Annotated in this window: 141 protein-coding genes, 1 tRNA gene and 1 pseudogene (1 of these 143 only partly in view); 54 read left to right on the forward strand and 89 right to left on the reverse strand. The window is 29.2% G+C overall.

The window, feature by feature from the left end:
- Positions 1 to 226 precede the first annotated feature (226 nt).
- From Q0984_RS02585 to Q0984_RS02605, 5 genes are all read left to right on the forward strand, one after another.
- Entirely contained in the window at positions 227 to 463 is a 237-nt protein-coding gene (locus Q0984_RS02585; protein WP_299523122.1) for a hypothetical protein, read from the forward strand.
- A gap of 6 nt (positions 464 to 469) precedes the next feature.
- Positions 470 to 1096: a hypothetical protein gene (locus Q0984_RS02590; protein ID WP_299523125.1), complete on the forward strand. Its 627-nt coding sequence runs from the start codon at positions 470 to 472 to the stop codon at positions 1094 to 1096.
- A gap of 66 nt (positions 1097 to 1162) precedes the next feature.
- Positions 1163 to 1987 (forward strand): hypothetical protein, encoded by an 825-nt coding sequence (locus Q0984_RS02595; RefSeq protein WP_299523128.1) that lies wholly within the window; start codon positions 1163 to 1165, stop codon positions 1985 to 1987.
- Between the two features lie 20 nt (positions 1988 to 2007).
- Positions 2008 to 2274, forward strand: coding sequence for a hypothetical protein (locus Q0984_RS02600; RefSeq protein ID WP_299523131.1), 267 nt, complete (start codon positions 2008 to 2010; stop codon positions 2272 to 2274).
- Between the two features lie 24 nt (positions 2275 to 2298).
- Positions 2299 to 2529, forward strand: a complete 231-nt coding sequence (locus Q0984_RS02605) for a hypothetical protein (RefSeq protein ID WP_299523134.1) — start codon at positions 2299 to 2301, stop codon at positions 2527 to 2529.
- Here the strand turns inward: Q0984_RS02605 and Q0984_RS02610 are convergent.
- The gene (locus Q0984_RS02610; protein ID WP_299523137.1) at positions 2513 to 2722 is read right to left on the reverse strand and encodes a hypothetical protein; all 210 of its coding nucleotides are present in this window, start codon (positions 2720 to 2722) and stop codon (positions 2513 to 2515) included. The two genes, Q0984_RS02605 and Q0984_RS02610, sit on opposite strands and share 17 nt — an antisense overlap.
- Before the next feature lie 429 nt (positions 2723 to 3151).
- On the opposite strand from Q0984_RS02610, the gene Q0984_RS02615 reads away from it, so the two are divergent.
- From Q0984_RS02615 to Q0984_RS02640, 6 genes are all read left to right on the forward strand, one after another.
- Complete coding sequence (locus Q0984_RS02615; protein WP_299523140.1) at positions 3152 to 3706, forward strand: hypothetical protein; 555 nt, start codon at positions 3152 to 3154, stop codon at positions 3704 to 3706.
- Positions 3707 to 3860: 154 nt separating this feature from the next.
- Positions 3861 to 4613 (forward strand): geranylgeranylglyceryl/heptaprenylglyceryl phosphate synthase, encoded by a 753-nt coding sequence (locus Q0984_RS02620; protein WP_299523143.1) that lies wholly within the window; start codon positions 3861 to 3863, stop codon positions 4611 to 4613.
- 60 nt (positions 4614 to 4673) lie between these two features.
- Positions 4674 to 5732: a DNA double-strand break repair nuclease NurA gene (locus Q0984_RS02625; protein ID WP_299523145.1), complete on the forward strand. Its 1059-nt coding sequence runs from the start codon at positions 4674 to 4676 to the stop codon at positions 5730 to 5732.
- A gap of 17 nt (positions 5733 to 5749) precedes the next feature.
- On the forward strand, positions 5750 to 7261 hold the full coding sequence (locus tag Q0984_RS02630) for an ATP-binding protein (RefSeq protein ID WP_299523148.1): 1512 nt from the start codon (positions 5750 to 5752) through the stop codon (positions 7259 to 7261).
- Positions 7262 to 7402: 141 nt separating this feature from the next.
- Positions 7403 to 8626: a DNA repair exonuclease gene (locus Q0984_RS02635; protein WP_299523151.1), complete on the forward strand. Its 1224-nt coding sequence runs from the start codon at positions 7403 to 7405 to the stop codon at positions 8624 to 8626.
- Positions 8623 to 11376, forward strand: coding sequence for an SMC family ATPase (locus tag Q0984_RS02640; RefSeq protein WP_299523154.1), 2754 nt, complete (start codon positions 8623 to 8625; stop codon positions 11374 to 11376). The genes Q0984_RS02635 and Q0984_RS02640 overlap by 4 nt, the downstream gene beginning before the upstream one ends.
- Positions 11377 to 11417: 41 nt before the next feature.
- Here the strand turns inward: Q0984_RS02640 and Q0984_RS02645 are convergent, their stop codons facing one another.
- A complete protein-coding gene (locus Q0984_RS02645; RefSeq protein WP_299523157.1) occupies positions 11418 to 11819 on the reverse strand; it encodes a nuclease in 402 nt (133 codons plus the stop codon).
- Positions 11820 to 11919: 100 nt separating this feature from the next.
- Between Q0984_RS02645 and Q0984_RS02650 the strand changes: the two genes are divergently transcribed.
- From Q0984_RS02650 to Q0984_RS02660, 3 genes are all read left to right on the forward strand, one after another.
- Positions 11920 to 13200, forward strand: a complete 1281-nt coding sequence (locus tag Q0984_RS02650; protein ID WP_299523160.1) for a Mur ligase family protein — start codon at positions 11920 to 11922, stop codon at positions 13198 to 13200.
- A gap of 87 nt (positions 13201 to 13287) precedes the next feature.
- Positions 13288 to 14472 (forward strand): hypothetical protein, encoded by a 1185-nt coding sequence (locus Q0984_RS02655; protein ID WP_299523163.1) that lies wholly within the window; start codon positions 13288 to 13290, stop codon positions 14470 to 14472.
- 44 nt (positions 14473 to 14516) lie between these two features.
- Positions 14517 to 15176: an NTP transferase domain-containing protein gene (locus tag Q0984_RS02660; RefSeq protein WP_299523166.1), complete on the forward strand. Its 660-nt coding sequence runs from the start codon at positions 14517 to 14519 to the stop codon at positions 15174 to 15176.
- Here Q0984_RS02660 and Q0984_RS02665 read toward each other — a convergent pair.
- Genes Q0984_RS02665 through Q0984_RS02675 form a run of 3 tightly spaced genes read right to left on the reverse strand, consistent with a single transcriptional unit; the run spans position 15162 to position 19566 of the window.
- Positions 15162 to 15836 (reverse strand): DUF169 domain-containing protein, encoded by a 675-nt coding sequence (locus tag Q0984_RS02665; RefSeq protein ID WP_299523169.1) that lies wholly within the window; start codon positions 15834 to 15836, stop codon positions 15162 to 15164. The two genes, Q0984_RS02660 and Q0984_RS02665, sit on opposite strands and share 15 nt — an antisense overlap.
- A gap of 26 nt (positions 15837 to 15862) precedes the next feature.
- Positions 15863 to 17089 (reverse strand): PD-(D/E)XK nuclease family protein, encoded by a 1227-nt coding sequence (locus Q0984_RS02670; protein ID WP_299523171.1) that lies wholly within the window; start codon positions 17087 to 17089, stop codon positions 15863 to 15865.
- A gap of 17 nt (positions 17090 to 17106) precedes the next feature.
- Positions 17107 to 19566 carry an ATP-dependent helicase gene (locus Q0984_RS02675; RefSeq protein WP_299523174.1) on the reverse strand — a complete coding sequence of 820 codons (2460 nt, stop codon included), beginning with the start codon at positions 19564 to 19566 and terminating at the stop codon, positions 17107 to 17109.
- Between the two features lie 153 nt (positions 19567 to 19719).
- On the opposite strand from Q0984_RS02675, the gene Q0984_RS02680 reads away from it, so the two are divergent.
- The 5 genes from Q0984_RS02680 (at position 19720) to Q0984_RS02700 (ending at position 24945) form a co-directional block, all read left to right on the forward strand.
- Complete coding sequence (locus Q0984_RS02680) at positions 19720 to 22323, forward strand: DEAD/DEAH box helicase (protein WP_299523177.1); 2604 nt, start codon at positions 19720 to 19722, stop codon at positions 22321 to 22323.
- Between the two features lie 144 nt (positions 22324 to 22467).
- Entirely contained in the window at positions 22468 to 22677 is a 210-nt protein-coding gene (locus tag Q0984_RS02685) for a hypothetical protein (protein WP_299523180.1), read from the forward strand.
- A gap of 180 nt (positions 22678 to 22857) precedes the next feature.
- Positions 22858 to 23232, forward strand: a complete 375-nt coding sequence (hypA, locus tag Q0984_RS02690; RefSeq protein WP_299523183.1) for a hydrogenase maturation nickel metallochaperone HypA — start codon at positions 22858 to 22860, stop codon at positions 23230 to 23232.
- A gap of 16 nt (positions 23233 to 23248) precedes the next feature.
- On the forward strand, positions 23249 to 23902 hold the full coding sequence (gene hypB, locus Q0984_RS02695; protein ID WP_299523186.1) for a hydrogenase nickel incorporation protein HypB: 654 nt from the start codon (positions 23249 to 23251) through the stop codon (positions 23900 to 23902).
- A gap of 2 nt (positions 23903 to 23904) precedes the next feature.
- Complete coding sequence (locus Q0984_RS02700) at positions 23905 to 24945, forward strand: DUF354 domain-containing protein (RefSeq protein WP_299523189.1); 1041 nt, start codon at positions 23905 to 23907, stop codon at positions 24943 to 24945.
- A gap of 94 nt (positions 24946 to 25039) precedes the next feature.
- On the opposite strand, the gene Q0984_RS02705 is transcribed toward Q0984_RS02700, so the two are convergent.
- From Q0984_RS02705 to Q0984_RS02790, 18 genes are all read right to left on the reverse strand, one after another.
- The gene (locus Q0984_RS02705; protein ID WP_299523192.1) at positions 25040 to 25300 is read right to left on the reverse strand and encodes a transcriptional regulator; all 261 of its coding nucleotides are present in this window, start codon (positions 25298 to 25300) and stop codon (positions 25040 to 25042) included.
- Position 25301: 1 nt separating this feature from the next.
- Entirely contained in the window at positions 25302 to 25658 is a 357-nt protein-coding gene (locus Q0984_RS02710; RefSeq protein ID WP_299523195.1) for a hypothetical protein, read from the reverse strand.
- Between the two features lie 210 nt (positions 25659 to 25868).
- Positions 25869 to 26117, reverse strand: coding sequence for a hypothetical protein (locus tag Q0984_RS02715; RefSeq protein WP_299523198.1), 249 nt, complete (start codon positions 26115 to 26117; stop codon positions 25869 to 25871).
- 79 nt (positions 26118 to 26196) lie between these two features.
- A complete protein-coding gene (locus tag Q0984_RS02720; protein ID WP_299523201.1) occupies positions 26197 to 26607 on the reverse strand; it encodes a hypothetical protein in 411 nt (136 codons plus the stop codon).
- 2 nt (positions 26608 to 26609) lie between these two features.
- Positions 26610 to 26804 carry a hypothetical protein gene (locus Q0984_RS02725; RefSeq protein ID WP_299523204.1) on the reverse strand — a complete coding sequence of 65 codons (195 nt, stop codon included), beginning with the start codon at positions 26802 to 26804 and terminating at the stop codon, positions 26610 to 26612.
- 1 nt (position 26805) lies between these two features.
- Positions 26806 to 27642 carry a hypothetical protein gene (locus Q0984_RS02730; protein WP_299523207.1) on the reverse strand — a complete coding sequence of 279 codons (837 nt, stop codon included), beginning with the start codon at positions 27640 to 27642 and terminating at the stop codon, positions 26806 to 26808.
- 328 nt (positions 27643 to 27970) lie between these two features.
- The gene (locus Q0984_RS02735; protein WP_299523210.1) at positions 27971 to 28312 is read right to left on the reverse strand and encodes a hypothetical protein; all 342 of its coding nucleotides are present in this window, start codon (positions 28310 to 28312) and stop codon (positions 27971 to 27973) included.
- A gap of 555 nt (positions 28313 to 28867) precedes the next feature.
- Positions 28868 to 29047 carry a hypothetical protein gene (locus tag Q0984_RS02740; RefSeq protein WP_299523213.1) on the reverse strand — a complete coding sequence of 60 codons (180 nt, stop codon included), beginning with the start codon at positions 29045 to 29047 and terminating at the stop codon, positions 28868 to 28870.
- 2 nt (positions 29048 to 29049) lie between these two features.
- Complete coding sequence (locus Q0984_RS02745; RefSeq protein ID WP_299523216.1) at positions 29050 to 29727, reverse strand: hypothetical protein; 678 nt, start codon at positions 29725 to 29727, stop codon at positions 29050 to 29052.
- Between the two features lie 247 nt (positions 29728 to 29974).
- Positions 29975 to 30811, reverse strand: a complete 837-nt coding sequence (locus tag Q0984_RS02750) for a hypothetical protein (RefSeq protein ID WP_299523218.1) — start codon at positions 30809 to 30811, stop codon at positions 29975 to 29977.
- A gap of 14 nt (positions 30812 to 30825) precedes the next feature.
- On the reverse strand, positions 30826 to 33339 hold the full coding sequence (locus tag Q0984_RS02755) for a hypothetical protein (protein ID WP_299523221.1): 2514 nt from the start codon (positions 33337 to 33339) through the stop codon (positions 30826 to 30828).
- A gap of 16 nt (positions 33340 to 33355) precedes the next feature.
- On the reverse strand, positions 33356 to 34027 hold the full coding sequence (locus tag Q0984_RS02760; RefSeq protein ID WP_299523224.1) for a hypothetical protein: 672 nt from the start codon (positions 34025 to 34027) through the stop codon (positions 33356 to 33358).
- Positions 34024 to 34296: a hypothetical protein gene (locus Q0984_RS02765; RefSeq protein ID WP_299523227.1), complete on the reverse strand. Its 273-nt coding sequence runs from the start codon at positions 34294 to 34296 to the stop codon at positions 34024 to 34026. Before Q0984_RS02765 ends, Q0984_RS02760 begins: the two co-directional genes overlap by 4 nt.
- 3 nt (positions 34297 to 34299) lie before the next feature.
- Entirely contained in the window at positions 34300 to 37248 is a 2949-nt protein-coding gene (locus tag Q0984_RS02770; RefSeq protein ID WP_299523230.1) for a hypothetical protein, read from the reverse strand.
- 14 nt (positions 37249 to 37262) lie between these two features.
- Entirely contained in the window at positions 37263 to 38420 is a 1158-nt protein-coding gene (locus Q0984_RS02775) for a baseplate J/gp47 family protein (RefSeq protein WP_299523233.1), read from the reverse strand.
- Positions 38417 to 38875 carry a hypothetical protein gene (locus Q0984_RS02780; RefSeq protein ID WP_299523236.1) on the reverse strand — a complete coding sequence of 153 codons (459 nt, stop codon included), beginning with the start codon at positions 38873 to 38875 and terminating at the stop codon, positions 38417 to 38419. Before Q0984_RS02780 ends, Q0984_RS02775 begins: the two co-directional genes overlap by 4 nt.
- Positions 38872 to 39540, reverse strand: coding sequence for a hypothetical protein (locus tag Q0984_RS02785; RefSeq protein ID WP_299523239.1), 669 nt, complete (start codon positions 39538 to 39540; stop codon positions 38872 to 38874). The genes Q0984_RS02780 and Q0984_RS02785 overlap by 4 nt, the downstream gene beginning before the upstream one ends.
- Positions 39537 to 40826: a hypothetical protein gene (locus tag Q0984_RS02790; RefSeq protein ID WP_299523242.1), complete on the reverse strand. Its 1290-nt coding sequence runs from the start codon at positions 40824 to 40826 to the stop codon at positions 39537 to 39539. The genes Q0984_RS02785 and Q0984_RS02790 overlap by 4 nt, the downstream gene beginning before the upstream one ends.
- Positions 40827 to 41007: 181 nt before the next feature.
- On the opposite strand from Q0984_RS02790, the gene Q0984_RS02795 reads away from it, so the two are divergent.
- On the forward strand, positions 41008 to 41262 hold the full coding sequence (locus tag Q0984_RS02795; protein ID WP_299523245.1) for a hypothetical protein: 255 nt from the start codon (positions 41008 to 41010) through the stop codon (positions 41260 to 41262).
- 6 nt (positions 41263 to 41268) lie between these two features.
- Here the strand turns inward: Q0984_RS02795 and Q0984_RS02800 are convergent, their stop codons facing one another.
- From Q0984_RS02800 to Q0984_RS03045, 50 genes are all read right to left on the reverse strand, one after another.
- Positions 41269 to 42327: a transglutaminase family protein gene (locus Q0984_RS02800; protein ID WP_299523248.1), complete on the reverse strand. Its 1059-nt coding sequence runs from the start codon at positions 42325 to 42327 to the stop codon at positions 41269 to 41271.
- Positions 42327 to 42830 (reverse strand): hypothetical protein, encoded by a 504-nt coding sequence (locus tag Q0984_RS02805; protein WP_299523250.1) that lies wholly within the window; start codon positions 42828 to 42830, stop codon positions 42327 to 42329. The genes Q0984_RS02800 and Q0984_RS02805 overlap by 1 nt, the downstream gene beginning before the upstream one ends.
- Before the next feature lie 2 nt (positions 42831 to 42832).
- On the reverse strand, positions 42833 to 46456 hold the full coding sequence (locus Q0984_RS02810; RefSeq protein ID WP_299523253.1) for a hypothetical protein: 3624 nt from the start codon (positions 46454 to 46456) through the stop codon (positions 42833 to 42835).
- 182 nt (positions 46457 to 46638) lie between these two features.
- Complete coding sequence (locus Q0984_RS02815) at positions 46639 to 47412, reverse strand: hypothetical protein (protein ID WP_299523255.1); 774 nt, start codon at positions 47410 to 47412, stop codon at positions 46639 to 46641.
- Positions 47413 to 47466: 54 nt separating this feature from the next.
- On the reverse strand, positions 47467 to 47883 hold the full coding sequence (locus tag Q0984_RS02820) for a hypothetical protein (protein ID WP_299523257.1): 417 nt from the start codon (positions 47881 to 47883) through the stop codon (positions 47467 to 47469).
- 30 nt (positions 47884 to 47913) lie between these two features.
- Positions 47914 to 49128 carry a hypothetical protein gene (locus Q0984_RS02825; protein WP_299523260.1) on the reverse strand — a complete coding sequence of 405 codons (1215 nt, stop codon included), beginning with the start codon at positions 49126 to 49128 and terminating at the stop codon, positions 47914 to 47916.
- Between the two features lie 5 nt (positions 49129 to 49133).
- Positions 49134 to 49373, reverse strand: a complete 240-nt coding sequence (locus tag Q0984_RS02830; RefSeq protein WP_299523263.1) for a hypothetical protein — start codon at positions 49371 to 49373, stop codon at positions 49134 to 49136.
- Between the two features lie 3 nt (positions 49374 to 49376).
- Positions 49377 to 50012 (reverse strand): hypothetical protein, encoded by a 636-nt coding sequence (locus tag Q0984_RS02835; RefSeq protein ID WP_299523266.1) that lies wholly within the window; start codon positions 50010 to 50012, stop codon positions 49377 to 49379.
- Positions 50013 to 50014: 2 nt separating this feature from the next.
- Complete coding sequence (locus tag Q0984_RS02840) at positions 50015 to 50452, reverse strand: hypothetical protein (protein WP_299523269.1); 438 nt, start codon at positions 50450 to 50452, stop codon at positions 50015 to 50017.
- Positions 50449 to 50793: a phage head closure protein gene (locus Q0984_RS02845; protein WP_299523272.1), complete on the reverse strand. Its 345-nt coding sequence runs from the start codon at positions 50791 to 50793 to the stop codon at positions 50449 to 50451. The genes Q0984_RS02840 and Q0984_RS02845 overlap by 4 nt, the downstream gene beginning before the upstream one ends.
- Complete coding sequence (locus tag Q0984_RS02850; protein ID WP_299523275.1) at positions 50794 to 51273, reverse strand: hypothetical protein; 480 nt, start codon at positions 51271 to 51273, stop codon at positions 50794 to 50796.
- Between the two features lie 339 nt (positions 51274 to 51612).
- Positions 51613 to 52569 (reverse strand): DUF5309 family protein, encoded by a 957-nt coding sequence (locus tag Q0984_RS02855; RefSeq protein WP_299523278.1) that lies wholly within the window; start codon positions 52567 to 52569, stop codon positions 51613 to 51615.
- 22 nt (positions 52570 to 52591) lie between these two features.
- On the reverse strand, positions 52592 to 53587 hold the full coding sequence (locus Q0984_RS02860) for an HK97 family phage prohead protease (protein ID WP_299523281.1): 996 nt from the start codon (positions 53585 to 53587) through the stop codon (positions 52592 to 52594).
- Between the two features lie 230 nt (positions 53588 to 53817).
- On the reverse strand, positions 53818 to 54105 hold the full coding sequence (locus Q0984_RS02865) for a hypothetical protein (RefSeq protein WP_299523284.1): 288 nt from the start codon (positions 54103 to 54105) through the stop codon (positions 53818 to 53820).
- Entirely contained in the window at positions 54089 to 55639 is a 1551-nt protein-coding gene (locus Q0984_RS02870) for a phage minor head protein (protein WP_299523287.1), read from the reverse strand. The genes Q0984_RS02865 and Q0984_RS02870 overlap by 17 nt, the downstream gene beginning before the upstream one ends.
- A 6-nt stretch (positions 55640 to 55645) precedes the next feature.
- Positions 55646 to 56923 carry a phage portal protein gene (locus Q0984_RS02875; RefSeq protein WP_299523290.1) on the reverse strand — a complete coding sequence of 426 codons (1278 nt, stop codon included), beginning with the start codon at positions 56921 to 56923 and terminating at the stop codon, positions 55646 to 55648.
- A gap of 9 nt (positions 56924 to 56932) precedes the next feature.
- A complete protein-coding gene (locus tag Q0984_RS02880) occupies positions 56933 to 58198 on the reverse strand; it encodes a terminase large subunit domain-containing protein (RefSeq protein WP_299523293.1) in 1266 nt (421 codons plus the stop codon).
- 115 nt (positions 58199 to 58313) lie between these two features.
- On the reverse strand, positions 58314 to 58727 hold the full coding sequence (locus tag Q0984_RS02885; RefSeq protein WP_299523296.1) for a hypothetical protein: 414 nt from the start codon (positions 58725 to 58727) through the stop codon (positions 58314 to 58316).
- Positions 58728 to 58736: 9 nt separating this feature from the next.
- On the reverse strand, positions 58737 to 59303 hold the full coding sequence (gene folE / locus Q0984_RS02890) for a GTP cyclohydrolase I (RefSeq protein ID WP_299523299.1): 567 nt from the start codon (positions 59301 to 59303) through the stop codon (positions 58737 to 58739).
- A 4-nt stretch (positions 59304 to 59307) separates the two neighbouring features.
- Complete coding sequence (locus Q0984_RS02895) at positions 59308 to 59895, reverse strand: 7-carboxy-7-deazaguanine synthase QueE (protein ID WP_299523302.1); 588 nt, start codon at positions 59893 to 59895, stop codon at positions 59308 to 59310.
- A 7-nt stretch (positions 59896 to 59902) separates the two neighbouring features.
- Positions 59903 to 60271 (reverse strand): 6-carboxytetrahydropterin synthase, encoded by a 369-nt coding sequence (locus Q0984_RS02900; RefSeq protein WP_299523305.1) that lies wholly within the window; start codon positions 60269 to 60271, stop codon positions 59903 to 59905.
- 13 nt (positions 60272 to 60284) lie between these two features.
- Positions 60285 to 61016 (reverse strand): hypothetical protein, encoded by a 732-nt coding sequence (locus Q0984_RS02905; protein ID WP_299523308.1) that lies wholly within the window; start codon positions 61014 to 61016, stop codon positions 60285 to 60287.
- A gap of 14 nt (positions 61017 to 61030) precedes the next feature.
- Positions 61031 to 61588 (reverse strand): ParB N-terminal domain-containing protein, encoded by a 558-nt coding sequence (locus Q0984_RS02910; protein WP_299523311.1) that lies wholly within the window; start codon positions 61586 to 61588, stop codon positions 61031 to 61033.
- Positions 61589 to 61631: 43 nt separating this feature from the next.
- Positions 61632 to 62018, reverse strand: a complete 387-nt coding sequence (locus Q0984_RS02915; RefSeq protein ID WP_299523314.1) for a hypothetical protein — start codon at positions 62016 to 62018, stop codon at positions 61632 to 61634.
- On the reverse strand, positions 62005 to 62160 hold the full coding sequence (locus Q0984_RS02920; protein ID WP_299523316.1) for a hypothetical protein: 156 nt from the start codon (positions 62158 to 62160) through the stop codon (positions 62005 to 62007). Before Q0984_RS02920 ends, Q0984_RS02915 begins: the two co-directional genes overlap by 14 nt.
- Before the next feature lie 112 nt (positions 62161 to 62272).
- Positions 62273 to 62446, reverse strand: coding sequence for a hypothetical protein (locus Q0984_RS02925; protein ID WP_299523319.1), 174 nt, complete (start codon positions 62444 to 62446; stop codon positions 62273 to 62275).
- 746 nt (positions 62447 to 63192) lie between these two features.
- Positions 63193 to 63561: a hypothetical protein gene (locus Q0984_RS02930; protein WP_299523321.1), complete on the reverse strand. Its 369-nt coding sequence runs from the start codon at positions 63559 to 63561 to the stop codon at positions 63193 to 63195.
- The gene (locus Q0984_RS02935) at positions 63558 to 63782 is read right to left on the reverse strand and encodes a hypothetical protein (protein WP_299523323.1); all 225 of its coding nucleotides are present in this window, start codon (positions 63780 to 63782) and stop codon (positions 63558 to 63560) included. The genes Q0984_RS02930 and Q0984_RS02935 overlap by 4 nt, the downstream gene beginning before the upstream one ends.
- Positions 63779 to 63928, reverse strand: a complete 150-nt coding sequence (locus Q0984_RS02940) for a hypothetical protein (protein ID WP_299523326.1) — start codon at positions 63926 to 63928, stop codon at positions 63779 to 63781. Before Q0984_RS02940 ends, Q0984_RS02935 begins: the two co-directional genes overlap by 4 nt.
- Position 63929: 1 nt before the next feature.
- Entirely contained in the window at positions 63930 to 64100 is a 171-nt protein-coding gene (locus Q0984_RS02945) for a hypothetical protein (RefSeq protein ID WP_299523329.1), read from the reverse strand.
- Positions 64097 to 64282 carry a hypothetical protein gene (locus Q0984_RS02950; protein ID WP_299523332.1) on the reverse strand — a complete coding sequence of 62 codons (186 nt, stop codon included), beginning with the start codon at positions 64280 to 64282 and terminating at the stop codon, positions 64097 to 64099. Before Q0984_RS02950 ends, Q0984_RS02945 begins: the two co-directional genes overlap by 4 nt.
- Positions 64275 to 64631, reverse strand: a complete 357-nt coding sequence (locus tag Q0984_RS02955; protein ID WP_299523335.1) for a hypothetical protein — start codon at positions 64629 to 64631, stop codon at positions 64275 to 64277. Before Q0984_RS02955 ends, Q0984_RS02950 begins: the two co-directional genes overlap by 8 nt.
- Positions 64625 to 65113: a hypothetical protein gene (locus Q0984_RS02960; RefSeq protein ID WP_299523337.1), complete on the reverse strand. Its 489-nt coding sequence runs from the start codon at positions 65111 to 65113 to the stop codon at positions 64625 to 64627. Before Q0984_RS02960 ends, Q0984_RS02955 begins: the two co-directional genes overlap by 7 nt.
- Positions 65110 to 65259, reverse strand: a complete 150-nt coding sequence (locus Q0984_RS02965) for a hypothetical protein (RefSeq protein ID WP_299523340.1) — start codon at positions 65257 to 65259, stop codon at positions 65110 to 65112. Before Q0984_RS02965 ends, Q0984_RS02960 begins: the two co-directional genes overlap by 4 nt.
- 26 nt (positions 65260 to 65285) lie before the next feature.
- Positions 65286 to 65510 (reverse strand): hypothetical protein, encoded by a 225-nt coding sequence (locus Q0984_RS02970; protein WP_299523343.1) that lies wholly within the window; start codon positions 65508 to 65510, stop codon positions 65286 to 65288.
- A 22-nt stretch (positions 65511 to 65532) separates the two neighbouring features.
- Positions 65533 to 65931: a hypothetical protein gene (locus Q0984_RS02975; protein ID WP_299523346.1), complete on the reverse strand. Its 399-nt coding sequence runs from the start codon at positions 65929 to 65931 to the stop codon at positions 65533 to 65535.
- A gap of 3 nt (positions 65932 to 65934) precedes the next feature.
- On the reverse strand, positions 65935 to 66150 hold the full coding sequence (locus tag Q0984_RS02980) for a hypothetical protein (protein WP_299523349.1): 216 nt from the start codon (positions 66148 to 66150) through the stop codon (positions 65935 to 65937).
- 112 nt (positions 66151 to 66262) lie between these two features.
- Positions 66263 to 66763 (reverse strand): dCTP deaminase, encoded by a 501-nt coding sequence (gene dcd / locus Q0984_RS02985; RefSeq protein ID WP_299523352.1) that lies wholly within the window; start codon positions 66761 to 66763, stop codon positions 66263 to 66265.
- Positions 66763 to 67110 carry a hypothetical protein gene (locus Q0984_RS02990; RefSeq protein WP_299523355.1) on the reverse strand — a complete coding sequence of 116 codons (348 nt, stop codon included), beginning with the start codon at positions 67108 to 67110 and terminating at the stop codon, positions 66763 to 66765. The genes dcd and Q0984_RS02990 overlap by 1 nt, the downstream gene beginning before the upstream one ends.
- Positions 67111 to 67113: 3 nt before the next feature.
- Complete coding sequence (locus Q0984_RS02995; RefSeq protein ID WP_299523358.1) at positions 67114 to 67278, reverse strand: hypothetical protein; 165 nt, start codon at positions 67276 to 67278, stop codon at positions 67114 to 67116.
- Between the two features lie 136 nt (positions 67279 to 67414).
- Entirely contained in the window at positions 67415 to 68071 is a 657-nt protein-coding gene (locus Q0984_RS03000) for an ERCC4 domain-containing protein (RefSeq protein WP_299523361.1), read from the reverse strand.
- A gap of 13 nt (positions 68072 to 68084) precedes the next feature.
- Entirely contained in the window at positions 68085 to 68384 is a 300-nt protein-coding gene (locus Q0984_RS03005; RefSeq protein ID WP_299523364.1) for a hypothetical protein, read from the reverse strand.
- 138 nt (positions 68385 to 68522) lie between these two features.
- On the reverse strand, positions 68523 to 68825 hold the full coding sequence (locus Q0984_RS03010) for a hypothetical protein (RefSeq protein ID WP_299523366.1): 303 nt from the start codon (positions 68823 to 68825) through the stop codon (positions 68523 to 68525).
- Between the two features lie 268 nt (positions 68826 to 69093).
- Complete coding sequence (locus Q0984_RS03015; RefSeq protein WP_299523369.1) at positions 69094 to 71109, reverse strand: hypothetical protein; 2016 nt, start codon at positions 71107 to 71109, stop codon at positions 69094 to 69096.
- Positions 71110 to 71125: 16 nt separating this feature from the next.
- The gene (locus Q0984_RS03020) at positions 71126 to 71632 is read right to left on the reverse strand and encodes a hypothetical protein (protein WP_299523372.1); all 507 of its coding nucleotides are present in this window, start codon (positions 71630 to 71632) and stop codon (positions 71126 to 71128) included.
- Positions 71629 to 72168, reverse strand: a complete 540-nt coding sequence (locus Q0984_RS03025; protein WP_299523374.1) for a hypothetical protein — start codon at positions 72166 to 72168, stop codon at positions 71629 to 71631. Before Q0984_RS03025 ends, Q0984_RS03020 begins: the two co-directional genes overlap by 4 nt.
- Positions 72158 to 72334, reverse strand: coding sequence for a hypothetical protein (locus Q0984_RS03030; protein WP_299523377.1), 177 nt, complete (start codon positions 72332 to 72334; stop codon positions 72158 to 72160). The genes Q0984_RS03025 and Q0984_RS03030 overlap by 11 nt, the downstream gene beginning before the upstream one ends.
- Positions 72322 to 72459 (reverse strand): hypothetical protein, encoded by a 138-nt coding sequence (locus Q0984_RS03035; protein WP_299523380.1) that lies wholly within the window; start codon positions 72457 to 72459, stop codon positions 72322 to 72324. Before Q0984_RS03035 ends, Q0984_RS03030 begins: the two co-directional genes overlap by 13 nt.
- 197 nt (positions 72460 to 72656) lie before the next feature.
- A complete protein-coding gene (locus Q0984_RS03040; protein ID WP_299523383.1) occupies positions 72657 to 72800 on the reverse strand; it encodes a hypothetical protein in 144 nt (47 codons plus the stop codon).
- Positions 72797 to 73126, reverse strand: coding sequence for a hypothetical protein (locus tag Q0984_RS03045; protein ID WP_299523386.1), 330 nt, complete (start codon positions 73124 to 73126; stop codon positions 72797 to 72799). Before Q0984_RS03045 ends, Q0984_RS03040 begins: the two co-directional genes overlap by 4 nt.
- A gap of 138 nt (positions 73127 to 73264) precedes the next feature.
- Between Q0984_RS03045 and Q0984_RS03050 the strand changes: the two genes are divergently transcribed.
- On the forward strand, positions 73265 to 73435 hold the full coding sequence (locus tag Q0984_RS03050; protein ID WP_299523389.1) for a hypothetical protein: 171 nt from the start codon (positions 73265 to 73267) through the stop codon (positions 73433 to 73435).
- A 391-nt stretch (positions 73436 to 73826) separates the two neighbouring features.
- On the opposite strand, the gene Q0984_RS03055 is transcribed toward Q0984_RS03050, so the two are convergent.
- A complete protein-coding gene (locus tag Q0984_RS03055; protein WP_299523392.1) occupies positions 73827 to 74966 on the reverse strand; it encodes a tyrosine-type recombinase/integrase in 1140 nt (379 codons plus the stop codon).
- A 141-nt stretch (positions 74967 to 75107) separates the two neighbouring features.
- On the opposite strand from Q0984_RS03055, the gene Q0984_RS03060 reads away from it, so the two are divergent.
- The 5 genes from Q0984_RS03060 to Q0984_RS03080 all read left to right on the forward strand — a co-directional run bounded on the left by Q0984_RS03060 (position 75108) and on the right by Q0984_RS03080 (position 78036).
- Positions 75108 to 75180, forward strand: a tRNA-Ala gene (locus Q0984_RS03060).
- A 43-nt stretch (positions 75181 to 75223) separates the two neighbouring features.
- On the forward strand, positions 75224 to 76309 hold the full coding sequence (locus Q0984_RS03065) for a hypothetical protein (protein WP_299523395.1): 1086 nt from the start codon (positions 75224 to 75226) through the stop codon (positions 76307 to 76309).
- Positions 76310 to 76322: 13 nt separating this feature from the next.
- Positions 76323 to 76775 carry a DUF1890 domain-containing protein gene (locus Q0984_RS03070; RefSeq protein ID WP_299523398.1) on the forward strand — a complete coding sequence of 151 codons (453 nt, stop codon included), beginning with the start codon at positions 76323 to 76325 and terminating at the stop codon, positions 76773 to 76775.
- 1 nt (position 76776) lies between these two features.
- Positions 76777 to 77082, forward strand: coding sequence for a DUF1894 domain-containing protein (locus Q0984_RS03075; protein WP_299523401.1), 306 nt, complete (start codon positions 76777 to 76779; stop codon positions 77080 to 77082).
- A 9-nt stretch (positions 77083 to 77091) separates the two neighbouring features.
- The gene (locus tag Q0984_RS03080; RefSeq protein WP_299523404.1) at positions 77092 to 78036 is read left to right on the forward strand and encodes a methionine synthase; all 945 of its coding nucleotides are present in this window, start codon (positions 77092 to 77094) and stop codon (positions 78034 to 78036) included.
- Between the two features lie 4 nt (positions 78037 to 78040).
- Here the strand turns inward: Q0984_RS03080 and cobM are convergent, their stop codons facing one another.
- Entirely contained in the window at positions 78041 to 78793 is a 753-nt protein-coding gene (gene cobM, locus Q0984_RS03085) for a precorrin-4 C(11)-methyltransferase (protein ID WP_299523407.1), read from the reverse strand.
- Positions 78794 to 78909: 116 nt separating this feature from the next.
- On the opposite strand from cobM, the gene Q0984_RS03090 reads away from it, so the two are divergent.
- The 3 genes from Q0984_RS03090 to Q0984_RS03100 are packed head-to-tail and all read left to right on the forward strand — an operon-like array spanning position 78910 to position 80187.
- Positions 78910 to 79302: a hypothetical protein gene (locus Q0984_RS03090; RefSeq protein ID WP_299523409.1), complete on the forward strand. Its 393-nt coding sequence runs from the start codon at positions 78910 to 78912 to the stop codon at positions 79300 to 79302.
- Positions 79299 to 79793, forward strand: coding sequence for a hypothetical protein (locus tag Q0984_RS03095; protein ID WP_299523412.1), 495 nt, complete (start codon positions 79299 to 79301; stop codon positions 79791 to 79793). The genes Q0984_RS03090 and Q0984_RS03095 overlap by 4 nt, the downstream gene beginning before the upstream one ends.
- 25 nt (positions 79794 to 79818) lie before the next feature.
- Positions 79819 to 80187, forward strand: coding sequence for a hypothetical protein (locus Q0984_RS03100; RefSeq protein ID WP_299523415.1), 369 nt, complete (start codon positions 79819 to 79821; stop codon positions 80185 to 80187).
- On the opposite strand, the gene Q0984_RS03105 is transcribed toward Q0984_RS03100, so the two are convergent.
- From Q0984_RS03105 to mtxX, 3 genes are read right to left on the reverse strand one after another with little or no spacing between them, the layout of a single operon-like run.
- Positions 80184 to 80945: a TatD family hydrolase gene (locus Q0984_RS03105; RefSeq protein WP_299523418.1), complete on the reverse strand. Its 762-nt coding sequence runs from the start codon at positions 80943 to 80945 to the stop codon at positions 80184 to 80186. The two genes, Q0984_RS03100 and Q0984_RS03105, sit on opposite strands and share 4 nt — an antisense overlap.
- 5 nt (positions 80946 to 80950) lie before the next feature.
- Positions 80951 to 81715 (reverse strand): polyprenyl diphosphate synthase, encoded by a 765-nt coding sequence (gene uppS, locus Q0984_RS03110; protein WP_299523421.1) that lies wholly within the window; start codon positions 81713 to 81715, stop codon positions 80951 to 80953.
- 58 nt (positions 81716 to 81773) lie between these two features.
- Positions 81774 to 82490 carry a methanogenesis marker protein Mmp4/MtxX gene (gene mtxX, locus Q0984_RS03115; RefSeq protein ID WP_299523424.1) on the reverse strand — a complete coding sequence of 239 codons (717 nt, stop codon included), beginning with the start codon at positions 82488 to 82490 and terminating at the stop codon, positions 81774 to 81776.
- Between the two features lie 96 nt (positions 82491 to 82586).
- Between mtxX and Q0984_RS03120 the strand changes: the two genes are divergently transcribed.
- On the forward strand, positions 82587 to 83177 hold the full coding sequence (locus tag Q0984_RS03120) for a TetR/AcrR family transcriptional regulator (protein ID WP_299523427.1): 591 nt from the start codon (positions 82587 to 82589) through the stop codon (positions 83175 to 83177).
- A gap of 13 nt (positions 83178 to 83190) precedes the next feature.
- Positions 83191 to 84456 carry a YhgE/Pip domain-containing protein gene (locus Q0984_RS03125; protein ID WP_299523430.1) on the forward strand — a complete coding sequence of 422 codons (1266 nt, stop codon included), beginning with the start codon at positions 83191 to 83193 and terminating at the stop codon, positions 84454 to 84456.
- A 139-nt stretch (positions 84457 to 84595) separates the two neighbouring features.
- Here the strand turns inward: Q0984_RS03125 and Q0984_RS03130 are convergent, their stop codons facing one another.
- The 4 genes from Q0984_RS03130 to Q0984_RS03145 form a co-directional block, all read right to left on the reverse strand.
- Complete coding sequence (locus Q0984_RS03130) at positions 84596 to 85972, reverse strand: 2,3-diphosphoglycerate synthetase (protein WP_299523433.1); 1377 nt, start codon at positions 85970 to 85972, stop codon at positions 84596 to 84598.
- A 94-nt stretch (positions 85973 to 86066) separates the two neighbouring features.
- Positions 86067 to 86354 (reverse strand): UPF0058 family protein, encoded by a 288-nt coding sequence (locus tag Q0984_RS03135; RefSeq protein ID WP_299523436.1) that lies wholly within the window; start codon positions 86352 to 86354, stop codon positions 86067 to 86069.
- Between the two features lie 122 nt (positions 86355 to 86476).
- Entirely contained in the window at positions 86477 to 87256 is a 780-nt protein-coding gene (locus tag Q0984_RS03140) for a pyrroline-5-carboxylate reductase dimerization domain-containing protein (RefSeq protein WP_299523438.1), read from the reverse strand.
- A 5-nt stretch (positions 87257 to 87261) separates the two neighbouring features.
- Positions 87262 to 87978 (reverse strand): UPF0280 family protein, encoded by a 717-nt coding sequence (locus tag Q0984_RS03145; protein ID WP_299523441.1) that lies wholly within the window; start codon positions 87976 to 87978, stop codon positions 87262 to 87264.
- A gap of 123 nt (positions 87979 to 88101) precedes the next feature.
- Here Q0984_RS03145 and comA point away from each other — a divergent pair, with 123 nt between their 5' ends.
- Genes comA through hdrA form a run of 5 tightly spaced genes read left to right on the forward strand, consistent with a single transcriptional unit; the run spans position 88102 to position 93994 of the window.
- On the forward strand, positions 88102 to 88872 hold the full coding sequence (gene comA / locus Q0984_RS03150) for a phosphosulfolactate synthase (protein ID WP_299523443.1): 771 nt from the start codon (positions 88102 to 88104) through the stop codon (positions 88870 to 88872).
- 33 nt (positions 88873 to 88905) lie between these two features.
- Entirely contained in the window at positions 88906 to 90156 is a 1251-nt protein-coding gene (locus Q0984_RS03155; protein ID WP_299523446.1) for a methanogenesis marker 16 metalloprotein, read from the forward strand.
- Position 90157: 1 nt separating this feature from the next.
- Entirely contained in the window at positions 90158 to 90766 is a 609-nt protein-coding gene (gene hdrC / locus Q0984_RS03160) for a ferredoxin:CoB-CoM heterodisulfide reductase subunit HdrC (RefSeq protein ID WP_299523449.1), read from the forward strand.
- On the forward strand, positions 90750 to 91688 hold the full coding sequence (gene hdrB / locus Q0984_RS03165; RefSeq protein ID WP_299523452.1) for a ferredoxin:CoB-CoM heterodisulfide reductase subunit HdrB: 939 nt from the start codon (positions 90750 to 90752) through the stop codon (positions 91686 to 91688). Before hdrC ends, hdrB begins: the two co-directional genes overlap by 17 nt.
- Entirely contained in the window at positions 91688 to 93994 is a 2307-nt protein-coding gene (gene hdrA / locus Q0984_RS03170; RefSeq protein WP_299523455.1) for a ferredoxin:CoB-CoM heterodisulfide reductase subunit HdrA, read from the forward strand. Before hdrB ends, hdrA begins: the two co-directional genes overlap by 1 nt.
- An 11-nt stretch (positions 93995 to 94005) precedes the next feature.
- On the opposite strand, the gene comE is transcribed toward hdrA, so the two are convergent.
- Together comE and comD are read right to left on the reverse strand one after the other, a co-directional pair.
- Entirely contained in the window at positions 94006 to 94542 is a 537-nt protein-coding gene (comE, locus tag Q0984_RS03175) for a sulfopyruvate decarboxylase subunit beta (protein ID WP_299523458.1), read from the reverse strand.
- Between the two features lie 4 nt (positions 94543 to 94546).
- Positions 94547 to 95044, reverse strand: coding sequence for a sulfopyruvate decarboxylase subunit alpha (gene comD, locus Q0984_RS03180; protein ID WP_299523810.1), 498 nt, complete (start codon positions 95042 to 95044; stop codon positions 94547 to 94549).
- A 157-nt stretch (positions 95045 to 95201) separates the two neighbouring features.
- Between comD and cofH the strand changes: the two genes are divergently transcribed.
- From cofH to Q0984_RS03195, 3 genes are read left to right on the forward strand one after another with little or no spacing between them, the layout of a single operon-like run.
- Positions 95202 to 96353 (forward strand): 5-amino-6-(D-ribitylamino)uracil--L-tyrosine 4-hydroxyphenyl transferase CofH, encoded by a 1152-nt coding sequence (gene cofH / locus Q0984_RS03185; protein WP_299523461.1) that lies wholly within the window; start codon positions 95202 to 95204, stop codon positions 96351 to 96353.
- 19 nt (positions 96354 to 96372) lie between these two features.
- Positions 96373 to 97047 (forward strand): diacylglycerol/polyprenol kinase family protein, encoded by a 675-nt coding sequence (locus Q0984_RS03190; RefSeq protein WP_299523464.1) that lies wholly within the window; start codon positions 96373 to 96375, stop codon positions 97045 to 97047.
- On the forward strand, positions 97047 to 97607 hold the full coding sequence (locus Q0984_RS03195; RefSeq protein WP_299523466.1) for a thymidylate kinase: 561 nt from the start codon (positions 97047 to 97049) through the stop codon (positions 97605 to 97607). Before Q0984_RS03190 ends, Q0984_RS03195 begins: the two co-directional genes overlap by 1 nt.
- Here the strand turns inward: Q0984_RS03195 and Q0984_RS03200 are convergent.
- Both Q0984_RS03200 and priS read right to left on the reverse strand, forming a co-directional pair.
- Positions 97602 to 97859 (reverse strand): hypothetical protein, encoded by a 258-nt coding sequence (locus Q0984_RS03200; protein WP_299523469.1) that lies wholly within the window; start codon positions 97857 to 97859, stop codon positions 97602 to 97604. The two genes, Q0984_RS03195 and Q0984_RS03200, sit on opposite strands and share 6 nt — an antisense overlap.
- Positions 97860 to 97865: 6 nt before the next feature.
- Positions 97866 to 98840, reverse strand: a complete 975-nt coding sequence (gene priS, locus Q0984_RS03205; protein WP_299523472.1) for a DNA primase catalytic subunit PriS — start codon at positions 98838 to 98840, stop codon at positions 97866 to 97868.
- Positions 98841 to 98940: 100 nt separating this feature from the next.
- Here priS and Q0984_RS03210 point away from each other — a divergent pair, with 100 nt between their 5' ends.
- On the forward strand, positions 98941 to 99459 hold the full coding sequence (locus Q0984_RS03210; RefSeq protein WP_299523475.1) for a hypothetical protein: 519 nt from the start codon (positions 98941 to 98943) through the stop codon (positions 99457 to 99459).
- Here the strand turns inward: Q0984_RS03210 and priL are convergent.
- The gene (gene priL / locus Q0984_RS03215) at positions 99456 to 100781 is read right to left on the reverse strand and encodes a DNA primase large subunit PriL (RefSeq protein WP_299523478.1); all 1326 of its coding nucleotides are present in this window, start codon (positions 100779 to 100781) and stop codon (positions 99456 to 99458) included. The two genes, Q0984_RS03210 and priL, sit on opposite strands and share 4 nt — an antisense overlap.
- Before the next feature lie 129 nt (positions 100782 to 100910).
- Here priL and Q0984_RS03220 point away from each other — a divergent pair, with 129 nt between their 5' ends.
- From Q0984_RS03220 to Q0984_RS03250, 7 genes are all read left to right on the forward strand, one after another.
- Positions 100911 to 102527, forward strand: a complete 1617-nt coding sequence (locus tag Q0984_RS03220; RefSeq protein WP_299523481.1) for an exonuclease SbcC — start codon at positions 100911 to 100913, stop codon at positions 102525 to 102527.
- 191 nt (positions 102528 to 102718) lie between these two features.
- The gene (gene metG, locus Q0984_RS03225) at positions 102719 to 104701 is read left to right on the forward strand and encodes a methionine--tRNA ligase (RefSeq protein ID WP_299523484.1); all 1983 of its coding nucleotides are present in this window, start codon (positions 102719 to 102721) and stop codon (positions 104699 to 104701) included.
- Positions 104702 to 104728: 27 nt separating this feature from the next.
- Positions 104729 to 106306, forward strand: a complete 1578-nt coding sequence (locus Q0984_RS03230) for a DUF530 domain-containing protein (RefSeq protein ID WP_299523487.1) — start codon at positions 104729 to 104731, stop codon at positions 106304 to 106306.
- A 5-nt stretch (positions 106307 to 106311) separates the two neighbouring features.
- Complete coding sequence (locus Q0984_RS03235; RefSeq protein ID WP_299523490.1) at positions 106312 to 106782, forward strand: hypothetical protein; 471 nt, start codon at positions 106312 to 106314, stop codon at positions 106780 to 106782.
- A 150-nt stretch (positions 106783 to 106932) separates the two neighbouring features.
- Positions 106933 to 107517, forward strand: a complete 585-nt coding sequence (locus Q0984_RS03240) for a tetratricopeptide repeat protein (protein WP_299523493.1) — start codon at positions 106933 to 106935, stop codon at positions 107515 to 107517.
- 54 nt (positions 107518 to 107571) lie between these two features.
- Positions 107572 to 108588, forward strand: a complete 1017-nt coding sequence (locus Q0984_RS03245; RefSeq protein WP_299523496.1) for a glycosyltransferase 4 family protein — start codon at positions 107572 to 107574, stop codon at positions 108586 to 108588.
- A 5-nt stretch (positions 108589 to 108593) separates the two neighbouring features.
- Complete coding sequence (locus tag Q0984_RS03250; protein ID WP_299523498.1) at positions 108594 to 109268, forward strand: 2,5-diamino-6-(ribosylamino)-4(3H)-pyrimidinone 5'-phosphate reductase; 675 nt, start codon at positions 108594 to 108596, stop codon at positions 109266 to 109268.
- Here Q0984_RS03250 and Q0984_RS03255 read toward each other — a convergent pair.
- Positions 109265 to 109732: pseudogene (locus Q0984_RS03255) on the reverse strand (DUF2115 family protein). The gene Q0984_RS03250 and the pseudogene Q0984_RS03255 overlap by 4 nt on opposite strands.
- Entirely contained in the window at positions 109729 to 110394 is a 666-nt protein-coding gene (locus Q0984_RS03260; protein WP_299523500.1) for a histidinol phosphate phosphatase domain-containing protein, read from the reverse strand. Before Q0984_RS03260 ends, Q0984_RS03255 begins: the two are co-directional and overlap by 4 nt.
- 163 nt (positions 110395 to 110557) lie before the next feature.
- On the opposite strand from Q0984_RS03260, the gene Q0984_RS03265 reads away from it, so the two are divergent.
- The 7 genes from Q0984_RS03265 to Q0984_RS03295 all read left to right on the forward strand — a co-directional run.
- Complete coding sequence (locus tag Q0984_RS03265; RefSeq protein WP_299523503.1) at positions 110558 to 111064, forward strand: flavodoxin; 507 nt, start codon at positions 110558 to 110560, stop codon at positions 111062 to 111064.
- 118 nt (positions 111065 to 111182) lie between these two features.
- Positions 111183 to 111872 carry a carboxymuconolactone decarboxylase family protein gene (locus tag Q0984_RS03270; protein WP_299523506.1) on the forward strand — a complete coding sequence of 230 codons (690 nt, stop codon included), beginning with the start codon at positions 111183 to 111185 and terminating at the stop codon, positions 111870 to 111872.
- 1 nt (position 111873) lies between these two features.
- Positions 111874 to 112818: an alpha/beta hydrolase gene (locus Q0984_RS03275; RefSeq protein ID WP_299523509.1), complete on the forward strand. Its 945-nt coding sequence runs from the start codon at positions 111874 to 111876 to the stop codon at positions 112816 to 112818.
- A 1-nt stretch (position 112819) separates the two neighbouring features.
- Entirely contained in the window at positions 112820 to 113248 is a 429-nt protein-coding gene (locus Q0984_RS03280) for a cupin domain-containing protein (protein ID WP_299523512.1), read from the forward strand.
- Positions 113249 to 113524: 276 nt separating this feature from the next.
- A complete protein-coding gene (locus Q0984_RS03285) occupies positions 113525 to 114379 on the forward strand; it encodes a pantoate kinase (RefSeq protein ID WP_299523515.1) in 855 nt (284 codons plus the stop codon).
- Positions 114366 to 114905, forward strand: coding sequence for a class I SAM-dependent methyltransferase (locus Q0984_RS03290; protein ID WP_299523518.1), 540 nt, complete (start codon positions 114366 to 114368; stop codon positions 114903 to 114905). The genes Q0984_RS03285 and Q0984_RS03290 overlap by 14 nt, the downstream gene beginning before the upstream one ends.
- Before the next feature lie 36 nt (positions 114906 to 114941).
- Positions 114942 to 115056, forward strand: the beginning of a protein-coding gene (locus tag Q0984_RS03295; protein WP_299523521.1) for an ATP-dependent DNA helicase. Its footprint extends 2870 nt past the window's final position; only the first 115 of its 2985 coding nucleotides appear in the window; it begins with the start codon at positions 114942 to 114944; its stop codon lies off the right edge, out of view.

Below are 115056 nucleotides of genomic sequence, written 5' to 3' on the forward strand. Positions count from 1 at the left end.
TTTAGACTATCAAATGCAAAATTGGACCGAAAAACACATAAAAATCAAATAAGCCTATAAAATTTTACAGACTCTTTGAAAATTAAAAAGACATAATTATATTAGTCTATATTTTAATATTTTTTTTTTCATTTTGTAGTGAATCATTTTAATAATACTTTTGAAAAATGCTTTTAATAAGGTGTTGGGTAGGTGTGGGTTTAAAGAGGTTTTTGAGTATAATCATATGGATTTGGAGAACAAGTTGACTCGTGCTCAAATAGAAGATATTCAGTTGAAGAATGGTGTTAAGTCTATTAATGAGGTTCGTAATGATTATGGTTTGAATCCTGTGGATTGGGGTGATTTGCCTTTAAATCAAGATTTATTAATGTCACCAAACAATGCTACCTATAATAATATGGTGGAGTTTAAAAGTCTTGAAAAAGCATTAACAATGGAAAGACTAAGAAAGGAGTACTAGATAATTATGGTTTCTAGTGAAAGGATTAAGACTAACCGTATGCTTCTTTCAAATTCTGGTTTATGGAATGAATTCCACATAAACAAAACCCGAGATTCCCAGGAAACTCAAAAATACTATAACCTCATTAGTAATCTGTTGGACCAGCAATTATCAGCTTCCAGAAAATGGTTATCCTCAAGAGAAGCACGAACATACTACATAGGTGAAGTAGAATATACAAGGGAAATATTCCAGGCATTAGATGATGAATGGGAGGATATATTAAACCAGCATTATGATAGTGTTGAGGAATTAATAGAACAAATCTACAATACTGGAAAACAAAAAGGATACAGGGATATTCAAGAACGATTAACATTCACCAACACCGACAAGAAGGCATTAGACTTCCTAAGACAATATAACTTTCACTTAATAAGAAAATTAAGTAATGACTTACGAGCTAATGTTAAAAACACCATCACACAAGGGGTAATTGAAGGTGAAAATCCTTACAGTTTAGCTAATAAAATAGTGGGTTTAGGAGTAAAACCATTGGAAGGTAGTACTTTAAGTGCTAAGCAAAGGGCTGTGATGATAGCTAAAACAGAGGTTAGCAGAGCACAAAACACAGGTATACTACAATCTTAGGTTAATGAGGGTTACACTGAAGTTACTATATTAACTGCTGAAGATGGTGATGTTTGTCGTTTATGTTTGGAAAATGCTTATCAATTTAATGCGGAGGATAGTAAGGTTTATCGTGAGGATTTGAAGGATAATGTGCATCGTATAAGTGATTTGGATGAAGATAGTATGTTGCCTTTGCATCCTAATTGCCGTTGCACTTATTTGAGCGTGTGGGACAGTAAAACTGGAGGTGATGTTGAGCCTGAAGTAATCAACTTAACACCATTGAATGAATTGTCAGCTACCAATAATTTAAATACCAGTTACACCAAATATACACCTAACGATAAACTCGGTTTACCTAATGCCGACACATATACTATTGAAGTCAAAGAATTAACTGATAAAGAATTATTCCTTGACAAGTTAAAGAAAGCAGCCGCATCACAACCTGCAGATAAATCATGGAGAGTAGACATTCCTGACGATATTTCATTCTTTGATAACTGTAGAATGTTCATCACCAAGAATGGTAGTACAATAGCTATCCGTGATGATGGAGATATTATAAGTGTATGTGCAAATAACTCCAGCAATATAAAAGACCGTAGTAGTTCTTTATTAAAATTTGCTACAACAAAAGGTGGGACCAAATTAGATAGTTTTGATGGTAATTATGGTTTTTATCGTCATTGTGGTTTCGAACCAGTAACTCATGTTGAGTTTAATGAAGAATATGCTCCGCCAGGATGGATAAAACAAAGAGATAATGATGAACATGTAATATTTTTCAAATATACTGGTAATCAAAGCAAATATGATACTAAAGATGACTTTTATGATAATGTTCCTCCAGTAACTGGCGATGATGGTTATGATAAAGCTTATACAATCAGAGATAACAAACAATAAAAAATAGGAGTATGATATTAATGAAGTCTGAAAATGATAAAGAATCTAAATATCCAATGACTTATGAAGAATTTGAAAAAAGAGTCAGTAAATTATTTTTAGATGGGGCGGATTCTCAATCTGATTTAGAATTTAGACAATATATTCTAAACGAAGAAGTAGGTGATCTTATAGAATGTGAATATAAAAATGCTTGTTCTAATTATGTTAATCCTAACTATCATTCTAATCAATTTACTGATGAAGGTTTACTCAGACAACCAGTCCGCATACTCGAAATGATTTAAAATAAAAAAAGAGATGATATTTATATGAATAAAGAAGAGAAGTATCCTCAAATACAATTACATCCCAACGGAGACTACCACTTATTCATAGAACCAGGAGTAGAACTCCAATTCCATGATGTTAAAAGTATTGAGGATTACATAAAAAACAAAAATATTACCATTAAACCAATGTATGAACCATCATACCAGTTTACTAAAGTAAAGAATAGATTTCCACAACATCCTAAAAAGGATTTTAAATATCGTCAATAAGACAATCATTTATTTCTTTTTTAAACTCAATCAATCTGATTAAATTAGACATTGCTTTTTCTGTAGATTCATTAAGAGTATCTTCATGTTGTTCTAGTTTTCTAATTTGAAAATTAATCACATAATTTAATATTTCATCAAGGGATTTATTAGTTACATCGAACTTGTGAATTTCTTCTGAAATTTTATTCACCTCCTTTTAATTTATATTTATATGTATGTTATTTTCAATAATCTATATTATTTAGTTCTAATTGTCTACGGTGATTATTGAAGAAGAAAAAATAAGTTTTTTTCTTCTAATTTTATAATCAATTATTTATTAATTATTATTAAATACCATAAAAAAAGGACTATAAATATTGGAGGATAAGCAATGCAATATAAACAATTCATTGCTTTTTAGGATTTTTGTTCAAACTGCAGAGTACTGTAATAGGGTTTATACAATGCAATTAAACCATTATTGCATTAAATCATTTTTTTTCCTATAATTCTCCTTTAGTCTTTTTTTTATATATGCTAATATTTTTTTAAAGTTTTTTATCTCACTTTTTCTTTTAGACCTATAATTTCTAATTTTTTTTTATAATAAATACTAAAGAAGGAGATTTATACCAAAATGCACAATAATGACAGTTTTCGAGTCTATGTTCCACTCACCAAAAACAACCAACAAAAATACACACTAAATGATGATGGAACATTAGATATAATTGGAATAGCAAGTACAACAAGTCAAGACTTGCAAAAAGACATTATGTTACCATCAGCCATAGATTCCATGAAAAAACAATTATTAACCAGTAATAAAAATCTTCATGGAGACCATAAGTATGGTTTATTCACAGGATTACTTGGCAGTATTAATAAAGTATTGGATTCTGATGATGATACTTTGAAAATAGGTGCTACAATACTTTCTAAATATGCTCCAGATATTAAAGAGATGTTGGATATTGGAGTTAACCTTGGTTTGAGTATTGGTGGTGCGCCTACTGAGTATGATCGTAATAGTGATGGTGGTTGGAATGTTAAAAATGCAAGATTAGATGAAATCAGTTTAACCAGTATGCCTGCAAACATGGATACTTTAGGCACAGTTACTACTGCTAAAGGAGTAGTAGAAGGAACATGCTTCGCAGGAGTATGTAAATATGTTGTATATTTTATTTAATAAAACATTTTAATGAATCTCTGATATTAAATTTAAAATATCTTATACTAGAGAAAAGAACAATGAATAGTAGAATTGATTGGTGTATTTAATCATTAATTTAATATAATATTATTTACACAAATAGTTTTAATAAGTATATTATGGGATTTTTATGGAAATGGTCGAAGAACATATTAAAGGTATATTAAAAAATAGAAAAATTCATTTTACTTTAATTGATCCTGATGAGCAAACACCTCAAGAAGCTTTACAAATAGCTGAAGAAGCTATTCGTGGGGGTACTGATGGAATCATGATTGGTGGATCAACTGTTAATAATGATGAAGTTGATGAAACTTGTAAAATATTATCTGAAAATATAGATGTTCCAATTATTTTATTCCCTGGAAATATTAATAGTGTAAGTAAATATGCTGATGCAATATTTTTCATGAGTTATTTAAATTCTACTAATCCTTATTGGATTTATGGAGCTCAAGCATTAGCAGCACCTATTGTAAAACAAGCAGATATTGAAGTTTTACCAATGGGGTACATGGTTGTTCAACCTGGTGGAACTGTTGGGTGGGTTGGAGATGCTAAATTAGTGCCTAGGAATAAACCAAAAATACCTGCAGCTTATGCAATGTCTGCTGAACTTTTAGGAATGAGGTTTTTTTATATTGAAGCAGGTTCAGGAGCAGATAAACCAATTCCACCAGAAATGGTGGCATATACTAAAAAAGCCACTGAAAACATGGTAATTATTGTAGGTGGAGGTATTCGTAATGGTGAATCTGCATATGCTGCAGCTAAAGCTGGTGGAGACATAATTGTCACAGGAACTATTGTAGAAGAAACTAATGATGTTAAAGGTAAAATTGAAGAGATTACAGCAGCTATTAGAAAAGCTTCAATAGAGTAGTTTGCTGATGCTCTTACTTAATTTTTTTATTATTTTACTAACTTATTTTTATTTGAGATTATGTTAAATTCATTGTATATTAAAGCAGCTAGTAAAAGGGGTTCTATTAAGGAAGCCATACCTGAACTTGAAGGGGATTCTGTTGTATTTAATAATTGGGATGATAAAACAATTATAAGTAGTGATGATGAATTTTCAATAGGTGCGGGTGATGGAAGTTTTAATAAAAAGAAGTTTTTAGGATTTAATTTTTACGCAGTATCTGCCGAGTCATTGATTTTTGATGGGCAACTTAAACGTGTTGAACAAAGTGATATAGATAAATTTCCATATTTGTCATATTTAGATGAATTTTTAAGTAATTACATGTCTATTTTTGAGCTTAAATGTTGTTTAAGTTCTCTTGAAGAGTATAATGTGGATTATTATTTGGTTGATGGATCAATTTATGGAGATTTACAAAATCCATTTCCAAAAGGGGTTGAAACATCTGCTAAAGATAAAAAAAATTTAATTTCTGCTACATTAAATGATTTTGAAGATATGGTTAAGAATGCAGGTGATAAAAGTATTTCTTCTCCAAAATTGTTTGATAGATATTTTAGGATTTATGAGGAACAAAAATATCCATATACTTTATATTTAACAACTATTGAAAAATTAGTTGTTTTAAAAGAGATTTTAAAAAATCCTAAAAAGATGATAGCTATTTCTAAAAGTTCTTCTAATAATGATATATTCCATACTAATGTTCCAGATATAGCTATTTTTGATAAATATACAAGTAAACAAGGTATTTCAAAAATAATTCGTAAAAAAGTATCTGTAGATATTAACACAACTTTTCCAGTTTATGATGAATTTTTTAAAGAATTAAAATTTACAATTTTTTATTTAAGATTGGCAGATTATAAAAATGTATTGAAAGTAGAGTTGCCTTATGATGCATCTATGATGGAAATTGAAGAAATTGCTAGTAAACTTAAGAAATTTTCAATAAATGGTTATCCATATTTACTTAAAAAAGCACACAATGATGTAGTTATTTCTGATAATAATATTAGAGAACTTATAAATATTGCTAAAGTCCGTGAAAAATCAGGTAGAGAAATGTTATAAATTAAAGGTGTGATATTATGATTATAGGGAGATGTATAGGGGAAATCTCATTATTGGAATTGGATTTTATTTCTAATTGTGTACCTAATGTTGGAGAATATGTTTCCATTGAATATGATGGAAAAAATGTTTTAGGTATGATTGAGGATTTAGTTAGAGGTAATGTGGCGTTAAATAGTGAAATATATGATGTAGATGATATTAAAACTATAACTGATGTAAGTGGGGATGATTTATACATTAAAGGAAAAATTCGTTTGCTTGGAGATGTAAATGATAATTTGAAGTTGCCAAGGATTCCAGCACCTCCTGGAACACCTATATTTAAAGCTGATGATAAAATTCTAAAAAAAGTATTTAATTTAAAAAATCCTTTAAAATTGGGAACATTAGTTAATCAAAATGATATTGAAGTTAATGTAGATGTAAATTCTATTATGAATAGACATTTAGCGATTTTAGCTATGACTGGTGCAGGTAAGTCAAATACTGTATCTGTTCTAATTGATGGTTTGTTAAAATACAATGCACCAGTTTTTATTTTTGATATGCATGGAGAGTATGTTGATGCTACTTTTACTAATGGTGAAGTAAATGTTATTGATCCTATAATAAATCCAACATATATGTCTTTTTCAGAAATTAGAAAACTAGCTAAGATAACTGGTTCAGCTCATATTCAAGAAAGATACTTTAGAAAAGCTTTTAATAAAGCAAAAGAGATTATAAGCAGTGGTGGGGCTGGAACTAATGATTTTTTAAAAATTATATTTTCAGTTTTAGAAAGCTGGTATAATGATGAAGGAAAAACATCTAAAGAAAAAAACAGTATTATGGATGTAATGAATAAAGTAGATGACTTGAAGGAAAAATATTCTAATCTTTTTAATACAAATAAAGGAAATATTCTAGGAACAATTCAAATAGGTAAAGCTAATGTATTAAATTTAAGTCAAACAGATGAAGCAACAGCTGAAGTTCTTGTAAGTCATATTATGAGAAATTCTTTACAATATAGAAAAAATGCTGTTCATAAAACAAGTAATAAAACTTTAGATTTTCCAGTATTTTATATTCTTGAAGAAGCACATATTTTAGCTCCAAATAAACGAGATTCTGATTCTAAATTTTGGATTCAAAGAGTAGCTAGGGAAGGACGTAAATTTGGGCTTGGTTTATGTTTAGTAAGTCAATCTCCAAAAACTGTTGATCATGATGCATTATCTCAAATGAATAATATGATTATTTTAAGATTAGTTGAACCAGAAGATCAAAGACATGTACAATCAGCTAGTGAAAGTTTATCTGGAGATTTAGTAAAACAATTACCTTCTTTAAATGTTGGTGAAGCTATTTTAACAGGGCTCATGACAAATGTTCCAACATTAGTTAAAATTGATGAGTTTAAGGGTCGTCGACATGGTGGAGATTTGGATGTTGTATCTATATTAGCTAATTTTAAAGAAGATGAAGCTGAAGAAATTAGAAAACAAGAAGAAGATAGTCTTAATTTAGGTTATGACTATTGATTTTAATTATTTTTTTTATTTTTTATTATTTTTCTAATGCTACCATACTATTAAATATGGTATTAGTCATATAATTAAGTGTTAAATACTTTAATTTTAGAGTGTTTATTGGTTATATCAAAATTTTAAAAAGGTAATATAATGAAATTTGCACATTTGGCAGATACTCATTTAGGTTATAGACAATTCGGCTTACTTGAGCGGGAAAAAGACTTTTATGAAGTATTTGATAAAATTATAAATAAAATAATTGAAGAAAAAGTTGATTTTGTAATACATAGTGGAGATTTATTTGACTCTGCAAGACCATCACCAAGTGCTCTTTTAGCTTTTCAAAAAGGATTACTTAAGTTGAAAGGTGCTGGGATACAAATGTATGCTATTGCTGGAAATCATGATATTGTAAATCGTAATGGAGCTATACCTCCCCAAGTTTTATTTAAAAAATTTGGTTTGAAGGTAATAAGCCCAATTAATACTAATTATTTGCATGATGATGTTTTTATTGCAGGTTTACCATTTTATCCAGCTTCTCAAGGTAAAAATCTTAAAAATAAATTAGAAGAGTTGTCTAAAAAAGCAGAAAATCATGAAGAATCTATTCTTGTTTTACATCAGGGAATTGATAAATATTTTAATTTATCATATGAATTAGAAATAGGAGATCTTCCAGATAATTTTGATTATTATGCATTAGGTCATATTCATAATTATATCTGTGATGATTTCGGTAAAGGAAAATTAGTTTATCCAGGATCTAGTGAAACTTGGAATGTTAATGAATTAGTGGATTTTAAGAAAAATGGAAAAGGTTTTGTTATAGTTGATTTAGACGGACCAAAAGTTGATGTTAAAAGAATTAAAATGGATACTCCTCGTGAATTCATTGTAAAAACTATTGATTATAGAAATTTAGGTGCTGAAATTGATGCTATTAAAAACACAATAAAAGATTTTGATAAAAAACCTATTTTAAATTTAAAAATTAATAATATTGATTCAAGTGCTGGAGAAATATATGAATTTATTAACAGGGAACTTGGTGACTTAGCATTAATGATTAGGCCTACATTTAATGTACTTGATAGGGAAGTAGATGTTAATGCAATTATTGATGATGAAAATGCATTAGGTCCTAAAGAACTTTTAATTGATGAATTAAAAGAATATGATAATGAAAATATTAATAATTTAGCTATTGAATTATATGATTTACTTTCAAAAAATAAAATTGAAGATTCTGAAGATTTAATTTCCCAATTTTTCAGTGAGAATTATGGTATTGATTATGAAAAGGATGATGAAGAAATTACTGAAAGTAAACCTAAAGATGATCAAGTAAGATTTAGTGGGGCTACTCAATGATTTTTACAAAATTAACATTAAATAATTTTAAATCCTATGATCATGAGGTTATTAGATTTGGTGATGGGATTACAGTTATTGTAGGGGAAAATGGTGCTGGAAAATCTACTATTTTAGAAGCTATTAGTTTCGCATTATTTAAACAACATACTGCTAAAAAAATTGATGATTTAGTAAGAAATGGTAGTGATGAAAACATGTATGTTGCATTAGAATTTATTTCTAATGGTAAAGAATACAAAATTCATCGTGAGAAAACTAAATCTGGTTTAAAATCAACATTTCTCAAAAAAACTACTTCAAAAGGCCAATTTATTCCTTCATGTGCTGGTGATAAAGAAGTAGCTAATGAAATTCAATCTATTTTAGATATTGATTCAGACTTATTTTTAAATGCAATTTATATAAGGCAAGGTGAAATTGCAGAGTTAGTTGATAAAACTGCATCTGAGAAAAAACAATTAATTGGAAAATTATTAGGATTGGATTCTTTGGAAAAGGCTTGGAAAAATTTACAACCAATTATAAGTGATTATGAAAAGTCTCAAGCTGAACTTAAAGGAAAATTGTTTTCATCTGAAGAGTTAAAAGAGGAATATAATCATAAAAAAGCATTGTTAGATAGTCTTAAAGAAAAAGGATTATCTTTAGAAAAGCATATTGAAGAAGTTAAAGGGATGAAAGCAGAAAAACATACTGAAAAAACAAATATGGAACGAGAAAAAGAAATATTTGATAACTTCAATAATAATTTAGATGCTGAGAAAAAAAGGTTAGAATCTCTTGAAAATGATAAGAGGACTCTTCAAGATAATTTAGATGAAATAAGAAAAGCAGAAGAACAAATTATAAGATTAGAGAAATTTGTTAAAAAATTACCTTTATATTTAGACTTTGAGAAATCTGTTACAAGTATTCAACAATTAGAATTGGATAAACATAAAATTGAAGAAGATTTAAATTCAATTGCAACTCAAGAAGAACTTTTAGCATCTAAAAAAGAAGGTTATAATAGTTTCTTAGCAGCTGATGAAAAAATTGAAAAGCTTAATAATCAAAAACTTAATCTTGAAAAAGAATTAGCTACTCTTGCTCAACTTGAAAAAGATAAAAAAGAACTCCTTAAATCTATTGAGGGAAATAGGAATGAAATTGAATCTTTTTTCTCTGTAACAAAAGATAAATTATATGATAATGGTTTATCTCAGGATATTTTATCTGATGTGGATAATTTTAATCAATTAGAAGAAGTTACAAATAATTTTAGTGAAGAAGTTTCAAATAAAGTTAAAGATTTAAGTACTGAAATTATTTCTAAAAATGAGGCTATTGTTAAATTTAATCAGACAATTGAAGGTGCACAAAAGCCATTAGATGAATTAAAAGATGTTGAAAACAAATGTCCTGTTTGTCAATCTGATATTGGTCCTCAAAAGAAAAATGAGTTAATTGATTATTATAATGAAGAAATTGAATCCAATAAAAATGCTATTGTAGAAACTAATGAAAATATACGTCTTTTAAATAAAAATAGGGATAGTTTTGAAGAAAAATATAATAAACTTCAAATATTGTCTAAAGATATTATTGGTTATAAAAATAAATTTGATAATTTGGAAAAAGATTTAGTTAAACTTAATGAGATTGATGATGGATTGGAATCTAAAGAATATACTAATAATAAGTTAGGTGAACTTATATTGGAAATATCTGAAGAAAAATCTAATCGTGAAAATTATAAAGAATCTTATGATGCATATATTAAGTCTAAAGGGGCTTTGGATGTTTTAAGTAGTAAAACAGAACTTCAATATAAATTAAATCAAATTAATAATGAAATTGATGTTCATGTTAAAAATATTAAATTGGCTATTGATCAAGATCCTCATTTAAATAGTGATATGAGTACTAATGATCTTCAATCAAGAATTAATGAATTAAAACAAAAAGAAGAAGAATATAATCAACTTAAAGGTTTTGTTCAAAATAAAAAAGCTTTGGAAGGTCAATTAACTTCTAAAAAAGAAGATATTAGTGTTTCATTTAATCAAATTGAGATATTGAAAAATAAAATAGCTGCTTCTGTTTATGATAAAGAAAAATATGAGAAATTAATTTATCTTTATGAAGTTTATGAAAGAAGATATGATGAGTTTACAAATGAACTTTCAGGAATTAAAGGTAGAGCTAAAGAATTAATAGCTAATGTTAATGATTTAACAGAGAAAATATTATCTAATTACAAATTCCAACAAGAATATAAAAATACATCTGAGTATATAAATCTATTAAACCATATTAGAACTTTATACTCTAAAAATGGTATTCAAAAAGAGTTAAGAAACCGTTCAAGACCTGTAATTCAGAAGTATACTAAAGATTTCTTTGATGAATTTAATTTTAATTATTCTGATTTGATATTGGATGAAGATTATAATGTAACAGTATTTGGTCCTGAAGGTGAATCTTCAATGAGTATGGTTAGTGGTGGTGAAAAAATAGCTATTGCACTAGCTTTAAGACTTGGTATAACTCAAGCTATGGCGAAAGGTGATTTGGATACTATTCTTTTAGATGAGCCTACTATACATTTAGATAGTTTCAGAAGACATGAGTTAATTAATTTATTAAAGGATATGACTGTTTTACCGCAGATGATTATTGTAACTCATGAAAGTCAACTTGAAAATGCTGCAGATAATTTGGTTAAAGTAGAAAAAGAAAATGGTATTTCAAAAGTAACTAATTAAATATTTAGGTGATAATTATTTTGAGGATAGTTCGTAGAATTTTAGATTCTACCTATTTCCTCAGCATTTTTTATTGCATCGATAATACAATTTGCATTCCATCCTACAATTGTGGATGCTTCTTTTTCTAAGTTTTCTGGAACTTCTTCAAGTCCATGTGGCCTTACAAGAACTATAGGTATATTATATGTTTTGCTTGCTTTAATCAAATCATTAAAAGTTTCTTTATTATGATTATATAAACCTGCAAGTAAAATTATTACATTTATTTTTTCAAAAAATTCTTTATTTGCTGTTGAATAAGATCCTGAAATTGATTCTTTCCATAAGAAGTCATTTTTTGAGTATATTTGCTCTACAAATTTCATATATTCTTTATTTTTATCATATCCATTACTGATAATAAGACGATATATTTTATTATCCTTTTCATCTTCAAACATTATTTTCACCTTTTAAATGACTTATGAATGTTATAATATTTATACTTGAATAACAATAATTTATACTGTTATATAGTATAGAGATGAAAGGTATTTTTTTATGAAAGCAGCAGTTATAGGTTTAGGTGTAGAAGGAAAAAAAGCAGTTAATTCTCTGTTAAATCATGGTTGGGAAGTTTATGCTACAGATTTAAATAGTAATGTTGATTTGTCTGATTTGGATTTACCAACGATTTCAATGAATTTAGTTAGTGGTGATGAAACAATTTCTATTGTTTCTGATAACTTAACTGTTGATTTGGGATTTTCAAATTCTCATGCAATTGATGATTGTGATGCAATAGCAATTAGTCCTAGTATGTATGGAGGTGCTTTTGCAGATAAATTACTTGAAAATGGTAGACTTTTAAGTAATGTTGTAACTAAACATAAAGATATATTTACTATTGGAATTACTGGAACTAATGGGAAAACTACATCTGTTCATATGTTAAAAAGTATTTTAGAAAATGCAGGTAAAAAAGTTTTAGTTGGTGGAAATGGTGGTGGAGGCTTTTCAGGTTATTATGATTTAATTTTAGAAGCAGCACAAGATGATTATGATATTTTACTTGTTGAAGTTTGTGATATGACACTTGATTTTTGTAATTATTGCTTTGATTTTGACATGGTGGGGTTGACTAATATTGGTAATGATCATATGAATGTTCATAAAACTGTAGCTAATTATAAAAACACTTTAGTAAGGTTTTTTGAAGATAAAACTGTTTTTACAGCTTTTAATCAAGATTTTAATGCAGATTTTAAAGAAGTAGCTAATAAATATATTCCTTTTTTTGAATATGATGGCAAGTTACAAGTTTTTGGTAAATTTAATGCATTAAATGCAGGTCTTGCTAGTGCAATAGCTACTGAATTGAAAATATCTAAAGAAATTATTTCTAAATCTTTAACTGAGTTTAAAGCAGTTGAAGGTCGAATGGATGTTTATAAAATTAATAATGCATCTATTTTTGTTGGTAAAACTGATAACTCTGATGCTTTAAATTCTGTTTTAAATGAAAATGACTTTTATGCTTTATTTATAGGAACTCCTAGGGCTAATGAGGAACATAGATTAAGTATTTTAGATGAAGCAGTTAAATATAATCCTGAAGTTATAGTATTATTCCCTGGGTTAGATGATACTATTGACATGGCATTATATAGATTAAACAGTAAGGGTTATGAAGGTAGGATTGAGGTAGCTAATTCTTTAGATGAAATAATTGCTCTTGTTGCCGAATTTTCTCATGAAGATGCTATTTTCATTGGTGGTAATGGTCAGGAAGCTATTATTGGAATTCAAGAAAGGATAAGGTTGTTATCTGAAAATCTTTAGTTTGTATCCATTAGAATAAAAATATATAAATAGGATTTTAATTAAACATATTATTGTTATATTATTGTTATTGAAGGTGTTAAATAAATGACTTATAAATGGAGAAGTACATCTATTAAAATAATATTGGCATTATTCTTTATTTCGTTACTTCTATTTGCATTTTCCTTTGTAAATCATGCTAATTATACTGGTGAATCTATTGCAAAAGAGTATAATTTACCTATTGGTCAGTCTATGTTTGAAGGAGATTCAATTTTGGGCGAAAATGAATCCGTTCAAGTACCGTTATTAGGTAATGTGCCTTTTATTGCTCATCAAATTAGTAGTCTTGATTTAAGTGGAATTTTGTTGACTTTAACTACGGGTGTTGTTCCTTTTGATTTTACTACAGTATCTAGTGAAGGGATAGATTCCTATGGTAAGGCTCATGGTTTTGAAGGTCCTGGTTATTTAACTTATGAAGGTAATCAATTAGCTGTTAAGGCTCCACATACTTATGTGTGGGGTTATAGTGCACCATATAAGGTTTTAACTAAAACATCTGATGGGATGGATGTTGTAGAAAATGGTACAGTCATTCAGTCTATTCCTACTTCTGAAATTAAAAACACTGATTTCAAAAGTAAATATTATAATACTACCTCTATTCAAAACTGGTATAATTATGATTCAGATTCATCTAATTTTACATTAGAACGTGGAATTGTTGGATTTTCTGATGGAAGGTCTAATATAAGTGCGGATGATGTGGCAACTATATTTGGTGAAAATGTTTCTGATTATGTGGCAGCATATCCTGATGGCACTCCTATTGTATTATATATGGGTAATGTTACAGAAGAAGATGGTGAAGTTTATTCTACTTCTTTAGGTTCACATCCAGAATATGGTGATAGTGTAAGGGAATATAATGCAAGATCATTTGTAGATGCATGGAATAATACAGTAATTCCTCCAAATTCTTCAGGAAATGGAAAGGCATATATTGATTTTGGTTCTGCTTCTGACAGTAATGCTCCAGGAGGTAGTGCTTCTCATGGTGTATGTCCTCCAGCTAGAGCATTAAGGTCTGCAGTTCTTTCTGATGGTTTTGATTTGCCTGTAGGTATGTGTGGGGATGAAAATGCAGTATTATTTGGATATAATCCTGCAGAGGATATTAAAGTTACAAATCCTCATGATTATCCGGTTAAATTAGTAATGTGGACAGAAGGTTCAGGTCCAAGTATGTTGATTTTTGCAAAGGTAGAACATTTTATTCCTAGTTGAATATAAGTTTCTACTTTTTATATTTACTTTTTTTAGTGTTTAGGATGACAGTTTCAGCTATTATTACTGCAGCAGGTAAAAATTCTCGTATGAGAAATGATCAAATTTCTAGAGGTATTTCTCTAAAAAATAAACTTATTCTTCCATTTCATAATAAAACTGTTATAGAAACAACAATTGATAATACATTATCATCTAATGTAGATGAGTGTATTGTGGTGTTAGGTCATTATAGTGATGAAATAAAGGAAGCTATTTTTGATAATTATAAAGATTCTGTAAAATTTATAGAAAATAATCCTATTGATGTAGGTTTATCTGTGTCTCTTTTAAATGGTTTAAAAAATATCAACTCTGATTTTGCACTTTGTGTAACTGGAGATCAGCCCACGGTATCTGGTGAAACATTTAACAAACTGATTGAAGTTTGTCAGAATTCAGACAACCCAAAAAAAACAATAGCTATTTTAAGACGTAGAAAAATAGGATTATTAGATACTGCTGAAGGATTAGGAATGCCTTTTGTATCTTTTAAAAATAATTTAATAAAATATTTAGAAAATGAAAATGATAATTTAAATCCAATTTTAAGAAAAATATTTAGTGATGGTTATACGTTTTATGGAATAAAAGAAAAAAATGAATTGGAATTAATGAATATTAATCATTATGATGATTATCTGAAATTATTAAATAGCTTTTAAATTTGAAATAACTTCATCTATTTTTTTGCTACTAATTCCAATAGTCATTTCATTATCTTTAATATCTGCTGCTTTTCTAGATCCGTCACAACCTAATGTAAAATTAATTCCACCAGTTATAAATGGATTGGCTAATGCATCACCACAAAGTGATTGTATACCTGCAAAGTTAGGTGTAACTTTCTCTCCAGATGAATAAACAATAGTCTGAGCTAATTTCATTCCTCCAACAGGTTCTGTAATTATGATGATTACGTCTGGTTTAAATATTGCTTCATCTAAAGGTGAATACACAATCCCCCAATATCTATCTTTAATTACTGAAAGTTTTTTAGTCACTGATTTTGCAGTTTTCAAATCTTTAAATCTGCCTAATTCAAAATATTTTTCTCCACTAGCTAATTTAGGAGGCATATCTCTAAGACCAATAGCTCCAGCTCCACCTAAACAAGCTTGTTGTTCAATAGTGCTGTAGAATTTTTCTCCTAATGAAGCTTTTCTAATCATTTCACAATGTCTAATTTTTTCATTTATTAAATTATAACCTTCGGGAAGGTCTTCTTTGCTAGCTAATAATTTAACAGCTACTACTTTGCAAGTTAATTTAACATGCTCTTCAATTATTTTACTGTACTCTTGATTGGTTTTTAAATTACTCATAATATCACTTGTTTAATATATTATATTTAAGGAATGGTAAATTCTTTTGTTTTATTTTTTTTATTTTTACAAAATGTTTTAAAATCACAGGCATCACAGGTTCTTTTATCTGCTTTTGCTTCCCAAGCATCTTGAATTTTACATCCTTTAATTTCTTTAATTAATGAAGATTCAATATTATTCACAACAGCATCAAATTCAGTTAAAGCATTATCAATTTCATTATTGTCAATATTGATTATTCGAATTGATCTTGCAGTTTTAAACTCTGAACTTAATTCTGGAACTTTTGAATCTTCATCCCAATTTTCAATTAATTCTATATCCTTTTTAAACTCACCTTCTTTTGGAATATCTGTTAAATTATCATGTATATCTTGTTGAATAACGATTAAATCTTCTTTTGAAGGAACTAGTTCATTTAAATAAAATATAATTCCTGCTACAATAGGTTTTGCATCAGCTTGTTGTTTTCTAAGCCAAGCATAGGTTAAAATTTGCCATTTATGACGTATCCATGTTTCATCATCTTTTCTTTGATTAGATGGTCGTCTCATTCCTTTATAATCAATAATTACTTCATATTCGTCGCTATCAATTTGACTTATATTTTTTTGAAATTCTTCATTATTTTTCAAATATTCAATAATTTTATTTCTATAATTGTCTAATGTTGTTTGATTTGTATTGTTTATTGTTTTATCTATTTTCAATGAACTTAGAACATCAATAACACCATTAATACCATAATAATTAGAACGACTAATATTTTCATCATAATTTGGCATGTTCCTAATTCCTTTAATCAATACTTCTGCAGAATCAATTAATGGGAATAAATGAGGACCCCAATAATTAATAGCACTTTGTGCTCGTGCACTAGCTAATTTTTTATGATCTCTTTCATTAATATCAATATTTTCATTATTGGGATTGTTTGTTGAGAAAAAATGTTCTTTTGGAGGATAAAGTCCTCTTACTTGTAATCTTGCGTCTATCATATTTTCAATAGGTCTAATATCTTTTTTCCAATCCCAAGGGAATGGGGTTTTTTTTAATTCCCATTGCAAATAAGCTTCCTCCATTACACCATGTATAAACTCTCCAAACCATAATTGGATAGGCATAGATGGAGGTAAAGTACCTTTATTTTGATATCTGTATTGTAAGTTACAGGTCAAAAAGGAAAGTAAATCTCCAGTTAAACTGTATTCTGGAATCATGTATGATTTTGATCTTGAAGATAATTTCATTTTTAAGTCACCTTTATTTATATTAAGTAAATTTCATCAAATCCAACTAATTTCTCATCTCTACTCCATCCCAGAGCAACATTTGGGATTTGTTTAAAATCATCTTTAACTTTATAACCTTCAATAGAAGGTAATAATCCAACAAGTAATAAAACATTTTCTGCTCTTGAAAATGCAACAAAATAAAGTCTTGTTAAGTCATCAAATGATCTGTCTTTTTCACTTCTTTCAGATTTACCAAGAGAACTAAAACATCGTATACTATCTTCAATACTTCTGTTTTTAGGTTCCATTTTTGGAAATCTTAAATTTTGTGTATTAACTTGATTCTTTTTGAATTTACTACCTACATCAACAATTACTAGAGGGAATTCTAATCCTTTTGATTGATGAATAGACATAATATTTATTCTATCATCAGGTAATGTTTCAAGGAGGTCTTCATCAATTCCAACACCACCTGTAGCTATAGGTATGAAAATATTCCAAATAGCTTCAAGAATTGACTCTTTTTCTGTTTCTACATTAGTAAATACAATATTTCCAGAATATTTATTGAAAAATCCTGTTTGTTTAATTGACCTAGTAATTGCTTCTAAATAAACAATTCCTTCAACATCATCTTGAAGAACTTCAATCCAAGTAATTAATTTATATGCTAATTCCATTAGACTTGCATTTTCAGGCCATTTTTCACGATTTTTAGGATGACGATTTTGCCAAGATATTACGAATTCACTTAATGATATAGGTTCATTAGGTTCTGGTTTATTTTTAATATAATCTCTTGCTTGAAATCTCCAACGAGTCATATTTCTATCAGCTAATTTTTGAATTTGTTTATCTGATTTTTGAATTAAACCTTGGGGATCAATACACTCTAATATTAATCCACAAAATATTGCAACTTCTTTAACTTCTTGTAAATCTCTTCCTTTTGGATTAAAAACTTCAATAGGTTTTCTAAGCTTTTTAAGATTTTTTCTTAAATAATAATTAAATGTTGGAGTACTTCCTTTCATTTCTTTAGGGGAGTATGATAAAATTGCTATGTCTGATGCAGATCCATAATTCTCATCTAATTTCAAAGTAATTTTATCTAAATTTTTATTATTTTTAATATTTTCTTTTTCATGTTTTTTAATCTCAGTTAATCCATGTTTATGTGTTATTTTAGTATAATAATCCTTGTTTATGATTCTTTTTATTTTTAAAGTTGTTTCACCATTATTTATCAGGTTATTAATTAATTTAGTTAAATCTTTAGCTAATAATTGAGAATTATTTCTAAACATTCCAAGAACTGGTATTTCATCATTATTAAAATCAGGTGCGATAATTTTAGGTTTTTCATTAACTCTAGCTTTTTGATATTCTTTATCTAATTCTACAAAATGATTACAATGGTTAATAATGCTTTCACTAGATCGATAGTTAGTTCTTAAATTAATTTCTTTGACATTGATTCTTAATTTATCATGTGCACGTTGTTTAAAGTTAGTAAATAAATCCACTGTAGCTCCTCTGAATCGATAAAGGGATTGGTCATCATCACCTACAACAGTAATACTCCCATTATTTTTTAAAGCTGATTTAGCTATTGTGAAGTAAATATCTTCTTGAATTAAGTTAGTATCCTGATATTCATCAATTAAAATAATTTTTATATTATCTAAAAAAACATCTAGTTTATGATTTTTAAGTTTGGTTAAGAATTTAAATTCAAGCATTGGGAAATCTATAATATTTCTTTTTTTCAACTCTTTTTCGTAATTTTTTATAGCATTTAAAGCTAAATTACCTCCACTTTTATTAGGAAATTTTTCATAAACTTCATCAAAATTTACTTGGTCATAATACATCCTATTTTTTAAATTTAAAAGAATTTCAGCCATTTTTGAAGGTTCTTCTAACTTTTCTTTAGTTGTAAAACTTTTGAGATATTCTCTTAAATCTTCATTTAAATAATCATTATTTTTAATAAGAACATTTGTCATAGCTGATTTACTAACAAAATCTTCAATTACTAATGGTTGATTTGTTCCAGGTTCTCTATGAACTCGTAATAAATCTTCACCAACACTATCTGTAGTTCCAATATTAATTTTGTTTAAATCTATTTTTTTTTCAATCAAATTTATTAATCTAATTTCTTCATTCATGTCTTCTTCAGTAATATTGTCGATTAGATAATTTTTAATTTGATCTCCCCAACTCAATATCCTGGAATGTAACTCATTTGCAGCTTTTCTAGTAAAAGTAGTTGCTAAAATTTCTTCAGGTGCAATATCATCAACAAAAATATATTTAAGTATTTTAAGTACAATTACAGTTGTTTTTCCAGATCCTGGGCCAGCTACTATGAAAAGAGATTCATTTGAATTAGCTAAAATAGATTTTTTTTGATCTTCATTTGAAGAAATGTCTCTTTTTAAAACATTCACGACAATATCTTCAAATTCTTCATATGTAATCATTGTTGTCCTCATTTTGTCAATTTTTTATTATTTATATACTCTAACTAATATAAAATTATTTTAGTGACCATCTGGTAAGTATAACTACATGATTAATTTAAATATTTAATTATCTATATATTAGTTATAAGAATCACTATTTTTTAAGATATTATGGCTAAATCAACAATTGACATGTTTAAAAATGATGTAAGGTATAGAGATAAAATTGCTCATGTAGAAACTATACCTGCTAGAAAAGCAAGTTATAAAAAATTGGATAAATTAAATCCTAAAATTGTTGATTATTTAGAATCTAAAAACATTAAATTATATGAACATCAAGCAGAGACTTATGAATTTGTTCAAAATAATGAAAATGTAATTATTACCACACCAACAGCTTCTGGTAAAACTTTAGCTTTTAATTTGCCAATTATGGAAACAATGATTGAAAATGATGATGCTACTGCATTGTATATTTATCCAGCAAAAGCTTTATCTAATGATCAATTGCAGGTTTTAGAAAATCTTGAAAAATCTTTAGATATTAAAGTTAATCCCCGCACTTATGATGGAGATACTCCAAAATCTGAACGATATAATGTTCGTCAAAAATCAAGGATTGTTTTAACAAATCCTTATCAATTACACCTTATTTTATCTTGGCATCATCAGTGGAAACGTTTTTACAGTAATTTAAAATTCATTGTTATTGATGAATCTCATTATTATAAAGGTATTTTTGGTTCAAATGTAGCATATCTTATTCGTAGATTAAAAAGAATCGCTAATTTCTATGGATCAAATCCACAGTTTATTTTATCTTCAGCAACTTTAGCAAATCCATTAGAATTAGCTAATAAATTAACTGGTGAACAGTTTAAATTAGTGGATAATGACACTTCTCCTAGTGGTGAGAAAGATTTTATTTTATATAATCCTTTTAGAAATTATAGGAGAAAAAAACATAATAATTCTGAAGCTCCTTCGGTACACATGGAAACAGAAAATATTTTCCTATATTTAATGTTAAAAGATATCCAAACACTTTGTTTTACTGTTTCACGTAAAATAACAGAATTAATAGCTATGTGGGCTAAAAAAGATATGGATAATATTAAAAGAAAATTAACTCATAGGATAGCAGCATATAGGGCAGGTTATCAAGCAGATGAGAGGCGTGAAATTGAAGATGGATTGAAATCACGTAAATATTTGGGAGTTACATGTACAAATGCTTTAGAATTAGGTATTAATATTGGTTCATTAGATGCAGTTATTATTTCAGGTTATCCTGGAACTATGATTTCCACATGGCAACAAAGTGGAAGAGCAGGTAGAAGTAATCAAAAGTCATTAGCTATTTTAATTGCTTTTGAAAATCAGCTTGATCAATATTTTATGAATAATCCTGATTTCTTTTTTGATAAACCTCATGAAAATGTAATAATTGATTTATCAAATCATATTTTACAGGAAGCTCATTTATTGTGTGCAACTAAAGAATTAATTTTAAAAGAAGGAGAAGCTAGCGAATATTTTGATATAAGTGAGGATATGTTAAATAAATTAGTTTCAAATGGTGATTTATTTAAAAATCCTCGTGGAGATTATATTTATCCATATGATGATAATCCAGCAATGTCACATTCTCTTGATCAATTATCTAATGATGAATTTAGAGTTATGAATAATGGTAAACTTTTAGAAATCATGGAACGTTCACAGGTATATAGGGAAGCACATGAAGGAGCTATTTTAATCAATAAAGGTGATACTTATCATGTAGATGGTGTTAATTTAGGTAGGCATTTTGTAAATGTATCTAGAAAAACTGTGGATTATCATACAATGGTTTTAAACAAGGTTAATATTAATATTGAGAAAAAATTAACTAAAACGCAATATGGTAATTTAAAAATTCATTTTGGTGAATTGACTGTTGAAGAAGATTATTATAGATATAAAAAAATGCATTTTTCTAAAGTTATTGGTCAATTTAATTTAGATTTACCTCCATTAAAATTCAGAACTAAAGGATTATGGTTTACTATACCTATTGAAGTTAAAAATAAACTCGAAAACTTATATAAAGATGAAGATGAAGTTTTTGAGGGTGGACTTCATGGTGCGGAGCATGCGTTAATTGGTTTATTCCCACTTCATGTAATGTGTGATAGATTTGATATTGGGGGATTATCTACAAATTATCATGAAGACACTCAAGAAGCCACTATTTTTATTTATGATGCCTATGAAGGTGGAATTGGAATAACTCAAAAAGCAGTTGATGTTTTTGTAAATTTATTAAAATCCACTAGAGATTTACTTAAAAATTGTGATTGTCAAGATGGATGTCCTTCATGTATTTATTCTCCAAAATGTGGAAATGATAATAAACCACTTCATAAAAAAGCAACAGAATATATTTTAAATTATATGTGTGATTTAGTATCACAAAAACAAGAGGAAATATCTATTGATTTAAAAGTTGATGAAGAAAATGAAGTTATGGATTATTCTAATAATATAAAAATTGAAACATTATACGAAGAAGCTTATGATTTATATTCTCAAGGAGATTATTTTAACTCAAAAGAATCTTTAAATGAGCTAGTGGATATTGATGATGAATATGCTGATGCATGGGCTTTATTTGGCAGAATATTATATGAACAAGGTGATAGGAATGGAGCTAAAATGTTTACAAAGCGCGCTTTAAAAATAGACTCTGCCAATGAGAATGCTAATGAATTATGGTTAGAATTAAAATAATTTATTTATTTGTTCGTTTAGTTTATTATAATTTTTCTGAATTAAATGAGAATGCAGTAGGAAACTTTAAATATTTTTAATATTAATATATTAATAATACGATAAGTTGTATTGGTTTTTTAATTGATTTATGGAGGGTATGTTATGGTTAGTCCAATAGTTGCAGCTATTATTTCTTTCTTTTTCCCAGGTATTGGTCAAGTAGTACAAGGTGAAACTAAAAAAGGTATCATAATGTTTATTGCAGCAATTATTATTTCAATTATTTTAACATATGCATTAGGTACTATTGGTAATATTATTTATTTAATATATGCTGTATATGCTGCATACGATGCTTATAATATGGGATAAATTAATTTTTATCCGTTTTATTTTTTTTATAAAAGTTATTTTTTTTGTGTCTGTAAAAGTTTATAAACTCATTTTTTTAAAATAATTTCTAATTTTCACGATTTAATTAAAAATATTTATTAATAATCCTAACCATAATTATACTATTAAGATTTTTTTCTAAATTATGGGAGAAATAAAATGCATGAATTATCAATGGCTCAAGGAATAATAAATGCAGTTATAGAGACTGCAGAAAATAATAATGCAACGGAAGTTACTGAGATTGGTATTGAAATTGGTAGACTAGCTATGATTAATCCAGAACAATTAAAGTTCATGTTAGGTGTTTTAGTTGAAAACACAATAGTGGAAGATGCTGTTATTAAAATTGAAGAAATACCTGTTGAAATTGAATGTCCTGATTGTGGATTTAAAGGGGAAGCAGATTTGGATGATAAAGATCATTATGCTCCTGTTGTAGAATGTCCAAAATGTGAAAATAAAAGGATATCTATTTTAAATGGTAAAGATTGTATTGTTAAAAATATTGTTATTGAGAAACCTGATGATTAAATAGGAGGAATTTATTATGCATAATGTAGCTGATGTGGAAGTACAAAAAAATATTATGGATGCAAATAAAAGATTAGCTGATAGAAATAAAAAAAATCTTGAAGATAAAAATATTTTTTGTGTAGACTTTGTTGGAGCTATTGGTTCTGGTAAAACTACTTTAATTGAAAATATTATTGAAAACTCTGATGATAAAATTGGTGTAATTGCTGGTGATGTAATTAGTAAATTTGATGCAGGTAGGATAGAAAAACATAATGCTCCTGTAGTTGGTTTAAACACTGGTAAAGAATGTCATTTAGATGCTCATTTAGTTGGTCATGGACTTGGAGATTTGCCTTTAGATGATTTGGATATTGTAATTATTGAAAATGTAGGTAATTTAATTTGTCCTGTTGATTTTGATTTAGGATCTCATATGAGAATTGTTGTTGTAAGTGTTACTGAAGGTGATGACACTGTAGAAAAACACCCATTAATTTTCCAAACATCTGATCTTGTTGTTATTAATAAAGTTGATTTGGCTGATGCTGTTGGTGCTGATGCTGACAAGATGGTTTCAGATGCAAAACAATTAAATCCTAATGTTCAAGTTATTAAAGCTAGTTTAAAACAAGGAGAAGGTTTATCAGAAATTATTTCAGCTATTAATGAAAAAAGAAATAGTTAAAGGTGTTTTCATTGAAAATATGGATTGATATTTCAAATGCTCCTCATGTGAGATTTTTTAAGGATGTTATTAAATATCTTGAGGCAGAGGGGGAAGATTTAATAATTACAGCCAGGCAGTTTGGAGATATTCATAAATTAATGGATATGTATGATATAGACTTTATTTCTGTTGGAAAACATGGTGTAAGTTTGTATGATAAGCTTAAAGAAAGTACATCTCGTGTTTATGAACTTGTGGATATTATTAATGATGAAAAGGTGGATGTTGCACTTAGCAAACATTCTATTGAACTTCCTAGAATAGCTTTTGGTTTAGGAATTCCAAGTTTATATGTTTTAGATAATGAACATGCATTAGCTGCAAATAAATTAACTCTTCCGTTATGTAATAGGATAATAACTCCGAATAAAATAGATATTTGGAAATTAATGCAATTTGGAGCAGATCCAAATAGTATCATTCCATATAATGGAACTTCTGAATTAATGCATTTTAAAAGCTTTGAATATAATGAGAATATTTTTGATGATTTAGGTCTTAGTTTAAAATATCCAAAAACTATTTTAATGAGGCCAGAACCATCTTTAGCTTCTTATTTGGATGCAGATTGTCATAAATCAGTTTTATCTCCTATTGTTGATGTGTTAAAGGAGTATGCTAATATATTAATATTGCCTAGATTTAAAGCACAAGCAGAAATCTTTGAAGGTATTGATAATGTTACTATTTTAGAGCCTCCTGTTGATACTTCAAGTTTGATGAAAAAAGCTGATTTGGTAATAGGAGCTGGTGGAACTATGAATCGGGAAGCAGCTATATTACAAACTCCTGTTATTTCATGTTATCCGGGTAAAACATTGGCTGTAGATCAATATTATATTGATCAAGGTTTAATGTTTAGGTCTAACAATATTGATGAAGTTATTCAAAAAGCTTTAGCGTTTATTGTTAATCCTCATGAGAAAATAGATTTCAAAACTGATGATTTGTTTCAGATTATATTGGATAATCTCTATGATTTAGGTAATGGGGGTAAATAGTTTTATATTTAAATAACTAAATATTAGCTCGTGAAATAATACAAACTTTTCAGTATGTGAAGGTTATTGTTTTTAAGGTATAAAAAAATAGTGATTATAAATTAGCTAATATTTCTTTACCAATATCAGTTAACCTGTATAATCTTCCTTTTCTAGCTTCTTCATTTATACATTCCACAATATCTTTATTCTTAAGTTCACTTAAAACCTTAGAGATGTGATTTGTTCTAATTCCACTGTCTTTTGCGATGTTTGTTGGTATTTTAACATCGTCTCCTATTGCTTTAATCGTATTTGTACGGTAAGTTGATGATAAGACATATTGTCTTAGGATTAATAATTCATTAGATAACATTTTAATTAAACCTCCTTTTTAACTCCATTAAAATGTTTGTGCGTCTTGGAAGTTTATTTTTGCTTTCTTTAATGAATTCTGCTTCTTTAGAAGCACCATGAGCTTCTAATATTCTCATATATTCATTAAATACTTTTTCTTCTGCAGAAAATAATTTATTATTTTCTACTTGTATCTCCTCATATAATGAGTCAATATCTTCTTCAAGTTCTTGAAGAAGTAATATATTGTTGCCTTCATTATATGCTGCTTGATATTCCTCTTCTTTAAGGTCAATAAGTGAGTGTAATTGACCTATTATTATTTTACTACTTTTTTCTGTTTTTTTAAGGTTTTCTATTTCATCTATTATCATCATTTTTTTCACCTTTCTGTGTGTTATATAATAATATTGTTTAAGCAGTATATAAATATTTTCATAATATTTTAAACTCAAGATTAAACCGAACAGCACATAGTTTAACATATATGAAAAGAAGTAGTATATACGAATGTAGGTTTTTGTATATACTTTTAGCTAATTTGTAAGTTTATAACAAGTGTTATAATTAGAAATATAAAAAAAAGTTTATAAGACTTCTACGATTTTGTAGAAGTCATAGCCGTAACATCCACCATTACGGCTTTTGTTCTCATCGTATTCACTGTAATCACTGTCTACAAGGACACCAACTACAGTGATGGTGGTATTTGTTTCTTCAAAACCATGGGTGACCCCGTTATAATCAAAGGCACTTGTGGTGGTTGAGACAATATCTCCCACTGCAGGTTTTTTGTTAACTTCGTTGTAATTTACTTCAACGACTTTACTCTTCATTTTTTATTTCTCCTCTATGTTATGTTATATTATAATATGTTATAATAATATATAAACTTTTCTATTAATTATGTCCTAATTAATATATCCTTTTCATAGTGAAGCCATCAAATTGATGGACATCACCTACACGTAAACCTGCTCCATAATCGAGCAGATTTAAATCAGCCTCTGAAACCTCCGTAATAGCTTCTACGAAAGTTTCATACTCATTTTGTATACCTTCATCGACAAAATGTTGTGAAGGTATATTTATTTCACTTTTATCTCCTAATTCATTTAGGAAATACCAGCGGTCTGTTTCAAAGTCAGCTTCACAACTGATTTTGAATAACCCATTTGTGAGCTCAAAACCACATTCAGAGCTCACATTTACAGCTTCAAGCAACCTAACAATTACTTCATTGTAGGTTTCTGAAGCTGTGAGCTTGAGATTATCAAGCTCACTTTTAGTCTCACGTGTGACCATAATACTAGTTTTCCCTGTCATTTTTATCCCTCCACATATTCTTTTACCCTGTGAATGTCTTCTTCTCTGATGATATTCATAAGGTATTCTCCTTGATTTTTAACATCAAGGTACTCTTTGATTTCTACTGCGATATCCCTTAGTGGGGAGTATTGTAACTCCCTTATAAGGGCTTTCAACTCTTCTTTTGTGTAGTAGTGTGTCCTACTTATTTTCATATTATATTCCTCCTTCCCAAAATTTTTCATTAAGCTCATAATATTCTTTAATGAGCTTTTCTACTTTTTTATCATAAGGGATTGCAATTCCTGTCTTGAAATCCCCCATATCCATGCATTTAATAATTTCTGAGTTATTAATAGTATATGTTACGACATTACCTTTCCCAAATGTGGGATTGAAGTAATGTTTGTGTGCTTCTGCATCAGATAACCTCCTTACATTAGCACAGTTAGCAAATTGATTATTAATTTGCTCATTAATATTCTCCATTTCCCTACTTATCTTTTCTCTGTTAACTCTTTTTTCAGCTAATTCTTTTTCATTTTGCTCTTTTTCAAGAGCAACCCTTTCAGATATAGCGTTCATTGCGTTTTCAGGTTTAATTAAACCTGATTCCACTAATATGTCTTCAACTGCTTTAGGATTTGTGGTGAGCCAACCAGTAGGTTCACCAGACTCCCATTCAAGCTCTTGTTCATCACTCCAACCACAATTATAGTATTTGAAGTGTTCTTTGACTTTTAACCAGTCTTCATGCTCGATATTTGCAGATAACTGGTAATATTTCATGCCACATTCCCAGTCACTCCCAGCTTCAACCATATGGAGGTTTTTAAGCCTTTCTCTGTTTTTTCTTTCAGCTTCAGCTTGTTTTACCTCCATTTTTTCAGCAGGGGTTTGAATTATTACTAATTCTTTACCACATTCAGGACATTTTAATGTCCTGTTTGCTTCATCAAATACAAAAGCATTACAATCTGATGCTTTTGTATGTTTTCCACCACATGAACAGAGTAATTTCTCTGTTCTGTTGTGATTTAATACTATATTCATCTGTTTCCCTGTTTTCGGGTTTTTTATTAATATTCTTTCCATTTTTATTCTCCTCTTTTTGTTATGTTATATTATAGTATGTTATAATACTATATAAAATTTTCTATTAATTTGAAAAAACGATAAAATATAAATACATCAACACTACAAAAAAATAAAACAAGCAACATACATATGTTGCTTATGAAAAAAAATTCTAAAAAAAATAAAAAAATAATTAACATAAATCTTACAATAATTATTTGACATTTTTTTTACTTGAATTTTTTTCATCCGTTTTTCAAACACAGGTTGGATAAGACATATTTTCCTTCTTATCCTCCTTTTTTTATAGGAAATGGAAGTAATTTAAATAAACTTCTTTGTATTCATCAATGAATCTTATTAATGCTCCGATTTCATCTTTGTATATTATTGTTGCTTGTTCACCGTTATTCCATGTTTTGCCTGTTTCTGCTTTTTTTAATTCATTCCAGGAAACAGGTTTATAATTATCTTTATTGTTTAATGTGAATGCTGGTTGTTCATGTGTTATTGTTTCTGGAGTTACAGTTCCTTTTGGTAGTAAATGTTTTACTGTTTCATTTACTGATTTGTAACCGTTTAGTGCTTGTATTTCTTTTATTTTATTTATAAGATTTACTTCAAGTTTTATTGTGCTTCTTTCCATTATTTCATCTCCTCTTAAAATTAAATAAGATAATTAGGATTAAAAAATAATCCCAATTATGTTTAAAATTATTGCAACTATAAACAATATAATTACAATGTCTTGTTTTTTTCCTCTGTTAAGGTAAATAAATATTGCTAATATTATTAATAATATTATGTTTATTATTGTTAGTATCATTCTTTTTTCTCCCATATTTTTTTTTAAAAAAATTTAAATAATAAAAAATATAAAAATTTTGAATAGGAGGGGTTATCCTCCTATTTTTTGTAGATTTTATATGCGATTAATACTCCAACAAATTGAAGTATTAATCCTAAAATGCTTATTATTTCAATCTTTTTCACCTCCTTGTACTTCTATTATTATATTAGTTACTATACTATATAAATGTTTCTATTTTTTACCACCATTTATTTAAAAAATATAGGTTTATCAACTAAAAGTTGATAAACTCCCACTATTCCACAATCACTCTATTACAACAAAATAATCATTTATTCAAAAAATAAACGATAAATTAAACGAATCCACTAAAAGTAGAATCGTCCAAAATTATTGCACATAGTCTTCATATATGCATTCTGATTCATTAGGTAAATCATATTCATGTCTAAGATTATTTATTGCAACCTGTAAACTGATTATATTTTCTGTTGCATTATACTCATGATACAACCTATTACATTCAAATTGTAGGTTATCTAAACATTCCATTAACATTTTCTTATCCATAATTAATTCCTCCTTAATATACAGATACTTTTTTGACTTATACCATTCCAGTAACTTCTTTGTGTGTTTCTACTTCTTGTTTCTTGATATCCACAATATGCAGGGTAATTACAACGATTACCAAGACTATTCAAGACATTAAGGTTGTCTCCGATACGGTTTGCAAGACTGTAATGCCCATATTTGTTACGGTATAATTCATGCCAAAATATGGTAGTGTCTTTACCGTTAAGGAGTTTATCTAAACCGTCCCAGCCAATGTCGCTGAAGTTTTTCCATTCCATCGTGATTTTAGTACCATATTTCCTGTTTAACCATGATAAGCCTGTGGCTAAGCCTTGATGACTTGTACCTGCTGTGGTTGTTCCACACGCACTCATAAGTGTTTTTTCACTTACATTTATTCCTGTGAGGTTATAGTAGGATTGCATAAGTGCATGTGGTCCACAATCATATGGTGTGCATTGTCCGAGGTTTCCACAACCTTGCCTAAGTAAGAAACCATGTTTACTTGCATTTGTAGTGTTTTGTGTGGGATTATCACTTGTAAGGTAGACTATTGCAGGGCTTACACCATATTTAACCTCATATGCTGAGACTCTACGGCACATATCAACATATGTATCTTTCATGTACTTTTTACCATTCTTATCAATAACATAATGTGGTAGGAAGCTCAAATCATTATTATCATGTATTGCACATTCCACGAATTCGGTGATTAAGCCATCAGACTCATAATTTGTTCCTCTTTCTTTAATTACTTTGATTATTGTACCGTAATCTGCACTACGAGCCATATAACCATAGCTTGGTCTTGTATTGAATTTCTTATTATTGTTTACTATCCAGTAACCTATACGGTTACATATATTACTATAATTTGTGTAAGGGGTGTATTCTCTTGACATCCTAATATCCTCCGTTTTATCTTACGTATAAAAGCTTTTGTTCTGATGCAGGGTTCATGTTATCATCACCTTTACAAAAACAGCTAATAATATAAGGTGCATCAGATTTAGCTAAATTAATAGTTCTCTTATCAGTTTTACCATTCTGGTCAGTAGTTTGTTGATATCCTACACCATTTATAACGAGGATTACGGTCCGGTTTGCAAGTGAAAATGAAGGATCATCACAATACAATTTCGCATATACTCCATTTTTTGACCCTTCCACAATTTCTATTTTTGAACCGTTTTCTCCAGCATTATCACTCCATCTACCCATTTTAATGCGTAAACTGTTTTTATAGTATGCTTTGTTAGTGTTATTAATTTTTTGTTGTAGTTCGTAGCCTTGATTAGCTGATAGGGCGTAACCATCAAGGTATTTTGTTTGTGAGCAATTGTTTATGATTTGTACGTGTCCTTTTCGTGTTGTTGATGCTGATTCAAGTGTGTGTGATTTTGGTGCATAGTCTGAATGTTTATGTTCGTATAATGCAACATCTGAACCGTCTAATTCTTTTTTAGAAGTATCTGAACGATTACATAATAGTTTATTTGCTTTAAGTGTTACCGATACGGTTTCACCATCAATTGTTAAGGATTTTGCTGTTGCTTCAGAAAATGCTTTTAATATACTGTATGAAACATATATTTTATCAATATCCTTTAATTTCTTGTTAAGCTCATTTAATTGATTTTCACTTGAAATAGTGATTGCTCCTATCTGATTTCCAGTAGGGTCTTTCACAATTACGTCAACACCAGCTATTTCTTCAGTGGTTTGTGCTATTACTTTTGTTTCAAAATCTACCATAATATCCATGCTCCTTATGATTTGTATTCTATCCAATTTGGTTGTATTTCAACATTACTGTTACATTTTTTCCTTTCAAAGTAATACGCAATACTCATCGTATTATCCTCAAGGTCAGGAGTGTATACTATTTCAATCACATCTTTTTCATTTAATTTTGAGGTTAATCCTCCTTCATCATCAGAAATGAAAATAAGCTTTTTACGGTCATAATCGACTGTAAAATCAATATCTTCAATTAGTTCCTTGTCTGATTCATCATCTGTATCTTCATCAGAATTAACAACAACTACGACCTGTTTGACGGGGTCAAGAGGATACATATCCAAGTTAATTTCTTTTGCTTCTAATAACTCTGAATCAATTGTATATTGTTCTACATGATAATCAATATAAAAAGGCATGATATTTTCAGCATTTCCTATTTCTCCATTCATATTTTGAACGAAAACTGGATTGTAGGTGATTTTTAAATCTCCTGCAGGTATTTTTATGTCATTATAGAAATGTAATTTGTCATCTTGATAGTCTATTTCGTAATCATACCATTCTCCATACCGTATTTGTTTTGAGTTTGTTTTTTGAAGTGTGACGTCAGTTATAGGTGAAGCAGGACTTCCTGTTAACTGAATATCTGTGAATAATGCTGGTACATATTTGTTTGTTGTTGGATTTGTGAAACCTGTTACGTATATTCCGTTTTCAGCTAATGCTTTAATTATAGAAGGTTGTGTTTTAAGATAATTGTAAACATCTTCATTTGATTTCTTTAACACTTTTTTCCAGTTTATTAAGTCCCCTAGATAGGTGTAGTCACTTAATCCTGCAGGTTCTATAATGTGATATGTTTCAGATACTTCTTTGTTTTGTATTATTTCAACACCACAGGAACTGGTATCTCCTAAAAGCTTGTATTGTGCGTTAATACGGCTCCATACATTTGCAGATAGCATTCCTTCTAATTTAGGAGCATAAGGGACTGTACGAACATATCCTTTAGTTCCACACTTTGTTTTTAAGGTAATACTCATACTGCTTATATTAGGTGCATCTGTACCTGTATTTGTTTTTAGAACTGCTTTAATAAATGTAACGTGTTTTAATTCTGCTTCAGTCCCATCAGCATTTTTTGTGAAATCAATCGTATTATTAGCAGGGAATAAACGCCAGTTTTTGCCATCATTTGAAGCATAATATTTCACACTATATTTATTATTTGCAGTACTTGAAGCACCATTATCAACCGCATTTAAGATTACTTTTTCGACTTTATTACTCCAAATCGGTTTAAGATACAATTCATAGGTTTTACTAGTATCATATTCTTTTTTGACTTGTTGTATGTGACATTGGAATGCGAAGTCTTCAGGTGCTTGGTTTCCTTGATGGTACGGTACTTGGTCTTCTCCTTTTCCATATACTATCCATGAATAACCATTATTTTCACTATAGAATGCTTTTCCACCACGATAAGTGTCTTCACGACCGCAGGAAGCACTCCAACCACCAATCGCGTAAGTATTACTGATATGGCTAAGAGGTGATAGTAAAACAATAGCGTAGGTTTTTTCTTCTTCAAGTAAAGGAGGATTTGTGAACGTAACAGTAGCAACACCTGGAGTAGATGCTTGGAAATTAACCTCCTCGTATGCAAGATGGGATTGGTCTGAGTCAACAGGATATTTTATGTTTTCCTCATAATTAGGTGTGGTTCTTCTTATTTGAACTACCAAGGGAGAACCTGTATTTCCCATCCATGAATTCCCACTAGTAGGTTTTAAATTTAACGTAACTCCTTTTAAAAGTCCTCCTTTACCTTTAGGTATGGTGAATGTTTGTGCACGAGCAATACTAGGTATTTCCCCATTTAACTGATTTGTTAACCAGTTTGGACGTGTTTCATAATGATTGGTACGATTAAAACCAATATACCAAAATTCATTACATGTGAAATCGTCAGAAGCTATTTTAGGCATGAATTTTGCGTCATCATAATACAATATTTTTCCGTTAGAATCCTTTTGATAAGTTGTCCAAGGGCTGTAATCTCTTACACTGTCTTTATCGATTGTTCCTACTTCTTTACGAGGGATTGTACATATTTTACGGACTGTATCAGAGTTATCATCTGAAAACATTGCGTAAGACTCAATAACAGCTGTTGACTTCTTTGAATCAATATAATCAACAAGAGGCACAACCTTATCGACTAAACCGGTGTTATTATCGATTGTGATTTGTTTTTCATCAAAATTAATGTATACTGTTTTTTCAATAGAGTCATCGCAAGTTATATAATTTCCTTTTTGCTCATAACCCCATGATTTTGAAGCATCAACAGGAATAGGGTTAAATCGTTTACGTGTCGCTGGAGGACTCATGTAAAATAGTTCTTTCACACGACCATATAAATATGCGTCATTTCTACAGAATTGACGTAACATGTCTGCAGTCACGTATTTCTGTTCTCCAAAACTGTTTTCACCAAGATTACGGTATTTGCGAGGACATTTTTCACCATTACTCATAATAAACTTCACTCCATTATTTTGTCTTTATAATAATTTTATTTATAATAGGGCCGTCAGCGTTTCCTGGACGGATATATAGATATTTTTTAGCAGGGTCATAATAATACGTGTTATCAGTAGTTAAATCATTTATGTTCTGTTTTTTGACATAACCGGATTCGTTATCTTGTTCGGTTACACCTATTACTTCATTAGGTTCATAAATGTAATATAATCCTTTATGTATTGTACTCTGCTTCCAATCATTACGTATTGCTCCTGTTTCTAATACAAACTGATAATCTACTGTTATATTACTGATACCATTAGGGATTGTTAATTCATTGTAAGTATCGTGACTTATTAGTATGTCTCCGTTACTTACTCCAATTTCTGTTGTTTTGTTTATTTCGTTAGCTTCAAACTCAGCAGATAATATTAAGGTTTTGTTTTTCAAATCAACACGATTATTACATTTTTTACGTATTATTTCCTTTCCGAGTTCTTGGTCTTTTCTTTGTGGTTTATTCATTCCTTGTCCAAGGCAGATGTAGGATATAGGTTTGAATTCACCGTTTACCCATCTGTTTAGGAAGAATGATTCACCTAGCATAGTTATTATGTTTTCACCACGTATCCTTATTGTTTTGTTGATGAACATGTTTTGTACTTGTATGTTGAATGTGTATTTTCCTTTTATGTTCATTTGAAAGCCACCTCTACCGTTTCACCATCATCTTGTTGATATTCTAGTTTTGTGTGCACTAGCAGGTAGTTATCGTTGAATTCTTCATTGTCTACGTTTAAATTTACGTGTAATTTTTTAGTTAGGGGATTTACTTGATTTAATTGTTTTAATAATTCCTCTAAAGGATAAGTATCTATATTGCTTGGTATGTCTTCATATTTAAAGGTTATATCGTAATTGTTAGGTGTGTAATTTGTTTCTGAACGCATATACTTACAAGATTTCATAATTTAATCCTCCGTGTAAGGTTTGACTTTGAAGGTATCTATTTCCCAAGTCGGTTTATCTATACCCCATAGATTATAATAGAAACTCATAGGATTTGCTCCCCATTGAGCGAATTCTTCAATAAGAGGACCTTCATTATTAACAAATACCCTTAAAACTCCATCGTAATAGGTTATTTGCATGTGATATTGTCCTTCAGCACCTATATTTGTACGATGTTGAGTGTCCTTAAAGTTAAAGGAGTCTATTGTGGAATCAGTATACTCTCTTTTAACACAAATATATTCACCTGTACTTGCAATTAAGCCTAATCTACCACCATTCTGACCTGTTACAATATAGTCAAATTCACAAATCCAACCTGCACTGGTGAAAGATGTTACACTTCGTAAAGGTTTGTCACCCCCCTGTATTGTTACTTTTGTATCAGAATCCCACAAACGCTCAGGTAAATTGCCTGAGCTTGGTTCTTCAAATTCAGTATCAGGAGTTAATAAGAATAAACAATCCTCTATATTTAAAGTATTAGAGGTTATTGTTTCACCATCAACATCTGCTTTTGCATAAACGCTAATATCTCCTTTCCCTCTACATATGTAATATAGGTAAGCAATACCTTTATCATCGGTTATGCCTGCAGCTCCAAGAAGTCCTCCCTCAGAATATAATCGAATATATACATCTCCCCCTAAGTCTGAAACTGCTTTGAATATGATGGTTTCACCCTCTTGTTGAATTAATTTATCTGTAGAAAGAGTTATTGAATGAGGAGTAACCTCTTTAATAAGAATAGTATCAGAAACACTAACAGCATTATATTTACTATTTTCCTCAAAAGTTACTGTGATTGTTGTAGATCCTGTTTTGTTATATGTTTTTGTAAATGTGAATTCTCCGTTACTATCGGTTTTTGCATATAATTCTACTTCTACAGAACTAACACGACGTATAAGTTGAGCATTAGCTACAGGTTTGTCGTCTGCTTTTAAACTACCTGTGTAGGTTACTGTTTCACCTATTTTAGCAGTAGTTTTATTTTTAGTTAAAGTTAATACAGGTGTTGCTTTAGATACGATTGTTTCTCCAGTTTTTTCGGAATTACAGTAATTATCATCTTCAGGACAGGTAACTACAAATGGGTATGTTCCTATATTTTGTTCACCTAATTCAAATTTAAATTCACCTTTTTCATCAGTGTTTGTTTCAAAAGAAGTCATGTTATCTATAGATAAAACTATTTTTTTATTCGCTACAATAGTATTAGTTGTAGTTGTTAATTTTCCTGTAACAATAAATGGTGTGATTGTGTTTAATGTTGTAGGATAATCAATTGTTAATTCTGTTTCCTGTTTACAATTTATCCGTTTAGTTACATCAATCGTATCATAAATTTTACTATTCATGTTGTAGATAGTATTATTTTTGTAGATTAATCTGCAACATTTACGTTTTAATGTGATATTTACTAAACATAATGTTGTTTGAGGTGCGATTTTAATAAATGTACGATTATTATTAGCTAAAACAGCACCATCACCACAGTTAATTACTGTGATATTGTTTTGAGACATTAAAGGTTCGTTTAAATCATATTCTCCATCCATAAGAACTATGAGGTTTTCCTCTCCTTCAACACTATTAAATGCCTTATAAATTGTTTTAAACGGAGTGTTTTTAGTTTTACCGTCATTATTATCATCACCATCAGAGGATACGTAATAATCTGCAGTATTACAACCTCTAATAGTGATATTTATAGGATTTGAAATAATACTCTCTTCATCAACGTATAATTTATTATCATGTACATTAATTTCATCTAAAGCTTCTATTTTCAATGCTTCCACGGTTTTAACAGTACTATGATATAACTTAAATAAAAATTCAATGTCTGTATAATCTTTAAGCAAGGAACTATTAATAATCCAAGTTTTGTCAGTTATTAATGTTTCCCCATAAAAATCATTATTCAAAAACGGTGCAATAACAAAATTATCAGTTATATCCTGTCCAAAACCGTTAATAATCTTAAACGTAAATATAAGGTTTTGTCCCAAAACCGGTACAGTATTATTAACTGAAGCTATAAGGAAAATATCTAAATTAGTTTTAGTTGCACACATTAAGTCTTCATGTTCCCAAGGCATTAATTCAAATGAGGGATTACGTGCAGGTTCTCCTGTAAATGTATCAATAATAATATTATCGTCATTATCTACTTGAAAATGTTTTTTTGCTTCAATCATTTTACATAATTGTTTTTCACGATTATGTATAGTTGCATTAACACTAAACAACCTCCAAATTTCCAAGCAAGGTAACGGTGTTTTATGTAAACCTACACTGTAACCTATTAATCTGTTCATATAATGATAATCATCTTCAGTTAACTTATTGTTAAAAGGAGGGTCGGTTAAAGGATATTCTAAGATTTTAAAATCAGCATAATTGTATGTTCGTCTAGGTACTCCTAAAAACTCACCGATTTTATCTAAACTTCTGTCATGATCATATTGATTATTTTTAATTTCATCGTTTTCAGGAAATCCTTTTTCAAGTGTATATTCATCATAGGTAGTTACATATATACTCCAGGTATCAGTAGGTATGATTATATCTTCTGCAATAGGGATATCTGTTATTTTGTGATTAAATAGTGTTTCATTTTCTGTTTCTTCAAAATCATGTGTCTCATATAGGGTATTATTTTTGTATATTTGTATTTGCTTCAAATATTTTAGGTTAACCTTAAAACACATTGTATATTTTAAGGTATTGTCCTGTTCTTTCCAAATCAAAACTGGCTTATTTAGGTGTTGTGATATATATGTTTTAAACAAATCATTATAGGTTTCTTTGAACCATTCATTAAATACATTTTCACTACGATAAAAATTACTTTCTTTGTCTCTACTTAAAAAATAAGGAAATCTTTGTAGTAATTGTTTCAAACTATGCAACATTTTTAAATCACGTCCACAATAATATTATTACTTACACCAATTTCCTCATCACTAATTTCAACATAAGCAGAAGGGGTCTTAATATTAATATCCTTTAATTCAGACACCTCATTATCCACAAAAACAGCTAATTTATGCGGTATAAAATCCTCACCAATCACAAGCCCTTTATAATAACTACCATTAGCTTTATAACCTCCATTGATAAAAATAGAGATAGCATTACGGATTTTAGTTTTAATCTCATCTTTTTCTATACGAGAATAAGGATTAATTTGATCAATATCAACATTCACTACTGCGTAAATAGGTATTTCTTTTTTATCAGCGTTCATTACTTGTATATCATCATCATATAATGCAATGTTTTCTTGTATGTTGTTGTAAATTTCTTGTTTTATATTTGATGTACTTTCATCATTTGCATCAATCACTATTTTTATAGTACCTGTACCGTCCCAACAGGGTATGAGGTGATAACTGTCTAAACCATCACAGTTACGGAAATAATTTTTATATGCCCAGTTATTCCCTTTTTGTAGTATTTTAGACCAGTTTTTCAAATAATCCCTATATTCTTCATCTGTTTGTATATCCTCTCCTCCTGTACTTGCAAGAGGATTATTACATTTTTTAAGCCCATAATCATTGTTTTCAAAGAGTGTTAAAGTATTTTCACTTATTTTTGTAGAAGGACCTTTATTTACACTATACGCTGAGGCAGTAACAGAAGTTTTTCCACGAGGAATATATATTGTTTTACTATTCTTGTATAATACTCCTTGTTTCGTGGATAATGTTAATGCTCCAGGAGGTATTGTTATATCTTCGTCCTGTTCTCTGCTTAAAGTTAATACAACATCAACATAGGACCTTGTTTGTCCTGCACGAGGTATACCTAACCATTCCCCAATATGGTCTAAATCAATCCCTGTAGCTTTACTAATATAAGTAGAGTCGTAAACTAACTGCATTTCCTCATAAACTTCATCTAACCACTCTGCATGAACACTAAGTATCATAACATAGAAGTTTTCAATATCTTCACGATTATTAATATATTTTAAGAAGTCGTTTGATCTACTGATTAATTTTTGTTTATATGCATTTTGCAAACCTGTTTTAAATATTTCCTCGTATTCTTTCTTGTTAAAGTTCATATAATTACACTTCCTGTTATTACATCATCAGTTATGCTTGTTACGTTAAATAGGATTTCATAAGCAAAGAATTTACCCTCAGGATTATCCATAATGGTTATTTCATTTATTTTTTTTATTCTACGTATTTTTTTTAAAGTCTGTTCACAATACAGTTCAAGTTTATATCTAACCATACTAGACTTGTTTGCTTTAATTAATTCATGTATACGACAACCAAAATCAGAATATAATGGATTGTGGTATAATTCTTCAAAACGAGTCATTATTGCTATACAAATACCATTTTTTAAGCTTTCATAACCTGTTAGGTTAACTAAATCAGTATCAGTTTCTTTTTCTTCAAAAACCATATCCCATTGATTATATTCGTTAGGTGCTAATTTAATGTCTTCGTTTAAGGTTTTAAGGAATTGATAATCCTCAGAATTATCATTATTTAGGGGTAATGTCATGTTTTTTCCTCTTTTAATTCTTTTTTCAAATCATCTAATAATTTATCCACTTCCGTTTTAGTGTAATATTCCTTGTTTAATGTTTGTTTAGAGGCTAATTCATCAATAGGTTTAGTATAATTAGAATTATAACCTACATATTGATTTATATTATTTGAAATCACATTAAAACCATTAAAACCAAATTGTACGAGGAATTCATCAACAGCACCAATATAGGACAATTTTATATTCCCCTGAGTAGGTGCAGGAACAGGGTCAGGTGTGTTTTTTGAACTGTAATAACCTATTACAAAGTAATCTGCATGTTTTTCATTATCTGATGTGGGTAATACTACACATTCAATTTCACCTCGAGGGATAACGTATCCTGCTCCTATTGTTTCATCATAATCGTAACTTCCTTCAGGAGTGTATTTTGTTATGAATTCTGCACAAAGTAATTGAAGCACACGACATAATACAGTACCTCCACCATCATTTAATGTGACTTCTACTTTATTCAAATCCATATAGTACTTTTTAACTATTCCTGTTTTAAGTTTAGCTTCATTAACTGCTTCTTTAATCTGTTTTTCAGTTTCACCATTAAATATAAGGTTATTAACCTTACTGAAACTATTTAAAACACGAGCATCAGTTACAGTAATATCATTAGAATTCATTCAGTTGTCTCCACGTCTTCTGTTGACTCTTCTGTTTCATCAGTCGTTTCCTCATCAGTTGTTTCTTCTTTAGGTTCACTAAGGCTTGGAGGATAATCAACTAACGTTAAACTGGTACTCCACACGTCATTATCAGAACTGCTATGATTTACTTTACTAATGTACATGAAATCATCAATATCATAGGTAGGAATATACACCTTAACCCACAATCCCTGTTTCCATATAGGACCACCTATCACTTTACATTCAAGACTATGACCGTCATCACGTAAGATTTTATGCCAATAATTGTTAGCAAACGCTAATGCTTCCTCATATGTTTCAACAGGAACTTCCTCAGTTTTTGTTGTAGTTTCTGTTTCAGTAGTATCTCCTGTAGTATCAGTTGAAGTAGTATCATCTGTGGTATCAGTTGTATCTGTATCAGTACTTGTCGTATCTGTTGAATTTACTTCTTTAGTTTCTGTGACTGTAACTTTTTTAACTGCTTCAACTTCTTCTGATTTTTCACCAAAACGTGTGATTAATTTATCATTTGTGAAAATAATAGGTTCACCATTAGGCCAAGTAACCGTTAATTTGTTTGTAGTGTCTGGAAAATAGTCATGTACGGATATACCTTCACTTAATAGGTTTAATCTTTCACTTAGCTTTAAACTGTCTTCTTCTGTGGGTTCAGGTATTTTATGTACATAACAGGTATCTCCTTCTACCCTGCATTCCACATCACCGTCCCAGTATGATAATAATTCTTTTAATGCTTCTTTTATTGTTGATGCTGATGAACTTTTATCATCGTCATCACCACCACCGTTTAAAATCATTTTTGCAACAGCCTCAGGACTGTTACCGTATGCCATTTTGATGTATTGGCTGTTTTCACTGAAGTATTGTGCTGCAGTTTTACCCACAAAACCAGTAGTACTTGTACTGAAATTATCATCATGAGCACGTACCATCGGTTTATTTTTCAAATCTTCCGGTGTAATCCAGGAATGAGCTGTCCAACTACAAAAACCAAACCAAACAAGGTCATAATGATAATAACCCCTGGATAACCCTTGTACGAAGTCTTGGTATGTTCCTCCATCGTTTCCTCCTACAAGGAATACTCCAGTTTTACCATTACTGTTACTGCTTAAACCGCAGGATTGTACGTTTCCAGGTCCTACGGATAGTTTTTCACAGGTGTTTCCTGCTTCTTCAAGTACTTGCGCGACTTTGTCGATATATGATTGTTCTTTTTTGTCAATGTTATCACAACCAATAACATAAGTAGTCATGTTTCCCCCTCATTTTTTTTGGATAAATTTTAAGTATATATTAATAACAGATAATATTATTATGAATAATAAAGAATTAATTTTAATAATATGTACTATACTATGTGCAGGTTGCATTATCGCAGGTGCAATCCTACTAAGTAACAATACACCTATAGAACATGATAATAACATAAGTAACGTGACAAATAATACTACAAACTTAACAGTTAATAGTACGAATATAACTAACCATACAGAAGAAAATAATGATAATTATAAACCTATAACTACACAGAAAGCACAATCTTCATCAGAATATCCAAAGCACGTTGTTCAAGCAGATGGAAACGAATATGATGATGCAGGTCCCGGTTATTCAGAAGGAGAAAGATATAGAGGAAACCCTACAGATGCCCCTATAACACATACAGGACCTTTACAAGGAAATGGATAAACATTTTTATCCGTTTCCTCCGTAAGCTTTTTCACCTTCTGTTCCAGTCATATCTTTCCAAACCTTACCAAATGCTCTTGTTTTATCAGTATAATCTAAATATACTTTTTCTCCTTTACAATAAGCAACACACCAACAATGACTGCTATTATATACATAGTTACATTTTATTCCTTGTGCACGGACTAAATGTACAGTTAAACAAGCTGTATCACAACAATTAATACTTAAATCCTTTAAGATTTTACTAGGATCCCAATTATTCGTAGGAGAATTACTATAACCCTCATAGGTTATGTGTTTTTGTTCCCACGCATAAATCGCTTTTAATTTAGCCATACAACCTTTTTTACCTTTACAAATACGTTTAGATAACTCTTTAACATCTGTAGGAATATCACCATTATAAATACCTCCATCATCATCATTACCTTCAGATGAAATGTTTGTGTAATCAATAACTTGATCATCTAAACCTTCAGGATTTACCTCAGCTTTCAAACCTGCAGTTTTAATTACCTCCTCAATAATTTTGGATCTTAACATTTGTGTGAAATTGAATTTGTATTTCACATCAAGTAATTTTGTCATTCCTGCAAGTGTTAATTTAGTCATATCATCACTAAATGTTTCTTCCGTGATGAATGCAAGGTGTACTTCGGATAGTTCTTTTAAATCCTTTTTTTCATTGTATGCTTCCCAATCCATACGTAATAAGGTTCTTACACCTAGGTAAACCCTATTTAAATCAGTATAGGTGTAAGGTAATGTGATTGTACTTGAACTGCTTATGTCCTCATAATCCATGCTGTATTCCATACTGTTTAGTTGATTACAGTAGGCAATTTCAAGTATTTCTCCTTGATGTAAGGTGAATCCTTCCTTATCTTCTTCCTCCTCCTCTGTGGTTTCATCTGTGTTTTCTTCTGTGGTTTCATCCGTGGTTTCATCAGTATTAGGGGTGTATGGTTCGAAATTTTCCTCATCAGTCTTGTAGACCTCCCATAAATGACGTTCAATACTGTATTGCTGAGGTACAACATCTTTTTTTGTTTCTTCAACCATTATTTTATCTCCTCTTTAGGTGTGCCGTCAGCATTTTTACCATGTTCCAAATTAGCTTCTTCTTGTGTTTTTAAAACCTCAACATCTAATTTACCTACTTCATCATTAGGTATATTTGATTTTTGTTCAGGTATTTCTTTAACAGACACTTCTAAATCAAGCATATTAGGAGTAGAACTAGAATGAGTTGTTTTAATGATTACTTGTGCTTTAAATAATCCTCCCATGTCTGGACAGATTACTTCGGCAGGACTGTTCATTATATCTATGAAAACAGAATCATGTACATCTGGACGTTCAACAGGTATTTCTACACTTGTGTTAAAAGTATATTCGCGAGGAATATAGTCTGCACGAGCTACAAATTCCGTACCCATTTTTATTTTTTTACGACTTAATTCCCTGCGATTATATGCTTCATTAGCTTTTATTTCTTTAGCAAAAAAAGGAAATCCATTTATTTCAACGTTTGCATCAACAGCAATAACATTATACATATCCATAATCATACACCACGAATATTAGGATTATTAATAGGTTCAAGTCCTTCTAATGCGAGTAATAGCATTTGTTTAGCTTCACGACTGGTTTTATTACGTGCATCAATAGGAATAGCTCCTTCATTAAAATTCATTATAACAATTTTACTATTACCTCCACCCATGGTTGGTGTAGTGTTTACCATCGTGTTTAATCCTGTAACCATGTTAGGGTCAATGTTTTTTTGAAGTCCTAGGTCAGCAGTTAAACTTGGATTCCCCCATGCGTTAACTACATTCCTTGAAATGTTTTTAACAGCATTTATTAAAGCTTTTGCACCACTATTAACTTTTTCCACACTGTATACTCCAATTTCTTTACCCCACATCCTAGCAATAGCACCTGGAGAATGTGAGTCTGCTCCTTCTTTAGCAGCATCTACAGCGTTTTGTGCTGCTCTCCTACAAGCATCTGCTAACGCACCACTACCATTATTAACGGCTTGAACTGCGTAACTCATTTCTTGTTTAGCAATATTAGCTATTTTAAACGTGTATTTAAATCCATTTGTTGCTTCAGTACCCATTGTACGTGCACCACTAATTGCAACTGATTTTGCTTGACTCATTGCTGAACGTACATTAGATGAAACAGCAGAACCTAATCCATTCATTCCACTACGAATACCATTTTTAATCCCTTGACCTACAGATACACCTGAAGCTCGAGCAGTTACAGCGTTAGCTCTTACAATATTTGTGATTTGTTTCATAGCATTACGTACTTGTGAAAGAACACCACTTATATTCCCTACACTTTGTCCATTTAATCCTTTTAATTCATTTATTATTTTTTTAACGTTCTCTACTGCATTATGAACATTAACACTTGATTGAGGATTAATTACAGGTACATTATTAACACCTGTAACAGTTGTTGATAAATTTTTAACAGCATTAGCTAAAGGCACTAATTTAGGACCTACCTGTGTAATTGTGGGTAGGTTAGCTAAGGTTAGTACTCTGTCTGCGATAGGTTTAAGGTAATTTCTTGCTTGTTCAACCTTTGTACTGACGGTGGATAATCCTTCAACACTAAAATTACCACTTGAAGCAACTCCTGTAACGGTTGTTTTAAGTGCTTTCATAGCATTTGCTAAAGGAACTAACTTACTTCCTACAGGAGTGATTACAGGTAATTCTGTACTTAATTTGTTTATTTGTTCACCAACAGGTTTTAATACAGTTCTAACAGTACTTATTTTACTGTCAACACCATTTAATTGACCCATTTCAGGTAAATTACCATTTTTAGCTACTGATTGAACTGCTGTTTTAATAGGTTTCATTGCATTAGCTAAAGGAACTAATTTAGGACCAACTGGAGTAATTGTTGGTAAATCACTAAACTTGTTTATTTCTTTAGCTGCAGATTTTAAATTAGCATGTGCTGCTTTTAAACCAAGAACACTGAATTTACCACCATTCCAAGCAGTATCAATATTCACACTACCTAATGATTTCATTGCTGAAGATACATTTTTCATTGCATCTCCAAGGTCTTTTAATCGTTTACTTGCATCTTGATTTATTTCCGGTAAATCACTGAAACTATTAATAATAGGTACTGCTTTTACGAGGTCGTCATGTGCTTCTTTTAATTTGTTTAAAGAACCACCTGTAATATAATTAATGAATCCTCCGGTCCATACGTCCATACTAGTACTGTTCATACTACCTACAGCAGTACTTAATCCTTTTAATCCTTCACCTAAGGATTTTAGTTTTGCTACAGCATCTTGATTAATTGCTGGCATGCTTCCAAGACTGTTGATAATAGGGACTGTTGCTTTAATACTGTTTGCTGATGCTGCAATTGTACCTAAACCTATACCTATAGCATTAAATCCTGCTGAAACTATACTTACAGCTGAAACAATAGTCATAGCACCTATAACTTTTGCAAGTTCCCAAACAGCAGTACCTATCTGTTTCAAACCATTAACACTACCGGAAAGGTCTATTTTATCAAAACCTAATGATTTAACCAACTCAGCAATTAAACGAGCAAATACTAATGCCTCTGCAACAAGAGCAGTAATAACAGGGATAATAATTGCTATAACCACTGCAACCTGTAAAATAGGAGCTAACATTGACATTACACTAGAACCAAAACCACTAAACGCTCCACTCATTTTACCTGCAGATTTACTGCTTTTTTCAATTTTACTTGCTGTACCTTCAGGCACCATATTTGCAGCTTCACCTACTCCCTTCATGGCTTTTTGACCTTTTTTCATGTCTTTACCAGCAGTTTCAACTTTTTTAGAGGTTTCACCTGCTTTTTTCATTTCACCTGCAACTTTTTCCTGGTTTGCTTGGTATTCATGTATCCTGTTAATAATATTAGAATCCCAGCGGTCAGATGACATTGCTTTTAATGATTCAGGGTTTTTCCATGCATTTGGAGAATATACTTTTTTAGAAGTGTTCTGTACTTTATTATTAATTTCACCAGTATTTTCTAAATCAGATAAAAGGTCTCCTGCTTCTTTACGGTATTTCACGTTATCTTTTTTCATTTGTTCAAATGCACTTAATCCTGCTTCTGCACCTGCTCCACCTATACTTGCTCCTGCTTCTGCTCCTTTAGTGGTTTTACTTGCAGTACCTGTAACATCAGAAGCAATCTCAGAACCATTTTTAATAGTTTCCTGTGCATTTTTATAAGTTTCAATAGATGCTTTTGCTTGTTCCCATCCTTCCTTTAATGCTTTAACTCCAGATGCCATTTGTGAGAACGTACCTAAAGCTTGAGAACCTAAACTTATAATTTCAGTACCCATAAGTATACTTTTAGTTAAAAAACCACCTGTAGCTTCATCTAATGCAAGGAATCCTTGAGCTCCTTGTTTGAGGAAAGGTAGTAAATCATTACCTATTTGTTTACCAGAACGGCTGAAGGCTTTACCTACTTTTGCTTCAATACCTTGAAAAGTATCCATCATGTCTTCATTAGCACCTGCAACCTCCTCAACTGCTGCAAGATATCCATTAACATCATCTTCTTTACCACTCCACAAACCCGTACGCATAAGTGCATCTTCAGATACCCCATACTGGTCAAGTGCTGCAAACTGCCCTTTAATACCTTTACCTAAATCTTCCATTGCAGTTTGTACTCTTTCTTCACTACCAGTTAATGCAAGTACATTATCACCAAAAGATGCAATTTTACCTGCATTAGCCTCCATAGTAGCACCACTCGCACCTGTAGCAGATTTAAACGCATTCATTGCAGGGATAAGACTTTGCATACTTGTAAGATGATTATCAGTAACCTTATCAATAGTATTATACATTGATTCAGCTTGAGCTGCAGTATCACCCATACCCTTAATAAGAACTTTGTTAACCTCTGCAGTCTTAGAAGTACCCATAATAAGTTCATTACTGGTTTTACCAGTTAAATTTCCAAGTGCTGCGATAGAAGCCCCTTCAACTGCATTTAAACTATTTGCAACACCACTTACAAAACCTGTTGCAGCTGATTTCAATGTACCAAATTTAGACTTAACACTACTCAAACCAGGGGATACATTGTCTTTAAGGGATATTGTTACTTCTATATCTTCTACAGTTGCCATACGGTTTTTATCCTCCTAATTCATCTTTTAATGAGTTTATTTCTCTTTGTTCTTGTCGTATCTCTTCACTATAAAACATAATAAGTAATTTCATATCAGGTGTAAACTTATTTCGGATCACATAACTTATAGGGCAATGTAAGTGTTTACTTACACGAAAATAAACCTGCCCTATAAAACTTTTAATCAGTAAGAAATAAGTCGTCATCTTCTGTTTCAGTTAAATTAAGAATATCACGCACTTTATTATATAAGGAAACTTTATAACTTACATCTATTTTTTTCCAAAACGCTACTTTTTCTTCAAACGTGTTTATATTACATTCTTTGAACTCTACTTGACGTGCAAGGAATTCATCCCAGTCTTTTTCACGTGCAGGAATATTATAAATTTGGTCTTCTGCTTTTTTATTTATGTGTTCTAACATCTTTGATTCTTCAGAGCTTAATGTTTCACCTCTTGTTGCTTTATCTGATAATAAACGTTCTTGTTGTGTGAATTCACGGAATAAATTAAGATGGTTTTGCATTTCTGTTACTGCTTGACTATTTGTTAATGGTTTTACGATTAAATCTAATATTACATCTTGTGAACCTACACGATAACGCATTTTTAGGTTGTATCTTTCTTGATTATCTAATAAGTCTAATAATTCTTTTTCAGATTTAATAATACGTGTTGCTTTCTCATAATTTTCTTCTGTAGGTTTATATTCATTTATTAATGACCTGTATTTACCAAGCAACTTTTTTAACTCTTTGAATTCTGTATGAGTTAGTTTTTCATGATTTCTGCATTTGTTACAGATTGTTTGTTCTTTTTCTGTTAATTCTTCAAGGGGTAATCCTTCTACCTCTGAAGGGAAAACATGCTCTAAAAGATGTTTATCCATTATGTTAAGTTCTTCTCTTTCCATATTACGTTTTTTATGTTGTTTGTTTTGTTTTTTAGACATATACAATCAAACCTATTCATATTTTTTTAAAAAAAGTAAAATAAAAAGGATTATTTAATTTTTATCCTTTTTACTTAAAGCTTCACCTTTAACGGTGAATTTAACACCTGACTCTTGTTCCCAGTCAATATCTGTGATAATACACCCATAAAGTGTGCATTGTTCTTCGTAGTCTCCATCTTCTACATAGTTATATGCAGTTACAGACATGCTGAGTTTGTCTTTTTTCTGTTCTTTCCACCTATCATTAATGATATCGAAATATTGAGGTAATACTTCACTAACTTCAAAAGTGTATTCTTCTTCTGATAATTTCCATCCTACACCTGTATAGGAGTTAGTGACTGTTTGTCTTTCTGATTTTATTTTATATCCGATTTTGAAACTGTTACAAGGGATTACTTCATCACCAAGTCTTATTTCTGCTAAATCGTATTTGTCAGTTCCTGTTTCAATTTTTGTATCAACCATCGTGTTTCACCTTCTCAAAAAAAATTATTTTTATTTGTCTAATATTTTTACAACAGGGTCAGATACATATACTCCGAAGCCTATTGCTAATGAACTGTTCACAGGTACGGCATTACAATCAATAGTTAATGTATAAGGGTTACTATCGGATTCATTAACGAATGCTTGAGTTCCTGTCATCATATTACCTAATTTGATTTCTTTATCAACAAGAGTGTTTACATCTGTTTGTAAATGTTTTAACATGATGTCAGTTTCATTTCTTTTTAATTGTGTGAATGCAATATCATACATTTCACGGATTAAATGGTCTGTGTTTCTTCTTGCATGAATTAAACAATCGTTAGGTCTGTTTTCTTCATCTTTACTGAATGCAGTTGATACTGCAAGATTTAAACGAGTGAAAACAGATTTACGAGTTAATTCATCACGTATGAAAATAACGCCTGCTTCTTGAAGCTTTTTCTCTTCCTCAGGAGTTCTTTTATTAAAAATACCCTCATCAATAGTACGGAATTGCTCATAACCAGGTTCTTCATAGTAAGGAGTTACACAAATACGTGCAATACTTCTACCATAACATGTAGGTTCAATTAATCCTATTCTACTATGTTGAATGAATTTACCATCACCTTTAGAGTCATTAGTAATAGCAATTAACTGTTCATCTGTTGCATTTTCAAGTGTGAAATAAGCAATACGTGGAGAACCGTCTTCACTATCAGTGAGTATGCTTGTATAAGCTGATTCCATTAATGCTACTACATCAGTGTTTTTTGTGTCTTTATAGGTGGATTCTGTGTTTAAACCAACATATACTTCGAGTTCAACGTCTCTTTTACTTTTAGCTAAATCCATTGCTTTTAACCATGTTGCTCTTCCATCAGATTCGGTTATGCCTGCAGAACCTACATCAATAACATAAACATAACTTACGCCAACATCTCCACTTTCTTTTTTAGCAGATTCTTTGAAGAAATCTTTTAAAACAGTTAATAATAGATTGCCTTCAGTTTTAGTTCCAATCCCCCCATTCTGTTTTGTTTTACATGCATTAGCATAATTTTTAAATTTACGGATTGTAATCCCTGTTTCAGTACTAATAACTGAACCATCTTCGTCTTTTCCTAATTCCATACCAGTAGTCCCTATAAAAATAGGTATTTGACTACCTTCACCAGTCCAAGCTGGATTGCTGTCTAATTCGTGGTATTTAACAGCAGGTACATCTCTTATATCGTACATTTTTTTTAACCTCTATAATCTTTTAATATTTTGTTAAATTCAGATTCGGTAATGGTTGGTTTAATGTTTTTAACACCAACTTCTTCTTTTTCAGTATCATACTGGGATTTTAAACCTGCTTTGCTTAAAGCCCCTACAATAATGTATTCTCGTTCAGGTGATTGTGAGACTAACTCGTATAATACTGCTTTTTTCTCTGTTTTCTTCACATTTTTTTCAGAAGTATTAGTTTTTTTAGTAACCATGTTTTAATCACATCTTAAATTAAATTCAGAAGCAACTGAGCCTCCTACATTATAAAAAGTATAGTAATACATTTCAAAGTTTAAATCAACATGAAAAACAGGAGGAGACACATCATACTCAACCATATTCGTTGCAGGTTCCATGACGAACGTGTTTTTAATAATATGATGTTGTTTGAAAAAAGAACAATAATCATTACCCTTTTTGTCAGGACATTGTTGTTTTGCACTGAACCGGTTTTTCACAGTCAAAGCTTGACAAGTTACTTTATTTTCAGATGTGGATAAACTTAAACAAGACTTATCCATTCTTTTATAATGTTTACAACGTTTGTAGGAGTTACTGTATGCTTCAAAAATAATTGTATCTACTGCAGATTGTAGTTCATGCATTTGTTCAGGACTATTCGCCCATAAACTAACTGTTACTGTTGCATTACGTTTCAACTCAAGTGTTTCTAGGGGAGTGTGTCTAATACGGCGCGTATCATTTACAGCAGATGATTTACTTTGCTGAATTGTAATACAAGGTGTTTCATCAGTAGGATATGCTCGAACAAGAACAGGAACACGTTTATTTTTATTAATAAATACTTCTCCTTGAAATAAATTTAATAATGCACGTTCCATTTGTAACATACTTATTTCACCCCATGTTTACGTAGATTTCGTTGAAATATTTGCTCTAACTTATTAGAACCAGTAAACTTATGTACTGCTACAGTAACAAACCGATTTCCCTGTATACCTGGGTGATTTACCTTAGGAACAGGGTGTTTAGCACCTTTCCAATATAAAGCCTTTTTATTTCTAGGAACAATCGTATGAGGACCAGTCCCATAATTCACATAAGGCCAATACCGTACACGATTTATAACATGTGTGGTTAAACCAGAGTGTTTTGCTTGATGCCCTCTCATAAGATTTCCTGAAGGATTTTTGAATTTAGCACGGCTTAACTCTTTTTCTAATTCTAAACCTGAGTCCTTTGCAATATCAGACATTATTTGAACCCAGTTTGACGGATCTGTTTTTTTATGAAATGATTCATTAAATTTAATATTGAACATTTCACTCATTCTAAACTCACATCCCGTAATAATTGGATATTTACCTTAATATGGCTGGGTTTAAGTAGATGGTTCATTTTCATAGGTGTTCCTAGTATTGTGTACATCTTATTTTCAATAAGTAATCTGTCAGTTGATTGTAAATCTACATCAATATCAATGTAGATTTTATAGGTGTCTTGAAGTATTTCACCATACGTTTTAAGTGTTTCTTGAGGGCTTAATGGTTGGAAATCTATAGGTATGGTTTCTGTTTCTTCATAAGTACCTGTTTTTTCACCGTATTCATTATAATCATCGGAGGGAGTGTATTTAAGTATGGTTGCAGTAGTATTTTGAAAAAAAGGCATTTATATCAACCTTACCGTTGTATTGTATCTTTTTTTAAGATTGTTTATGCGGTTTTGAATTAATGCTCCTGTACTAATGCTTGTATCGTAACTTATACTCACATCTCCTTCTTTTACTGTACTTGCATCTTTATTTAAATCATTATTTTTAAAATAATCCATCATTAAATTTAGTAAAGGGTGTATTACAGTATCATATTCGTTTTTATTAAATCCACTAGTATATTTTAAATTTAACAAACCAGTATAATGTTTTTTTAAATAAATTATACCCTGTTCTTCATCTAAAATATAATCTGTAGGTTTAATAGTTGTTGAACCAATATTTAAACTAATAATCTCCACTATAGGGTAAAATACAGGTACAATACGGTCGTAATCAAATTCTTCAATTTGAGTATGTGATTGAGGATTGAATGTGAAACCTAATTGTGATTCAAGATCCTTTTCAAGATAATCATATAATTCTTCATCATTCATTCTTGTTAATCCTCCTTTAAAAAAAGAAGAAAAAAGGTTCTTTCTTCTTTTTATTGTATAATTATTGATATTGATTTAGTTGTTTTTGAAATATCTACTGTAGTACTTGTAGCATTGTTTACCTTTGCAATTGACCAGATTTTTTCTCCTTCGGTTTCAGTAGTTGTGTAGTCTACACTTACAGTATACTGACCTACAGGAACATTTTTAATGGTACAACCACCTGCACTTCCTGTTGTACCTGTGTAATCTTCACCTAAATTAACAACAACGGATTCAACAGGTGTACTATCTTCTTTAGTAACTGAAATAGTTACATCAACAGTTTCAGGATTCCCCTTAATTGCTGGGGATTTTAGTCACATCAATTCCTGTAATAAGTCCGTTTTTGTATTCTGCAAGGTTTTGGCTGGTTAAGAAGGTTACAATAGCTTCTTTAGTACCTAATTTAGTAGTAGGTAAATCTGTAAATAAGGTGGGTGGCATTAATCTTTGAACCTCAATAGTACTTGAATCTACAAAGAGCATATCATTAGTTTTAAGGTTAGAATCAATAAGAATAGGGACTTCTAAACCATTTGGAGCTTCATATGCTACTACACGATGTCCTAAACCAATATCGATTTTATCATTGTATCTTCTGTAAGGTGCTACAATCTTTTTCAAGACTTTTGCAACTGCGTTAGTGGTTACAATACAATCAGGAGTTCCTCCATTCCCGTCGATAATGTCAGTTAACATATCATCAATAATATCTTCAGTAATTGCTTCTTTGTTTAAATCCTCTTTGTTGGTTTTTACAGCATTTGTAAAACCTGTAAAGTCTTTAGTTGAAGCAGAACCAGTTCCTTGAAGTAATGTATCGTCAGTTATATTTGTTACTTTAATATAACCGTCTTCTACCTCGTTTGCAAGTAAATCAATATGTTTATTACCCATTTGAGCCATTAAGGAGATGTCAATAGGGTGAATGATGGTTTTCATTTTTTCTACTGTTTCATCATATTTAGAAGCAATAGCTGCAGGTATATCATCATCTTCAGCTATGAACTGAGATGCACTGTTACTTGTTTTCTTATAGAACCCTACATAGGTACTATCAGAAGTTAATACCCTACCTTTACTTTCAAGGAATCTGAAATAAGGTGCTTTTTCAAATACTTTTGTTTGTAACTCAGGAGTGTAAGATATCTGCATTGATTGTGCAGCATCACTAGTAATCATCATTGCTTTTCTTAACTCTTGAATTTCATTAGATTGACTTTGCATTTTTAATTCTAAGTCTTTCATATTCATTATAACTCAATCCTCCAAAATTTTATCTTAACATATTTTGTATCATTCTAGCAGGAGTGTTATTTCTTTTATATACTGCTTCTGCTATCTCAGAAGGTGTGAACTCTTTAACAGCAGGTTCATTACCTTCATTTTGAACTGTGTTTAATTCTTCAGTAACATGTGAAGGGTTTGCTTCACGATTTTTATCAATACTTTTAAAAAATCTACCTAATTCCTTTTGAAGTGTTTCTTGGATTATAGATTTTGTTTCCTCAGTTGTGTTACCTTCTTCCCCTTCACCTTCAGCAGGTTTTTCTTTTTTATCAAGAATGTCGTTTACAATGTTTTTAATATCTGCTTGTACGGTTTCCATGATTTTATCAGATATTTCTTGTTCTTTTTCAGTCATTAATTCATTGAATAAATCAACAACATCGTTTTCTGTTAAATTACTTTCTTGAGGTTTGTTTCCCTCAGTTGTGTTATTTTCATTAGCCATATTGTTTAGCTCCTGTTTATTGTTTTTATATAACTGATAACATGCTCCTGTTACACAGGTACTTTCAACAATATTATTTTTTGTGGTTGTAATTGTTCCGAAAGTGTCCATGTTTGCAGGCATTGCAGTTAAACTTATTTCATATAAGTTTATGTCTTTAATTTCCCAACCATCTTTTAAGGGAGTGTAATCGATTACATCTCCTCCTATACTTAAACCAAGGTTTATGCCTATGTCTAGCATTTCCTGTATTATAGGGGAGTATTTGCTAAGTATTTTAGCTTTAATTTTAAGTTCGTGTTCATCGGTTTCTAAAACCTCAGTTATACTTCCAATTACTCCTTTAAATAAACCGTAATGATGGTCACCATGTAAATTGCAGGTTAATGCTTGTTCTTTCATGGATTCTATAGCAGATGGTAGGACAATATCCCCATGCAAGTCCTTATTAGTGGTGCTTGCAAGACCAGTTATTGTTAATGTATCCTCAGTTATGTTTTTAGATAAAGGAGCATACACTTTGAATTTTGTATTCATAAAAATTGAACACCATCCCATTTTTTTTATTATATATTTTTTTTTAAGGGTGTGCTTGAGGAATTAAACCTCATATGGAAAAAGTAGATTATTATAAGCACACATACAGACAAATGAGAGGAAAAGAAGTGTTCTTCTTTTCTCTCTTTTTAGGAATAAGGGGAGTGTAGAAAATTTTTGTTATAAATGGATAGTTTAACGTCTAAAAATTTATCCAGGACGAAAAAAAATTAAATTACATCATCAAACGAAGATAAATTAACTTGGTGAGGATTAACCTTAATTTCATTATCAACAAATACATGTGAGGCTAAACCACGACTACAAGGTGTAAAACAAATCTCATAATCATCAGTTTCAAAATTAATAGTATCACTATCTACTAACTCCATCACATCTTCACCATCATCATTAATTTTAGATCTGAAATATTCAATATTTAAATATACATATAGTTTATTATTAATAAGTTCTGTTTTTACATTATTTTCTTCACTTAAATTAATTATATTCTCCATACACTAACTCCTCTATAAGTTTACAACGATTAGGGAATTTTTCTTTAAACTGTTTATTATCCTGTAAATATAAAGACATAGATTCTGCAAAGTCCTCACTATATTCACGGTAATGTAATTTCTCCTTATAATTCTTTTTATATGTACTTCTAGCATAATCAGAAGGATATGTTTTATAAGTACGCATACGTGGTTTACCATTAGGTTTACGTAAAATTTCCCCATTTATTTCGGCAGGTTTACGCACATAATCCTTTTTAACCATGTCCCTATATTCTTTTGAATTAGAAATATTATATATACTATTTTTATCCTCATATTTACCTTCAGTTAATTTATTTTTTGTGAAATTATCAAAAAGGTGTCCTAATTCATGATAAAAAGTATGAATAAATTGTTCTTCAGATTCTGGTTTGTATAAGGTTATACTAGGTTTATTAGACCTATGATATCCTCCTAATGTACTTCTACCTGATTTTATGAGTTTTGCTGAAACACGTATTTCTTTTGTATATATCTTAACATTTTCAGGTAATGAATCATATAATTGTTTAATCTGTTTAAATGAGGTGTAATCTATACCTTCACCTAATTTTATTGTAACATCATTATATTCCCGTACGTTAAATTTTTCATCTTTACCGTACATTGTATATTCGTCAGTTGTATATTCTTTATATTTTTGTTTTTTCTGAGTATTTGCTGAATTAATTTGTAAAGAATTATTTGTAGGTTCTGTATCGATAGTATCATCTAAATGTGCAGTCCATCGACAACCACAATTAGGGTGACGCGGGATTAGTTCTTCAACTTCAGTTATTTTATAGGGATTTTTTTCTTCACATTCTAAACAGATTGTACAAACATTAACTCCTTTAGTCATCCAGTCAACCAGTTTTACATTATAATTAGCGTAGGATTGGAGAATTGCATTATTTTCTGCACGGCTTTTCTCTGTTCGAGCTATGGTTAATGCTCTTTGATAAGGAGATAATGTGGAGTCATCTAAAGGTTCGAGTTTACGGTCTTTTATACGTTCAGCTATCTCGGAAACTCCTTTTCCTTCAATTAATCCTGCTTGTATCTCTTCACGTATTGTTTGTATAGTATCAGCATTTACATTACGGATAAGATTATAATTATATTCTTTTAAATTTCGTAATGCTGTTTTATCTTGTTCTGTGAATGTTACATGTCGTTTAATATCTTTATAACCTTGTTTTGCTCCAGTTTCATAGATGTTTTCTATTATTGTATCCACACTTTTTTTATTATCTGATAATAAATCCATTATATCCTGGTCTAAATCATTAAACATTTCTGTTTTATATTTTGCTTCAGTTTTAAAGTATTTAGCAGCCTCAGGAGTATCCAACCAAGCTAAATGTTTATTGAATGTTTCATCTAATATGTTAGCAATATTTTCATATAATTGTTTAGCTGTAGCATCATCATATATACTTTTAACTGTAAATTCATCAGAACAGTTTAAAATATCTATTAATAAATGATTAGTTTTAATCCTTTCATTCATAAATAATCAGTATTCTTTACTTAAACGTTCATATAATAATGCTTTCTGTAAACTTTTAACCTCAAGAGACTCTAACTCATTCATATCATTAGGTGAATTAGCTAAAGCATATTGACTATAATTTAAAGGAGCATTACCCCAATCCACCGGTGCTAAACCATAACCTGCCCGTACCTCATTAATATAAGTAGACCCATTCTTTAATTGTTTATCTTCAATATTTGCACGTGTTTCTTTGTTTTCAGTATCAAGTTTATTATAATTGAATACTTCCTCAAAACCACCATGACCTAGTATGCGGTTAAATGCTCCTTCAATAATTTTACATTTACCTGCAAGTGTTTTACTGAAATCTTTATCCTGTGACTCACCTGTACCTGAACCTAAAGAAGCTGTTTCACGTATACTTAATTTAGCAGGCTGTACACCAAAACCGGTTAGTATTCTATCACGTGCATAATTCAATAAACTAGCAAAATCCATATCCCGATTAGTGGAGCTAATACGTTGATATGTACCTCCCTGTATAGCAATAATACCTTTTTTTTCTTTCATTGCTTTCAAACGATTAATGTTAGCATCAACAGCACCTTTAGGAGTTTCAGAGTCAAAACTCATAACACCTAAGGGATCTACTCCACTATGTTCGAAAATGTCTTTGTTATGTTTCATTCCCAGGAATTCGAGTGCGATACTTAATCCTATACTGTCAATTATGCTTGTACCCCATCTTATGTTTTTAGCACGAACAGGAGGTTTATAAATATGTATTATCTCATCATTCTCATAATGATAACCCGTATTTCTTAATGTCCATTGATTTACTTCAGTATCATAACCTATTAACTCTGTAGGAATGAAACGAAAACCGTTCGGTACGTTATCTGCTATTTTATCATGATTAACCTCAATGAAACAGTCACCTGTTGCAAGCCAGCTAGTCCATATCTGTGAATTTAATATAGGAAATGTTGCTTCACTTTGACGTCCTTCTGGGAAATTAAATAAACCATTTAAGTAATTAACAGAAGCATAATTAACAACCTCAGAATTAGGATTATTAATACTGAACCCATTGTTTAATGATTCATCACAATATACTTCAATACATCTTGAAACATATACGTTATTTAATGCGTTGTAATAGACTTCTAATTCCCCTGCAGGTTTATTGCTGGACATGAAACTCCACGCGTACTCATTAAGGAATAGTTCATATAAACTATCTCTTTTAGGACGTCTTAAAGAAGGTAAATTTCTTTTAATTGTGTTAAATAAACTCATTATATATCCTCACCATTCAATTATGTCAATAGCCACATCCTCTGAACCTATATAATTCTTTTTAAGATAATTATAAGCATGTGCAGAAGCATCAACTATATCTTTATGTTCACCATAAGGGAATTTTGTAAACTCCTCAACCAAGACCTCACGTAATATAGGGTCACTTATACATATCATAACATTCCCATCGAGAATTGCGTTTTGAAGAGGTGTTGCACGGTCTACCTTACTATTACCTGGTAAAGCTAAAGCTTGTTCTACAAAGAAACCAGTTAATTGTGTTTCCCATTCTCCATAGAGGAGTTTTCCTGCAGCTGCTACACCTGTTTCAATTACTATTTCCGTGTTCACTCCATCCTGTTTTGCAGTATCAATTATTTGATTTTTTGTTTGTTTACCGAACTGACCATATACGAGGTTGGTTATTGCTACTGTTCTATCATCATCAAGTACTTTCATTAATACTCCTGCAGTGTAATCGTTTTTACCAGGTTCACTGGAAGCTATATCCCATGCACGTACAGTTGCATTCTTAAAACTTAAATCATCTGTATTTGTTCTGTAATCAATATTTTTCATGTCAAAGAAGTCACTTGTATCATCAATAGGTTTTTGTTGATACTGTGATTGAAATTTAACTTCTTTAATACTTCTTCTTTTTTCCTCAAGTATTTCACGTGTATATACCTCAGGCCATAACGGTTCACCTTCATCTGATAAAGCAGGTAATGTTATGAATTCATATTGATTACTACGATGTTTTTTAAAGACTCCTTGTAAATCCTTTGTATGCCATCGTGTATGTAATATTATTACTCTTGTGTGTGGTTCAATACGTTGTTCCACGATTGTATCAAACCAATCCAGTTTTTTAGCAAGTAATGTAGGAGTTATATCATCAAACCCTTTGTAAGGGTCATCAATAATAAGGTAGTCAGCATCTTGACCGGTAATACTTCCTCCTGCACCTGTTAAACGTATACTGCCGAGGTAATTCTTTCCTTCATTATTACAGAGCATAATATGAGTGCTACTATGTTTATCCTCTGACAAATAAACATTAAAGTATTCACCATACATTTTAATGTATTCACGTAACCGTATACCGAATTTTTCACTTAATGTAGACTCATTATTAATAATAAGAATATTTAAATTAGGATTTTGAAAAATCAACCATAACGGATAAGCAATAGTCACAAGACTGGATTTACTATGCCGTGGAGGCATTGCAACACACAAACGTTTACTATTATCCTTTTGAAGCTTCATTAAATGTCTGCTTAACATATGTATATGTTTAGCAGGATAACTCTTAGAAAAAATACTAGTAATAAATAATCTATAAAAAAGATATAAATCACTACAACAGTATTGCAATTTTTCCTCAATCTTCATGATATTCATTTAGTATTGTGTCGATTAACTCTTCATCAAATAGGTTAGTTATATTGTGTTCGTGTTTTAAATCACCTTTAAGTGATATGTCTTTACGTAATCCAAAGTTTTTAGGGTCTATTCTTTCTAACCACCATGCGTCAGCTTGCCATGTCCCGTCTTGACCTGCTTTACGTATGTTTTCAACACGTAATGCTATTGCATATGCTTTTGCTTCCTCTACTTTATCATAGAATTGTTTAAATTTACCAGAACGTGCTTTTTCCCCTTTATTATACCATTTATAGAACGTTTGTACTGTTATTCCTGCGATTAAAGGTGCTTTGGATAATGGCATACCTCTTTTTATTTCGTTACATATTTGTTCTGTAATTTCTACCGTTAATTTTGAACGCCTACCCATAACACTCACCTATTTGATTGAATTTAAAAATTCATTCTTCAAGGTAGGATTTGTTAAAAATACACCCCTAATAGAACTTGTTGTAACCTGTGTATTCCTACTTTCCACTCCCCTCATTTCCATGCAAAGATGTTTACTGTTTTTAATAAGTACAATCACACCTTTAGCGTGTAACTGTTTATATATAAAATTAGCTATTTCTTCAGTTATATTCTCTTGTACTTGAAGTTTATGTGAAATGTTTTTAATTATCCTTTCAAATTTACTTATACCTAATATTTCACTATTGGGAATATACCCAATATAAATTTCCATGCTAAAAGGGAGCATATGATGACTACATGTACTATATGCTTTTATAGGACCTATTACTATTTGTTGTCCACTATTTCCTTGTATAGGGAACGTTTTAATATATTCTATAGGGGAAACATTATATCCTTCATAAATTTCTTTATATACTTTTGCAACTCTTTCAGGTGTTTCTTTTAAATGAGGATTATTTCTCCAATCCAACCCTAATCCTTCTTCTAAGATTTCCCCTATTTTCTGTTCTATTATTTTTTGATTAATCATTACCTTATTCAACTCCTAAATATTTATGTAATTGTCCAGATATTCTGTAATTGAATGTTAAAGGAGTGTTTAATATGAGTTCAGTTATTTCTTTAGCTTTACTAAATTCAGGTTGTAAAAAAATAGTATTTGTGGATTTATCTAAGATATTATTTAATTTCTCTAAATCTGATTTATTTTGTATTATAAATTTAAAATAGATATTATTATAATATTTCCATGAATTGTAAGTGTTTTTTAAATTTATTTTTGGTGAAATTACATATGTGACATTATAAGGTAGGAATAAGGGTGTAGGAGTGCCATTTGTTTCTATTTGTATTTGATAACCTTTTTTTAATAGGTTGGAACATAAAAATGTTATGTCCTGTAATAAAGGTTCTCCTCCAGTTATTACTATTAATTTATTAGAATATTCCTCTATTTTTTCTATTATAGTAGTTATACCCATTTTTTCTTTTTTTGTAAAGTCTGTGTCACAAAAACTACAGTTAAGATTACATTCTGCTAATCTAATGAAGGTTGCAGGTGTTCCTATAAAAGGTCCTTCACCTTGAAAACTAGAGAATATTTCTATGATTTCTAAAGTCATATTTTAATCAACCTTCATCTTCAATATAGGTGCAGTAATTTGTAGGAGTTTCATATATTTTAACAGAATACAAATCAACTAAGCTCTCTTTTAAATTGTCATATATCCATTTTGCTAAGAACTCTATGCTAGGATTGTCTTCATGTGTTATCTCATTAATATTAACATGATCTATAGGGAATAGTTTTTTCCATATTTTGTCAAAATCATATAAATCAATTAAAAAATTACATTTATTATTATTAATCTGAGAGTAAGGTGCTTTGATTGTTAATTCAATTTCATATTGATGTCCATGTAAAACCCCACATTTCCCTTTATGATTTTTTAGTTGATGACTACTATATAATACGTTTTTTGTTGTTAAATATAACATTAAATCCCTCCTATTAATCCTTATGGTAATATTGCCATTTTTCGTACATTTCTTTTTGAAAACGAATATGTCTCATTAATTCAATATAGGTTAATTTTTTATGATTTTTAGAAAGATATTCAGAAGATATTTTTCTTGAGTTTAATTTACCAAACCTAGAAGCTAGAAACCAGCTAGTCCCATCACAAGTATCAAAAGGTACTTTATTTAAAACATTTTTCCTTAACATACCTAAACCATGCACTTTTGTATTGTGATTGTGAGCATATCTCACAAATTTACCATAATGTTCAGGTTTCACAGCATTATTATTCACACAAGGAATAGCTATAAAATCAAATTCATGACATAATTTCTTAAATTCAGATACACCTAATGATTTGTGCCATACCGGAATTATTTTATCAGTTATCTCCAATAATTCCTCACGATATTCTTTTACTTGTGAATATCCAACCATATTGTCAATATCTAATTCAAAAAAACCTTTTACCATTGATAAATGATGTGTTTCTTCTATAAATTTTTTATAGTTATTGAAATATTGTTTATGATCTAATTTTACAGGTCTTGTCTGAAAACTATATCCTCCACTATCAACGATAATACTTTTTGCATATTTTAAAAAAGGAGTTATATTTTGTGAATAATAATAACTAAATAAAATATTAAATTTGGGTAATTTCAATGAATCATTTAAAATTGATTGGAATGTTCCTCCTGTTTCAGCACAATACACATGCATCAAAAACCACCTGACTATATCTCAAATTTCTCACCACAATGAGGACAAGTCACCATATTAACCTTTTTTGAGGTATCCTCAGACAAATCAGAATCAGAAATATTATCATCATATTCAATATCCTCAATAAATTCTAATTCAATTAATTCAAATTCATCAAAACCTGTTAAATCTAAATCCAAACCTAAATCATCTAACTCATTAATGACCTCTAACAATTTAGGATTATCCCAATCTCCACTAATCTTATTTAACGCAAGATTCAAAGCCTTTTCATGAGCATCATCACGAATACTCAAATCAGTATCAGTAAAAACAAAACCAATCTCACCTAAACGAATCATAGACAATTCCTTAAAAAAACAATCATCCATCATAGATTCATCTAACAAAACATCATACCTTTGATGTCCACCCACAATATGCATATTTTTCAAGTTGACGATAATAGGATCTACAAGACCAAACGTTTTTATACTGTTTTTTAGTTTTGTATAGTCTTCTTCACTTATTTTACGTGGATTGTATTCTGCAGGTATTATATCAGTTATTTTAATTGTTTCTATCTCCATACTCCCTTAATCCCCCTTTTTTTTCATTATCACTTTATTAACTTTATTTTTGGTTGATGCATTGTATTTTCTCTAATTCTTCCTCGACCATTTCTTTTGCTATTTCACGACTTAATTTATCTAAATCATTAAATACGGTTAAGGATTGTTCTTTAATCTTCAAATCAATTGCATCTAATTCTTCTTTTTTCTTTTTCTCCTTCCATTTATCAATAGTTATTATTATCCAAATAGCCATTACGATAAATAAAATTCCGAGTAATAGGCTTAGATTGTGTCCTCCAAATCGTACAGGATTTTTTGTTAAGCTATCAGTTATGAGTACTACTCCTATACTTATAAAAGCTCCTGAGAGTGTTGTTTTAACAAATCCGAATAACCATACTGTTTTACGGTAGGGTATTGTGTCTGTTAGTTTATGTTGCTTCATCTTGTACTCCTATGTCTTTACTGAGGTATCCTACGAGTCCTCCTAATGCAACTGATGCTAATTCAATATTTTTTTGGTTGACTGCATATAATCCTATGATTATTACTCCTGCGAGTAGTAGTGTTTTGTTATTTAATTCCATATAGTTTACCTTTATATTTTTTTTTATGATGGAAGGGTCTCCGATTTGAACGGATAATATTTTTTTAATTCACTCATCTTTAATTAATGTAAAAATTGCCGAGAACAACAGCTCATTCTGGTTGTCCGAACCCTTCATATACTGTACCGCAGTTTTTGCAGATATATTCGTCATGATGACTATTATATACAATAGGGAAACATTCACTTATGTTTTCTGCATGTTTGAGGCATAGATTGTATTTTATTATACATTCTTTGCAGATTAATGCGTCCTCATGTTTCATGTTTTTAAATAAGGTATTGTTAATCATCATATTAAGGAGAAAATAATGAAAGAGTATTTTAGGTCGGATTCGTGTTTCTAAGAAGAAAATAATAAAAAATGTATTGAACTATAAAAGGATCATTTGTAGTAAAATAGATGATAATAAAAGATTTTTACCCTCCCTAAATGTGTCTCTTTCATATCTTAATGTGGACATTTAGGTTAGCTAAATGCTATAAAATAAGAATGTTATTTTGTAGATTTATAAAAAAGGGAGGGTTTTCATATGCTAATGTCAAATAAAAAAAAGGTTTTAGAAAAGCTGGACCCCCCTTTTTTGTATTCTATGTTAAATTATGCACTTATCAGAAAAGGAGAAGTAAATAAAAATAATTATAAGATAAACACAACAGTATAATGTGAATTTATAAGAACGAAATAGATAGACTTATTTTTATTTAATTTTCCCTCTTCCTCATACATTGATGTGGACATTTAGAAAGGTACTAGACCACGTTTACGCATTTCCTTTTCCACAGTCCGCAACTCAGACCAAATATCATCACGAGGAGTAACCCCTAATTCACCCGTACCTAACGTGGGTTTAACTCCATACTTTTTACGGAATTGTCGTTGCCACTCTGTTTTTAATTCGCGTCTACCGTAATGTCTACAGTTATCACTACAGTATACTTGCCTGTTATGTGTTTTAACGAATAATGCTCCACAATACTGACATTTAAATACTTTCACCATAATTATCCCTTAAAATAATTTATGTCTTTTAGGTTTTACCGTGTCTAAACCGTATACTTCCTTATAATATTTTTCCTGTTCCTCAGAGGGTGTTTTATCATTTACACTAATTAGTTTATTATTTGCACTTATTTTAACCTTATCTCCTGTATTTTCATCTATTGCAATACCTACAAGTGTACCCTCTTCTCTACTGTAAGGAATTAATTTTTGTTTCCGTTCATGTTTATTACATTCATTGTATGCGTAATCTATGATTTTTTCAGCAATTTCTGCTTCTAGATTAGTTTTAACTATTGTTTTGTTGGTTAATCTGTCTTGTAATTGCCAGTTCCCGACATGATATTCTTTCTTGTATCGTTCTATCATTTGACTCATGAATATTCCTCTTCATATATTTTTTTGTGGTGTACTATTAGTTGTATTGCTTCTTTTTCTGTGTAGTCTTCTTTTTTTAGTTCTGTTAGGAGTATTATTATTGATGCTCTTAGTATGTCCCTTATTGATAATTTTGTATTATATTTACTGTTTGCTGTTTCTTTGATCATGTTTAGTTCGTGGTGTAGGTTGTTGTTTATGTAGGTTGTTACTTGCTTCATTGGTAGCCTCTTGTTTTTTCTTTGTATTGTTTTTTTAGTTGTATTTCTTCTTGTATTTCTTTTTGTGTTGTTATTCCTTCGTGGAATCCGTCTAGGTATCCTTCTTTGTATCCTTTCAGATATTCATCTATGTTTGTTTTACTCATATTATAACTCCTCTAAAAGTAATCCACAAACATACTCCCTATGTGTACGGACTGAAGCACATGGTTTAACTTGTTCTATATTGTATTCTCCTTCCCCTTCTTTGAAACACATTACTGTGGTGTCATCAGGGTATTCTTGTAGTTTATCTGTTAATTCTTTTACTGTTATCATACTTTCACCGTTTTAACTTCAAGATAATTATCACAATGATTAATTTTATAATATTCTATGAGTTGATAAGCATCATCTTCATCAATGAATACTGCCATTATCATATCTGTAAGTGCATCTACTACCTGATAGTACTCTTCATGTCCTTTAATTAGGTTTAAGTCAATTTCTATTTTAGTCATATATTACATCCTCCGTTTTATCCCAATATGGTTTAAAATCCTTTAACTCACATAATACAGCATCATAATCTCCATTAAATCTTATTGCACGGTCATCAATATATGCTGCTGCTGGTATTTTCTGATTTGTAACAGTCAAATCTGGGAGATTATTATGTTTCAACCATTTTTTAACTCGTTGAGTGTTCCTTGCTGTGAGTATGATTACCTCATATTCTTTTTGAAGTTCTTTTATGAATTCCTGTACATTTAATCGTGGTTCTCCTAGGTCAGTTTCATCATATTCTTTGTAATTGTTTAGTACTCCATCAAAGTCTACACATACTTTTAGTTTAACCATTATTAGCACCCTCTTGTATTATTTGTTTCTTTATTATCCTCTTCCCCATCATCAGATTTAGGATATCTCTTATTATCAACTATACAACCATCAAAATTATACATATTCTTCCTACAGCATTTATCACATGCTGAAATTACTTTATCCGCATACCTTTCCTTAAGAAACCTATTAACCTCCTTTTCATTAGTGAATAATTTACCATCTTCAATTCTAGTAGTTGCTCGAATAATTTTTCGTTCAAACCCATATTTTCGTTTTAACTCAACAGCTATTATGTTAAGTAATCTCCCAACTGTTATCAGGCAGGGTTCCATGCCCTTATCTCCAAACACATTTTCCTTACATGCTCGGTCGATGAATTCATCAAGTACATCTTGCACCATTACACCGAGTTGTTGTTCATCATATTGATTTGTATGTATTAATAATAGTTCTTCCTCACAGTCATCAAAAGGATGAAATGTTCCTATTTTGTAAATATGCTTCATTCTGTGTCCTCCAATTTATCCAATATAAAAAACACAAGCAGTAATGCTCGTGCATCCATTAGATGATAGTTATGTTCATCTAAATCTTTTTTAAGGTGGTTTAGTATCTTGTATGCTTCTGCCCTATAATTGTCAATACTACTCATTCTATGTCCTCCTTATCAATCATAAATTACCCTCCTTCATTTGCAAAATGGAAATCATCTAACTCTATAACCTTAATTACTTCATTTAACACTTGTATAACTGCTTCAGATACATAGTCATCTATTTTGTGACGCATAAAATCATCAAGATTTAATTCACTAACATATTGTTTTCGACTATGATTTAATTCTACTTGAAAGTAATCTCTTTTTGATTCAAGATACGTTATTAATTCTTTTTCATCAATCATTTAAAATCCTCTTTTATTTCATTTAATCTATGTGAGATAATTTTTTAATAAGTAACCTCTCCATTCTTTCAACTTCATCAGATAAAACATCTGCCATGTGTTTGTATTTCAAAGTATTGTTATATTTTTTCACAAATTTTAAAACAGTTTCAGCAGGAAAATTCTCTAAAAGCTTTTGAATAATTTTTGTATCATTATCATGATAGCAGTAACTTTCAAGTATCAACTCCGTGTATTTAAAGTCAGATATAACTACTGCTGATGGAAAAGACATATTTCTTAATGCAATATCCAAATCTAGCTCATGTTCCCGTATAAAATTTGCTAAAATCATTCTCTCCTCAATTGTTAAGTCAGGTAATTTCTCCCTGATTTTTTCTTTGATTTCATCAAGTTTTAATTGATATGAACTACCATACATAATCTAATACCTCCCATTCTTTTTTAGATGATATATACCACTAACACGATACTTATTACATCCTACCATAACGAATAATCCATTAATGAACTTATTCACATAATAAACTCTATCCATTTTCATTACAGTATCGTTAGGACAATAACGATTAAAATCATAACTATAACATTGTTTTGCAATGTTTGTAGGGTTACGGAACAATCTCTCAGAAGCACTCATCGTATCTCCTCCTTATTCTGTACCTGGGGCTGTCGCTGAGATGGCTCAGGAACACGATAAACCACATCAGATTTAAACAATCCCTTAAACCATCCATACAACCTTTTAATCATCATTTATTCCACCTACTACAAACAACACCCGTATCACCTTGATATTTTCCATTATAAGGACACTCACAAGGACTTGATAGTGTTTCAAAGACTATCTGACATAAACAGTCACCATAACATAATTTAAAAGGTTTATCACTACAATTAAACAATTCCAAAGTAATATTGCCTTCGAATCCTGGGTCAATGTATCCTGCAGTTATATGAACCATCACCCCGAGTCTGCCAATGCTGGATCTTCCTTCAACACGAGCAACAATATCATCAGGTATTGTTAGGTATTCTATTGTTGAGCCTAATATGAATTCTCCAGGCTTCAATAAGTAACCTTCCTCGTTGAACTGTATTGTTTCACCATTAATCCTTTTAAGTTCCACGCCTAATCTTAAATCAACACTTGCAGGTTGAACTCGCTTTTGAAAAACCGCTAATAAGCTATTAGTAAAAGGAAATAACTCTTCCCATCTAGCCATTATATCCTTGTCACATAATACCGTCATTAATATCTACTCCTTTTAAAATTATTCATATATACTCCAGTTTCCTTTAAAACCAGTTCTAACTTATCTTTATCCCAATCGTACTCAATCAGTTTATCCCTAACCTTTTTAGCATCATATAGCGAACTATATGTACCATAATAAACCATTTTGCTGTGTAATGATTTATTAACTATGAATTTATTTTTTCCGTTCCTCTTAATATGTTTACCATATTTTGAGGGATTTTTTACAACTAACTTCTGTAATGATTCTAATTCTTCAAATGCTTGTTTAAAAGTTAATCCATGTTTTGTTAGGATTTCACCTATACTCAAATCAGGATTATCCTTAAAAATATTACTCATACCTTATCCCCCATCTTTTTCTTGTATTATTTTAATTTTTAAACGGTTACTTACTTGTTCTAAATGTATTGCTAAATCAAAACATTGTCCTTCATTATTAGGATTAGTTTCCCGTATATGGTTAATTAAATCCTTTTTTTCTTGTTTTGAAAAATACAATTTAATCATATCCTCTCACGTATCGTCTGTAATAATTCATTTGCCTTTTCAATAGTTATAGCAACTTGTCCAAGAATTGCGAGACTACAAAGGCAGATAATCACTTGTACTATAATGATTATTGCAGCTGTAACAAATAATACACTCAATTCCTATTCCCTCCTTGTAATTGTTTTATCACATTTTCTGCTATTTTATCCCCTATACCAGGTATACTTGTTAAATCATCATATGTGATGTTAAGTAAGTCGTTTAAACTGTATAATCCTAATTCACTTGTTATTTGTTCTGCACGTACTGAATCAATACGAGAAATACTTGAAGCAAGAAAATTAGCAGCAGGATTATCAATCTTATTACTATTTTTCCTCATAACAGGTTTATGATCTAAACATTTTTCTGCTTGTATTTTCATCATCTTGAAACATTCTACCACATCACCAAACACAGGGATTACTGTTGTATATGTGTTTAGTCTACTGATTGCTCCGTAAAGTTGGTATTTGCTTGTTTTTAATCCACTAGCATAATGTAAACTACGTAATTGTTTGTTTATGTTACTTGTACCTAATTCAATAATTATGAAATGATAAGGGTATGTTTCACTTTGATTGATTGCTTGATTAAATATCCTACCTGTCATTATACTTCCTACAAAGTCAGGTAATGTCTTATATTCAAATACTACTTGTTTATTGAAGACGTAATCACCTACAGGTAATTCTTTAACGGTGACATTATTATAGAATTTTTTGGCTTCTTCTATTCTTTTTTGTTCTCTACTATCTACTATTATATCCATGCTTTTAAACCCTTCATTTTTTCTGTATTTCCCCTAATTTTGTTTTTGCTTCATCTAATGTCTTATATGACCCAAAATAATAAAGTTTTCCTTTTATTTTTCTTTGAATATGGTATTTACCATGATTAATACTTATATATTTAGGTAAATCATATTTACGATGTATCCTCTGTTTTACACGAGGTTTTACTCCTGTTTGATTGTATGCGTGTCTTTTCCAGGTCATACAACGTGTGTTGCCAATATTATATTTTTGTCGTAATTGTTTTGTTGTCATACCTTGAAGATAATCATCAACGAATGATGCAGGCATGTGTTCTCCTTCAACAATCCTAAAATTTTTATTAATTATATTATCATACCTCCTTTTTTCCTTTAGTCATATTTTAATTAAATTAATAGTACTATAGAAAATAATATAACAAGTACATTAATATGTACATGTATAATCCTATAATCCACCACGTCTCCTTAAAATATAAGTAATACTTTCTTTTTTCCTGTATAGTTTTGTAAGTTCATTCACAATATTTTCCTTTCGAGAAAACAATACACCTAAAGGTTCACCTATATAAACAGGATAATTATACCTCTCATTTTTAAGACTATACTGAATCATGACTTTAACCTCTTTTAATTCGAATAGTTTTTGATTAATCTCACTGTTTACTTTCAGTAATGTTTTGTGATTTTGTATGTTTAAGGTACACTGCATTTTTTCTTCACAATTTTCACATTGTAGATCACACAACATTTCAAAATTTTTTTTGATTTTTATCATAATTATTAAAGTAATTTAGTAATCTAGTAATTTACAAAATTAAGTAATTTAGTAATCTAGTAATTTACAAAATTAAGTAATTTTTTATTCTATAGTACCCTGTTCTGTAGAGAAAAATTACTTTAAAATTACTAAAAAAACAAGACATTATATTCCTTAAAAAGTCATTTAAAGCAAGTATAACTTGTTTTTAAAGTAATTTAATGAAAAAATTACCTAAATTACCTTTTAGATTACTTTATTAATTACCCTCCATTTCATTCAAATTAGGATATAAAAACTGTATAAACTTATCAAACTTAACTTTCATAACCATTTTTGGATTTCCATTAAATTTAACCGTTCCATACTTCCACCCTAATAGTTCCGCTATACTTTTCACATTATAACAAACCTGATTATTTTGATGTAATGCTTTCTTCAAACCTGCAGTAAAACAAACACTATTAACACCATCACGGCTGGTATGCATTAACATATAAGGGATTAAACGTTCATTAATAACATTATAAACCCTATCTTTGAAATCATCAGCATCTTTAACAGGAGAATTACTATCTTCCGTTAATGAATGACTAAAACCATTTTCATCATAGACTCGTATTTGACGCATTTGTTTATTGATTTCTTCTATGAAAAACATGCGAATTTCCTCTACTTCTTCCTCATCAACATCATCCAGGGTTACAGACTCACTCCAACCAAGCAACCAACGAGGACACTCACGTCCAGTACTAGCATACGCTCTCACAATCAAAGTATTAGCCAACTCCTTCCAATCCAACAATAAAAGATTAATATCATCTATTATTTCATGTACAGTATACTGAGCTAACCATTTTAACTGATGAAATAAACAAAACTCAGGAGTATTTAATTTAAAATGCTCCATAAATTCCTTTTTCTCTTCCTCTGTCTTTTTTTCACTATGACTATACAATAATTGATGAAAACGCCTATTCAATCCCTCAATAACAGGTAAAGGCTGATTACTTGTGAATGATACTGTAGCTAATGCAAGTATTGTTGTGAAACTACCCCTATGATATTTTCCACGTGCATTTGTACGTTCGACACAGGTCTTTAATGTTTCACTACAACTATGATTAGAAAACACGTTTCCAGGTTCATTAACAATTAATAAAAAGGTATTTTTACTAATTTGATGACCTATACGTGCCACCGTATCAAATTCACTACCCCCTATATCTGTTTCACTATCAGGTTCAGTATAGAAATAAGCACCTATCCGAGCAAGTGTAGTTTTACCACTCCCAGCCTTACCAAAATGATACAAGTAAGGGATTAACTGTTCTAAAGGCAATCCCATCTGTTTTTTAGCAAAACCGAACGGTGCAATAAGTGAATGTTTCAAAGTAGTTGCCAACTTCCCCTCGTGATTAGGGAAATAGTTAACAAGATCCTCAATAATGTCAAGTGCATTATTCAAGTTTTGAGGTGAAACATCTAAGAGTTCATAATCCACAATATCAATTTTATCCCTGTTTTTATTATAATAAAAACCAGGTGTGTCTATTTCAGTCTTCATGATTGCGGATTTGTTTTCAATTAACATGTTAACTATGCTTGCAACTGTACCTTTAAATTCCTTTGGATTGATAACATATCCATGGTTTAGAAGGTATGTTTCAGTTTCAGGTACTGTCATTAATTTTGTAGTGAATGAGTTACCCTCATGTCCTTGTATCCATTGAATACTGAATATACGGCCTTCTTCACTGATTGGATTATCATGTACTGTTAATTCAAGAGGATAACAGGTTAATATGTTAGTATAAGTACTAATGTCCCTGTTATTCTTGTAATTAGTCGTTTGTAAGGATACATTTGTTAGCCTTTTATCACAAATAATCCAGGAATTTGTAGTCTTCTGATACTTTAATACAGTATCAGAATCATACTCTTTTATTATCTTCTTCAAAGCAGTATGAACTTCAATACTTGTTTTTGAGTCCATATGTTCTTTTAAGAAGTTTTTCAACCCATCAAGACCACTATTCGGCATGGACTCTTCAAGATACAAACTATCCATGTAATCTGTAGCTTCACCAACACCGAGCGTATGTCCATGGAGGAGAGGATGGAGGTTAATAATGATTTTCTCAACTGTTTTTGAACTTGTTCCTTGTATGAAAAAAGCACTGATTAATGCTTTAAACCATACAGGTTCATCAACAGGATTATAATAAGGATATAATGTTTCATATATCCTTTCAGCTGTTTCTACCTCATCCATATCTCGGTACCTCTGTTTAATTGAAGTCAGTGACAATTAAACTATTATAATTATTAGCTCCTTCAATTATTTTCACTGTTATTTCCTTTTTATTGTTAAGAAAATCAATAAGAGATTCTATATTGATCTTCTTGTAATTGTTAATAGGTTTACCTTTTTTATCAGTTGCGTTTGTATCATCAATAGTACAGAAAGTACTGTGAATGAAATCAAAACAGGACCTGTAAAAATCACTGTTTTTACGAATATTCTGACAATTTTTCGGAATATTCAAATAAGCATCCATATATTCGTCAGCATCATTATCCACGATGCGTATACGGATATTATTATAATTCTTAGGTTTTCCATCTTTGTTTACACCATCATTTTCAAATAATTGAATGCTTGGTTTACCTGATACGATGGTGTTTGGGTCTAATTCGTTTAATGTGACCCTTACCATGTTTCCGTAGTCTTGATATTCTTCTTCGTGGCTGGTTTCTGCCCCAAACATGTCGAGGCTATTTTGTTTAATACTCATTCTTTATCCTCCATTATTTTAATTTCTTTGAAGTCAGGCATTTCCTCAGCAGGTGTTGGATTATATCCTGCCATTTTTATAATCCAGGATAAAGCTAAACGGAACGCTTTACCTGTTGCTCTTGTTTGTGCCATACTGTAGACGCTTGGTCTGTCGGTTTGGCGTTTGTTACGTTCTGCTATTGCGGAAGCACGGCTTAAGATGTTTTCACCTTGCCTTATGCTCACAGTTGCTTCATATCCCCATTGATGTTTTTTTTCACTAAATGAGATTTCACGTACTTCTTCCACGTAAGGTGTACACCCTAATATTATTCCTAAAGTGTTCCACCCTTCAAGGAGTACGTATTCTTTGTTGGAGATGGTTATGCTTAGGTTTTGTGATTTTATCACAAATTTTAATGTGTCTGCAATATGCCCTGCTAACGCCACCTTGTCCTGCATCGGCAAGACAGGGTTAAGCACATCACAATCATTCATAACCGGTTCTGGTTTTTTAATTTCAATTTCTGTTGTTGTAGGTGTTTCAATTCCCATAATTTTCCTCCTTAAGTGGTATTTCTTTTATTTTTATGTTTTCTTCGAGTATTCCTTCAAGCACAAACATTTCCTGTGCTTTCCTTTGTGCGTCTATTGGATTATCATATAATCCTCTTGCAATATGATATCCTACTGAAATGATTTCTTCAACTAGATATTGCATAATGCTTCCTCCATTTCTAGTTCAACCTCAATTCCATAATCGTCAATTTCACGATTATGATTTAATCGTGGGTCGTGGAGGTCTGGATTAAGATATCCTTCACCGTAATCAGTATATCCTATCATGCTAATCCTCCATTATAAAAAATAGCTGATTCTGTACCTCCTAATTGGCTACAGGCATACAGGAAGATTAGCATACCTATACTGAGGAGTATTAAGATTACATATGGATTATGTAATATCTTTCTCCTTTTTTCAGCTTTAGTCACGTACCTATCAAGTACGTGACTTTTTGGATCATCTTTTTTGAAGAGGTACATTTAAATGTCCCCTCCTATAAAATAAGTGTATGAATCATTATCTTCATCGTAGGTGCTGAGGACGGATTCTAACCATATTTCCTCAGGACTCATAATGAGTAATGATTCTATGTTGTATTCTGGGGGATAGCCTGTACAGTTCATATTGCTTCCCCCAGTTTACTTAACTCCTTCTTAAGGAAGGAGTTTTGTTTTCTTAGGTTTATGTTTTCAGCCATCATCTGTTTGATTTCAGATTGACTGAAAAGTTCACCATATATTCTTATTCCTTCTTGTTCTATGTACCTGTTGATTGTTGGTACAATATCTTTTTCTGAGGAGGCAACACATATTGAGCTACCTCCTTTTTCACGAATATTCCACATTCCATCAATGAAGGTACAATCGTAGAGTACTCCTTTGAGTGTAACTTCTTTGAATAATTTTCTGTTTATTTTCATTTTTTTATTTTCTCCTTTTTTTGTGCTCATGTTAGGCACAATATATTATATTGTTGTTCTACTATTTATATTTAAGTACTACTCATGTATACAAAATAGTACTTATTCGTAAGATATAATAAGCACGAATAATAAATATACTATAATACACCTAAGAGGTAAAAAAACATGTCATACACATCAAAAATAATAAAAGTAAACGATAAAGGACAACTCCGAGCAGGAATACCTTCAGCAATAATTAAATTTCTTAATCTAACAGCAGAGGACTCCTTAACATGGACTCCCACCGTAAAAGATGATAAAATTGTTATTATTCTTGAAAAAAAAGAGGAATAAATTATATTTTTTTTAAAAACACCATACACAAAATCAACCATAGCCCCAGCTAAACCATATAAACCACCCATACGATTTTTGGGACTATTAGATAATTTTAAATAGCATTTCTTACATAAACCATTAATGGTTACTATGTACTTATCTATGATTTTATTCACCTTTTCTGTGTACTTGTGAATAATTCTTTTTTTTAAGTTTTCATGTAACTAATCATAAGGAGGAACACGTAAATATATAAAAGAAACGTCCAAATTTTTTTATACTTATTTTATCGTGTTCTTCGTTAAATGATTAAAGAATTTTTTTCAATAATATTTTTTTTACCGATATTATTTTGAACTTATATATAAATATAGTTTTTGTTAACGAGAGCATCTGAAAAGTATTATTATTTATAGATCCTCTTTAATTTTTTGACATTTTCATGAGTTAATGTTTCATTCTCAAGATTGTTAACACGTTCAAGTATTTCAGAAATTATTACATTCTGATTTGTTAATTTATCCTGTAATGTCTTTGTTTCTTCTGTTTTAACCTCTAATTCTGTTTTAACTTCCTCATAATCCGTAACAACAAGATTAGGTAAACAATTAATATACTCCTCCTTTAAAGAAGAAGGACTATCTTTAAAATATGCTTCATGTACTTTTTCTTTGCTACGTCCTTGTAGTTGATCTATTTTGTATTTGTCCATGCCTGCTTCATATAGCATGCTTGCATGATATTTTCTTAGCATGTGTGGTCTGAAGCGTGCATAATCTCCACGATTACCTAAACCTAATTTATCGTTAATCTCTTTAAATCTTTTATTTAAGTATACTCCATTTATTTTAAACAAAGGTAGGTCTCCTTTTAGGGATTTGCGTGTTTTAAGATAACTGTTTATTGCTCTTACAGCTTCATCACTACAAAACGTGAAATATTGTTTTCCTGTTTTTTGACGTTTCAAATAAAATGTAGGAATTATTTGATAATTCAAACTATCCATCACGTTAATTGCTTTGTATATGTCTTGTTGATGATGATATTCATATGTTGCGTTAATATATTCATGTATAGTTATATTTAAAGTATCTACACGACTACAACCACTACTACTAATGAATAAGGTTATTGCGGTTAATACAGGTGAGGTTATACCTATTACCGTTTTTAAAACATTTTTGTCAGGTAAATCATCATAATAGATGGGAGGATTTGTTTTTACGGTTTTCATTGAAAAATAAGGTAATGTTTGAACGTTAACACCTAAATGACGATAGGTAGAAATTATAACAGTTAAATAAAGCATTGCAGTATTTTTCTTATATGTTCTGTAGAGATATTCTCTGTAATTCATTAGTCTTTTTTTTAAGATTGTGTTATTCCAGGTTGTGTTTTCTTCTTTTTTTGCTTCATTAAGTAGGTCTATGAAATTCATATTGTTGAATTTTTCATAATTTTTAATACTTAATGTATATACTTTCCACGTATTTTTTGAACCGTTACGTTCTTTTATGATTTTTTTAATCAGCTTTTCTGTGTTCATGCTCATAACCTTTTAATAGCAGTATATAAAAAATATAATGTAACAGCATTTGATAAGTAATGCTTTGAATTTAAGAAAAGTTTATATTATCAAATGAACTATCTAAATATTATATAATTATATTTAGTTTTTTATTATTGTGGGCTGGTAGCTCAGATGGTAGATCGTCGCCTTGGCATGGCGGAGGCCCCGGGTTCAAATCCCGGTCAGTCCATTTTATAAATTTTTAAAATAAATTGGAAAATTGTGATTAAATTATGATGTTGATAGCTCAGAATCATTTACAACTAATCTTAGAAGTAGGGGCAATGTTATTTGTTACATTGGTCTTTTGTCTTAATTTAATTCCTTTGTCACTTAGTATTGTAACATTTTTATCTCTCTTCTTAGCTGGTGGTTTCACACTTCTTTTTGGAGCAGATATTCTTTTATTAGTAGTTTCATCAAGTCAGAATGAATTTACTCATCCATTTGGGCCAATTGCTTTAATGGCTGTTGTTGCTGCATTAGCATCGCTGAAAGTGATGAAAAATTCGGGTGTTGATGTAAGGCCTCTTAGAAAAGTTGTATTATTGTTCATTGCAGGAATTACTATCTTTGGTGGATTAATGCATAGATCTTTTTTAATATTATGGTTATTAGGTTTATTTATAGGATATATTATAATATCTAAATCTTTCAGAGAAAAATCAGTATTTACTCTTAAAAGAATTTGTATGTTCTTTGGTGCAGCTATTGCAGGTTTTTGTGGACTTGAAATTATTGCTAAGATAACTGGAATGACTATTTTCTCACCATTATTAAGGTTAGGAAGAATTGAACAGTATTCTTCATCAAGTATTAAAATGGTATTAAATAACATTCAATTAATAGGCCACAATGGTGCTGCTTCTTTTTGGGGTACTGAAGGAACAGCATTTGCTGAAGGTTATGTTACTTTACCTATGCAATTAATTATATTATTTGGTTTACCTTTCCCATTATTTTGTGGAGTTCTTGTAAATCAAAAAGATACAATTGATTATATGCTTCCAGGTATTTTTGGATATGGATTCGACTTTGGATATTTAGGACTTATTGGTTTAATAGTTTTTGTTTTAGGAACTATTATAATTGGTTTAAAAATATTAACTATGTATAGAGAAAAAAGAGAAAATAATAATAAAAAATATTTAGGTAAAGAAGTGTTATTGACTGGAGCATTAACTGCATTTATTTCACAAGCATTAATTGGTATGTTTATATTTAACAGGTCTATCAATGGATTAGCATTACTTTCATTTATATTTTTAGGTGCATTAATCTTGGCTAATGTTGTTACACTTAAATCAAGAACAAATTAAGAGGTTTAAAAATATGAAAGCATTAATATTATTGGGGTGTCCAGAAACCCCATCACAAACACCTATGTCAATTTATGCTACTGATAAATTAGTTAAATTGGGATATGATGTAACAATAGCTGCAAATCCAGCAGCTACTAAACTAGTTAAAGTTTCAGATCCTGAAAGTTATTATATTCAAGAATTAGTCGATTTAGATGAATGTTTAGCTAATGTTCAGGAAAAAGAATATGATTTATTATTAGGATTTGTACATAAAGATGCTGCCGCCTCTTATTTTGTAACTTTTTATCAACTTTTACAAACTAAAGCTGTTGCACTTGTATTTGAAAAAGATCCAGAATTATTAAAAGAATATACTGAGATTGTTAGTGAAAATACTGGTGCAAAAATTGTTTCTGTAAGAGCATTCCACAATCCAAATCCTATTAAAGTTAATTTAGATAAAGCATTAAAGGAGTTATAAAATGTCTTTTTGTTTAGATACTTATCTTCAACAGTCTGATGATTATGAAATTTTAGCATCACAAGCAGGTTTTAAGGACTGTGCTAGACTTATTAGGTATAAAGCTCCAGAAATTATTTATGTTAATGCTGGAGAAGAAATCTTAGGTTCTCGTGTAATTGGCATAACTCCAATTCCAATTGGGGTTGATTCAAAAAAAGGTACTGTTCTTATACCATATACTAAACCATGTTATGGTACTGCAGTTGTTGAATTACCAGTAGACGCAGATGAAATTGATAAAATAAGAAAATTAAACATTAACTAGTTGATTTTTATGTTATCTACTGTTGTTGGAAGTTTTCCAGCGGAAATAAAATCTCCAACTACTACAAAAGATAAATTATTAAAAGTATTTGGAGTTTATGATCCATTTAAACAATCAATAAAACAAACTGTAATCTCTCAACTTGATGCAGGAATAGACATTATTTCTGATGGTCAGGTTAGGGGAGATATGGTTTCTACTTTTACTAATTTTATTCCTGGAATGAAATTAGAATCAAATAATACAGTTATTACATCTAAAATTAGACAACCTACAAAAGAGATTTCTATTAATGATTTAAAATATGCTAAAAAGGTAATGGTTGATTATTTTAATGGAAATATTCCTGAAAACAAAGGAATTAAAGGAATTATAACAGGTCCTTCCACTATTGTTTATTCATCAAGAATTGAAGCTTTTTATAAATGTAAAGATGATGCTATTTTAGATTTGGCTAAAAGCCTTAAATATGAAGTTGATGCAATAGAAAAGAAAATTAATCCAGTTTACATTCAAGTTGATGAACCATTTTTATCTACTGGTTTAGTTGATTTAAAAGTAGCTAGTGAAGCTATTGACATAATTGGTGAAGATCTTAGTGTTCCATTAGCTATGCATGTTTGTGGTAATTTAACAGATGTTTTCAAGGATTTAATTAAATTCAATGTTGATATTTTAGATTGTGAATTCGCTGGAAATAATACAAATATTAAAATTTTAGAAAAAAATGCATCTTTAGTTAAAAATAAAAAAATAGGTTTTGGATGTTTGGATACTTCTTTGAATGAAGTAGATGATGAGGATAAAACTGAAGAATTAATAGCTAAAGGTGTTGAAATTTTAGGAAAAAACAATATAATTCTAGATCCTGATTGTGGTTTGAGAAGAGCTAGTAAAGATGTAGCTTTTGGTAAACTTAAATTAATGAATAAAATAAAAGATGAATATAATTAATAATTTATCTATATTCATGTTTAAAGTTTGGGTCATATAGCTTAGATGGTGTAAAATCTCCAGGGTTTAACACATCTCCAACTACAATCATTGCAGTCTTTGTTATATTGGCATCTTTTACTTTTTTTGCAATATCTTTTAAGGTTCCTCTAATTATTTCTTGGTCTTTCCAAGTTGCTTTTTTTACAACAGCTATTGGAGTATCTTCAGTGTAACCTACAAGTAATTCATCAACAACTTTATCAATCATACCAATTCCTAAAAATATGCACATAGTTGCATGATGCTTAGATAAACTAGAAATACTTTCGCTACGTGGTTTTGGAGTTCTACCTTCAGGACGTGTGATAATAACAGTTTGTGAAATTTCGGGTAATGTTAATTCTGTTTCAAGTACACTAGCTGTACCAAATAATGAACTTACTCCAGGAATAATGTCATATTCAATATCATATTTTTTTAATTCTCTAATCTGTTCACCAATAGCTCCATAAATTGATGGATCACCAGTGTGGACTCTAGCTACTAATTGACCTTTCAAAGCAGCTTTTTTACAAATTTCAGTTGTTTCTTCTAAATTCAGTACAGCACTATTATAAACAACACAATCTTCTTTTTTTGGATTTAAAACTTCTTTATTAACTAAAGATCCAGCATAAATAATAACATCTGCTTTTTCAATAACATTTCTTCCCTTAACCGTTATTAAATCTGGGTCACCAGGTCCGGCTCCAATGAAAATTACTTTACCTTTCATATACAATTTTTTGATTTAACTTCTATTTAATAATTATGAATCTAAAAAAGAATTTAACCTCAATATTTTACTTTAATTTAAACAAAGTTTATTAATTATTGAAATAATTAAAAAATATGGATAAAAAAGGATTTATATCACTAGAAACTATTTTTTCTATTTTTATAATATTAATTATAGTTACATCGATATTATTTTATGTCCAATCAAATTTAGAATTTAATGAAAGTATTGAATCTAATGTTGATTATAGAATAATTTTAGATAATTTAGCTAATTGTATAAATCAAGTTAATTCAAATGGTGATAATTTTTCTAAAAAAATTGTTTTACCTCAAAAAGACTATTCTTATAAAATTACTGTTGAAAAAAAGAAGTTAACAATTGAATATTCTAATAAAAAAGGTGAATCGATTATTTTACCAATTGCAATTAATAGGAATTATGAACTTTATAGTGGGCAAAGTTATTGGATTGAAAAGAAAGATGGGGAGGTTAAGATATTATGAAAGATAAAAAAGGTCAACTAAGTGGGGAATATTTATTATTAATAGGTTCTTTAATTGTTATCTTAATAATGTCTATATTTCTAATAACTAATGAACATGAACTTAATATAGCTATGGCTGCTGCAAAATCTGGAGTAACTGATGGGGTTGCCTTATCAACAACTGCAATCTATCCAAAAGAAACATTTAATGAATATGATGATAAAGAAGGTTTAAAACATCCTTATTTTGTAACTATTTTAAATATTAGTTATGATTCTATGGGTATTGATAAAAATTATGGAAAACAAAAAATACAATTTAAAGTTTATGCAAAAGCAAGTCAAAATTATAGTAAAAAGGAATTAGATTCAATTGGTGATAGAATTAATTATAATTTGAGAAAATCGATAGCTACAAGTTTTAATTCAACAAACAATACAAATAGATTATATAATCCGGTTTTTTCTAATAATTATATATTTACAACAGCTAATGTAGTATGGGTTTAAATATTATTAAAAATAATTAATTTTTATGTACAGTAAAAATGAAAAAGACAGGCTCTTAAATCAATTAAAAGAAATGGAAAGTTTTCAAGTCGATATGGATGATGAAGGTAAAATATTACAAAAAGATATTATTGATTTTTTAGTAAGTAGAAAAGGAAATGCTGAGGAATTGGGAGATAGGATTGAGTTATATTTATATGAATTTAAATTATTCTGTAGGAAACCAGTAAGATTTGGTCAAAAAGAATTTGATGTTTATTTAAATGCTGTAGATATTCCTTTTGAAAAATTAGATGCTCTTTTAAAAGATTGGGATAAATTTAATTTAGTAATTTATACAGAAATTGATAAAAAATTTAGTGTATTAAATCTAAATCTTTTGTTAAAAGATTAGATGTTAAATACTTTTTTAGCGTTGTTCGTTGTTATTTTATCAACAGTGTTTAAATCTATTTCTTTAATTTCAGCTATTTTTTTACAAGCATTAACAATGTTTGAGGGTTCATTTCTTTCTTCTTTTGTCATAGCTAAATAAGGACTATCAGTTTCAGTTAAAACATTATCTAAGGGGATATTTTTAATTAAATCTTGATGTCGTTGAGAATAACAAACCATTGTGGAAAAACTCATATAATAATTGTCGTGTTGCATTATTCTTTTAGCTGTTTTTAAACTTCCACTAAAACAATGAAATACTACATAAGGTAAATCTTCATATTCATTAACAATGTTTAATGCTTTTTTTTCACAGTCACGAACGTGCATAAGTAAAGGTACTTTATATTCATTAGCTATTTCAATAAAACTGGTGAATATTTCTTTTTGTCTTGCTCTTAGGGTTTTATCCTTTACAAAAAAGAAATCCATTCCTACTTCACCAATAGCTACAATATCTTTTATATTGTCTATTAAATGTTTTTGAGCAGAATGTAATTCTTCTTTACTACATTCTTGTGATGTTACTGGATGAAATCCAAAAGTTGGATAAATAAAACCTTTATTTTCTTTTGATAACTCTAAAACTTTTTGATTTCCTTCAAGACTTGTTCCAGAATCAATCACTGCATCTAAAACATTTTGTGCTCGTTTTATTACTTCTAATCTGTCTTTATCATAATCTTCAAAATCGATATGGCAATGTGTGTCTATCATGTTTTTTATACTCCGAATCTACGTTCTCTTTCTTGGTATGATCTAATAGCTCTTAAAAAGTCTACTTTTCTTAGTTCTGGCCATAAACTTTCACAGAAATATAGTTCTGAGTATGATGATTGCCATAATAAGAATCCACTTAACCTTTCTTCTCCACTAGTTCTAATAATTAAGTTAGGGTCATCTAATCCTGCTGTATATAAGTTTTCACTTATTAAATCTTCATTAACATCATCAACAGTTATTTTTCCATCTTCAACATCTTTGATGATTTTTTTAACTGAATCAACAATCTCTAAACGACCATCATATCCGATAGCTAGATTAAGTTGTCTTTTATTATAATGTTTAGTAGCATCTTCAGCTTCTTTAATAGCTTCTTTTACATTGTCGGGTAATAAATCAAGTCTGCCTACTACTTTGACTTTTACTTCATTTTTATGGATTTTTTCATGATCAACTAATCTTTTGAAGTTTTTAAAGAATAATTTCATTAGTCCATCTACTTCGTGTTGAGGTCTATTAAAGTTTTCTATTGAAAATGCATATGCTGTTACTATTTCTATTCCAAGTTCTATTGTCCAGTCTAGAACTTTTTCTAAAGTATCTACTCCAAATTCATGTCCTTTTACAACATCCATATTTCCTTGAATTTTAGAGTAACGTCTATTACCGTCCATAATGATTGCTACATGTTTCGGCATTTTTTCAGTTTCTAAATTTCTGGAAATATACCATTCATATATTTTATAAATAATATTCTCACCCATAATAAACACCCGAAGCAAATAATTTATTTATTAGTAAATAATATGTTACTTTTTATTTTTAAAGTTTAGCTAATTTATATGATAATTCTAAACTACGTAAGTAACCTTCTACATTTTGGTCACGACTGGTATCAATGTAAATCTTATCTATTCCAAATGTAATTGCTCCAAAACTTGGCCATGAATTTAATAAAACGAGTGTTCTAAAAATAGTATTTCCAACAATACCATTAGGAGCTATTAAGATATTACATTTATTTTTTATTGCTTGATCAATTAAAACACATTTGTTTTCTACTTTTTGATTTGTATAATTTTCAATTAATTCAGTAAGTTTTTTATTATCTTCTAATGATTTGTTGATTTGTGTGCTTCTTCCATAGTCTCCTAATCTTGCATAAGAAAGTGTGGCTATTTTTGGAGTTTTATTAAGTTTTTTAAAAAAATTAATACAATAAATAGCTATTTTAAGTTTTTCATCTATAGTATTTCCTTCGTCAATACCTACTGAGCTTATTAAAAATTCGAAATCTTTTCCATGAATATATGTAGCCCGTGATATGTGTGGGTAAGTTTCTTTTAACTTTTTTAAAACATTAGATGCGGATAATGATCCTCTTATTGTTGCATTAATAGTTTTATCCAAGATATTTTTAGCTAATAACTCTTCATTTTCGATTAATTTAATATTAACATCTGTTTTATCTTTTTTAAAAATATTGCAAGCTTTTAATATATCTTTGTTTTCTCCAACTCCAACAGCTATAGTTATCATTAATTTAATTATTTTGTTTATTATTATTTATAGGTATTTTATTGTATTTTTGATAAAAACTAAACATTTATATGTAAGTAAGTACTTACTTACATTATGGAAATTGAACTAGATAAAACAGAACAAAAGATTGTTGATGCCACAATATTTCTTTTAGATAAAGAAGGAATAAATGGTACAACAACTAAAAAAATAGCTAAAAAAGCTGAAGTTAGTGAAGTTACTGTTTTTAGAAAGTTTAAATCTAAAAATAATCTTTTAAAAATAGCTAAGATTTATTATTCAGATTATTTTCTAGAAAAAATAAGTGATATTTTCATAAATTACAAAGATACTGATTTGAAATTATTATTAAAACAGATATGGTGGAATCTTATTGATTTTTTAGATAATAATTTAGATATTATTAAAATTGCATTAGATGAATTAATGTCTAATCTTGAAGAAGAGAAAATATTTTCAAAGTTTTCAAATATAGTTCTTAAAAATTTGACTAATATTTTCCAAGAACAAATTGATAATGGTAAAATGCGTAATGTTAATCCATCTGCTGCTGCTTTAACAGTTTATAGTGTTATTGTTGAAGGGATAATATTGTGGAAATTCGAATCAAAAGTTTCAAATGATGATACAAATCAATATCTTGATGATTTTTTAGATATATTTATTAATGGTATAACTAATTAAAGGGGTGAAACTAATGTCAGTAGATAAAGTATTTCATATAATGAAAAAAGATGCTCAGTCAGTCTTTAAAAATCCTGCTGTTGTTATTACAATAATAGCTATTATTATTTTACCTTCATTATATGCACTTTTAAATATAGATGCATGTTGGGATCCTTATGGGAATACAGATAATTTAGATTTTGCAGTAGTAAACAATGATCAAAACGCAACATATAATAATGCTTCATATAACTTTGGAGATAATGTAGTTGATAAATTAGAAGATAATGATGATTTTGCATGGGAGTTTGTAGATGAGGATGATGCCCGAGATGGGGTGGAGAATGGAACGTATTATGCAGCAATAATAATTCCTGAAAATTTCTCTTCAAATTTATTATCAATTAATGATCAAAATCCAAAACAAGCAGAATTAACTTACTTAATTAATGAAAAAACAAATCCTGTTGCTTCAAGAATGAGTAATAATGCAGTAAATCAAATACAAAGTAAAATAAATGATGAAGTTATTAAAACAGTGAATGGTGTAGCATTTAACCAATTATCAGTGATGGGTCAAACAACACCTCAATCTAGCTTATCACAGTTATCTTACATGAATTCAAGTGGTGTAGATAATTATTTCTATTCTCCTACTGAAGTTACAAAAGAAAAAATAAATCCTGTAGATAATTATGGTTCAGAGGTATCTCCATTTTATATAGTGCTTTCAATATGGGTTGGATGCATAATATCCATAGCATTAATCAAAGCAAGATATTTAGGTGAGTCATTATACAAACCATTAGAACTTTACTTTGGTAGAATGGGATTATTTTTGATTATAGGATTGTTGCAATCAACAGTAACATTAATTGGAGCATTTTGGTTAGGTATTGAGGTTTCTAATCCATTATTATTCATAGGTTGTGTTTATTTAATAACATTAGCATTCATGACATTGATTTACTCATTGTTATCATTATTTGGTAATGGTGGTAAAGCATTAGCAATTATATTGTTAGTGCTCCAAATATCAACAACAAATGGTATTTATCCGGTATATGTTATGAATGACTTCTTCCAAGCAATAAATCCTTATTTACCTATGACTTATGCTATAGGATTACTTAGAAATGCTTTGCTTGGAGTTTATTGGCCAACATTTTTCACTGGTGTTTATGTAATGATTGGAATGATTATTGCAACATTAATTGTAACAATTATTATTAAAGGAAAATTTGATAAAATAGCTAATAAATTTGAAAAAGCATTAAAAGACTCAGGATTATTTTAAATCCTGAAATTTACTTTTTTTAATAAAAATAAATGTCATATTTTTTTTAATCAGATGTGTTCATTTATTTTAATTGAATCAAAAATTAATTCTTATTATTGTATTAGAATTTATTCTAAAAAAATTAAAAATAAAGAGATTAATCTTTATTAAAATCTTTAATAGCCTCATTAACTATTTCTAGAACTGATGAGGATAATTCTGGATATTTATAGTTTATAGGAACTGGGATATTATCACAGTATACAACATTAAGACCTTTTTCCATAGAATATTTTGTAGCTACATCAACAGCAGCTGCTTTAAGTTCTGTAAGCATAACATCTGCTTTATCAATGTATTTTTTAATATCTTCTTTAAGAAGAGGTCTATTTGATAAGTGTGAAGTTGTTCCAATAACTTCACAATTATAATTAGTTTCTAAATATTTAATTAATTCATTTTTAACAGATTCTGGTGCTGTTGTAGCAAATAAAACTTTTTTATCAGATATCTCTCCTAATGGTTTTGGTCTAAATACTGTTGCTATTATTTTTGCTTTTGGATTTATTTCTTTTATAAATTTCTCAAGATACTCTAATTTTTCATTGTTGCACATTGGCTCTTCACACATAGTTAAAATAATCAAATCTCCAAGACTAATCCTATAAGGTCCAAAATAATCTTTAATATTATTCAATGGTTGATTTGCACCGATAAGTACAATATTCTTATTGGTTTTTATGGGTGGTATTGCTGCACCACTACCTTCAAATATTGCAAATTTTGCATCTACTTGGTTGGCTAGTTTAGCTCCTTTTTTCATATTTGTTAAAAAGACTTCACCGGCCATTCCACCTCCACAACGTCTACAACCTATTGTTAATATTCTACTCATTAATGCATCTTCCCAATGGTCACTAGCTGCATGAACTCCTTTTTGAGATTGTTCTAATAAAAATTCAGGTGTTATCTCAAGTTTTTCTCCATGAACTATTTCAGGTTCTTTAGGTCCTCCTCTTCCCATAGCTATTACACAGGGTTCATATCCATGTTTATTTATTAATCTAGATACAAATCCTGAAACAGCTGTTTTTCCTATTCTTTTTCCAGTTCCAATTATCTTTATTGAGGGTTTTTCCATAACTTCATATTGGGTAATTGGATCAAATTTAAAGTCTGGACCTTGATAACTTACATTTTGACCAAGTACTTTACAAGCAATTTTAAATCGTTTAGGATAATCTAAAATAGGTTCATCACTTAAATCCATTACAGTATCTACATTATATTTGTTAATCATTTCAACAATAAGATTATAAGGGATATCCTCTGTTTTTGCAAAGTGTACTGGAATTCCTAAAACTTTTGAATATGATTCTTCAGAGTCATCTCTTAGTTTTTCAGTTCCTCCAATAAAAACAGCAGCCACAATATCAATATGTTCTAAATTGTTTAGTATATCAATTGATTCTTGAGTAACTGGGAGATAATGTTCTCCATCAACTAAACAGAGCATTTTACTAGTACTTTTCATATTAATCACTTTTTGGAATTTAGTTGATTACTAATATGATAAGTGATAGTATTAAAAACTATTCAAATTTAAAAAAAGAGAAAGTGGCTTTAACTTAAGCCATTTTTATATCATTTCTAGATCTTGCAACAAGGTCTGCTAGGGAATTACATACATTGTCAGGTATGGAATTTTCATCTTTTTCGTTTATTACATGAGCAATAATTTTACAAAGAACAAAAATAGCATGTTTGTGTTCTGCTTTTGTTTTATGGATGTGGTGAGGGCTTATTTTAAGTGATATGTATTCGCTACAATCATTTTTTATTTGATCATTTTCTGCTAAATATTTTAAAATATAAACTAAAAATTGATGTAATTGTATCATTTCATCCTTATACATGTGTATCTGACCTATTATTTATAGTATATATTAAGTTTAAGTAAATTTATTTTGTGAAATTAAATAATTAATTTTAATTATTTATATATTTAGTGTTTAATCTTATTTAAATATTGCATTAACTATAATAATTTATATATTAACTTTTTATAAATGTCTGGTAACTCTTCATTTAATATATCTAATCCTTTTTGTGTTATTCCATTTTTAGTTGCAACTTTGTTAATTAATTCATCAGAAGAATAGATATTTTTTTCTAATAGGTATGATGTGCTGTTTAGTGTTTCTAAGATTATTTTAAAGATTTCTTCTTTTGTTAAATCACAATTTTTTTCAAGTTTTTCTGCAAACATTTTACTGCTAAGCGCTATAAATGCAGGCATACAGCTGGCAGCTATTGTAGCTATTTCTAAATCAAGATTATTGTTAACAATTTTTATTTGACTGAATTTGGAAAATAACTCTTCAACGAATTTTTTATTTTCTAAAGGTACATTTTCATCATGGATAATTATTGAAACTCCTTTTTTAGGATTATTTTTATCATATGTTGAGGATATTGTTGGTATTACACATGTTAATCCATTGTTTTCAAAAGTAGTATTTATTCCAGCACATGTGTGTATAATTTGAGTGTTTTGGGTTACATATGGTTTTAATTCTTCTAAGACACTTATTAAATCGGGTGTTTTTACAGATATTATTATTTTTTCACAGTTTTTTGCAATTTCTATATTATTGTCTGTAATTGATATGGTTGAATTAATATTTTTTATATGGTTTATTTTTGAAAGAGTTCTATTTGAAATGTAGAGTTTGTTAAAGTTATAAAAATCATTTTTAATTATATTTTGGGCAATAAGTTCTCCAATATTTCCGTATCCGATAATTCCAATGTTCATTTATTTCACACCTTAATTTTAAATTCTTTTGTTTCAATGATTTTAGGTAATGTTCCAATAGTCCCAATATGGTCCTGAGATATAATTAATGCACCTTCAAAAAACTCTTTATAATTTTCACTAACTTCAAGACCTCTATATACTTTATCTTCACTAGTTTCACCAATTATTTCATTAGCTATTCTAGTAGCTAGTCCATCAGCTATTGATGCTTTTTTGCTTAGTATAGTAACACTATCAGATTGACCAAAACTTATAGAGTGGCCAATTTTTCCTGATGATGTACAGATTCCCAGTGGTTTTTTTCTTTTTTTTAATTTAAATCCAATTTTATTGCCTAATATTGGATTATTGGAATAAATTCCACAAATTGATGGTTTATTATTTATAATGGCTATGTCCCCACCATTTTCAATAATTGAGTATTTTGATTTTTTTGAAATTAGATAATCAAGAGACATTTCTGATATTGTTCCAGCAACTGTTGCCATAGGTCCTACATCACAACAATTAGAAGCTACATACATTTTTTTTATTATTTCGCTTAAATTTTCGTTATTATAAGTAAGTGGTTCTAAGGATATTTGAAATTCTTCATGTTTGAGGATATAATGTTCTAAATCAGTTCTTAATTTTAATATGTAATTTTTTAGATTATTGTTTTTTAAATCAGTAGTTAACCGAATATGTGTTTGATTTAAATCGATATGTTGGGATTCCATAGTATTATAGTTATTTATAAATTATTTCTTTTATAACTATTGTTAGTGGATACAATTAAAAAGTAATTAAATTAATATAATAGTAAAACTATATTATAAAAAAAATATAACAGATGTGATATATTGAAATCCTTTAATTTTTTACTTAAAGAAAGAGAAGAAAAACCAAGACAAAAAGGTATAACAATGGTCCTAGATAAAGGTTTAGGATTGGAAACTGCTGAAAGTTTAATGAATATCTCTGGAGATTATGTAGATTATTTAAAATTTGGATGGGGAACATCTATTGTACATGAACAAGAAATAATTAAAAATAAAGTGGATATGTATAAAGCTCATAATATAACTCCATATACTGGTGGAACTCTTTTTGAATTAGCTTATATGAATAATAAGTTAGAAGATTTTTTCCAAGAAGCTCATAATTTGGGATTTGAAGCTATTGAAATATCTGATGGATCAACAACAATCACTCATGATAAAAAATTAGAATGCATTGAATTGGCTAAAAAAGATGGTTTTGAAGTTTTATCTGAAGTTGGTAAAAAAGATCCAAATTTAGATAAAGAATTAACTTTAGATGAGAGAATAAGTTATATGCAAAGTGAATTAGAGTCAGGTTCATCATTAATCATTGTTGAAGCAAGAGAAGGTGGAAAAAATATAGGCATTTTTGATAAATCAGGTAATGCTAAAGAAGATGAAATAGATTATATTATTGACAATTTTAATGGAGATAAAATCCTTTGGGAAGCTCCAAATAAAGATCAACAAGTATTTTTTATTTTAAAACTTGGTAATAGTGTTAATCTAGGTAATGTATCAACTGATGACATCACTTCTCTTGAAACTTTAAGAAGAGGATTAAGGGGAGATACCGTAGGAAAAATTTAAACTGTAAAAAAAAGTTTGATAGAGGGTATTTATTTGAAAAAAAGAACAATTGGTCAAATTAATGAGAAAATTGAAAATAATAATGCCAACATATACACAGCAGAAGAGTTTAAAAAACTCATAAAAGAGGATGAAACTCCAAGTTTTGATGAAGTAGATGTAGTAACTACTGGAACTTGTGGAGTTATGAGTGGTACTGCAGCTATTTTTAATTTTGTAGTTTCAGAACCTGGTGTTTTCATGAGGGCAAAGAATATTTATTTAAACGGTGTTCCAGCTAATATTGGTCCATGTCCTAATGAATGGTTAGGTTCAGTAGATTTAATTCTTCATGGAACTTCTAAATCTATAGAAAATCCAGTATATGGTGGAGGATTTTTATTAAAAGATATTCTTGAAGGAAAAGATATTGCAGTTAAAGTTGAAACAATTAATGGAGATATAGTTGAATCAACAACAAATATTAATGAAATTGGAAGAGCACAAATGATTGGAACACGTATGGCCTTTAAAAATTATAATTCATTTGTAAATCCAGATAATCACCCAGTATCTTCTATATTTTCAGCTATACCATTAGAAGGAAATTTAAGCGGATTTACATTTTCAGGATGTGGTGATTTAAATCCACTTCAAAATGATCCTAATCATAATATAATTAAAAATGGAACTAAAGTACTGTTAAATGGAGCTGAATCTATTGTTTTAGGTGATGGAACAAGAAGTTCTGTTGAAAAACCAAATTTAATGATTACAGGTAATCTAAAAGAAATGGATCCAACATTCCTTGGAGGATTTAAAACAGGTGAAGGTGGAGAAGTTTATGATACTGTAGCTATTCCTATTCCAGTTTTAAATGAAGAAATTTATAATAATTTATTAATTAAAAATAGTGATATTCCATTATCTGTATGTGATATTAAGGGACGTCATTTACCTTTAAGCGAAACTACATATGGTGATGTTTGGGAAGGTCATGAATTAAGACCTAAATATGATAGAGAATCATGTTCTACATGTGATAAATGTATTGTAGAGGAAATATGTCCAACTAATGCATTTTCGGATAAAAGATTAGATTTATATAGATGTTTTGGTTGTGGAATGTGTGTACATTATTGTAAAAACAATAGCTTTAATATGAATATTGGAAATGTTGATTTGGCTATTGAAGGAAAAATACATACTGTACCAATTATTTGTAGACAGTCAGATGCTCTTAGAGCTAATAAATTATCTTTAAAATTAAAGAAAATGATTGAAAATCAAGAATTTAGGTTATAATATGCATACTCAAAAAATTGATGAAACACCTCTTGATTTTGCTCAAGCTATAAAAAAAGATATTAAAAGTTCAAAAGATGATGGTGTTTTAAAATGTGTTCAATGTGGAATGTGTACATCAACATGTCCTGCGGCTCGTCATTCTAGTTATAATCCTCGTGAAATAATGGAACGTGTTTTTGAAGGAGATGAAACACTTTTAGAAGATGAAAATATTTGGAAATGTTTTTATTGTTATACATGTCATAGTACTTGTCCTGTTGGAAATAGTGTTTGTGAAGTTAATCAAATTATTAAACAGTTTGCTATATCAAAAGGAATTGCTTATGAACAGTTGTATGATTACTTAGGATTTGCAGACAGTTACTTTAATGCAGCTATTGGAGCAATACCTTCTAATTTTTATCCAGAAATTAGTGAGGATGTAGAAGGATGGTGGGATTTTAGACAACATTTAAATGAAATACGTGAAGAATTGGGTTTAGGTCCAGTATCACCACCTCAAGAAGTTGTTGATGAAGTAAGTGTGATTTTAGTTAATACAGGTTTTAAAGATAGGATGGATAAAATAAGACAATCAAAGGAGGGTGAAGATGAAACAAATTCCTGATAAAAATATTCTTTTATTTAAAAGTTGTCTTGTAAGTGTGGAATATCCTGGAATTGAATCATCTACTAAATTTGTTTTTGATAAAATTGGTATTGATTATGAGATTTCAGATAAACAAACTTGTTGTACTGGTCTTGGACATTATTCAGATGTATTTGATCAGTTTACAACAACTGCTATTGGAGCCCGTAACTTTAAAGTAGCTAAAAATTTAGAAAAACCAAATTTAGTAATGATGTGTGCTACATGTTATGCAATTAACAAAAAAGTAGCTAATATATTAAATAAAAAAGATGATGTTAGAGATAAAGTAAATAAAGTTTTTGATGAATCTAATTTATCTCATTTAAAATATGAAAAGGATGATGTTGATTCATCTAAAAATATTTTTCACGTGGTAGATATTTTATACAACAAACGTGATGAAATTTCTAAAAATATTAAATATGATTTAAGTGATTATACAATAGCTACTCATCATGGTTGTCATTATTGTAAAGTTCATTATGATGATACAATTGGTGGAGTTAGAGACCCTAATATTATTGATGATATAATTGAAGCATGTGGATGTAAAACAATTGGCTGGTATGATCATAAACGTCAAACATGTGGAAGTGGATTTAGGCAAAGATATTCTAATAAAGAGTTATCTATGGAAGTTACTGAAGATAAGTTACATTCTATAAAAGAAGATGGTGTAAATATTTTAGTCCATTTATGTCCTAATTGTCATGTTCAATTTGACAGATATCAGGATTTAATATCTAAAAAATGTGGAGAAGAGTTTAATACAATTCATTTAAATATATCTCAATTTGTAGCTATTGCTATGGGTGGAGATTTTGATGAAGTAATAGGCGTAAAAGCACATACTGTACCTGTGGATTCAGTTATTAAGGATTTAAAGGAGGTTGAATAATGTCTGGAGATTTAAAAATAGGAGTTTTTATCTGTGAATGTGGTGGAAATATTTCAGATACTGTGGATATTCAAAAAGTTAAAGATTCTTTAGATGTTGAAGTAGTAGAACAGTTTGTAAATTTATGTTCTTTAAATGGGAGAAAAATTATTAGGGATGCTATTTTTGAACATCATTTAGATCGTGTTGTAATAGTAGCATGTTCTCCAATAAGTCATGAAAAAACATTTCAGGATTATGTTCAACCATTGAATCCTTATTTGATGGATATGGCAAATATTCGTGAACAATGTTCTTGGGTTCACAATGATAAGGAAAAAGCAACTAAAAAAGCTATAACTCTTATTAATGCATCAATAGAAAAAGTAAAAAAATCTGATGAAGTTAATCCAATTTACTGTCAAACTCCTGATGAAGTAGCAGTAATTGGTGGTGGAATAGCGGGTATGAATGCAGCATTATCATTAGCTAAACAAGGGACTAAAGTAACTATTATAGAGCAATCACCATCTATTGGGGGACATATGGCTAAAATAGGGAAGGTTTTTTCTCCTGTTAAGATAGCTGAAGAATGTGGGATGTGTTTATTAAATCCAATATTGAATGAAGTTGTTTGGAATGAAAATATTGAGATTTTAACTAATGCAAAAGTTATTGAAGCAGAAAGAAGGGCTGGAACATATAATTTAATAGTTGAAAAATCTCCAAGATATGTTGATACTGAAAAATGTATTGCATGTGGTAATTGTGCAGAAGTATGTGAAGTTGAAGTTCCAGATGATTGGAATGATGGATTATCTAATAGAAAAGCTATTTATCGCCCTTTTGGTCAATCATATCCTGAAGCCTATGTTGTAGATATGGAACATTGTAATAGATGTGGTGACTGTAAAAGACAATGTAGTATGAATGCTATTAGGTTTAAGTTAAAACCAGAAAAAATCCCGGTTTCTGTAGGTTCTGTTATTATAGCTACGGGACATCAATTATTTGATCCAAATTTAAGACCAGAATATGGATATTCCAGATATGATGATGTTATTACACAAAGTGAATTAGGTCGTATCACTGGAGTAAATGGTCCAACTAAAGGTAAATTAATGAAATCAAATGGTGAAGTTCCAAAAAGAGTTGTTATGGTACAATGTGTTGGGTCAAGAGATGAAAAGCCTGATGGGCATTTATATTGTTCTAAAGTGTGTTGTAGTGTTGCTTTGAAAAATGCAAATATTATAAAGCATAAACATCCTGAAACAGATGTGGTTATTTGTTATACAGATATGAGAACTCCTAGTATGTATGAAAAATATTATAAACATACTCAAGCTAATGGGGTGAGATTCATACGTGGAAGGCCTGGAGAAGTTGTTAAAAGGAAAGATAAATTCATTGTTCGTGTTGAAGATACTCTTAAAAGAGAATTTTCTGAAATTGAAGCGGACATGGTTGTATTATCTACTGCTATTGAACCATCTGAAGGTACTAAAGAAATTGCAAATGTGTTAAATGTTGGTACTACTGAAGATGGGTTTATTAAAGAAGCACATCCTAAAATTAAGCCAGTAACAACAGATGTTCAAGGAACTTTTGTTTGTGGAACTGCACAAGATCCAAAAGATATCACTGAATCTATTATGCAAGCTACTGCATCTGCTTCTAAAGTAGCTGAATATAATTATGGTGGAATAGAAATTGAACCATTTATTGCAGAAATTGATGAAGAAAAATGTATTGTCTGTGGAGACTGTGTGAAACGTTGTAAATTTAAATCAATGAGTGTTCAGGACGATAAAATTTATATTGATCCAATGAGTTGTACTGGTTGTGGAAAATGTTTAGTTGGATGTAAACAGTTAGCTATTTCAGTTAATGGTAATATTGATGAGAAAATTAAAGCTACAATTGATGGTGTATTAGCTAAAAAGACACCTGGTGAACGTATGATTTTAGTTTTCCTTGATAATATTGGTTATACTGCAGCAGATAATATTGGAGTTAATAGACTTTCTTACCCTGAATCTATTCATATTATTAAAGTTCTTTCTGTAAATCGTGTAAGACCTCGTCATATTAAACATGCTCTTGAAAATGGTGCTGATGGGGTGTTTATAGGGGAATTCCCTGGAGATTTAATGTATGATGAAGTTGAAAGGAAAATAGCAAAAGTTAAAGAGAGAATTAAAAAAGTTAATCAAAATCCTGATAGGGTTGCTTTTTCAAAAGTTTATATTCCTTATTTCACAGGATTAGCTAAAAAATTAAATGATTTTGATAAAAAAATTGAAGAATTAAATGAGTCTGAATAAGATTCATTTAATTATATACTTTTCATAAATCTTTTTTTAATTTCTACAGGTGTTAAATCAATTATTGGCGCTTGTGAATTACCAGGTTCTGTATTAAAACAAATGAAGTTGCATTCATCATTTTCTATTATTTCTCTTAAATCTATTTCTTCATAATTATAACAATTTTTAATACCTACACTTTTAGCCATTTCTTTCAAGTCTAAATCTTTAGCATAAGTTTCCTGATTACCTGTTGAACCATATGCTTCATTGTTAATTACAATCCAAGTTAAATTAGATGGGTTTTGAGCAAAAATAGTGACTAATGATCCTAAATTCATTAAAAATGATCCATCTCCATCAATAACAACAATTTTTCTATTTGGCTTAGCTATTGCAAGACCAAGACCTATTGATGAAACAAGTCCCATTGATCCAATCATATAAAAGTTTTCTGCTCTGTCGTTTATATCGTATAATTCTCTTGAAGGAAAACCTATATTACATAGTACTAATTCATCATTGATTGCACCTATTATTTTTGCAATTGCATTTCTTCTTTTCATTAAATCACCAATATTTAATTTCTAATAATACTGATACAGGTTTACCTTCTTCTGAAGATAATTTCCATGCATTTTTTACATCTTCATAGGCAGTTTCTGGGTTTGTAGGTTCAAAAAAGTGAAAATCCATAGCATTTAATAATCTTGGTGTAGATTCACCCATTGGTATTTGTCCACAGATGTTTTCACCTTCAGTCCCTCTGTGGCTTATAATTATTACTAATGGGAATTTATATAGTTCCATTAAAGATTTAAGTGCATTAATAGAATTACCAAGTCCTGAGTTTTGCATTAAAATAGCTGGTTTACAACCACCCATATATGCTCCAGCGCATATTCCTATTCCTTCTTCTTCTCTTGTCACTGGAATATGTGTAATTTCTTCATCTTCATCAACCATTTTTAGTAATTTACTTAAATTAACACATGGGACGCTAACAATAAAATCAATTTCAGCATCTTTTAATCCATTATAAATAGCTTCGGTACTATCCATATTCACCCTCTTCCTAGTTTTAATATATAATGTTGTATTGTTCATTTATATAAAAATTTTGGATAGAAAAATGAATAAACTTAACATATATTTGATATTGTTAAAATGAGTATAACTTAATACATGGAAAAATATTTATTTAATTAAATTATTATATTAATTCATGTTTGATAAACTACCTATATCTTCTACAACAGAAAGGATTTTAACTAAATCTCTTGATGAACCAATTTCTGTTGAAGATGCAAACTATTTAATAAATATTAAAGGCTCTGATTTGTATCCTTTACTTGCAACTGCTGATTATCTCAGGCAAGAAATTGTTGGAAACAACGTTACATTTATTAATAATTGTAATATTAACTTCACTAATATCTGTACTGTAAGATGTGGTTTTTGTGCATTTGGTAAAGATGCAAATGATCCTGAAGCATATATTTTAGATGATGAAGCTATTTTAGAAAAAGCTCAAGGTGCTGTTGATAAGGGAGCTCATGAGTTTTGTGTTATGGGTGGAGTTTTACCTGATGCTGATGTTGAATATTATGAACATTTATTGGAATTATTAAAAGGAGAATTCCCAAATATTTTAGTTCATGGTTTTTCACCAACTATGATTAAAGATGCAAGTGTTGTATCAGGTGTAAGTATTGAAGAAGCATTTGAAAGGCTTAAAAATGCAGGTTTAGATACATTACCTGGAACTGCAGCAGAAATATTAACTGATAGGTCTAGAGAATTAATATGTCCTGAAAAAGTCACTACACAAGAATGGATTGATATTGTAAAAACAGCTCATGAAGTTGGAATTCCTGGTTCAGCAACTATAATGTATGGACATGTGGAAACACCTGAAGAACGTGTGGAACATATTGATATTGTTAGAAAAATTCAAGAAGAAACTCGTGGTTTTACAGAATTTATTCCAATGACTTTCATGCATGAATATTCTCCAATCTTTTTAGAAGGTCAGCAAAATTTAGGTGCTACTGGTACTGAAGATTTAAAATTATATGCTGTATCTAGATTAATGCTCAAAGATTTAATTCCAAATATTCAAGTATCTTGGGTTAAAATGGGCTTTAGATTTGCACAAGTGTCTTTAACTGCTGGAGCAAATGATTTAGGAGGAACTTTGGGTGGGGATGAATTATCTGAAGCTTCTGGAGCTCCAGATGGAGTTGAAGCATCTATTGGTACTTTAAGTAGTATTGTTAAAGATTTAGGTAGAAATCCTATAGAAAGAAACTCAAAATACACAGAATTTTATCCAATAAAATCAGAAAATTCTGATGCACAATCAGTATCAAAATAAAAACTAAAAAAGAGATAACATGAATGTAACAGATATAGGATGGTTGGTTGTAGCATATATTTATGTTATCCTAATTTTCATTATTTCTGAAAAATTTTTAAAAGATAAACCATCTTTTTCCCGTAGATTTGTTCATATAATGGTTGGAAATTGTATTTTTATAATGCCTTTTTTTAAGGATCCTTATGTTATGGTATGGTTTTTAACATTTCCAATTACAATAGCTGCATTTTTATTAACTAAATATTCTCCAATTAAAATTAAAAGTGGAGTTACTGATGCTGGTCATGCATTAGGTTTAGTTTATTATGCTGGGATTTGGACTTTATTGATATTTTTACTTCCAGATAAATTATGGTTAGTAAGTTTAGCTATTGGTGCTATGGTTTATGGTGATGGTTTTGCATCTTTAATTGGTCAAAAATATGGTAAACATTATTTTAATTTAACTGGGGATGTAAAATCTATTGAAGGATCTTTAACCATGTTTTTAATGGTTTGTTTGATGAGTAGTAGTGTATTTTTAGTTTATAATGCAATTGGGTACAATACTCCAAATTATAACTTTGGATTTGTAGTTCTGATAAGTTTAATAGCTACTTTTTGTGAAGCAATTACTCCAAAAGGATTGGATAATTTAAGTGTTTCATCTATTAGTGCTATTTTATATTATATTTTAATGGTTGTGATTTAATGGATAAATTCATAGTTATAGATGGATTAGATGGATCTGGAAAAGATACACAAGTTAAGCTGTTATCTAACATGTATAAAGAACAAGGTAAAACAGTGGTTGTAAGATCACATCCATGCAAAGATAACAAATATGGTATAAAATCAAAACAGGCACTTTTAAAAACAGGAAAGATTAATCATCTTAAAGCCACAGTTTATTTTGGATTAGATGCAATTAGATCTATTCGTAAATATTATAATGATGAGAATATTGATATTTTGATTTTTTCAAGATATATTATGGCTGTAGTTTATCTTCCAAATATTATTAATGTAATTATTTATAAGATTGTTTCATTTATTCTTCCAACTTCAGAATATATGTTTTTTTTAGATGTGAGTCCTGAAGAATCTTTAAAACGAATTAATAATCGTAATGAAGATGTAGAAATGTTTGAAAATATAAATGAACTTAAAAAAGCTAGATTAAAATCAAAAAAAGTTGTTTATGAATGGAATGTAATAAATGCAGATGATAGTGTATATAATATTAATAGTAAAATAAAAGAAAAGTTATAAAACTTCTTTTATTCCTTCATTTGTATGAATCATTATTGAATTAAGGTTTTCTAGTTTTATAGAACTTATTGGGATATTTTCCATATTTTCATTCATAAATAAAAGTTCTCTATTTATAAAAGTAATCCAATTAACTTTGTGAAGTACCATACCATTAATTATTAACTCGCTAAATTGAGGTATGAAATTATCATTATTCACTTCTTTAAAATAAGGGTTCTTCCGAAATATATCTTTTAATATTTTATCCATAATTACTTAATCTCCTCTTTCTTCAACAAATTTAGGGACTGCTTCTTGTAAAGGATCAAATGTTTCTCTATTTTTAACTTCCATACATTTCATACTTACTTTTGAGTGGAGTGATGATGGAAGTCTTAATATTCTTTTTAAATCAATTGATACTTTAGCATCAATAGTAGATAAATTGACTCTAGCCATAGCTTCTGTTAAATTTTTATATCGTCTAGGACCAATATCTCTTTTGAAATACCCCCAGTTATCAGTATCTAAATGATATCTATATTTTATTATATCTTTCATTAATTTAGAATTAATTCCATCTAATTCTTCATTACCTACTAAATGTTGAATATTATATTTTAATTTATTAGTAAAAATCTTAGAATATCCGATAGGAATACTAAAATGTTCAAAATTAAAGCTTTTATTTGATATATCGGGATTAAAAAAGTTAGATTTAGGAACTTCTGCACCTGCAACATATTTTAAAACTTCTGATCTTAATTCACTTCCAGAAGTCATCATTTCTTCATCAAGAATTCTAATATGATATCCCCTTCCAGAATAAACTAAATGGACATTGTTTAAACTTAAATCATCTTGTAGAGTATCAATTAATGAATTAACAATTTCTAAAGCTTGTTCTAAACAAACTTCACAAACACCATCACATTGACAAGTTCTAATTGGAATATCTTTAGCATCAACATCAAAAATATATTCTGCTTTTTGCCAATCTTCTCTTCTTCGTGGATTATTATAAAAGGCTACAGAAATATAAGCTGCAAAAGGAGCTTTATATCTTAAAAATTTTTTTAAAGAATCTCTTCCTCTAAATACTTTGTACCTATCATTTGGTCCTTTTCCATTATGGTCAAAACCAAATTCTCGTTTCTTCAAATCTTTGAGAATAAAGTCAGGTAAATCTTTAGTGGACCATTCCTCACGGTAATACTGCCTTCTTTCTTTAAGTGTAGCTTTAGAAAACATAATAATCAGATATATTATGATTATTATTTCAAAGTATTTAATAATAATTGTAATGTGTAAATGCACAGTATTATATAATAAATTTAACTATAATCATATTATGAATGATGAAATAAGAGAAGTAATTGGTGTTGAACATTTAAAAACAATTTTATCTACTTTAACTCCTGAAGATATTGTCAAACATGCTTATAATGAATGGTATCCTTGTCAAAGAACTGGGCACACGATTTTAAACCTTGAAAATGGGAAAATATATGGTTTGGGTATTGAATTAAATCAATTACCTCTTGTTGACACAGTTTATATTGAATTGTATTCTATTAACTGGGAAGATGATCCAATAGGGCCTGAAGAATTATTTTCTACTATGGAATATGAAAAATACTTGGAATTTAAAGCTGATGAACCTTCGGAGTATACTCCAGATATTGTTTCTGAATTTTGTCAAAAAAATAATATTGATGAAGATAATCGTAAAATTGGTATTTTGGCTTATAAATTTGAAAAAAATGAACAAGATAATTATAATCAATGGGAATCAAAAATATTAAATAAATATTATGATGTTACTCTTGAAGGTTATAATCCCTTTAAACAGATGGATAATGATTTTTAATCTTTTTTATTATCTATTTGGTATTTTTTACGCCCATAGCATGATAATGGATTGTTAATTCCTTTACATGAGTTATCTGGTTTACATAGTTGTGGTAAATGGATTTTAATTTTCTCACAACTCATTGGAGTGTACCATTTTGTTTCTCCTTCATGATTAATATCAACTTCACTATGCATACCAAATCCTAACTTTGATATAATATTGATTTTTTCTTGTGGCTGATCATCAAATAATGGTGGAGAACAGTTATCTGCAGCTTCATAAATTAATGGTAAAATTTCATTTTCAGTTATTGATAAATCAGGATCCATGTCAGATACTTTAACATTTTCATCACTTGCAAAAATCCTAGGATATAATCTAGCATATGATGCAAATGAAGTTAATAATAATACAATAGCATCATTACGCCCACCGGAAGAAACTCCTTCAACAGTATTCTTAATACATGGTGGGAATGCTTCTCTTAGTAATTTTCCTGCTTTGACAGTACCATAAATTCCTCCACTACCTGCATAGAAAGTATTGCATTTACTAATTTCTTCAGGAATAAATTCTTTTAATTCTTCTCCAATTTCACTAATTGCTGGATGAATTTCTATTCTAGAAGACATTTCCTTGATTCTTTTGATGTATTCTTCTGTTTTTTGCATAATAAGTCTGGAAAGAATTAATTCTTTTATATTATTTCCAACTAAAATATTATACATTCTATCAGGATTTCTATCTGTAAATTCTTCAGAATATTTTTCTAAAAATTCATCTTCTTCTAAAATTATATTTCCATGATTAATTAATAAATCAGTTAGGGATAATCTTTTAGAAGCTATTACTTCTTTTAAGGCTTTCCATTGGATTGTTCCATCAGTTTTAATATCTCTTAAGATATCATCAATGATTTCACTTCTGCTTCCGGGAGGAATTTTAGCTAGCCTTTCTTCTATTAATTTCCCTTGTGATTCAATAAAAAGTCTAGTTTCTCTTGAAGTTACATTAAATTGAATAGCTATTGCTTGACATAGAATATGAAATGTTACAACATCCTGCTTATATAAATTACTATTTAATAAGTATTCAAATTCACTTTGAGTGTAATTTTTGTTATTTTTTTTTTCAATTGCCCATTGTATTCTTTTCATAGCTAAATCTTTGTATGATTTAGGAATTAATGAATCATCTGATATTTTTTGATTTGTAGTGTGTATTACTTCATTTACAAGTGTTTCATCTTCATCAAAAAGTTTATTTAAATCTCCATATTCTTTAACTATTTGTCTTCCTTCAGTGGACAATGGATTAATAAATGAAACTTCAACCATATTTATTTATATTTTATTTTATATTTTAAAAAATTAACTTATTTTTAAAGTCACTATTGTTATTTAAATAGAAAATTGTTAATAATAAGGTTTATTAAAATAATTATTATATTTTGGGGGTAGTAATAAATGGTATGTCGAGGAAATATAACATTTCACTCATTTGAATGTGATTATAATGAAATTTATGAAGCTTATGATGTTGATGGTGATATTAAAAATGATATTCAAATTTTAACTGATTATTATACTTATTCTGGTTATTATACATTTTTAAATAGCTATTTTTGGAAAAATTTATTTGAGTGTATTTATTGGGAAGATATAATGGGTACTGAATTTTCAAAAATTGATTTTAAAAATCTTCCTTCTAGACTTTATGAGGATAGAATTCCATTCTCATATAATATAAAAGATATTCAGGAAAGAATTGATATTTTTTCTCAGATAATAACCGTTCAATCAAATCTTAATGAACATGCTTTGTTTAATATGGTAAATGTAAAAGAATTAAGTTTATTTGAAGATTTCATGAAAGTCTTTTTTAATAAACAAAATAAGAAAGTTAGAAAATCTTTTCTGCATTCTCATGGTTTTAAATATCTTGAGGAATATTATGATGAAGAAAGACGCTATGATTATTTCAGTATGTTCAAGAGATATTTTGGTGATAAATTTTCTAAATTCATTGATAATGAACTGAAAGAATATGGAATTAATGAAAAATTTTCTACAATGAATGTAGTAAACTCAATTTTTTCTAAATTTTCTAAAAATCAATTATTGTCAATTATTAATAGATTGAATTTAAATAAAGAAAGTTTTAATTCTTTTAATCCATTTTTAGCTTTTAATGGTCAGGACATGATTTTTGTTTTCATGTGGGATGAGTTTAAAAAACAATTTGATGATTTGGAAGTATTGTGGATTGATTTTTTATTGAATTTAGGTTTTAATGTTGAAATATTTGCTTTTAATAAATCAAATAATATATTATCTAGATTTGTAAATAAATTTAAAGAAAATAAAATTAAATTAGAATTATTTAATCTGGATGAAAAGGGACGAGAAAACTTTAAATTAGAAGAATCAGTTAAATTAATGATTAATGATTTCAGACAATTGGAGAATGAAATAAATAATTTAAATAATGAAAATATTGTAATTAAGCTTGATGGAGAGGAAGTAATTTTTGATGATATTTATGATGTATTTTCATGCACTTCAAAAAAAGAAAATAACGGTTTATCAAGGGATTACTGTTGCCGATATGGGGATTCAAATCCTAGTAAATTTCCATGTAAGTATGTTGAGGAATATTTCAGTTCAATTTTTAATGTAACTGATGGATTTGGTCAAATTACTGATAAAGGAATATGGAAATTCAATAAAAATAAAGTTAGGGACAAACTTAAAGATTTATCCAAAACAATGAAAATATGCCCATTTTTTGAATATATGTCAAATAAAAAAGCTTTAACTAAATATCTTAAAAACATCAATCCTAAAACCATGAATCAATGGTGTTTTGTAGATGAAAAGGGTCATTCATGGTATTTTTTAAGGAAAGTATGGTTTAATGATGAAGCTGATTTGGATTTTCCAGGATTTTCTAAAATGGTGGGTGTTAAAAAAACAGATAACAATCTTAAATATAAAGCTGTAGCTATTTTAGATGATAAGCTTAAAAAACAGAAAAAAAGCATGAAAAAGCAGGATGTTAAACAGACACAGCTTGATTTTTAATTTTTAAAATTTTTATAAAAATAATATTGTACTAATATATAATGATTTAAATACATTCTTATTTAATTAAGTTATCTATTTTATTTGTTTGTAAATATTCTAGAACTTTTATAAATTGACTTCATATATATTAATTTTATATTGTATGAATTACATATTTATTTATGCTTAAAAAAGTAGGAGAAAGATTAATGTCTAAAATTTTTATTTCATGTGCACTTCCTTATGCAAATGGACCCTGTCATTTAGGTCATATTCGTTCTACTTATTTGCCTGCTGATATTTATGCAAGGTATAATCGTATGATTGATAATGATGTTTTATTAGTTTGTGCTACTGATGAACACGGTACTCCAATTGCTGTTAAAGCTGATAAAGAAAACAAAAAACCAATTGAAATTGCTAAGAGATATCATGATATGATTGTTCGTGATGTAGAATCAATGAATATATCTTTGGATAATTTTACAAGGACTACGGATAAATTACATTATGAAATTGCTCAGAATTTCTTTTTAGAATTATATAATAAGGGATTAATTTATAAAAAAGATATTCAACAATTATATTGTGAAACTTGTAATAAATTTTTGCCTGATCGTTATGTAGAAGGTATTTGTCCGGTTTGTGGTGCTGAAGCAAGAGGTGACCATTGTGAAAAATGTGGAAGAGCTTTAGAACCTACTGAACTTGATGAACCTAAATGTTTAACTTGTGGTTCAACTCCTATTATTAAAGATACTTATCAATACTTCTTTAAATTAAGTGAGTTTGAAAATGATTTAAAAGATTATATTAATAATAATGATAATCTTCCAGCTAATGTTAAAAATTATGCTAAAAATTGGCTTAAAGAAGGTTTAAATGATTGGGTTTTAACAAGAGATATGGATTGGGGAATTCCAATACCTCTTGATGAAGCTGAAGGTAAAGTACTTTATGTCTGGGTGGAAGCATTCTTAGGTTATATCTCATCAGCTGCACAATGGTCAAGGGAAACTGGCATTAAATGGGAAGATTATTGGAATGACACTGCAATTCATTTTATTGGTAAAGATATTATTTATCATCATTCAATTTTTTGGCCAGGACTTCTTAAAGCATATGGATGTAAATTACCTGATAAAATATATGCTGGTGAATTTTTATCATTAGAAGGTGAAAAAATGTCTACTAGTAAAAATTGGGTTGTTTGGATATCTGATTTTGTGGATAAATTTGACCCAGATTTACTTAGATATTACTTAACTATAAATGCACCTTTAAACAAAGATACAGATTTCTCTTGGGATGATTTCCAAAGAAGAAATAATGATGAATTAGCAGATGTTATTGGTAACTTTTTACATAGGACATTTACATTTACTCATAAATTCTTTAATGGTAATGTACCAGAATATAAAAATCCATCTAATGAAGATGAAGAGTTTAAAGAAGTTATTGAAAAGCTTCCTGATACAGTAGGTAATAATATTTCTGGTTTTGAATTTAGAGATGGTTTACTTGAAATTTATAAAGTGGCTAAGATAGGTAATAAATATTTCAATGATCAAGAACCATGGAAAGCTGTAAAAGAAGATATGCAAAAAGCAGCTAACTGTTTGTATTTATCAAATCAATTAGCTAAAACATTAGCTTATGTACTTAAACCATATATTCCAAGTAAAGCTGATGAAATAGCTAGAATTATTAATTTATCAACTCCTGATGAATGGAAAGATGCGAAAGTTCCATTACCTGAAGGACATGAAATTAATAAAGCTAAACCGTTATTTACAAAAATCGATGATGATGTAATTAACAAAGAAAAAGAAGAGTTACAAAAAAATTTAAAAGAAAATGAGGATGAAAATATGAGTGATTTAATTAGTATTGATGATTTTGACAAAGTAGTTATTAAAATTGGACAAGTAAAAGAAGCAGAAAAAATAGAAAAATCTGATAAATTATTAAAATTACAAGTAGATATTGGTGATGAAGTAAGGCAAATTGTAGCGGGTCTTGCTAAACAGTATTCTCCTGAAGAGTTAATTGACAGAAAAGTAGCTGTTGTTGTAAACTTACAACCTGCTAAATTATTTGGAACATTATCTGAAGGAATGATTCTTGCAACTGGGGAAAGTGCAGCGTTATTATCTCCAGATGAATGTGAAGTCGGTGAAAGAATACAATAGATTTTATAAAGTAAATTAGTGATTTTAATGGAAGAATCTGCTCTAGTTGCAAAGGCTGAAAAATATCTTAAAATAATTTCAAATGATGTTATTAATTTAGATGATATTGAGGTATTTGAAAATTTTAAGGGATTATATTATAAACTAGATGACAGATTAAATACTTTACAAGATTTAAAAGAAAATATGGATGCACAAGGATATACCACTCCTTTTACATCCTTAAATAGATATGGTACAAAAGCAATAGCTGAAGTCACTCTTGAAGAAATGAGTGAAAACAGTAGACATAATCAAATGTTTAGAATGAAAGCTAATGCTAAAAAAAATGTATTAGATAGAGTTAAATCAGCTATTGATGCTCATAAGATAGCAATTGGTCATTTAGAACAATGTGGTTATCTTAAATGTGATTCATGTTATAAAAAATACACTCTTAGTGAATTTAGAGCTAATTGTGAAAAATGTAGTTGTGGTCATGAGAATCTTTCTTTTAAAATCAATAGGGATGCAACTTATAGATTAGAAATTATTCCTTATTTGCCTTTATCTGGTAATTATTTGGTTTTAATGAGTGAATTATCTGGATATGGTAGAAATTCATTTAAAAAAGTATTAAATATTCTTAAACAAGAAAGAAAAGGGCTTGTTAAAACTATTTCTTTAGTTATTCGTTTTAAAGATGATAATGGTCGTTGGATTCGTAAAAATGTAACTTTAGATTCTGAATTTATTAATAATTATGAAGAAGAAGTTAGAAATAGATATGGTAAAGACGTTAGGATTGAAGTTTTAAGATTCCATAGAACCAAACCAGCTATTATTGATGATAAATATGTTAGAAATGCATTAGCTATTAGTTATGTTAAATATAGTGAAGAAATTATTTCCAGTATTAAAGATGAAATCTTAAAAAGAAAATTATCTGATTTTAAAAGAATCAATAAATATCATTCTATAATATATAAATATGAAAATGAAAAACCTGATTTCATTGAAGAATATGATATTGGAGAGTTAGATGCATGGAGACAGTCTAAAATTCAAGAAGAATTTGAAAAACTACAGTATATTGATAAATTTGGTAATTATAATCGTTCTTTAAAAAGAGACTTAAAAATAATGGAAAATATTGAAAAAACCATATTTGAAAATTTAGCTCCTACCTTAATGATGTGGGATATTTTTAGATATTATTTAACTACTTCTTATAATAATCGTAAACTTATTAATGGTCCATTTCCATATATTAGGACAGAACTTGATCGTCAACAACGTAAAGTATTCCAAACTACATTTAGGAAAGTTATTAATGCTTTAAATAATTATACTGATTTAAAAATAATTTCAATATCTGATATGGATCTTATTTTATATGAAAAATTCAAGTTTGAAAAGCAATCTAAAAACTCAAATATATTATTTAACTATCCTGCTTTAGGGGCTGGTTTAATACATGAACATGGAAATATTGAAATTGAGTCTATTGGGAATGTATTAAATATTAATGAATCTAAAATTAAAAAAGAACTTAAAAATATTGAACATATCAGAAAACCAAAAAGTGCAAAATCTAAAAAATTCCTGGATTTAATTAAAAAGTGAGATTTATGGATGAAGAGGTTACTTCAATTCACATAACTAAGGGTCTAACTTCAGCAACAATTTTGGATTTAATTGAAGAATATCCTAATTTAGAAGAAATTACTTGTTGTCCTAGTATTTTCAATAGAGTATCTAAGGATTATATTGATGCATTAAATCAGTTGGATATTACTGTTTCTAAAAGATATAATTGGGGAGCTAAACCAAAATATTCTACTCAAGAACATGAAGTATTAAATTTGGCTAAAGAGGGTAAAAAAGCAAAACAAATAGCTGAATTATTAGATATTCCTCAAAATAGGGTTTATTATTTGCTTAGAAAGAATAGTGAAGGAATTAAATTTAATAATTATCCTAAGAAACACAATCATGATGAAATCAAATCATTGAAGGAGGAAGGTTTGAAACCAAAAGAAATTTCTTTAAAACTAGATGTGCCTCTTAGATCTGTTTATTATGTTTTAAATAAAAAATAATTATTTGTCTCTTTTTTTGAAAATTTATTGATTATATTCTCTTAAATTTACCCATGACTGTTTTTAATTTTATTGTTGAGTTATCTTTTTATATATCTTTATACTTAAATAATAACAATATTAATACAATTTTATAATGTAATGATTAGTATGAATTTTTGTTATGAATGTGGGTGTAAATTAGGGAGATATGAAAAATCATGCCCCAATTGTGGAACTATTTTTGAAAGAGTTATTAATATTTCAAAAAATATAACTGATGAAAATTATTCTGAAAAGTTGGAATTTTTAATTAATAGGGCTGAAATAGCTTATTCTAATAAAAATTATGGTGTTGCAATAAAATATTTTAATCAATTTTTAGAAATAAATCCTTTTAGTTCTAAAGTATTAGCAAAAGTAGGTTTTATTTATGCAGCTAATCTTAATAATTTTGATAAAGCATTTTATTATATTAACAAAGCTTTAGAATATAATTCTAAGAACTATCGGGCTTGGTTCACAAAGGGGGATTTGTTTGTTAATCTAGGAAATTTTCAGGATGCAATTAAATGTTTTGACCATGTATTGATTTTATGTAATAATCATGAAACTGCTTGGTTTTTAAAAGGATTATCATTAATTAATTTAAATAGGCTTACTGAAGCCAATTATTGTTTAAATAGGACATTAGATATTAATCCTAATTTTAAAGAAGCAAAAATATGTCTGGATAATTTAAGTCTTATGTTATAATTATCATAAAATTATTATTCTATAAGGGATAAAAATATCTTTTAAGTGATTATTATGATGTTATTCCCACAACTTCCGTTGTATGCAATAGCAATAATTTGTGGTATTTTATCTTTTTTAGTAACAAGATTATCAATGCCTAGAATTATTAGAAAATTAGAAAAGGCAGATATTGTAGGTAAGGATTTACATAAATCCTGGAAGCCCATTGTAGCTGAAATGGGTGGATTTGGTATTCTATTTGGATTTATAATAGGTATTTTTTCTGGAATATGTATGCATGATATTCTTACATTTCCGTTATGTGTTGTTTTAATAGTAATTCTTCTTGTAGGAATTATAGGTATTGCAGATGATTTACTTGTGCTTTCTTCAAAAGAAAAATTATTTCTGTTATTTTTAGCAGGTATTCCTTTAATATGGGCAGCACCTCCAAATGTTGGAATTGTATATTTGATTTGTATTCCAATAGCTATTTCAATTGGATCCAATTTAACTAATATGTTAGCTGGTTTAAATGGAATAGAATCTGGGCTTGGGATAATTGCACTTACTTCTTTAACAATATCTTGTATTATTTTAGGAAAATATGATGTTACAATTATTAGTATGAGTATGCTTGGGGCTTTAATAGCTTTCTTATACTTTAATAAGTATCCTGCAAAAATTTTCCCTGGAGATACTGGAACTTTAATTATTGGTGCTACAATTGTTTCAATAGCTTTTATTGGTCGTGTAAAATTAATTGCTTTAATTGTGCTTTTACCGAATATTATTGATGCAGCTCTTAAATTTTACAGTGCTGGAGTTATGGAAAGACAACAGTTTAAGCCAACTCAATTAGATGAAGATGGAAATTTGGTAAGACCTGAAGTTGGATTTAAATCTTTAATTAGACTTGTACTACGAAAACCAATTCCAGAAAAACAAGCAGTTAAAATAATTTGGAGTATTGGAATTATATGTGGATTAATTGGGATAATTACTGCAATATTAATGCCGGGAGTACTTCAAAATCAAACATTGGCTAATTTTATGCAAATTAAAGAATTTTTCTATTATTTAGGATGATTTAGATGAAGCCTTATGTGATATTAAATGCAGCTATGACATTAGATGGAAAAATAGCTACTAAAACTGGAAGTTCTAATATTTCAGGCGAGAAAGATTTAAAAAGAGTTCATGAACTTAGAAAGGAAGTTGATGGGATAATGGTTGGAATTAATACTGTTATTGCAGATAATCCTAGATTAACTGTTCATAAAATTAATGCAAATCCTGAAGATAATCCAGTCCGTATTGTGGTAGATAGTAAATGCAGAACTCCAATAGCTTCCAGAATAACTAATAATGATGCAAAGACAATAATTGCTGGTGCAAATAGCTATAAATATGATTTTATAGTTGGTGATAGATATGCTAATTTTACTAAACTTGGTGTTGATTTCTTTTTCAGCGGAAATAAACAAGTTGATTTAAACTCTTTAATGGATTATCTTTATAAACAGGACATTAAAACTTTAATGCTTGAAGGAGGTTCAACTTTAAACTTTTCTATGATTAAGGAAGGTTTAATTGATGAAATAAGGATATGTGTAGCTCCTTTTGTTGTAGGTGGTAGAGAGTCACACACTTTGTTTGATGGTGAAGGATTTGATACTATGGATGAAGGTGTAAGATTAGAGCTTTTTGATTCATTTAAATTAGATGATGATTTAATTTTGCAATATAAAGTTTTAAAAAAAATTTAAAATGAAAATGCAAATGGTGGATTTTTGCAAACACAATATTTACAAAGTGATCGATTATCTTTTATGAATTTAATTCTTCCTTTACAGTAGTAACAATTATTCTTAAAGTAAACTTCATCTTCTTTAGGATTATTTCCATAAGGATGTAATGGTTTTTTAGCAATTAATGCTAAATAAAGGGAAATGTATTTTGTAAATTCTTTCGTTTCAATATCACTTGGAGCATATTTGTCAAAATAAAAATTTATATCTCATTTTATTTTTTGAATAACTCCATCATTTATTTTAAAATCTTCAACAAGTTCTTTTTCATAAATCTCATCATAAACACTTGAGTTATATTTGGCTAATGATTTAGTAAGTGGATCTTGGTATCTTACATCTGTTATTTTATTTTTAAGATACTCTATGGGATAATCTTTAAGATTTTCTCTTATTTCTTTAAGTAATCTTGATGCTTTCATAGAATCCCTTTAGATTTAAGTAATTCGCGAGGATTATCAACAATAGCTCTCATTGCTTCTTTTTTATTTAATCCAGCACCTAAAGCTATTTCATAAGATTTTTCAAATGTAATTAAGTTATCTGGTGAGTGTGTATCTGTATTTACAAGTAATTTGTTACCTATTTCATTAGCTATCTTTGCTACATGACCATTTCCAAGACAATGTCCACTTCGTGCACTTATTTCTAAATAAATATCATTTTCTTTTGCAATTTGGGCTTCTTCATATGTAATTAAACCTGGATGACCTAGAATATCCACATATTCGCTGTTTACTGCAGCATAATTTGTTCCTTCAATTACAGGTTCATTTAATGTTTCTCCATGAACAACAACAATTTGAGCTCCATACTCTTTTGCTTTTTTTGCTACATTATTAATGGATTCAGTTGGCACGTGTGTTACTTCAGCACCTAAAATAACTTTAATATTCCAATTGGCATTAATGTCATCAATTGCTTTTTGTATTTGTGGTATTTGTTCAACATTAGAATAATCAACATGGTCAGTAATAGCTATAACTTCATGATTTAATTTAACTGCTCTTCTAGCTAATTCTGAGGGTAATAATTCTCCGTCACTAAATAAACTATGCATATGTAAATCTATTCTTTTATTCAAAGTTTTTCTCCCCAATATTAATTTTATAGTATTGATTTTATTAGATATGATAAATAAAGGTTACTTAAATATATTTTTTCTGTATTTTTTAAGTATTATTAATATTGGTGTAAAATATAATAGCTACTTTTCATAGAGATGTAATATAATGGGGAATATTATCATGTCTAAAGATTTAATTTTGTATTTTTCTCGTGCTGGTGAAAATTATTATTGTGGGGATTTAAAGACTGTTGAAAAAGGAAATACTGAAGTTATTGTTGATTATATTAAAGAAATAACTGATGCTGATGTTTTTAAAGTTGAACCTGAAATTCCTTATCCTGAAGATTACAGTGAATGCACTGAAATAGTTAAAAAAGAAAATGATCCAAGAAAATTAAAAGAAACACTTGTGGACATTAGTAACTATGAGGAAATTTATATTGGATTTCCTAATTGGTGGGGAACATTACCTAATGTTCTTGCATTACAGTTAGAAAATTTAGATTTTAAAGATAAAATTGTAAAACCATTTGTTACTCATGAAGGTTCTGGATTTGGTAAATCTAAAAAAGATTTAAAAAAACTTTGTAAAGGTGCTGATATTAGAAAAGGATTGGAGATTAAAGGAAGTGATGTTTTAAATTCAAGAGATAAGGTCAGAAATTGGATTAATAATGATTCATGATTTTATCTTAAAAATATTTTTATTGTTGTATTTCGCAACATTTATATATTCTTTTTTCCATAATACTTCATTGTTGTAATTAGCAACAGCTGTTATTGAATTAATGAATGTGGATATTATGAAAAATTTTGACCCAGATTTTACAGAAATTTATGATAATTTTTTTACTAATGAAGTGTTGGAAAATTCTGCGTTGCCAAAAAGAAGTAGAATACTTATTTCATTAGCTAGTTTAATTACAAATCATTCTATAAATCAATATAAAGAAATAGCTAATAAGGTATTAAAATCTGAAATTACTCCTATTGAACTTAAGGAAGTGCTTTACCAAACTGTTCCATATATTGGTTTAGGTAAGGCATATGATTTTTTTAATGTAACAAATGATGTTTTGATTGATAATGATATAGATTTACCTTTAGAAAGTCAAAAAACAACTAATTTTGAAAATAGGATTGAAAAGGGTAGAGAAATTCAAGACAGGTTTTTTGGAAAAGAAAATATGGATGAAATGAGAAACAATGCTTTAGAAGATCAAAAACATTTTAATACATTTCTTGAAGGTTATTGCTTTGGGGATTTTTATACTCGCAAGTCTTTAAATGATCAAGATAGGGAATTAATTACGTTTTCAATAATTGCTTCTTTAGGAGGATGTGAAAATCAATTAAGAGGGCATGTTGGAGGAAATCTTGCTGTTGGAAATAATAAAGAAATTCTTATAAGTGCTCTTACAATTTTAATGCCTTATATTGGGTTTCCAAGAACATTAAATGCTTTAAATATAATCAATGAGGTATGTGATTAAAATGTCTAAAGGATATATTAAAAAATTAAGTGAGAATGTTGAAAGACAGCACGTAAGGTTTAATAATAGATATGGAATTGCAATCGCAGGAGATTTATATTATTCTAAAAATATTGATAAACTTAAAAAATACCCTGCAATAATTGTTGGAGCTCCTTATGGTGGAGTAAAAGAACAAGGACCTTGTGTATATGCAGATGAATTAGCTAAAAGAGATTTTATTGTATTAACTTTTGATCAGGTATATATGGGTGAATCTGCAGGAGAACCTCGTCATATTTCTGATCCGTCTTTATTTAGTGAAAGTTTCAGTGCATGTGTTGATTTTTTAGGTGTTAAAGTTAATTTTGTAGATAAAAATAAAATAGGAGTTATTGGAATCTGTGGATCTGGAGGATTTGCATTATCTGCAGCACAAATGGATACAAGGATTAAGGCTGTAGCTACTGCAAGTATGTATGATATGACCTTTGCTTCCAGAATGGGTCAAAGTCCAGAAGAAATTTTTGAAACTAAAAAGAATATTTCTAAACAAAGATGGATTGATTTTGAAAATAATTCACCAGAATATATTCCTATGTTTGGGGAAGAACCACTAAATGAGGTTCCAGATGATATTCCAGAACCTGATGCAGAATGGTTAAGATTTTATGCATTAAAAAGAGGTCATCACTCAAATGCAACAGGAGGATTCACTACAACAAGTAATCTATCTATGATGAACTATAATTTATTAGATTATATTGGTGAAATTTCTCCAAGACCAATTTTGTTTATTGTAGGAGATAGAGCACATTCTAGAATATTCAGTGAACATGCATATGAAAATGCTTTAGAACCTAAAGAATTTTATGAAGTAAAAGATGCAGAACACATTGATTTATATGATAAGATAGAAAGAATTCCTTTTGATAAATTAGAAGAATTTTTTAAGGAGATGAATTAAAATGGATAAAGAAGAATTTGATAAAGAAAATATTTTTGGATTAGGTGAATCTAATGATGCATTTGCTAAATATTTCATTGGACAATCTTATTTAAATCCATTGGTTGACGTAGATGATTCAAATGTATTTTTAGCTAATGTTACATTTGAACCGGGTTGTAGAAATAATTGGCATGTTCATCATGCTACAAATGGTGGAGGCCAAATATTAATTTGTACTGCAGGTTTTGGTTGGTATCAAGAGGAGGGATGCAATCCTCAAAGTTTAAAACCTGGAGATGTAGTTAATATAAAACCTGAAATTAAACATTGGCATGGAGCTAAAAAAGATTCATGGTTCAGCCACATAGCTATTGAAGTTCCAGGTGAAAATACTTCAAATGAATGGTTAGAAGAAGTATCTGATGAATATTATGACAATTTAGAATAATAATTTTTTTATATTTTTTATATTTTAAATTTTTAAAATCTTATTTTTGATTATAAAAGTTAACTTGTTTAATGAAAAAATTGATTTTTATATGTAAAAAAGCTTTTAAAATAATTTATATTATAATTAATAAATAAATTCATAAAATAATTTTGCTGTTTTAAAAGTAAAAAACAGTTATTCAAACATATTTTTTATTAGGGTTTTTTATGGAAATATTATAAATTTATTAAATGGTGATGAGATTTAAATAATATTAAATAGTAATTCTATACTATGGAAGTTTCAGTTTTTGTTCCAGGTCACATTACTGGTTTTTTTAATATTAAAAATAATGCAAATCATTTAAAAAATGGATCATGTGGTGTTGGTTTTTTAGTAAATAAAGGAGTTTTAACAAAGATTTCTACTTGCGATACTTTTGAAATTGAAGTTAATCAGGGAGATTTCACAGTTATTAATGAAGTTTTAGATATTTTAAATATTAAAAAACCACTCAAAATCACTCAAGACATCCAACTTCCAATTGGAGCAGGATTTGGAACATCAGCATCATCTGCATTAGGTTTAGCTATTGGATTAAATGAATTTTTAAATTTAGGGTATAGTTTAGAAGAATGTGGTCAAATAGCTCATAATGTAGAAATTAATCTTGGTTCTGGTTTGGGGGATGTAATAGCTCAGACAGGTAAGGGGATTGTTTTACGAACAAAAGAAGGTGCTCCGGGAATTGGTGAAATAAAGTCTTTTCCAAATGAAAAAATAGTTGTAGCTACTAAGACATTTGGTGAAATTGATACTGCTTCTATTATTCAAGATGAAGAATATAAAAAAATAATTTCAAATGTTGGTTTAGAATTAAAAGAGAAATTTATGAGGGATTCATCAATTAAGAATTTTTTAGATTTTTCTTTTGAATTTTCAAAAAAAACAAATTTAATGTCTGATGAAGTAAGTAAACTTGTTGATTATTTTAATTCTTTAGATGATATTTTAGGTTCTTCAATGGCTATGCTTGGAAATACAGTATTCGCATTTGCATATAATGAGGATGTTTTCAAAAATTTAAATATTGAAAACTTAAATATATATGAATTAGATAATATTGGTATAAAATATGATAAAAATTAGCTATGATATAAAAGAATATAGGAAAGAACTATTTAACATACTTAATAATGGAAATAATATAATAGAACTTGGATGTCATGTAGGGAAAACTACAAAGCTAATTTTAGATAAATTTGATGATATTAATATAATATCTATAGACAATAGTCCAGAAGCTATTGCCAAAATGGAAAAATTAACTAATAATTATTCAAATTTAACATTTATATCGGGTGATGTAAGACGTCATGAAATTCTTTTAGAAGTTTTTAAGTTAATTCAAGATTGTGATATTCTATCTGTTGATTTGGGAGGAGGATATCATCCAGACACTGTTTTTAAAGTATTTTATATTTGGTCATCAACATTTAAACCAAATCATTCAATAATTAGAAATAAAGGTTTAGTTGATTTTTGTAATTCAGCTATTGTAAGTTGTAATGATTTTAAATCACAAAATGGTCATTTGGAATCTTATATTGATGAAGGAATTCCTCCTCAAATTAAGGAGTTTGAATTATGGACTCCATCTTTAAGGGAAAAATAGCTAATTATAAATAATTTATTAACAAGATTATTAGTTATGTTAAATGAAAATCAACGAAAAGTAGTAGAATATGTTGGAGATAAGCCATTACTTGTAGAGGCAGGACCTGGATCAGGTAAAACAAAAGTTATTATTGAAAGAATTAAATTTC

It is taken from the genome of uncultured Methanobrevibacter sp. (genome assembly GCF_934746965.1).
Taxonomy (GTDB): Archaea; Methanobacteriota; Methanobacteria; order Methanobacteriales; family Methanobacteriaceae; genus Methanocatella.

Bases quoted from the DNA above. Each gene is read 5' to 3' on its own strand.
- Q0984_RS02585 (WP_299523122.1), top strand. From the start codon at position 227: ATGGATTTGGAGAACAAGTTGACTCGTGCTCAAATAGAAGATATTCAG.
- Q0984_RS02590 (WP_299523125.1), top strand. From the start codon at position 470: ATGGTTTCTAGTGAAAGGATTAAGACTAACCGTATGCTTCTTTCAAAT.
- Q0984_RS02600 (WP_299523131.1), top strand. From the start codon at position 2,008: ATGAAGTCTGAAAATGATAAAGAATCTAAATATCCAATGACTTATGAA.
- Q0984_RS02605 (WP_299523134.1), top strand. From the start codon at position 2,299: ATGAATAAAGAAGAGAAGTATCCTCAAATACAATTACATCCCAACGGA.
- Q0984_RS02615 (WP_299523140.1), top strand. From the start codon at position 3,152: ATGCACAATAATGACAGTTTTCGAGTCTATGTTCCACTCACCAAAAAC.
- Q0984_RS02620 (WP_299523143.1), top strand. From the start codon at position 3,861: ATGGAAATGGTCGAAGAACATATTAAAGGTATATTAAAAAATAGAAAA.
- Q0984_RS02625 (WP_299523145.1), top strand. From the start codon at position 4,674: ATGTTAAATTCATTGTATATTAAAGCAGCTAGTAAAAGGGGTTCTATT.
- Q0984_RS02630 (WP_299523148.1), top strand. From the start codon at position 5,750: ATGATTATAGGGAGATGTATAGGGGAAATCTCATTATTGGAATTGGAT.
- Q0984_RS02635 (WP_299523151.1), top strand. From the start codon at position 7,403: ATGAAATTTGCACATTTGGCAGATACTCATTTAGGTTATAGACAATTC.
- Q0984_RS02640 (WP_299523154.1), top strand. From the start codon at position 8,623: ATGATTTTTACAAAATTAACATTAAATAATTTTAAATCCTATGATCAT.
- Q0984_RS02645 (WP_299523157.1), bottom strand. From the start codon at position 11,819: ATGTTTGAAGATGAAAAGGATAATAAAATATATCGTCTTATTATCAGT.
- Q0984_RS02650 (WP_299523160.1), top strand. From the start codon at position 11,920: ATGAAAGCAGCAGTTATAGGTTTAGGTGTAGAAGGAAAAAAAGCAGTT.
- Q0984_RS02655 (WP_299523163.1), top strand. From the start codon at position 13,288: ATGACTTATAAATGGAGAAGTACATCTATTAAAATAATATTGGCATTA.
- Q0984_RS02660 (WP_299523166.1), top strand. From the start codon at position 14,517: ATGACAGTTTCAGCTATTATTACTGCAGCAGGTAAAAATTCTCGTATG.
- Q0984_RS02665 (WP_299523169.1), bottom strand. From the start codon at position 15,836: ATGAGTAATTTAAAAACCAATCAAGAGTACAGTAAAATAATTGAAGAG.
- Q0984_RS02670 (WP_299523171.1), bottom strand. From the start codon at position 17,089: ATGAAATTATCTTCAAGATCAAAATCATACATGATTCCAGAATACAGT.
- Q0984_RS02675 (WP_299523174.1), bottom strand. From the start codon at position 19,566: ATGATTACATATGAAGAATTTGAAGATATTGTCGTGAATGTTTTAAAA.
- Q0984_RS02680 (WP_299523177.1), top strand. From the start codon at position 19,720: ATGGCTAAATCAACAATTGACATGTTTAAAAATGATGTAAGGTATAGA.
- Q0984_RS02685 (WP_299523180.1), top strand. From the start codon at position 22,468: ATGGTTAGTCCAATAGTTGCAGCTATTATTTCTTTCTTTTTCCCAGGT.
- hypA (WP_299523183.1), top strand. From the start codon at position 22,858: ATGCATGAATTATCAATGGCTCAAGGAATAATAAATGCAGTTATAGAG.
- hypB (WP_299523186.1), top strand. From the start codon at position 23,249: ATGCATAATGTAGCTGATGTGGAAGTACAAAAAAATATTATGGATGCA.
- Q0984_RS02705 (WP_299523192.1), bottom strand. From the start codon at position 25,300: ATGTTATCTAATGAATTATTAATCCTAAGACAATATGTCTTATCATCA.
- Q0984_RS02710 (WP_299523195.1), bottom strand. From the start codon at position 25,658: ATGATGATAATAGATGAAATAGAAAACCTTAAAAAAACAGAAAAAAGT.
- Q0984_RS02715 (WP_299523198.1), bottom strand. From the start codon at position 26,117: ATGAAGAGTAAAGTCGTTGAAGTAAATTACAACGAAGTTAACAAAAAA.
- Q0984_RS02720 (WP_299523201.1), bottom strand. From the start codon at position 26,607: ATGACAGGGAAAACTAGTATTATGGTCACACGTGAGACTAAAAGTGAG.
- Q0984_RS02725 (WP_299523204.1), bottom strand. From the start codon at position 26,804: ATGAAAATAAGTAGGACACACTACTACACAAAAGAAGAGTTGAAAGCC.
- Q0984_RS02730 (WP_299523207.1), bottom strand. From the start codon at position 27,642: ATGAATATAGTATTAAATCACAACAGAACAGAGAAATTACTCTGTTCA.
- Q0984_RS02735 (WP_299523210.1), bottom strand. From the start codon at position 28,312: ATGGAAAGAAGCACAATAAAACTTGAAGTAAATCTTATAAATAAAATA.
- Q0984_RS02740 (WP_299523213.1), bottom strand. From the start codon at position 29,047: ATGGATAAGAAAATGTTAATGGAATGTTTAGATAACCTACAATTTGAA.
- Q0984_RS02750 (WP_299523218.1), bottom strand. From the start codon at position 30,811: ATGGTAGATTTTGAAACAAAAGTAATAGCACAAACCACTGAAGAAATA.
- Q0984_RS02755 (WP_299523221.1), bottom strand. From the start codon at position 33,339: ATGAGTAATGGTGAAAAATGTCCTCGCAAATACCGTAATCTTGGTGAA.
- Q0984_RS02760 (WP_299523224.1), bottom strand. From the start codon at position 34,027: ATGAACATAAAAGGAAAATACACATTCAACATACAAGTACAAAACATG.
- Q0984_RS02765 (WP_299523227.1), bottom strand. From the start codon at position 34,296: ATGAAATCTTGTAAGTATATGCGTTCAGAAACAAATTACACACCTAAC.
- Q0984_RS02775 (WP_299523233.1), bottom strand. From the start codon at position 38,420: ATGAACTTTAACAAGAAAGAATACGAGGAAATATTTAAAACAGGTTTG.
- Q0984_RS02780 (WP_299523236.1), bottom strand. From the start codon at position 38,875: ATGACATTACCCCTAAATAATGATAATTCTGAGGATTATCAATTCCTT.
- Q0984_RS02785 (WP_299523239.1), bottom strand. From the start codon at position 39,540: ATGAATTCTAATGATATTACTGTAACTGATGCTCGTGTTTTAAATAGT.
- Q0984_RS02790 (WP_299523242.1), bottom strand. From the start codon at position 40,826: ATGACTACTTATGTTATTGGTTGTGATAACATTGACAAAAAAGAACAA.
- Q0984_RS02800 (WP_299523248.1), bottom strand. From the start codon at position 42,327: ATGGTTGAAGAAACAAAAAAAGATGTTGTACCTCAGCAATACAGTATT.
- Q0984_RS02805 (WP_299523250.1), bottom strand. From the start codon at position 42,830: ATGGATATGTATAATGTTATTGCTGTTGATGCAAACGTTGAAATAAAT.
- Q0984_RS02810 (WP_299523253.1), bottom strand. From the start codon at position 46,456: ATGGCAACTGTAGAAGATATAGAAGTAACAATATCCCTTAAAGACAAT.
- Q0984_RS02815 (WP_299523255.1), bottom strand. From the start codon at position 47,412: ATGTCTAAAAAACAAAACAAACAACATAAAAAACGTAATATGGAAAGA.
- Q0984_RS02820 (WP_299523257.1), bottom strand. From the start codon at position 47,883: ATGGTTGATACAAAAATTGAAACAGGAACTGACAAATACGATTTAGCA.
- Q0984_RS02825 (WP_299523260.1), bottom strand. From the start codon at position 49,128: ATGTACGATATAAGAGATGTACCTGCTGTTAAATACCACGAATTAGAC.
- Q0984_RS02830 (WP_299523263.1), bottom strand. From the start codon at position 49,373: ATGGTTACTAAAAAAACTAATACTTCTGAAAAAAATGTGAAGAAAACA.
- Q0984_RS02835 (WP_299523266.1), bottom strand. From the start codon at position 50,012: ATGTTACAAATGGAACGTGCATTATTAAATTTATTTCAAGGAGAAGTA.
- Q0984_RS02840 (WP_299523269.1), bottom strand. From the start codon at position 50,452: ATGAGTGAAATGTTCAATATTAAATTTAATGAATCATTTCATAAAAAA.
- Q0984_RS02845 (WP_299523272.1), bottom strand. From the start codon at position 50,793: ATGCCTTTTTTTCAAAATACTACTGCAACCATACTTAAATACACTCCC.
- Q0984_RS02850 (WP_299523275.1), bottom strand. From the start codon at position 51,273: ATGAATGATGAAGAATTATATGATTATCTTGAAAAGGATCTTGAATCA.
- Q0984_RS02855 (WP_299523278.1), bottom strand. From the start codon at position 52,569: ATGAATATGAAAGACTTAGAATTAAAAATGCAAAGTCAATCTAATGAA.
- Q0984_RS02860 (WP_299523281.1), bottom strand. From the start codon at position 53,587: ATGAATACAAAATTCAAAGTGTATGCTCCTTTATCTAAAAACATAACT.
- Q0984_RS02865 (WP_299523284.1), bottom strand. From the start codon at position 54,105: ATGGAGAATATAATTAATTTAAGTGAAGAAAATAATGTAAAAACAGAA.
- Q0984_RS02870 (WP_299523287.1), bottom strand. From the start codon at position 55,639: ATGAATGAAAGGATTAAAACTAATCATTTATTAATAGATATTTTAAAC.
- Q0984_RS02875 (WP_299523290.1), bottom strand. From the start codon at position 56,923: ATGAGTTTATTTAACACAATTAAAAGAAATTTACCTTCTTTAAGACGT.
- Q0984_RS02880 (WP_299523293.1), bottom strand. From the start codon at position 58,198: ATGAAGCTTCAAAAGGATAATAGTAAACGTTTGTGTGTTGCAATGCCT.
- Q0984_RS02885 (WP_299523296.1), bottom strand. From the start codon at position 58,727: ATGGGTAGGCGTTCAAAATTAACGGTAGAAATTACAGAACAAATATGT.
- folE (WP_299523299.1), bottom strand. From the start codon at position 59,303: ATGATTAATCAAAAAATAATAGAACAGAAAATAGGGGAAATCTTAGAA.
- Q0984_RS02895 (WP_299523302.1), bottom strand. From the start codon at position 59,895: ATGACTTTAGAAATCATAGAAATATTCTCTAGTTTTCAAGGTGAAGGA.
- Q0984_RS02900 (WP_299523305.1), bottom strand. From the start codon at position 60,271: ATGTTATATTTAACAACAAAAAACGTATTATATAGTAGTCATCAACTA.
- Q0984_RS02905 (WP_299523308.1), bottom strand. From the start codon at position 61,016: ATGCATGTGTATTGTGCTGAAACAGGAGGAACATTCCAATCAATTTTA.
- Q0984_RS02910 (WP_299523311.1), bottom strand. From the start codon at position 61,588: ATGGAGATAGAAACAATTAAAATAACTGATATAATACCTGCAGAATAC.
- Q0984_RS02915 (WP_299523314.1), bottom strand. From the start codon at position 62,018: ATGAAGCAACATAAACTAACAGACACAATACCCTACCGTAAAACAGTA.
- Q0984_RS02920 (WP_299523316.1), bottom strand. From the start codon at position 62,160: ATGGAATTAAATAACAAAACACTACTACTCGCAGGAGTAATAATCATA.
- Q0984_RS02925 (WP_299523319.1), bottom strand. From the start codon at position 62,446: ATGAAACATGAGGACGCATTAATCTGCAAAGAATGTATAATAAAATAC.
- Q0984_RS02930 (WP_299523321.1), bottom strand. From the start codon at position 63,561: ATGAGTCAAATGATAGAACGATACAAGAAAGAATATCATGTCGGGAAC.
- Q0984_RS02935 (WP_299523323.1), bottom strand. From the start codon at position 63,782: ATGAAGCAAGTAACAACCTACATAAACAACAACCTACACCACGAACTA.
- Q0984_RS02940 (WP_299523326.1), bottom strand. From the start codon at position 63,928: ATGAGTAAAACAAACATAGATGAATATCTGAAAGGATACAAAGAAGGA.
- Q0984_RS02945 (WP_299523329.1), bottom strand. From the start codon at position 64,100: ATGATAACAGTAAAAGAATTAACAGATAAACTACAAGAATACCCTGAT.
- Q0984_RS02950 (WP_299523332.1), bottom strand. From the start codon at position 64,282: ATGACTAAAATAGAAATTGACTTAAACCTAATTAAAGGACATGAAGAG.
- Q0984_RS02960 (WP_299523337.1), bottom strand. From the start codon at position 65,113: ATGAAGCATATTTACAAAATAGGAACATTTCATCCTTTTGATGACTGT.
- Q0984_RS02965 (WP_299523340.1), bottom strand. From the start codon at position 65,259: ATGAGTAGTATTGACAATTATAGGGCAGAAGCATACAAGATACTAAAC.
- Q0984_RS02970 (WP_299523343.1), bottom strand. From the start codon at position 65,510: ATGATTGATGAAAAAGAATTAATAACGTATCTTGAATCAAAAAGAGAT.
- Q0984_RS02975 (WP_299523346.1), bottom strand. From the start codon at position 65,931: ATGTATGGTAGTTCATATCAATTAAAACTTGATGAAATCAAAGAAAAA.
- Q0984_RS02980 (WP_299523349.1), bottom strand. From the start codon at position 66,150: ATGAGTGCTTCTGAGAGATTGTTCCGTAACCCTACAAACATTGCAAAA.
- dcd (WP_299523352.1), bottom strand. From the start codon at position 66,763: ATGACGGTATTATGTGACAAGGATATAATGGCTAGATGGGAAGAGTTA.
- Q0984_RS02990 (WP_299523355.1), bottom strand. From the start codon at position 67,110: ATGAGTAATATTTTTAAGGATAATCCTGATTTGAGTATAGGTGAAATC.
- Q0984_RS02995 (WP_299523358.1), bottom strand. From the start codon at position 67,278: ATGATTAAATTGTATTTTTCAAAACAAGAAAAAAAGGATTTAATTAAC.
- Q0984_RS03000 (WP_299523361.1), bottom strand. From the start codon at position 68,071: ATGGATATAATAGTAGATAGTAGAGAACAAAAAAGAATAGAAGAAGCC.
- Q0984_RS03005 (WP_299523364.1), bottom strand. From the start codon at position 68,384: ATGCCTGCATCATTCGTTGATGATTATCTTCAAGGTATGACAACAAAA.
- Q0984_RS03010 (WP_299523366.1), bottom strand. From the start codon at position 68,825: ATGTTGTGTGATCTACAATGTGAAAATTGTGAAGAAAAAATGCAGTGT.
- Q0984_RS03015 (WP_299523369.1), bottom strand. From the start codon at position 71,109: ATGGATGAGGTAGAAACAGCTGAAAGGATATATGAAACATTATATCCT.
- Q0984_RS03020 (WP_299523372.1), bottom strand. From the start codon at position 71,632: ATGAGTATTAAACAAAATAGCCTCGACATGTTTGGGGCAGAAACCAGC.
- Q0984_RS03025 (WP_299523374.1), bottom strand. From the start codon at position 72,168: ATGGGAATTGAAACACCTACAACAACAGAAATTGAAATTAAAAAACCA.
- Q0984_RS03030 (WP_299523377.1), bottom strand. From the start codon at position 72,334: ATGCAATATCTAGTTGAAGAAATCATTTCAGTAGGATATCATATTGCA.
- Q0984_RS03035 (WP_299523380.1), bottom strand. From the start codon at position 72,459: ATGATAGGATATACTGATTACGGTGAAGGATATCTTAATCCAGACCTC.
- Q0984_RS03040 (WP_299523383.1), bottom strand. From the start codon at position 72,800: ATGAACTGTACAGGCTATCCCCCAGAATACAACATAGAATCATTACTC.
- Q0984_RS03045 (WP_299523386.1), bottom strand. From the start codon at position 73,126: ATGAGCACAAAAAAAGGAGAAAATAAAAAAATGAAAATAAACAGAAAA.
- Q0984_RS03050 (WP_299523389.1), top strand. From the start codon at position 73,265: ATGTCATACACATCAAAAATAATAAAAGTAAACGATAAAGGACAACTC.
- Q0984_RS03055 (WP_299523392.1), bottom strand. From the start codon at position 74,966: ATGAACACAGAAAAGCTGATTAAAAAAATCATAAAAGAACGTAACGGT.
- Q0984_RS03065 (WP_299523395.1), top strand. From the start codon at position 75,224: ATGATGTTGATAGCTCAGAATCATTTACAACTAATCTTAGAAGTAGGG.
- Q0984_RS03070 (WP_299523398.1), top strand. From the start codon at position 76,323: ATGAAAGCATTAATATTATTGGGGTGTCCAGAAACCCCATCACAAACA.
- Q0984_RS03075 (WP_299523401.1), top strand. From the start codon at position 76,777: ATGTCTTTTTGTTTAGATACTTATCTTCAACAGTCTGATGATTATGAA.
- Q0984_RS03080 (WP_299523404.1), top strand. From the start codon at position 77,092: ATGTTATCTACTGTTGTTGGAAGTTTTCCAGCGGAAATAAAATCTCCA.
- cobM (WP_299523407.1), bottom strand. From the start codon at position 78,793: ATGAAAGGTAAAGTAATTTTCATTGGAGCCGGACCTGGTGACCCAGAT.
- Q0984_RS03090 (WP_299523409.1), top strand. From the start codon at position 78,910: ATGGATAAAAAAGGATTTATATCACTAGAAACTATTTTTTCTATTTTT.
- Q0984_RS03095 (WP_299523412.1), top strand. From the start codon at position 79,299: ATGAAAGATAAAAAAGGTCAACTAAGTGGGGAATATTTATTATTAATA.
- Q0984_RS03100 (WP_299523415.1), top strand. From the start codon at position 79,819: ATGTACAGTAAAAATGAAAAAGACAGGCTCTTAAATCAATTAAAAGAA.
- Q0984_RS03105 (WP_299523418.1), bottom strand. From the start codon at position 80,945: ATGATAGACACACATTGCCATATCGATTTTGAAGATTATGATAAAGAC.
- uppS (WP_299523421.1), bottom strand. From the start codon at position 81,715: ATGGGTGAGAATATTATTTATAAAATATATGAATGGTATATTTCCAGA.
- mtxX (WP_299523424.1), bottom strand. From the start codon at position 82,490: ATGATAACTATAGCTGTTGGAGTTGGAGAAAACAAAGATATATTAAAA.
- Q0984_RS03120 (WP_299523427.1), top strand. From the start codon at position 82,587: ATGGAAATTGAACTAGATAAAACAGAACAAAAGATTGTTGATGCCACA.
- Q0984_RS03125 (WP_299523430.1), top strand. From the start codon at position 83,191: ATGTCAGTAGATAAAGTATTTCATATAATGAAAAAAGATGCTCAGTCA.
- Q0984_RS03130 (WP_299523433.1), bottom strand. From the start codon at position 85,972: ATGAAAAGTACTAGTAAAATGCTCTGTTTAGTTGATGGAGAACATTAT.
- Q0984_RS03135 (WP_299523436.1), bottom strand. From the start codon at position 86,354: ATGTATAAGGATGAAATGATACAATTACATCAATTTTTAGTTTATATT.
- Q0984_RS03140 (WP_299523438.1), bottom strand. From the start codon at position 87,256: ATGAACATTGGAATTATCGGATACGGAAATATTGGAGAACTTATTGCC.
- Q0984_RS03145 (WP_299523441.1), bottom strand. From the start codon at position 87,978: ATGGAATCCCAACATATCGATTTAAATCAAACACATATTCGGTTAACT.
- hdrC (WP_299523449.1), top strand. From the start codon at position 90,158: ATGCATACTCAAAAAATTGATGAAACACCTCTTGATTTTGCTCAAGCT.
- hdrB (WP_299523452.1), top strand. From the start codon at position 90,750: ATGAAACAAATTCCTGATAAAAATATTCTTTTATTTAAAAGTTGTCTT.
- hdrA (WP_299523455.1), top strand. From the start codon at position 91,688: ATGTCTGGAGATTTAAAAATAGGAGTTTTTATCTGTGAATGTGGTGGA.
- comE (WP_299523458.1), bottom strand. From the start codon at position 94,542: ATGAAAAGAAGAAATGCAATTGCAAAAATAATAGGTGCAATCAATGAT.
- cofH (WP_299523461.1), top strand. From the start codon at position 95,202: ATGTTTGATAAACTACCTATATCTTCTACAACAGAAAGGATTTTAACT.
- Q0984_RS03190 (WP_299523464.1), top strand. From the start codon at position 96,373: ATGAATGTAACAGATATAGGATGGTTGGTTGTAGCATATATTTATGTT.
- Q0984_RS03195 (WP_299523466.1), top strand. From the start codon at position 97,047: ATGGATAAATTCATAGTTATAGATGGATTAGATGGATCTGGAAAAGAT.
- Q0984_RS03200 (WP_299523469.1), bottom strand. From the start codon at position 97,859: ATGGATAAAATATTAAAAGATATATTTCGGAAGAACCCTTATTTTAAA.
- priS (WP_299523472.1), bottom strand. From the start codon at position 98,840: ATGTTTTCTAAAGCTACACTTAAAGAAAGAAGGCAGTATTACCGTGAG.
- Q0984_RS03210 (WP_299523475.1), top strand. From the start codon at position 98,941: ATGAATGATGAAATAAGAGAAGTAATTGGTGTTGAACATTTAAAAACA.
- priL (WP_299523478.1), bottom strand. From the start codon at position 100,781: ATGGTTGAAGTTTCATTTATTAATCCATTGTCCACTGAAGGAAGACAA.
- Q0984_RS03220 (WP_299523481.1), top strand. From the start codon at position 100,911: ATGGTATGTCGAGGAAATATAACATTTCACTCATTTGAATGTGATTAT.
- metG (WP_299523484.1), top strand. From the start codon at position 102,719: ATGTCTAAAATTTTTATTTCATGTGCACTTCCTTATGCAAATGGACCC.
- Q0984_RS03230 (WP_299523487.1), top strand. From the start codon at position 104,729: ATGGAAGAATCTGCTCTAGTTGCAAAGGCTGAAAAATATCTTAAAATA.
- Q0984_RS03235 (WP_299523490.1), top strand. From the start codon at position 106,312: ATGGATGAAGAGGTTACTTCAATTCACATAACTAAGGGTCTAACTTCA.
- Q0984_RS03240 (WP_299523493.1), top strand. From the start codon at position 106,933: ATGAATTTTTGTTATGAATGTGGGTGTAAATTAGGGAGATATGAAAAA.
- Q0984_RS03245 (WP_299523496.1), top strand. From the start codon at position 107,572: ATGATGTTATTCCCACAACTTCCGTTGTATGCAATAGCAATAATTTGT.
- Q0984_RS03250 (WP_299523498.1), top strand. From the start codon at position 108,594: ATGAAGCCTTATGTGATATTAAATGCAGCTATGACATTAGATGGAAAA.
- Q0984_RS03265 (WP_299523503.1), top strand. From the start codon at position 110,558: ATGTCTAAAGATTTAATTTTGTATTTTTCTCGTGCTGGTGAAAATTAT.
- Q0984_RS03270 (WP_299523506.1), top strand. From the start codon at position 111,183: ATGAAAAATTTTGACCCAGATTTTACAGAAATTTATGATAATTTTTTT.
- Q0984_RS03275 (WP_299523509.1), top strand. From the start codon at position 111,874: ATGTCTAAAGGATATATTAAAAAATTAAGTGAGAATGTTGAAAGACAG.
- Q0984_RS03280 (WP_299523512.1), top strand. From the start codon at position 112,820: ATGGATAAAGAAGAATTTGATAAAGAAAATATTTTTGGATTAGGTGAA.
- Q0984_RS03285 (WP_299523515.1), top strand. From the start codon at position 113,525: ATGGAAGTTTCAGTTTTTGTTCCAGGTCACATTACTGGTTTTTTTAAT.
- Q0984_RS03290 (WP_299523518.1), top strand. From the start codon at position 114,366: ATGATAAAAATTAGCTATGATATAAAAGAATATAGGAAAGAACTATTT.